The sequence below is a fragment of the Pseudomonas sp. FFPRI_1 genome (assembly GCF_055384485.1).
Map to the genome: position 1 here is coordinate 6047045 of NZ_AP029168.1, position 114625 is coordinate 6161669.

Genomic DNA, 114625 nt, shown 5'->3' on the forward strand with positions numbered 1-114625 from the left:
TGGGCGCGGAGCTGTTCCTGCAACTGATGCAGAGCCAGCCCCAGGTGGATGCGATCTTCTTTGGCAATGACGACCTGGCCCATGGCGCACTGCTCGAAGCCATGCGCTGCGGGATCAAGGTTCCCGAGCAAGTGGCGGTACTGGGCTTCAACGACCTGCCCGCCTCCGAGCACATGGTGCCGCGCCTGAGCAGCATCAGTACCCCACGGGAAGCCATCGGCCGCCGCGCCGCCGAACAGATGCTGACCCTGCTGGCGGGCAACAGCGTAGCCGAACCGGTGGTGGACATGGGCTTCGAACTGCGGATCCGGGAAAGCACCTGACCCCGTTCAGGGCCTGATGCTCAGGACACTGAGCAACAGGCCGAAGCCCACCAGCACGACACCGAACACCTGATCGATCCGGCGCTTGTAGGCCAGCAGCCGGCCGGCAATCGCCGGCGCCGAGAAAAACAGCGCCACCAGCACGAACCACAGCACGTGGGCCAGGACGATGATCGCGCCGTAGCCGATCTGCACCGGCAGGGCCGTGCCCGGCTGGATCACCTGCATGAACAGGCTGAGGACGAAAATCATCGTCTTGGGGTTCAGGGCATTGGTCAGAAAGCCACTGCGCAACGCGCCCCAGGCCGACATCCCGAGCTCTGCCGCCCCTTCCTCCCCCGGGCGCCGCACAGGGCTGCGCAACAGCTTGATACCGAGGTAGATCAGGTACAGCGCCCCGGCGATCTTCAGCCCGTTGAACCACAGCAGCGACTGCTGCAACAGCACCCCCACCCCCAGCAGGCTGTAGCCGATATGCACCATGACCCCGAGCCCGATCCCCAGGGCCGTGAGCACTCCGTGGCGACGGGAAAGCAACAGGCTGTTGCGGGTGACCAGGGCAAAGTCGGCCCCGGGGCTGAGTACCGCGAGAATGGTAATGGTGATAACGAGTAACAGTTCAGTCACGTTGAATACGCCTAGGCTATAGAATCAGGCGCTACTGTATTGGGACCCTTGCCCAGGCCGATAACGATGAAAACTGACACTCACGGTGATAAAAACTCACAGTTCGCGCGACGACGCCTGCCCCCGCTGAGCGCCTTGCGCTGCTTCGAAGCCGCTGCACGCCTGGAAAGCTTCACCCAGGCCGGGGCAACCCTGCACCTGACCCACGGCGCCATCAGCCGTGCCGTGCGCGCCCTGGAAGAAGACCTCGGCACCCCACTCTTCGAGCGCCGTAGCCAGCGGGTCTTTCTCACCGCCGCCGGAGCCGAACTGCTGCACAGCGTGACCCAGGCCCTGGACCTGATCGAGCACACCGCCAGCCGCCTGCGGGCCCCGGCTCCCGAGGCGCCGCTGGTGTTGTCCTGCGAGCCGACCCTGCTGATGCGCTGGCTGATTCCGCGCATGCCGGGCTTCTATGCCGAGCATCCCGAGGTCGCGATCCAGTTGCTGGCCGGTGGCGGGCCCTTCTCGTTCCATGCCGGGATCGACCTGGCGATCCGCCGCAACGACTTTGCCTGGAGCCGCGAGACCCAGGCCCACTGGCTGTTCGACGAAGCCATAGGCCCGGTGTGCCGCCCCGAGCGTCAGGCCGACTGGACACCCGCCCCCAAGGGCACGCCATCACTGACGGAACAGGCCCCGCGCCTGCACAGCGCCACCCGGCCACAGGCCTGGGAACAGTGGCTGCAACTCAAGCAATTACCGGGGGCGCCAAGCGCCCAGGAGCAGGTCTTCGAACACTTCTATTTCAGCCTGCAAGCGGCCGTGGCGGGGCTGGGGCTGGCCATCGCCCCCTGGCAACTGGTGCGTGATGACCTGGCCGGCGGGTTGCTGGGTGCCCCCTTCGGCTTTGTCGCCGATGGCAGCGCCTATTACCTGCTCTCCCCCCAGGCCGTGGACCCGGATTCGGCAACCGCAAAACTGCTGCACTGGCTACGCCGGCAAGCCCTGCCGTAAGAGTTCAGGCGGGCGGGGCCAGCGGCCCCAGCGCCGGGTCCTCGCCGCTGAGCAACTGCACCAGGGCCAGGGCGCCCTTCTGCAGGGGCTGGTTCTTCAACCACACCGCATGCACCGGCAATAACAGGCCGTTGTCGATGTTCTTGAACTTCAGGCGCTGCAGCCGCCCCCTTGCCAGCAACGACCCGATCACCGACATCGGAAAATTGCCCCAGCCGATGCCCGCCTCCACCATGTCCAGGGCCATGGCCAGGCTGTCGGTGCGCCACAGCGACTCGCCCACCAACGGCCGCGTATCGCTGATGGGCAGGTCCCGGCTGGCAACCACCACCTGGCGCACCTTGATCAATTCCTCCAGGTACAAGGAGCCATCGCAGGCCTGGAACACCGGGTGCCGGGGCGAAATACAGGCCACGACCTGCTCGCTGCCCAGGTACTGGAAGTACTCCAGGACATTGACGCTGAGGCCGGCAAAGGCCACGCCGACACTCACCCGGCCACTGTGCAGCAACTGCAGCACGTCATCCTGGGGACCACTGAGCACCTCGACCTCCAGCAACGGATAGCGCTCGGCGATCAGCTTGATGGCGGCCAGCACGCGCCGTTTGTCGATGTCATCGACCACCGCGATCGACAGCTTGCTCTCCAGCCCCAGGGACAGCTCGATGGCATGCACCTGCAACTGCTTGAGTTGGTCGGCGATCAGCCGCGCATGGGGCGCCAGGGACAGGGCCAACGGCGTCGGCACCGGCTCGCGATGGCGACGATCGAACAGGGCATACCCCAGCTCGGCCTCCAGGTTGGCGATGCCCATGCTCACGGCCGAGGGCACCTTGCCCAAAGAGCGGGCCGCCGCGGAAAAGGAGCCGCGCTCAAGCACGGCGAGAAACAACTGGATGCTGTCGCTGGAAAAGTTCATGGCCGCCAACCTATCAGAAAAACTGAAAGCTACTGACTTTTTCTGTCACCTCGATTGAAGCTATCTTCGCCCTCCTTCGCCAGCCCCGCCGCTGGCCGCGTGCATTCAATAATGAGGAATTCCCATGCAAGGCGTGAAACGCAAACTGGTCTATGTCTCCCTGTTCGAGGTGTTCGGCATGACCTTCTCGGCCCTGGGCCTGGCCCTGCTGAGCGGCACCTCCCCCAGCAGTACCGGGCCGCTGGCCGTGGTCATCACCAGCATCGCGGTGACCTGGAACTTCATCTACACCACCCTGTTCGAGCGCTGGGAAAGCCGCCAGCCGTCACGCACCCGCACGGTCAAGCGGCGCATCGCCCATGCCGTGGGCTTTCAACTGACACTGATCGTGTTCCTGATCCCGCTGATCGCCTGGTGGATGCACATCAGCCTGGTCCAGGCCTTTCTCCTCGACCTGGCGCTGATCCTGTTCATTCCCTGCTACACCTTCGCCTTCAACTGGCTGTTCGACCGCGTCTTCGGCCTGCCGGCATCGGCCCTGCCCGATCCGGCCTGAACATCGCGCAAGCTGCCGCGGGGCAAATTGATCGTCGCCGCGCACGCGCCACACTGTTAGATTCACCGGGCCAACCTGTACGACGAACAAGGAAGCGTCATGGGAACCCTCTGCAGAATTCTCGGTAAAGCCTCATCCATCAATGTCAGGAAAGTCTTGTGGACCTGTGAAGAGCTTGGACTCGCCTATCAACAGGAAGACTGGGGCAGCGGCTTTCAGTCAACCCACAGCGCCCAATTCCTGGCCCTCAATCCCAACGCCCAGGTCCCGGTGTTGATCGATGATGCAGGCGTGCTATGGGAATCCAACAGTATCTGTCGCTACCTGGCCAACCAGCACCCCGGCAGCGGCCTGCTACCCATCGCGCCCCGCGCCCGGGCCCTGGTGGAGCAATGGATGGACTGGCAGGCCACCGAGCTCAACCCTTCCTGGAGCTACGCCTTCATGGGGCTGGTCCGCCAGCATGCAGATTGCCAGGACAGCCGGCGCATCGGCGCCAGCCTCCTGGCCTGGAACGCCAAGATGCAGATCCTCGAGCAGCAGCTTGAACGCTCCGGCGCCTACGTTCTCGGAGCAGACTTCAGCCTGGCAGATGTCGTCCTTGGGCTCTCGGTCAACCGCTGGAAGATGACCCCCATGGAGCACCCGGACCTGCCGGCCGTGAACGCCTACTACGAGCGTCTCAGTCAACGGCCGGGCTTCCTCCTGCATGGACGCAACAACACACCCTGACTCCCCCTTCCCCAACAGAGACTCGACATGAATGGACTCAACATACTGTTGACCGGCGCCTGTGGCCGAATCGGCAAGGTATTTTTCCAGGGCTCCAAGGAGCGCTATCGCTTCACCCTGACCGACCGCGTGGAACCGGACTTCGAGATTCCCGAGCCGCACCGCTTCGTGCGCCAGGATCTCGACGACCCGCAGGCCATCAGCCGCCTGTTGACGGGTATCGACGTCATCGTGCACCTGGCCGGCATCCCCCACGCCAGCGCCAGCTTCGACCAATTGCTGCCCAACAACATCCTCGCCACCACCTACCTGTTCGAGGCGGCGGCAAACGTCGGCTGCCGGCGCCTGGTCTTCGCCAGCAGCGCCCAGACCATCGAGGGTTACCCGGTGGACCGACAGATCACCCCAGGCATGCCGGTGATGCCGGCCAACCTGTACGGCGTGAGCAAATGCTACGGCGAAGCCCTGTGCGCCTTCTATGCCGGCAAGCGCGGGCTGTCGTGCATTGCCCTGCGCATCGGCGCATTCGAGGACCCGCGCCGCCACGAGTTGACCACCACCCGCGACCTGAGCGCCTGGCTCAGCCCGCGGGATGCCGTGCAACTGTTGCAACGAGCAGTGGAAACCCCCGGGGTGCAATACCTGATCGGCCATGGCATCTCCAACAATCGCTTCAAGCGCCTGGACCTGAGCGAAACCACCCGGGTCCTGGGTTATGAACCGGTGGACGATGCCTTCCAGGAGGACTTCGGCATTCCCATCACCTACTGATCCGGCTGCCGGATGCCGATGACCTCTCGATTGCCAGAAAGCGGCAAGACTTGTCCGCTTTCTGCCGCTCCGAAATGGCTCGGCAAGACAACCCGTTGATATATAAAGAATTAATTATCGGCACGGAACTTGCTAAATCATCAGCCTAGTTCCCTTACACAGGTTCCCGATCATGTTGGTCAACGCCCAGAAATCCGTTTCGGTGCAGCCCACCTCGCGCACCGATATGGACCCGACCACCGCAGCCGCCAGCGCGCTGTACAGTGGCATGCTGCAGCAGGCCCAGAACTCCGTGACCGTTCCGGCGTCCCAGGCCAGCCAGCAGGCCAGTACCGTGAACGACAACGTCAATGCGGCCTTCGCCAAGACCCGCGTCCTGCTCCAGGCCACACCGCCTGTCACCAGCGCTCCCCAGGCCACCAGCGCCACGGAGACCGGTGCCTTGAGCGAATTCAAGGACTACATGAGCAAGACCCCGGAACAGCGCCTGCGGGACAGCATCCTGAAAGACCTGGGCCTGACCGAGGAAGACCTGAAGAGCCTGCCACCCGAGCGGCAACTGGCAATCAACCAGGAAATCGCCAAGCGCCTGCAGGACAAGATGCAGTTGGCCCAGCAAGAGAAAGGCACCACACCGGTGGACGAGAAATTCCTCGCCTCGCTGTAATGACGCCCAACGAAAAAGGGTTCCCGCGAGGAACCCTTTTTTGTGCCTGGCAGAATCCGCTTACTGCAACTGCAAGGTCGAATTGAACTGGCTGATGGCATCCACCACATGCCGTGAACCTTGCTGGATCTCCAGGATCACCTCACCGGCTTCGTTCGCCAGCTCGACCCCGATTCCGGTACGGCTCAGGCTCGACTGCATGCTGGTCACCGCGCTCATGGACAGGTCGTGGTTCTTGCGCACCACCTCGACGATCTCCACCGTCGCCTGGCTGGTCCGCGCCGCCAGGCTGCGCACTTCGTCCGCCACCACCGCGAACCCCCGCCCATGCTCGCCGGCCCGCGCCGCCTCGATGGCCGCATTGAGCGCCAGCAGGTTGGTCTGATCGGCAATCCCGCGGATGGTCTGGACAATGCTGCCGATGATCTCCGACTGCTTGCTCACCGCATCGATGCTGCGTGCGGCTTCGTTCAGGTCATGGGAAATCTGCTGGATGATCTCTACGGTCTGCTGCACCACTTCCGAACCTTTCTGCGCACAGGCGTCGTTCTGCACCGAGGTGCTGTGGGCCGACTCGGCGGCGGACTGCAGGGTGGTCATCTGGTTGGTGATATCGCTGGCGAACTTGACCACCTTGTACAAACGGCCCTTGGCATCGAACAACGGGTTGTAGGAGGCCTCGAGGAATACCGTCTGGCCGTACTTGTTTTCCCGCTCGAAACGGTGGGAATGGTACTCGCCACGGTTCAATGAGGCCCAGAACTGCTTGTATTCACTGGACTCGGCCTCGGCCCGGTGACAGAACATGCTGTGGTGCTGGCCGACGATCTCGTTCAGGGAGTACTGCATGGTCTTGAGGAAGTTGTCGTTGGCACCCAGGATCTTGCCGTCCGGACTGAACTCGATGACCGCCATGGAACGGCCGATGGCATTCAACAGGCTCTGGTTCTCATGCTCGGTATGGATGCGCTCGGAGATGTCCGAGGCCACCTTGATCACACTCCTGACCCGACGTTCAGCATCGAACACCGGCATGTAGCTGGCTTCGAGCCAAATCTCCCGGCCGCGCTTGTCCAGCCGCAGGAACGTCCCGCTGATGGGCTCGCCCCGGGCCAGGTCGCGCCACAGCTTGGTGTACTCCTCGCTGCGATAGAATTCTTCTTCGCAGAAAATCCGATGGTGCTTGCCGCGGATCTCCTCGGCGGAATACCCCATGACCTGGCAAAAATTATCATTGGCCTCAAGGACGATGCCATCAGGCGAAAACTCGATCATGGCCATGGAACAGCTGATCGCCGCCAACTTGGCATTGGCCTCGCTCAGCGCACAATTAAATCGCTCGATCTCAAGCAGGTCAGCCTTGTGATGTAGGTTAAACATGGTTGTATCACCTTCAACGCTGTCTTTTGATTGACGGAAGTTTCTAGTCTTTCAACTGATCCACCACAACGTTCCATGAAACATGGCAAGCGCCTCCCTCCAGATGAGAGAGGAAGTGTCAGGTGATAAATGATGTTTAATCGGAGAGTCCATGTTGCAACGCTCTTATCAAGCCATCCTTTTCTTGATGACCCGCTTGCGGGCCCGACCTAACAAAGAAACTCCATCTAATTAAATGCTCCTGAACAACTGGTGCCTCTAGTTGCGCACTCTCACCTTTATTGATGACTTCGTTGTTGCCCCTGCTGCGGGTTGCACGCTACTGGTTACAAGGGCGTAAAGCTTTTTGCGGACACCACTCATAAAGCAGTCGATACGCTTTTTCACAATTGAGCATAGCCAGCCATCGACTCTATGCAAGACCACCAGTCAGTCCGTTTTCACAACTTAAAGAGCATTGGACGCAATCGCGATAAGTATCAAATAAGACATAAACATTGCGCATCCAGGGTCTGCACCGAGCGTCAGGCTACCGCTGTGCAAGCACCTCCAGAAACGCCAGGACCAACTCGTCCGGTTCACGCCCCGGGGCTGTCACCAGGGCAAACTCGCGTTCGATTGCCGTACTCAGGGGCAGTACCCGCAGCCCCTGGCGCTGTTTGGGCAAGGTGCTCTGCGGCACCAGGGTCACCCCCAGTTGCTCACGCACCAGGCTGAAGGCGCTGTTCCACTCACGCACTTGCACCCGCACATCCGCCAACTGCAGGCCGGCATCGGCCGCCAGGCTGCGCGCGTTCACCGAGCAGCCTCCGGTGGCCAGGACAAAGGGCTGGGCGAGCAAGGTTTGCAGATCGATGGTCGGGGCCTGCCAAGGATGCTCTTGAGGCAGTACCGCCACCCAGGAGTCACGCCCGAGCAACCAGGAGCGGCGCTCGGCGGGCGGGTTGAGCACCACCCCCAGGTCCACCAGTTGCGCATCGAGCAAGGCCTCGACTTCATCGTCGCTGACCTCCAGCAGTATCACCTCGATCCCTGGGTACAGCTGATTGAAACGGCGCAGCAAGGGTGGCAGGAGGTTCGCCAGGACCATGGGGAAACCCGCCAGGCGCACGCTGCCCTGGGGAATGCCACGCGCCGTGTCCACCTGACGGCGGATCTGCGCCAGGGCCCCGAGCATCAGCCGCGCCTGCTCCAGCACCCGCAGGCCGATTGCCGTGGGCAGCGCCTGGCGGTTTTCCCGAACGAACAACTGCACGCCAAGCATGTCTTCCAGTTGCGCCAGCGCCTGGCTGGCCCCGGACTGGGTCATGCCCACCTGCTCGGCGGCACGGGTAATGGTCCCGCACTCGGCAATCGCCACCAGCAGGCGCCAATGCATCAGGTTCATCATGGCAGTAGCTGTCCTTATGGCATGGATCTGAAAGATTAATTTTACCCATACCGCGCTTGCCGCCGACACTGGCCAGCACCTTCACCAGAGAGCTGCCGATGAAACTCTACTATGCCCCTCAAGCCTGTTCCCTGGCCGCCCATATCGTGCTGCGGGAGTTGCAGTTGCCCTTCGAGGCGATCCGGGTCGACAACCGCAGCAAGCGTACGGCCGACGGTCGGGACTTCCTCGAGATCAACCCCAAGGGTTACGTCGCCGCCCTGCAGCTGGACAATGGCGAAGTGCTGACGGAAGGCCCGGCGATCCTGCAATTCCTCGCCGACCTCAAGCCCGAGGCCGGTCTTGCTGCAGTCAACGGCAGCTGGCAGCGGGTGCGGCTGCAGGAAACCCTGAACTTCATCGGCAGCGAAGTTCACGGCACCATGGGCTGGCTGTTCAATCCACAACTCGATGAATCCGTGAAAGCGCTGTTCCGGCAAAAGCTGTTCAAGCGCCTTGCCTTGCTCGAGCAGAGACTCGAGCGACAGGACTACCTGCAAGGCGAGCGCTTCGGGATTGCCGATGCCTATCTGTTCACCGTGCTGCGCTGGACCGCGACATTTGCCATCGACCTGGCCTCCTGGCCGGCACTGCTGCGCTTCCAGGCACGGATCGAGCAACGCCCGACGGTGCAGCAGGCACTGGCCATCGAGCTGGCCTAGCCCAGGCGCAAGCTGCGGCAAGCCACCCCGCGGCCGACCTCATGCCGTCAAACCTTTCGGTGGGATAAAAACAAAGCCCGCAAGGCGGGCTTTGTCCGGGCCGGAGGATCAATGGCCGAAGACGTTGACTTCGGTTTTCCGGGCCTTCTTCTCGGCACGCTTCTCATCAGCGCTCTTTGCCGGTTTTTTCTTGGCGTTTTTCTTCGCATTCATACCTTTGGACATGATGCTCACTCCACTGCGACGGGAACAGATTTGAGGTATAGCACCGATAGGCACTCGGGGGTTCCTTTATAATCTGCCGCTTTGTGCCACCGCCCCGGAATGCCCATGCCCAGCCCCCAGTTCAGCCTGCTTGCCGAGGCCTCTCGTCCCTTGCTGAACAAGTTCTATCGCCAGCACCGGTCCCCCATGCGCGCAGGAGCCGAAGGGCAACTCTGGGTCGCCCGCAATCCTCAAATCATTGCCGGGATGAGCCTGACCCCGGTCGCCCAGGGGCATTGGCTGACCGGTCTGTTCGTCGCCCCGACCTGCCGCGGCCAGGGGCTGGCCACCCAGTTGGTGGCCCAAGCCCGGAACCAGGTCGAAGGCCCGGTCTGGCTGTTTTGCCATCCGGACCTGAAGGACCTGTATCAGGCCATGGGGTTTTCCTGCGATCCCGTTCTGCCACCGGCTCTGGTCGAGCGCCTGGCCCGCTACCGACGCAGCAAGCCGCTACTGGCCATGGGCACCGTCTGCGTCCCAGCGCAACCTTGATCCAGGTGTGGCACGCTGGCGGGCTTACTCGTCGGCGTTGGGGTCGAGGCCGGGGAACAGCACTTCGCTGAAACCGAACCGGCTGAAGTCAGTAATCCGCGACGGGTACAACCGGCCGATCAGGTGATCGCACTCGTGCTGCACCACCCGGGCATGAAAACCCGAGGCCACGCGCACGATGGGTTCGCCCTTGGGATCGAAGCCCTCATAGCGTATGTGCTGATGACGCTCGACCACGCCCCTTAGCCCGGGCACCGACAGACAACCTTCCCAGCCCTCTTCCAGCACCGGGCTCAAGGGAGTGATCAGCGGGTTGATGAGGATGGTCTGGGGCACCGCTTCAGCGTCCGGGTAACGTTCGCTGTGCTCGAACCCGAAGATCACCAACTGTAGGTCGACGCCGATCTGCGGCGCCGCCAGGCCGACCCCGCCGACGCTTTCCATGGTCTGGAACATATCGTCGATCAGCTGCCACAACTCGGCGCTGTCGAACATCTCCGGCGGGACCGGGGGAGCGATGCGCAGCAGGCGTTCATCGCCCATCTTGAGGATTTCACGGATCATGTTCAGGCTTCGTCTGTGCTCGGCTGGGGCGAGTGATCCCGGCCCAGTCCCGAAACGTGTTGTTTGTCGCCGGGCCCGTCAAAGTCCTTTTCGCCAGGATCCTTGCCTTCGACCGACATGTGCTCGATCACCGCATTCATCTCCGCCCCCAGCAACAGCACCGCTGCGGAGATGTAGAAGTACAGCAGCAATACAATGATCGCGCCGATACTGCCATACATGGCGTTGTAGTTAGCGAAGGTTTTCACGTAGTAGGCAAACCCCAGGGAGGCAACGATCCACACCACCACCGCCAGCACCGACCCCGGGGTGATGAAACGGAACTTCTGCTTCACGTCCGGCATCACGTAGTACATCAGCGCCACGGCCACCATCATCAGCAGCACGATCACCGGCCAGCGCAGGACGGTCCACAGGGTGACGATGAACTCTTCCAGGCCCACCTGCCCCGCCAGCCAGGTCATCACCTGCGGCCCCAGCACCATCAGCGCCGCGGCAGCCAGGAGCATGCCGGCAATGCCCACGGTATAGAACACCGACAGCGGGAAGCGCTTCCAGATCGGTCGACCCTCGACCACGTCGTAGGCGGCGTTCATCGCGCTCATCATCAGCCGCACGCCCGCCGAGGCCGTCCACAGGGCGATGACGATACCGATGGAGAGCAGGCCGCCCTTGGATTGCTGCAACTGGTCGATCACCGGATTCACCTGCTCCAGGGCCTCCGGGGGCAGCACCATTTCCGATTGCAGGCGCAGCCAGGTGAAGAAGTCCGGCAGGTGCAGGAAACCGATCAGGGCGATCAGAAACAGAATGAAGGGGAACAGCGAAAACAGCATCTGGTAGGCCAGAGCCGAAGCGTAGGTGGACATCTCGTCCGCGATAAACTCATTGACCGTGCGGATCAGTACACGGTGCAGGGGCAAACCTTTGAGGTCCGGAAAAATCATAGCGTCTCCTTTCGCCGCAAAAAGGTCAGAAGTCGATGGCGACTCAGGGGGCGTTTTCTACAACAAATTAGCCTAGTTGGCGACTCGCAACCATTTCCATTGATTGATTGCCCGATCCAGACCTGCCGGCGCACATGAAAACGGCCATCCGAGGATGGCCGCTGCAGTGCATCATCGAGCGCGCTGTTTTCAGGCCTTGTCGATGGTCTTTTTCACCGCATCCTTGGCCTTGCCCACTGCTTGCTGGGCTTCGCCTTTCTTCTCCTGCAGCTTGCCTTCAGCCTGCAGCTTGGTGTTGTCGGTAGCTTTGCCGACGCCCTGCTTGACGTTGCCGATGGCTTCGTTAGCCAGACCTTTTGCCTTATCCGCTGTGCTGCCCATGGTATTTCTCCGTAGAACATTCATTGATCGAACAAAGGGGTTTTAGCGTTACCCAAGGTTGACCCGCGGCCTTCGCGCAGAGTTTCAATTTTTTTTCCGGCATTTCATCGCCGATCCGAGGTTGCGCTTTATGTTTGTCGGGCAACCCGGGAGAATGCTCGGCCTGTTCAGGCCAAGCACTGAAGATCCAATCCCCGTAGGAATGTTATGAAACTCGATAAAAAGCAGGCCATCGCCCGTAGAAACCAGGAACTGGGCGGTGCGGTGCTGGGCGTCAACAACTGCCATTTCGCGGAGCTGAACCGCAACCGCAACATCTGGTGGTTCGATATCCTGGTCACCCGCCTGGCCATTGGTCAGTACGAATGGGTGCACCTGTTGCTGCACACCCCGGACACCGATCAGTTGCTGCACCTCAAAGTGCCCACCGTGTTCCTGCGGGAAAAACTCGAGGGCCTGGTGATTCGCAACGAAGGCAAGCGCAAGGCCGCCCTGAGCCTGGAGCTCAGCGCCGACAAGGACTCGTTCCTCAAGGACGTGCGCCCGGCCGGTACCGGCGTAAGCTTCACCCAGTTCCAGCAATAGCCTTCCCGCAGCACTCGACAGGCTGGCCGTAACGGCCTGAAGACCAATAAAAAGCCCCGCACTGGCGGGGCTTTTTATTGGAGCCAGCGCTTACTTCTTCACGCCAAGCTTCTTCAGCTCTTCGTCCCGCAGCTCGCGGCGCAGGATCTTGCCAACGTTGGTGGTCGGCAGGGCGTCGCGGAACTCCACGGCCTTGGGCACCTTGTAGCCGGTGACGTTGGCTCGCATGTGCTCCATCACCTGCTCCTTGGTCAGGGTCACGCCGGGCTTGGCGACGATGAAGATCTTGATGGTCTCGCCGGACTTCTCGTCCGGCACGCCGATCGCCGCGCACTGCAGGACGCCCGGCAACGAAGCCAGCACATCTTCCAGCTCGTTGGGGTACACGTTGAAACCCGAGACCAGGATCATGTCCTTCTTGCGGTCGACGATGCGGATGTAGCCATCGGGCTGGATCAGCGCAATGTCACCGGTCTTCAACCAGCCTTCGCTGCTGAGGACTTCGTCGGTGGCGTCCTGGCGCTGCCAGTAGCCCTTCATCACTTGCGGCCCCTTCACACACAGCTCGCCGACATCACCCAGGGGCAGTTCTTCACCGGCGTCGTTGATCACCCGGCACAAGGTCGAAGGCACCGGAATGCCGATGGTGCCGATCTGGATGTTCTGGATCGGGTTGACCGTGGCCACGGGGCTGGTCTCGGTCATGCCGTAACCTTCGCAGATCGGGCAATTGGTCACCGACTTCCAGCGCTCGGCCGCTGCCAGTTGCAAGGCCATGCCCCCGGAAAGGGTGACTTTCAACGCGGAGAAATCCAGCTTGCGGAAGGCTTCGTTGTTGCACAGGGCAACGAACAGAGTGTTGAGGCCGACAAAACCGCTGAACTTCCACTTCGACAGTTCCTTGACCATCGCCGGCAGGTCTCGCGGGTTGCTGATCAGGATGTTGTGGTTGCCCATGAGCATGATGGCCATGCAATGGAAGGTGAAGGCATAGATGTGGTACAGCGGCAGCGGGGTGATGAGGATCTCGCAGCCTTCGTTGAGGTTGGACCCCATCAGCGCCTTGCACTGCAGCATGTTGGCCACCAGGTTGCGGTGGGTCAGCATCGCGCCCTTGGCCACCCCGGTGGTGCCGCCGGTGTATTGCAGCACCGCCACGTCGCCGCTGGCAGGGTTGGCTTCCTGCACCGGCTGGCCATGGCCCTTGCTCAGCACGTCGTTGAACTTGACGGCCTGGGGCAGGTGATAGGCCGGCACCATCTTCTTCACGTACTTGACCACGCTGTTGATCAGCAGGCGCTTGAGCGGCGGCAGCAGGTCCGCCACTTCAGTGACGATCACGTGCTTGACGCCGGTCTTGGGCACCACGGTCTCTGCCAGATGGGCCATGTTGGCCAGGCAAACCAGGGCCTTGGCCCCGGAATCGTTGAACTGGTGTTCCATTTCCCGCGCGGTGTACAGCGGGTTGGTGTTGACCACGATCAGGCCGGCGCGGATCGCACCGAATACCGCGACCGGGTATTGCAGCAGGTTGGGCAGTTGCAGAGCGATTCGATCGCCGGGCTGCAAATCGGTATGCTGTTGCAGGTACGCGGCAAAGGCGCCCGACAATTCGTACAGCTCACCGTAGGTGATTGTCTTGCCGAGGTTGCTAAAGGCCGGTTTGTTAGCAAAACGTTGGCAGGACTGCTTCAACACCGCCTGAATATTCGGATACTCGTCAGGATTGATATCGGCAGCAATCCCAGCTGGGTACTTATCCTTCCAAAAGTCTTCGATCATGGAAGCCCACTCCTCAGCAACGCGAATTCATCACCGCATTTGATGCGATTTTTATTGGTGTGTGTTTTTTATTGGTGTCTTTTTGTTGGTGAGTCTGGCTGTTTACGTAGGCCGAGAAGTCACAAAGCGCGCCGAGAGTAGCAGCTTTGGAAAAGGCCGCCTAGGGCCAAAGAAAGCCTGAATAGTCACTTAATTGACTCAAGACATCTTAATGGTCATTTTTAGAGCAAAGATTCTATAACTACGAATCAGGCTCTAGCCCGGGGCTTTGCGCCCTGCAAACGAAGCGCGGGCAAGCTCGTTGTACCAACCGGCTTGCCCGCGCGCTCAAACAGCCAGGGATCAGGCGATGTCGCGCAATTCGCGACGCAGGATCTTGCCCACCGGAGTCATCGGCAGGGAATCACGCAGCACGATGTGCTTGGGCACTTTGTAACCGGTGAAGTTTTCCTTGCAGTAGGCCTTGAGCTCTTCGAGGCTGACGCCCGCTTCACGGGGAACCACAAACAGCTTCACCGCCTCCCCGGAACGTTCGTCCGGCACGCCGATCACGGCGCAGTTGGCGACCTTGGGATGGGCCATGACCACGTCTTCGATCTCGTTGGGGTACACGTTGAAGCCCGAGACGATGATCATGTCCTTCTTGCGATCGACGATACGCACGAAGCCGTCCGGATCGATCACCGCAATGTCTCCGGACTTGAACCAGCCTTCGGCATCCAGCACCTCGGCAGTCGCCTCGGGATTCTGCCAGTAGCCCTTCATGATCTGCGGCCCCTTGATGCACAGCTCGCCCCGCTCGCCCAGAGGCTGCTCGACACCCTGGTCATCGATGACTTTCAAGGTAGTGCCCGGCACCGGCAGGCCGACAGTGCCCAGGCGTGAACGATCGCCGTAAGGGTTGGTACAGGCCACCGGCGAGGTTTCGGTCAAGCCGTAGCCTTCGGTGATCCGGCAACCGGTGAGCTTCTGCCAGCGCTCCGCTGTGGCCTTGACCAGGGCCGTGCCGCCGGAGTTGGTCAGCTTGAGGTTGGAGAAATCCAGGTGCTTGAACTCCGGGTGATCCATCAGCGCGACGAACAGCGTGTTCAGGCCCAAGAGCGCCGAGAAGCGCCAGTTCTTCAATTCCTTGATGAACCCGCCGATGTCCCGCGGGTTGGTGATCAGCACGTTGTGGTTGCCGGTGACCATCATGCACATGCAGTTCGCGGTGAAGGCATAGATGTGGTACAGCGGCAGCGGCGCGATCATCACTTCCTGGCCTTCACGCCATTGGGTGTGACCGTCTGGCCCATGCTGCCCCAGGCAGGCGCGAGCCTGCTGCATGTTGGCCACCAGGTTGCCATGGGTCAGCATCGCGCCCTTGGCCAGACCGGTGGTGCCACCGGTGTACTGCAGCACCGCCACATCGTCCAGGGCCACTTGCAGCGGCTTGATCCCCTGGCCACGGCCCAGGCGCAGGGCGCTCTTGAAGGAGATGGCCTGGGGCAGGTGGTAGGCCGGGACCATCTTCTTGACCTTGTCCACCACCGTATTGACCAGCCAGCCCTTGGCCGTGGGCATCATGTCGCCCATCCGGGCCTCGATCAGGAACTGGATATCGGTGTCCGCCAGCACCTCCTGGACCTTCTGCCCGAAGACATTCAGGTAGACCAGGGCCCGGGCACCGGAGTCCTTGAACTGATGACGCATCTCACGGGAGGTGTACAGCGGGTTGGTGTTGACCACCACCAACCCGGCCCGCAAGGCACCGAATACCGCGATCGGGTACTGCAGGACGTTGGGCATCTGCACCGCGATCCGATCCCCCGGCGCCAGGTCGGTATGACTTTGCAGATAACCGGCAAAGGCCGCGCTGTAGCGTTCCAGCTCGGCGTAAGTAAGGGTGACTCCCATGTTGCTGAAGGCCGGGCGATCGGCAAATTTCTTGCAGGAACGCTCAAACACCTCGATCACCGACTTGAAGGCCCCCAGGTCGATTTCATTGGGGACGCCGGCGGGGCGCTTATCATTCCAGAAATCAGGCTGCATTATTCTTGTCCTCTTTTTGTACCTGAGCTGTCCGGGCCGCCACTGTAACGCTATCAGGGGCGGAGCTCCTGGGACGTTAGCAGCTCTGGCGATCCAGGCAAATATGCGCAAGTGTGTCATTAATTTTATGAATCTTGCTTCCAACAGGCGCGCGAATCAGACGCACAAGCGTCGATGCGCTATAAAGTGCAGCGTCTTCGCGCAAAGGAATCGCCATGACCCACGACACATTCTGGTTGACCACGAGCGATCAGCAGCGCCTCTTCGTCAACCGATGGCTGCCCGAGCCGCCGCTGCAGGCGGTGGTCTTGCTGTCCCATGGCATGGCCGAGCACAGTGGGCGCTATGGGCGCCAGGCCCAGGCCCTGTGCGCCGCAGGCTATGCCGTCTACGCTCCCGACCAGCGCGGCCACGGCAAGACGGCGGAACAGGGAGTGCTGGGGCACTACGCAGACCAGAACGGCTGGAGCAAGGTGGTCGGCGACCTGGCCAGCCTCAACCAGCACATCGGCCAGCAGCACCCCGGCACGCCCATCGTGCTGCTGGGCCACAGCATGGGCAGCTACATTGCCCAGGCCTACCTGCTGCACCACAGCGCCAGCCTCCACGGGGCGATTCTCAGCGGCTCGAATTTCCAGCCACTGGCCCTGTACCGCGCCGCCAGCCTGATTGCCCGTTTCGAGCGCTGGCGCCAGGGCGGCCAGGGGCGCAGCGCGCTGATCGAGTGGCTGTCCTTTGGCTCATTCAACAAAGCCTTCAAGCCCAACCGCACGGCCTTCGACTGGCTCAGCCGGGATCCGCAGGAGGTCGACAAATACGTCAATGACCCGCTATGCGGCTATCGCTGCACCAACCAACTGTGGATCGACCTGCTGGGCGGCCTGCAACAGATCAGCAAGATTTCCAACCTGAAGCAGATCGATCCGGGGCTGCCATTGCTGGTCATGGGCGGCGAATGTGATCCGGTGAGCGATGGCAAGCGTCTCAAGGATCTGGCCAGCGCCTTGCGCGAGGCCGGCAGCCAGTGCCTGCAGCTCAATATCTACCCGCAGGCACGGCATGAGCTGTTCAACGAAAGCAACCGTGACCAAGTGACCCACGACGTACTGGCCTGGCTCGAACAGGCGCTGCAACACCGCCGGCCGCCGCGGGCGGAGTGAAGCGCCAAAGGGTCAGTACGCTCCTTTACCTGCCAGAGGATTTCAGCACAATGACCCAGGTTACCAACACCCCTTACGACGCCCTGGAAGTCGGTCAGACCGCCCAGTACAGCAGGACCGTCGAGGAGCGTGACATCCAGCTGTTCGCCGCCATGTCCGGCGACCACAACCCGGTGCACCTGGATCCGGAGTTCGCCGCCACCACCATGTTCAAGGAGCGCATTGCCCACGGTATGTTCAGTGGCGCCCTGATCAGTGCCGCAGTGGCCTGCGAACTGCCCGGCCCGGGCACCATCTATATCGGCCAGCAGATGAGTTTCCAGAAGCCGGTAAAGATTGGCGACACCCTGACCGTGCGCCTGGAAATCCTCGAAAAACTGCCGAAATTCCGCGTGCGCATCGCCACCCGCGTGTTCAACCAGCGCGACGAGCTGGTGGTGGACGGCGAAGCCGAGATCCTCGCCCCGCGCAAGCAACAGACCGTGACCCTGCCGACCCTGCCGGCCATCACCATCGGTTGAATCCCCCGGGAGTAGGCTTGCCGGCGCTCGGGCCTTGCGCCTTGCAGCACCCTTGCTGGCCAGCCAGCTCCTACAGCCGACCGCCCTCCTCCACCTGAACGCTGGCGGTCATGCCGGCGCTCAGGTTGATGCCTTCGGGCACCTTGTCGAGCTTGATCCGAACCGGAATCCGCTGGGCCAGGCGCACCCAGTTGAAGGTCGGCTCGACTTCCGCCAACAGTTGCCCATCCGGCGTGGCGTTACGGTCGGTGATCCCGCGGCTGATACTTTCCACATGCCCCTGCAAGGCATCGCCAGCGCTCATCAGCCAGACCTTCACCGGGTCACCGACCTGGATCCGCGGCAGCTTGGTTTCCTCGAAATACGCCTGCACGTAGAAGGTCGAATCATCGATCAGCGCCATCACCGGCTGCCCGGCATTGACGTAGTTGCCCTCGGCCAGTCGCAGGTTGGTGATATGCCCGTCACGGGGGGCATGCACCTGGCTGCGGGCCAGGTTCAATTCGGCGACCTTGGCCTCGGCCTGGGCCTGGCGCAGTTCACCCCGGGCGATGCCGGCATTGATCTGGGCATTCTCCCGCAGCTCGGCGCTGATGGCCTGGGGCCCGAGGGCCGCACGGCGGCTGGCCTCGTGCTCACGCAGGCTCAATTGCTGCTGGCGGGTCTGCACCACCGCCTGGGCTTTTTCCACGGCAGCCTCGAAGCGCTCGCGGTCGATACTCAGCAACAAGTCACCGGCCTTGACCTGCTGGTTGTCCGCCACCTTGAGCTCGCGCACCCAGCCGGACACATCCGGGGCCACGATCACCACGTCGGCGCGAATCCGCGCGTCCCGGGTCCAGGGAGTCAGCATGTAGTACTGCCACAGGTGATAGCCGGCAAAGATCGCCACCGCCACCAGGCACAGGGTAAAAGCGACACGTACGGGTGTACGCATAATCAACTCCTCATAAAGGTCCGAGAACGACCGTGATCAGCGTCAGCACGCAGACGTACAGGGCACAATCGAACAGTGCCTCGTGCCAGATCCAGCGACCTAGCCCGGCAAAACGCACCAACACGCGCAAGACACCGGTGACAACCAGCGCCAGCACCACATAAATCAGGAACGGGCTGAGCAGCACCCCGCCCAACGACCACTCACGCAGCCCCATGACTTTCCTCCTGCTGCCGGCACCAACTGCGCCAGCTGTTTTGCAATTGCAGCACCGCACCCTGGGCCAGCTTCAGGGCATCACTGGCAGGCTGCTGCCCGAGGGATTCGAGCAAGGCGGCACTGGGCGCGACCAGGGCATCCTGGCGACTGCCCGCCGGGCCTTGTTCCAGGGTGCGCTGCAAGTGTTCGAAATACGCCCGCTGAGCCGCACTGACCGGAACTTGAGCCACCGCCAGGCTCAGGCGCAGGTGCATCAGCTCGTCACCGATATCCAGGCCCAGCAAACCATCGTCCCAACGGCTGCGGGCCGGCTCCGGCAGTTCCGGGTAATGTCGGGCCAATTGCAGCAGGCGATCGGCCATGCGTCCGCCAAACCAGCTTTCCGCCCCCCGCAGGTTGCGCCGGGTCAGGCGCACCAGGTCGCTCAAGGTCGCCGCCAGCAGGCGCCGGCCATGCCAGGCCGGGTTACGCAGGATCAGCAGGTGGAAGGCCAGCACCGCGGCGCCCACTCCCAGGACCATGGCCTGGGCATTGTTGAAGAAACTGGCAACATCGAAACTCATGCGGTTCATCGGTGAGATCAGCACGATGAAGTGCAGGCAGAACGAGGTCGCCGTGGCACCTATCTTCGGGTTGGCCATGCCCAGGGCACCGAGAAACAGCGGCACGCCCATGGCCATCGCGAGCATCCCAAAGCCGCTCCACTGGGGCAGCAGGATCTCTCCCACGAGGAATGCTGCCGGGATCGCCAGGAAGATCCCGCGCATGAAGCTCATGCCGATCTGCGCGCCATTCTCACGGCTGGCAAACAGGCTGCAGACCACGCAGGTCAGGAGCATCGCTCCCGAGGCCGCAGGCCAGGCGGTGGCCATCCAGAAACTGGCCACCGTCAGGAATGCCAGGGCGCTGCGGGCCCCGAACACCAGGGCCAACGACAGGTCACGGTGGGGGGTCAGGGTCGCCGGCTGCTCCAGCGGTGCCCGCCCCTGTTGCACCGCATCCAGGGCCTGGGTCGCCGCCAGAGCGGTGTCCAGCAACAAGGCAAATCGCGCCAGGCAAAAACCTTGCGCCGGGCTGATCGACGGATCGCGGGACGCCTGCAGCAGACGCGAGCGCAGCGCCTGCAGGCCAGAGCCCTCGGCGGCGGCCAGGGTTTCCTGTACCTCCGCCATCCAGCCCTGCAGCTGCCGGGCCTCATCGGCGTCCAGTTGCTTCCACTGGCGCCGTACCGAACGGGAGATCCGCAACAGCATCAGCAGTTTCTGGCTCAGGCCACTGATGGCCCGGGCCCGCTGCCGGCCCGACGGCCCCTCAAACCAGGCATGTTCACGCTGGGAATCCACGGCGACGATGCGTCCGAGTATCTCCAGCAGCCCCTTGCGTGCCAGGGCATCGCCGGCTAGGGTTGCGCGGGCTGCCTGCATCCCGCTTTGCCAGGCAGCACGGGCCTGATCGGCCAGCTGGCGCTCGACCCGCATCGGCCAGATCAGCGCGCTGCTGGCGGTGGCGCAAATGATCCCCAGGGAGATTTCCGTGCAACGCGCCACCGCCTGGTCGAATACCCCCAGGGGATGGCTGATGGCGGGCAAGGCAATGATCGCCACGGTGTAGCCGGCCAGCACGAAGGAATAGGACCAGGCGCTGCGCAGCAAGGTGGAACTGGCGGTGCACACCCCCAGCCACAACGCCAGGGCCAGCAGGAACAACCAGGGCGTCTGGGCGAACAGCCCCATGAACAGCACCGACATGATGGTCCCGATCAGCGTCCCCAGCAGCCGCGCCAGGCCCTTTTGCAGCACCATCCCGGAAAGCGGCTGGGCGACGATGAACGCCGTCATCAGTGCCCAGGCAGGCTGCTCCAGCCCCCAGCGCAATGCCAGCCACAATGCCAGACCACCGCCGAGCAGGGTCTTGATCGCGAATTGCAGCGCGGAGCGATTGGGAGCAAGCAAAGCCTGCAGGGTTATAGGCACGGACTGAGACTCTTGAAGGGACGAATTAACGATAGTCGCGATGGCCACGGGCGGGCACAGGCTAATTATTAGCTAGCTAACTAAATGTCGTCCAGCACTAAATCGCGGCCATAAAAAAACGCCAGACTGGCTGGCGTTTTTGACAGGCTCTAGTCGTTACGAACGAGCACGAGCCTGGTTACGCAGGGCTTTCACCTGGTCGTGATTGCGTTGCACACCATGGTACTGGCGCTCTACCACATCACGGATGCCCACCAGGTTGTGCTTGTTGATTTTCTCCAGGGCCTCTTTATAAGCCTTGAGTGCATGGTCCTCGCCACGCTCGGCTTCGTTGAGCACCGCCTCCTCGTCCTTGCCGGTCACCAGCGACTTGAGGTCGACCCAGCGACGGTGCAGATCGCCGCTGACGCTGGTGGAGGTCTCTGGATCACCGCCCATGGAACGTACCACCGACTGCAGTTCGGCCGCGGCAGTGGCGCAATCGGTGGAGCGCTTGATGAACAGCGCCTTGAGCTCAGGATGCTTGATGTCTTCGGCACAGGTCTTGAACCCTTCCTGGCCGTCCTTGCTGGTCTCGATCAGGCTGTTGAGTACCGAAATCGCTTCTTTATTCAAGTCAGTCATTTTCTGGTTCCTTGCGGGTTGCGAGAGTTGAGTTAACTGTTGCACCCGCCATGCCAGACCTGAAATTTTAAAATATTACTTATTTTTCAATAACTTAAAAATTAATGAACCATCTGTATCCGCGTTATTTGCATGATCTGTCATTTGGCCTGCATGCAGAATGCCTGTATTTTCCAGGACGTTCGAATCACACCACGGCGATCGCCATGACTCCTGAAACACTTGAACTGCTGATCACCCGGGAAATGCCCTTCGGCAAGTACAAGGGCCGCATCCTCGCCGACCTGCCCGGGCCCTACCTGAACTGGTTCGCTCGCGAGGGCTTCCCCAAGGGCGAGCTCGGCGGCCTGCTGGCCCTGATGCAGGAGATCGACCACAACGGCCTGTCCGACCTGCTCGACCCGCTGCGCGCCAAGCACGGCAAACCCAAACCCCGCCACTAATAAAGAGCTCCGCCATGCCAAGGACAGCCGCAACACTCGCCCGTGATGAAGAGCACTGGCACGGCATCGCCCGGCAATTCGAGATCGAGCCCGGGCCGATCAACCTGGAAAATGGCTACTTCGGGCGCATGACCCGCAAGGTGCTGGAGGCCTATCAACACAACCTCCAGTGGGTCAACCGCAGCAACTCGGTGCATGTGCGCCAGCGCTTCGAACAGACCGAGGCGCTGCAGATCCGCCGACAACTGGCCGAGCTGCTGGAGGCACCGGAGAATGCCGTAGCCCTCACCCGCTGTGCCTCCGACGCCCTGCAATCCCTGATCCGCAACTACAACCGGTTGCAGCCGGGGGACCAGGTGCTGCTCAGCGACCTGGAATACGACACGGTAAAAAGCGCCATGCGCTGGCTGGCGCGTCAGCGTGGGGTCGAGGTGATAGAAATCCAGCACCTGCACCCCGCCAGTTTTGACAGCCTTGTCGACACCTATAAAACGGCTTTGCAGCGTCACCCGCGAATCAGGCTGATGCCCCTGACCCATGTCACCCACCGCAGCGGCCTGGTGATGCCGGTCCAGGCGATCGCCGCAGTGGCCAGGGAGTTCGGGGTCGATATCATTCTCGACGGTGCCCACGCCCTGGGCCAGATCGACTTCGACCTGCCGCAACTGGGCATCGCCTTTGCCGGGTTCAACCTGCACAAGTGGATAGGCGCGCCCCTGAGCCTGGGCTTTCTCTATATCCACCCGGACCGCCTGCACGACATTGACCCGGACATGGGCGAATTCCACTTCCCGGCCGACGATATCCGCGCCCGCACGCCCTACAGCACGCCCAACATTCCCGCGCTGATGACCTTGCCCCAGGTGTTTGAAGAGCACCGCGCCATGGGCGGCTCGGCGGCCAAGGGCGCGCGCCTGAACTACCTGCGGGAAACCTGGACCGAGGCCGTGCGCGAGATCCCCGGGATCGAGGTCATGACCCCGCAGGACCCACGCCTGTGCTGCGCCATCAGTGCCTTGCGCTTCACTCGGCACCCGGATCAACAAGCCCTGGTGGATCGTCTGCTGCGGGACTACAACCTGTTCACCGTGGCCCGCAACGGCGCCGGCTTCGGCCCCTGCATCCGCATTACGCCTGGGCTGGCAACGCCCCTTGGGCACATGCAACTACTGGTCGAGGCCCTGACCGAACTGGCGAGCCAGTAGAGACCGCGCCCTGTCGCCGCGCCCCAAAACGGCGGCGACAGGACGCCTGCCCGGGCCAGCAGGATCCATCGGCACTTTCTCCAGGCAAAAAAAAACGGTGCACCGACCAAGCGCACCGTAAAGCCGTAGAACACACCAACGAATCGGGTAAAACCTTCAGTCCAGCAGGGCCAGGGCCTCTGCCGTGCACTCTTGAATCCGTGCCCAGTCGCCGTTCCTGACCCATTCCGGATCCAGCATCCAGCTACCGCCCACGCACATCACATTCTTCAAGGCCATGTAGCTCTTGATATTGGCCGGGCCAACACCGCCAGTCGGGCAGAACTTCACCTCGCCGAACGGACCGCCCAAGGCCTTGATCGCCGCCACACCGCCACTGACTTCCGCCGGGAACAGCTTGAAGCGACGATACCCCAGGGCATAGCCCTCCATGATTCCCGAGGCATTGCTGATCCCCGGCAACAGCGGGATCGGGCTGGCTACGCTGGCTTGCAGCAGGTCACGGGTGATCCCCGGGGTGACGATGAACTGCGAACCTGCCGCTTCTGCCGCCAACAGCATCTGCGGGTCGAGCACGGTGCCGGCACCGGTCAGCAGTTCCGGACGCTGCTCGCGCAGGATCTGGATGGCCTTGAGGCCAAACTGCGAACGCAAGGTCACTTCCAGGGCCGTCAGGCCGCCGGCCGCCAGGGCGTCCGCCAGGGGCAGCACGTCCTGTTCACGGGCAATGGTGATCACCGGCAGGATCCGCGCCTTGGCGCAGAGGCTGTCGATCAGGGCAACTTTGTCCGCCATGGAAACGGTCGGGGCGAGGTTTGTCATAGCGGCTGATCCTTGGCTCATGGGCACCAGTAAATCTCTAACGGGGGTTGCAGGAAGGCGCGAATCGGCATTTCGGCGACAATGTCACCCGCCAGTGCCGCACTCAGGGTGGTCAGCTTGGACTGACCGGAAATCGACAACAGGCTATGGCGGGCCGATGCCAGCAAGGCCCGGCTCATGCTCAGGCGCTGGTGCGGCACGCTCGGCGCCAGCATTGGCCAGCAACGGCGACTGCCGTCGAGCTTGAGCGCCTCGGCCAGGTTCGGGCTGTTGGGAAATAGCGAGGCGGTGTGCCCGTCATCGCCCATGCCCAGCACCAGCACATCGATGCCCGGCAACTCGCCGAGCAACCGGTCGGCCTGCAGCGCAGCCTCTTCAAGGCTCGCCGCAGCACTGTAGAGGCTGAGAAAGCGCGCCTTGGCCACGGGCCCCTGAAGCAGGTAGCGCTTGAGCAGGCCGGCATTGCTGTCGGCGTGTTCCACCGGCACCCAACGCTCGTCCGCCAGGGTGATCAGCACCTTGGACCAGTCCACAGGCTGTTGCACCAGCGCCTGGAAGAACGCCACCGGGCTGCGCCCGCCGGAAACCACCAGGGTCGCAGTACCCCGCGCGGCAATGGCCTCGCGCAGCAACTCGGCGACCTTCACGGCCTGCCCCTCGGCCAACAGCGCCGGATTGCGAAATTCATGGGCGCGCACGCCCGCTGGCAGTTGCAAATCAGATATCGCCATACCAAGACCTCCCATCCCGCGCGATCAGTGCGATGGAGCTCATCGGCCCCCATGACCCGGCCGCATACGGCTTGGGCGCGTCACCGGATTTCTTCCACCCGGCGATCAACTGGTCACACCACTTCCACGCGGCTTCGATTTCATCTTTGCGGACAAACAGGTTCTGGTTGCCGCGCATCACTTCCAGCAACAAGCGCTCGTAGGCGTCGGGGATCCGCGCACTGCGATAGGTATCGGAAAAATTCAGCTGCAGCGGACCGCTGCGCAGCTGCATGCCCTTGTCCAGGCCTTGCTCCTTGGTCATCACCCGCAGGGAAATGCCTTCGTCCGGCTGCAGGCGGATGATCAGCTTGTTGCTGATCTGCAGGCGCTGCTCGGGGGCGAAGATATAGTGCGACGGCTCCTTGAAGTGGATGACGATCTGCGACAGTTTCTGCGGCATGCGCTTGCCGGTGCGCAGGTAGAACGGCACCCCGGCCCAACGCCAGTTGCGAATGTCGGCACGCAGGGCGACGAAGGTTTCGGTGTCGCTCTGGGTGTTGGAGTTTTCCTCCTCCAGGTAGCCCGGCACCGTCTGGCCTTCGCTGTGCCCGGCGATGTACTGGCCGCGCACCACCTGGGTGGTCAGGCCTTCCGGGCTGATGGGCGCCAGGGCCTTGAGCACCTTGACCTTCTCGTCACGGATGCTGTCGGCCGAAAGGTCGGCAGGCGGGTCCATGGCAATCAGGCAGAGCAGTTGCAGCAGGTGATTCTGGATCATGTCTCGCAGTTGGCCGGCCTTGTCGAAATAGCCCCAGCGACCTTCGATACCCACCTTCTCGGCCACGGTGATTTCCACGTGGGAGATGTAGTTCTGGTTCCACTGGGTTTCGAACAGGCTGTTGGCGAAACGCAGGGCAATCAGGTTCTGCACCGTTTCCTTGCCCAGGTAGTGGTCGATCCGGTAGATGCGGTTTTCCGGGAAGAACTGCGCCACCGCGTCGTTGACCTTGCGCGAGGAGTCCAGGTCCGAACCGATGGGTTTTTCCAGGACCACGCGACTGTGCTGGTTGAGCCCGACCCTGGACAGGTTCTCGCAGATCGCGCCGTAGACTGCCGCCGGGGTAGCGAAGTAGGCAATCAGCCGTTGCTCGCTGCCGGCGCGCTCGGCCAGGGCGATGTAGTCCTCGGCCTTGAGAAAATCCACGTGCAGGTAGCTCAGGCGAGCAAGGAAGGTCCGCAGGACCTCGGCATCGATGTCCTTGTCGCCGACGTACTTGCGCAGCTCGGCTTCGATATTGGCCAGGTGCTCCTGCTCGCTGCCCGGCTCACGAGCCAGGGCAAGGATCCGCGTGTCGTCATGCAGCAAGCCGGCGGCATCGAGTTGGTACAAGGCAGGAAACAGCTTACGCAGCGCCAGATCGCCCAGCGCGCCGAACAAGGCAAAGGTGCAGGGTTCAACCGTAATCGAAGGCATGATGTTTGTTCTTTTATCAAGTTAAGCTACAAATACCTTTTTTCAAGGCATCACTCAAGGAAAAATGTAGTAATAAACACAACATTTTTACAAAATACAGATTCCAGGTGGTGGTCGATCCGGGCCATCAGTAGGATAGGCCACCTCTCAACTTCGCATTGCAGGCACGGTACCGACCCGGCACGCAGCGCAATCACCGCAAGCTTGGAAGGCAGCAACTGACGCTCCAGCGTCCTCTGCCCTTCCCGCCCGGCTGAATTGCCCGCCTCCCGCTTCTGCCCTCAACGCCTGTCTAGCCGATCTAGGAAACCTGAATGGACCGAGTGCGAAATCTTCTGGAGCAGATCCAGAACCGCCTTGAAGAACTGAACAAGGCGGAACGTAAAGTCGCCGAAGTCATCCTGCTCAACCCGCAGCAGGCGACTCGCTTCAGCATCGCTGCCCTGGCCCAGGCCGCCTCGGTCAGCGAGCCGACGGTGAATCGCTTCTGCCGCTCCTTTGGCGTCAGCGGCTACCCGGAACTCAAGCTGCAACTGGCCCAGAGCCTGGCCAGTGGCGCGGCCTATGTCAGCCGCGCAGTGGAAGCCGACGACAACCCCGAAGCCTACACGCAAAAGATCTTCGGCAGCGCCATCGCCTCCCTCGACAGCGCCTGCCAGGCCCTGGACCCGAACCTGATCAGCAAGGCCGTTGACCTGTTGATCCAGGCGCGGCAGATCCACTTCTTCGGCCTCGGCGCCTCGGCCCCGGTGGCCATGGATGCGTTGCACAAGTTTTTCCGCTTCAACCTGGCCGTGACCGCCCATGCCGACGTGCTGATGCAGCGCATGATTGCCTCGGTGGCCCACACCGGCGAATTGTTCGTGATCATTTCCTACACCGGCCGTACCCGCGAACTGGTGGAGGTGGCGCGCATTGCCCGGGAAAACGGCGCTTCAGTGCTGGGGCTGACCGCAGAAAACTCGCCCCTGGCCAAGGCCAGCACCTTGAGCCTGAACATCCCGCTGCCGGAAGACACCGACATCTACATGCCGATGACCTCGCGGATCATCCAGCTCACGGTGCTCGACGTGCTGGCCACCGGCATGACCCTGCGCCGCGGCGTGGATTTCCAGCCACACCTGCGCAAGATCAAGGAAAGCCTCAATGCCAGCCGTTATCCGGTGGGCGACGAGTTCAACTGAACCAGCCAGCGCCATCGGCAGCCGACCGGGCGGCACAGCAACCTAGCCTGCCGCCCGCGCCTGCAAGCTCAGGTGGGCCTGTTGACCCGGTGCCAGGCACAGGCTGTCGGTGCCCCCGGCAGCCGCTTCGACACAGACGAAGCGCGACACCTCGTTCCAGCTCACCCCCAGCAAAGGCCGGGTGCCCGGGTGCCAGACCACGGTATCCGCATCCTCCCCGGTATCGATGCACAGCTCGCGCTGCCAGGCGTGGTCCTTGAGCTGCAATTCCCCTTCGTGCTGAAACACCCGCTGGCAGCCACCCTGCACCCGCAACTCGCCCTTCTGCTCGCAGGCCTGGCGGTTCAACTGGTCGTAACCTTGAGCGCCGTCGAGCCCAGACAGCGCTACCTCACCCACGTCGCCAATACGCCAATAGGCGTGCAAAGCCTGGCTCAACTGGCAGGGTTCGCTGTCCTGATGCTCGGTGCTCAGGCGCAGATCCATGCCCTGGCCCAGGTGCGCATGCAGCTCGACCTGCCAGTCGCACAACTCTAATTGCCAGTGCAAGCGCACACCGTCCGGATCATTGCTGCTGTCCAGCAGTTTCCAGTCCAGCAGGCGTGCCCAGCCATGGGAGGGCCAGGCGTTTTCGCTCGGGTGTCGGCCATACCAGGGCCAGCACACCGGCACCCCACCACGGATCGCCCCCACCTGCGGCCACTTCGAGGCACACCACAACCACGGCTTCTGCCCGGTCGGCTGAAAGTGCAGCAACTGCGCGCCCTGGCGACTGAATACCGCCTGGCACAGCGGATGGTCGATCACCAGCACGTCGCGCATCTGGTAGCGCTCCCATGCAAACACCGGGCGCTCGCGCAGGGATTTGAAAAAGCGTTGTAGCGGATGCTCATGCATGTGCCGCGGTCCTGAAAATCATGGGGTACCCATGCACGTTAGTGTCGGCTGACACCGGCCTGGTCCGGCGCGTCCCAAAAAAAAGCGGACAGCCAGGGCCATCCGCAATATGCGCACAGAGAAAGGAGCTTATCGCAACAACGTTAGAACACCGACTGAATTTTCAAGCCGGCCACCAGGGCGTTGTCGACCTGGTCCACGCCACCGGGATGGGTGATGTATTGCAGGTTGGGCCGTACCGTCAGCCAGTTGGTGACGTGGAAGCCGTAGTTGATCTCATAGTTGTATTCGGTGTCGCGCAAAGGCATGTACAGCGGGTTGTCGTAGTTGCTGATGCCGTTGTCCTCGTTGATCAGCTGGGCGTTCTTGCGCACATCGTCGTTGACGTGGATCCGAGCAAAGCCGATGCCGACGTCATCTTTCGGACGCGCATCGAACGGCCCCTTGTACACGAACATCAGCGACTGGTAGTTGTCGACGACGTTGGTGTCCTTGTCGTGGAAGGTGGCGTTGGCGGCGATGTTCAGGCCCCGGGAAGCATCACCGTTGTGGGTGGTGAGTTGCTGCTGCCCGACGAACCAGTAACCGTGCTTGCTGTTGTGCACGCGATAGGCGTCGCCGGTGTCCGCGGCATCCTGACCATTGACGTCCTTGCGCACATCATTGGCATCGGCCGTGCTCTTGTAGTAACCGACGCGGTACTCGCCCGGCAGGCTATTGAGCTTGGGCGACCAGACCAGTTCCACCGGCAATACGGTGCCCTTGGTACCACTGCCGCTGAGCTTGAAGCCGTTGCCGTGCTCCAGTTGCGACGGGTTCTGGTTGTAGGCGCCGATCTGCGCATACAGCTCAGGGGTGATGTGGTACTTGATGCGCAGCGCCGCCTGGCTGACCGGCCAGTTGTACCAGATGCCGGTGGCCCAGTTGCCCACCTGGGAGCCGCAGAACGCCAGGTTCTGGAAGTCGCAGGGGAAGGTGTTGAAGTCTTCGCCTTCGCCGAAGTAGCCGGCCTTGACGTCCAGCTTGCCGTCGAGGAACTGATGCTGGATCCACAATTGGGTCAGGCGGACCATATGCCCACGGCCATAGACTTCCTGGGAGGAACTCAAGGTGCCGGCACGCGGGTCGCCGATACGGTCGTTGGAGATGTTCTGGCCGTTACGGTTGGTCAGTTGGACCTTGGCCTGGGTGTTGTCCCAGCCCAGCAGTTTCTGCAGGTCGAACGCCACGCCGAGACCGAACTGGTCGCTGTAGCGCCCGGTCTTGTCGTCGTTGTAGCCGCCGTGGAGGTTGGCGCCCATTTCACCGACGTAGTCGGCCTTGATGTCGATGCCCTGCTCGATCAGCTTGGTGCGCTCGCCGCCCCAGTCGCCGGTCATCCACTTCGACTCGGAACTGAAGGCATCGTCAGCGTGGGCGCCACCGGCCAGGGTCATCGCCGCAATCGCTGATAACTGGCAGATCAAGCGTGCGTTGGTGCTCTTGTTTTTCATCCCTACATCCTCGTCTTTATTGTTATTAACGATTTGCCTAACGCGGTTTACAGCCGTTGCGACGGATGACAGGCCATCCGCCACGGATTCAGCGCCCCTTGAACTGCGCCACGTTGCCGCTGCGTGCCTCAGACGCCGGCAGGCCGGCCTTCCCCAGGCGCTCGCCGCTCTGGGCGTCGAACAGCAGGACCCGGGCCGGATCGAACTGCAGTGTCAGGGTTTCCCCCGCCTCCGGGGCCTGGTCCGGCGCCAGGCGACAGCAGACCTTGGTGCCATTGAGGGTGACGAACACCAGGGTGTCGGGACCGGTGGGCTCGATCACCTGGACCTCGGCACGAATGCTCGGCAGGCCATTGGCTTCGGCCGAAGCCAGGGAGATTTGTTCCGGACGAATACCGAGGATCACCTCGCGATCCTCGAGGCCGGCGTCCTGCATGCCCATGGGCAGCTCGCAACGAGCCTGGCCGCTGTCCAGCAGGGCCAGCAAGCGGCCATCCTTGCGTTGCAGGCGCAGGGGGATGAAGTTCATCGGCGGCGAACCGATGAAGCTCGCCACGAACAGGTTGGCCGGGTCGTTGTAGATCTGCTTCGGGGTGCCGAACTGCTGGATGATCCCGTCCTTCATCACCGCCACCTTGTCCCCCAGGGTCATGGCTTCGATCTGGTCGTGGGTGACGTAGACCGTGGTGGTCTTCAGGCGCTGGTGCATCAGCTTCATTTCCGTGCGCATCTCCACCCGCAGCTTGGCGTCGAGGTTGGACAGCGGCTCGTCGAACAGGTAGATCTTCGGCCGCCGCGCCAGGGCCCGGCCCATGGCCACCCGCTGCTGCTGGCCGCCGGACAGCTGGCCCGGCTTGCGCCCCAGCAGGTGCTCGATCTGCAGCAGCTTGGCCACCCGCGCCACTTCCGCATCGATGTCGGCAGTGGGCATCTTGCGGATCTTCAGGCCGAAGGCGATGTTGTCGCGCACGCTCATGGTCGGGTACAGCGCGTAGGACTGGAACACCATGGCGATGTCGCGGTCCTTGGGGCTCATGCCGCTGATGTCGGCGTCGTCCACCAGGATCGCCCCGCCACTGATGTTCTCAAGGCCGGCGATGCAGTTCATCAGGGTCGACTTGCCGCACCCGGACGGGCCGACGAGGATCAGGAACTCACCGTCGTCGATCTTCAGCTCGATGTTCTTCAGGGTGTCCGGCAGGCCGGCACCGTAGGTCTTGTTGACGTTGCGTAATTCGAGAGTTGCCATGCCTTACCCCTTGACCGCGCCGGACGTCAGCCCGCGCAGGAAATACTTGCCGGCGAAGATGTAGACCAGCAGTGTCGGCAGCCCGGCGATCATCGCCGCTGCCATATCAACGTTGTATTCCTTGGCCCCGGTGCTGGTGTTGACCAGGTTGTTCAGGGCCACGGTGATCGGTTGCGCGTCGCCACTGGCGAACACCACGCCGAAGAGGAAATCGTTCCAGATCTGGGTGAACTGCCAGATCAGGCAGACCATGATGATCGGCACCGACATCGGCAGCAGGATCTTGCCGAAGATGGTGAAGAACCCAGCGCCGTCCAGCCGCGCCGCCTTGACCAGGGCATCCGGCACACTCACGTAGTAGTTGCGGAAAAACAGCGTGGTAAAGGCCAGGCCGTAGACCACGTGCACCAGCACCAGGCCGGTGGTGGTATTGGCCAGGCCGAACTTGCCGAGGGTGAAGGACGCCGGCAGCAGCACGGTCTGGAACGGCAGGAAGCAGCCGAACAGCAGCAGGCCGAAGAACAGCTGGGAGCCGCGAAAGCGCCACATCGACAGCACGTAGCCGTTCATCGCGCCAATGAAGGTGGAGATCAGCACCGCCGGCACGGTGATCTTCACCGAGTTCCAGAAGTAGCCGCCCACGGTGTCCCAGGCCTTGATCCAGCCGATGCCGTCCACCACCTGGGGCCAGCTCAGCAGGTTGCCGGTGCGGATATCCTCCGGGGTCTTGAAGCTGGTGAGCAGCATCACCACCAGAGGGATCAGGTACACCGCCGCGGCCAGCAGCAGCGTGGCGTAGATCGCGACCCGGCTGATATTCAGCCGCGGCTTGAGCAGCGAATCAGTCATGACGTTTGCCTCGCAGCTCGGAATACAGGTACGGCACCAGGATGGTCAGCACGGCGCCCAGCATCAGCATGGCGCTGGCCGAACCTATGCCCATCTGGCCACGGCTGAAGGTGAAGGAATACATGAACATCGCCGGCAGGTCGGAGGAGTAGCCGGGGCCCCCCGCGGTCATCGCCGCCACCAGGTCGAAACTCTTGATGGCGATGTGCGCCAGGATCATGAAGGCGCTGAAGAACACCGGACGCAGGCTCGGCAAGACGATCTTCAGGTAGATGGTCGGCAGGCTGGCGCCGTCCACCTGGGCGGCGCGGATGATCGACTGATCGACACCGCGCAACCCGGCGAGGAACATCGCCATGACAAAACCCGAGGCCTGCCACACGGCGGCAATCACCAGGCAGTAGACCACCCGATCCTGATCCACCAGCCAGTCCAGGCGGAACCCTTCCCAGCCCCAGTCACGGAGCATCTTGTCCAGGCCCAGCCCTGGGTTGAGCAGCCATTTCCAGGCGGTGCCGGTGACGATCATCGACAGGGCCATGGGGTACAGGTAAACGGTGCGGATGAAGCCTTCCTTGCGGATGCGCTGGTCCAGCAGCACCGCCAGGAATACCCCCAGTACCAGGCTGATGCCGATGAACATGCCGCCGAAGAGCGCAAGGTTCTTGCTCGCCACCCACCAGCGGTCGTTGTCCATCAGGCGCAGGTATTGCTGCAGGCCGACCCACTTGTAGCTCGGCATGAAGCTGGAATTGGTGAAGGACAGAATGAACGTCCAGATGATGTAGCCATAGAACCCCACCAGCACGATCACCATGCTTGGCGCCAGCACCAGCTTGGGCAGCCAGCGCTGCAGTGCATCTAACGGCGAGGCTTTGCTGAAAACCGCCACAGAGCTCATCGGAATAACCCAGTTGAAGAAATGGAACCTCGGCCTGTAGGAGCCGGCTTGCCGGCGAACGACACGACATGCTGTGCCGGGCACAGCGCTGCGCCGGCAAGCCGGCTCCTACACAGGGAGAGGTGACAAGGGGCCGCAGGCGAACCTGCGGCGCCGGACCTTACTGCGCGGCCTTGACCGCCGAAGCCAGTTGCGCACTGGCCTTGGCCGGGTCCGCATCCTTGTCGTTCATGAAGTTGGTCACCACGTCGAAGATCGCGCCCTGCACCGCCAGGGAGGTGGCCATGTTGTGCGCCATGCTCGGCTGCAGGCCACCGGTCTTCTCGTCCGCCAGGAAGTCCTTGGCCGCCGCCTGGGCACAGGAGTCGAAACCCTCGGCGCTCATGTCGTTGAGCATGTCGGTACGCACCGGGATCGAACCCTTGTTGATGCTGAAGACCTTCTGGAAGTCCTTGCCCAGGGCGACCTTGGCCAGGTCCTGCTGCGCGGCGATGTCACCCTTGCGGTCGGCCTTGAGCTTGAACACCGCCAGGGAGTCGATGTTGTAGGTGAAGGCCTTGTCGGTGCCCGGGAACGGCACGCACTGGTAGTCCTTGCCGGCGACTTTCTTCGCCGCGGTCCACTCGCTCTTGGCCCAGTCGCCCATCATCTGCATGCCGGCCTTGCCATTGATCACATCAGCAGCGGCAATGTTCCAGTCGCGCCCGGCACGGTTGGGGTCCATGTAGCCGGTGAGTTTCTTCAGCTCAGTGAAGGCCTTGGTCATTTGCGCGCCGGAAAGGGTTTTCTGGTCCAGGTCCACCAGGGCTTTCTTGTAGCCTTCGGCGCCCATTACCGACAGCACCACGTCTTCGAACACAGTGCTGTCCTGCCACGGCTGGCCGCCGTGGGCCAGGGCGATGAAGCCCGCGGCCTTGAGCTTGTCGCCAGCGGCATAGAATTCTTCGAGGGTGGTCGGGGCCTTGTCGATCCCGGCCTTCTTGAACACCGCGGGGTTGATCCACAGCCAGTTGACCCGGTGGATGTTCACCGGCACGGCCACGTAGTCACCTTCATATTTGACGGTGTTGGCCACCTTGGGCGAGAGCAGGCTGTCCCAGTTCTCGGCCTTGGCCACGTCCTTGAGGGTGTCGGTGCTGAGCAGGCCGGTGCTGCCCCATTCCTGGATGTCCGGTCCCTTGATCTGCGCGACACCAGGCGGGTTGCCGGCCACCGCGCGGCTTTTCAGCACGGTCATCGCGGTGGAGCCGCCACCGCCGGCCACGGCGCCGTCTTTCCAGGTGAAACCGTCTTTTTCCACCTGGGCCTTGAGCACATCGACCGCGGCCTTTTCGCCACCCGACGTCCACCAGTGAACAACCTCCACCGAACCTTTGGAGTCGGCGGCGAGGGCACTCAGGGGAAACAGAGAGGCAAGGGAAATGACCGTGGCGAGGCGAGAAATCGCATTCATTTGAAGTACCTTTCTTGTTGTTATGCATGCAAGTCTGGTGCTTGCGCTGCAAACGAGTCTAAACAGCCTAGTCGAACCTTCAGGTAACGAAGCGACGGTGAAATGTCACCACATGGTTACACAACCCCCGGAACAGACACCTGGGCCAGGGCCGAAGCCATGCTCGGGGCCAGCGGCAGGCGCGGAATCAGCACGGCTTGCCAGGCGTGATAGAGGTCCGGCTTGCCCCCCCAGATCTCGGCACTGGGAGCATTGTCCTGTCCCAGTTCGTGGTGCCAGCTGCCGTGCTGGCGATCGATGAAGTGCGCCTCGCAAAACTCCCAGAAGCGCCGGTACCAGGTTTCGTAGTGCGCTTCGCCAGTACGCTTGAGCAAGGCGCTGGCCGCGGCGCTGGCTTCGGCATGGGTCCAGTGCAGGCGCTGGCGGACCACTGGCCGGTTGTCCCAGTCCAGGGTGTAGACAATGCCCGGAGCGCCGTCCACGTTCCAGCCGTTGCGGCAGTTGCTCTGGAACAGTCGCTGGGCATCCAGCGCCAGCCAGCCGGGAGTCAGCATGCCGGCCTGGCCCCGGGAAGCTTCCAGGTGCAACAGCAGCCGCGCCCACTCGAAACCGTGTCCCGGGGTGGTGCCGAAGGGGCGAAAGCCGTCGGCGGGAAAGGCCCGGTTGTACTCGCGAAGGGGTTGCCAGGCCAAGTCGAAATGCTCGACCACCATGAAGTCGTTGTCGGCGGCGTGGATGTGGATCACCCGCTCGACGATGCGCAGGGCGCGGTTGAGCCAGCGCGGGTCCTGGGTGACATCGGCCAGGGCCAGGAAGGCCTCGGTGGCGTGCATGTTGCTGTTGGCCCCGCGATAGGCCTCCTGCTCGCTCCAGTCGCGGTTGAAGGACTCGGCCATGGCGCCCTCCTCTTCGCGCCAGAAATGTGCATCGATGATACGGATGGCCTCCGCCAGCAAGGCCTCGGCGCCGGGACGTCGAGCGACCACGGCGGAGCTCGCGGCCAGGGCGACAAAGGCATGCAGGTAGGCGGCCTTGCCGTCGTTGCCATCGGCCTGCCCGGCCACCGCGAACCAGCCACCGTGCTCGGCGTCGCGCAGGGGGCCGGCCAGGGCCGCGATGCCATGATCCACCAGCCCGGCATAACCCGGCAGGCCCTGGATATGGGCCATGGCGAAGCTGTGGGTCATGCGGGCGGTGTTCATGGTTTCAGCGTGCGCATCGGCCGCCAGCCGTCCTTGAGCGTCCAGGTTGCCGAAACCCTCGGCGAGCCGCGAAGCCTTGGCGAAATCCAGCAGTCGCAGGCCTTCGGCGGCCAGCCAGGCATGATGGGCGGGAGTGTTCAGCCAACTGCTGAAGGGCTGGGGAAAAGAGCTCATGGGCGACCCGTTGTTTTTTTTATCGAAGGTTTGAGTCTAATCAAGCGGCCGGCAACCGCAGGTAACGAAGGACCAGCACAATGTCACTGACCGGTGACATTTCACCCCACCGTAGCAGCCGGCTGGCCGGCGAAGAGGCCCTTGGGTCCTGTGCTGCCCTGGAAGACGCATTCGCCGGCAAGCCAGCTCCTACACAAGCCAGCTCCTACGCAAGTCAGCGCCGGTCGTTCAATCGAAGGTCCGGGGCAGGTACAGGGTCACTCGCAGGCCGCCTTCGCGCAGGTTCTGCAGGCTGACTTCACCGCCATGGCTATGGGCAATGTTGCGGGCGATGCCCAGGCCCAGGCCATAGCCCTGCTGCTGCCCGGCCAGGCGGAAATGCGGCTCGAACACCTGTTCCAGTCGCTGCTCCGGCACTCCGGGGCCTTCGTCGTCCACATGCAGGACAAAACCGTTGTCATCATCCTCGATGTGCAAGTGAGCGTTCTGTCCGTACTTGAGGGCATTGTCGATCAGGTTGCCCATGCAGCGCTTGAGCGCCAGGGGCTTGCCCGGGTAGCTGACCAGGGCCTGCCCCTGCTGGGTCACCCGGCCGTTGCCGTTGGGTGCCAGGTAGGGCTCCACCAGGCAATGCAGCACATGGTTCAGGTCCACCGGCTCGATGTTCTCGTGGATATCGGTGTCCTTGACGCATTGCAGCGCCCCCTTGACCAGCAGCTCCAGCTCATCCAGATCACGACCGAACTTGGCCTGCAGTTGCTCGTCCTCCAGCAGCTCCACCCTCAGCCGCAAGCGGGTGATGGGGGTGCGCAGGTCATGGGAGATGGCACTGAACAACTGGCTGCGCTCGGTCAGGTAGCGACTGATGCGCTCGCGCATGCTGTTGAAGGCGCGCCCCACTTCCACCACCTCGCTGCCGCCGCCCTCCGCCACCGGCTCGACATCGGCCCCCAGGGACATGTCCCGGGCCGCCCGGGCCAGGCGCTTGAGGGGCCGGCTCTGCCAGTGCACCAGCAGGCCGATGAACAACAGCAGGAAACCGCTGGTGAGCAGGATGAACCACACCTGCTGCGCCGGCAGGCCCTGCTCTTCAAGGCTGGTGTAAGGCTCGGGCAGCAGCGAGGCGATGTACAGCCACTCGCCCGGGGCCATCTGGATCTGGGTCACCAGCACCGGTGGGTTCACCGGTTCCAGGGTCAGGGCGTAATGGGCCCAGGAACGTGGCAACTCGTCGAGCTTCAGGCCGCCATTGAAGATCCGCAGGTCATCGGGGCTGACAAAGGTCACGGAAATATCCGCGTCATTGCCCAGGGACTGGCGCAGCACCTGCTCCACCGCCTGCAGCACCGCCTCTTTGCGCGGGGTGGCCGGCAGCACCTGCATGCCCAGGGGCTTGTCGTTCAAGGTCACGACAAACCGCGTGCCGCCCATGCTGCGCAACTGGTCGAGGACCAGGGGCCGGTAGGCCACCGGCAGCGAGCGCAGGTAGCTGACGCTGGCGGTCATCGAGTGGGCCAGGCTGCGGGCACTGGTCACCAGCCCTTCGAGTTGGGTGGCGCGCAGTTGCGAGACCCAGATCACGCTGGACAACGCCTGAGCGAACAACACCGCCAGCAGGGTCATCAGCAGCATCCGTCCCAGCAACGAACGGGGCACCGGCACCCGCCGCAGCATTGCGCGCAAGGCTTCAGTGACCATTGCCGGCAACCACATTGGCCGCCAGCTGATAACCACTGCCACGCACGGTGCGAATCAGCCGTGGCGGCTTTTCCGTGTCCCGTAGGCGCTGGCGCAAGCGGCTCACCGCCATGTCGACGATACGGTCCAGGGGCATCAGGTCGCGCCCGCGGGTGGCATTGCCGATGGTGTCGCGATCGAGGATTTGCTGGGGGTGATCGAGAAACAGCTTGAGCAGGGCGAAGTCGGCCCCGGAGAGAATCACTTCCTCGCCATCGGCGTGGAACAACCGGTGGCTGACCACATCCAGGCGCCATTCATCGAAGCACAACACTTCACCGGCGACCCGTTCCTGGGTGAACTGAACACGCCGCAGCAGGGCCTTGATCCGCGCCTGCAGTTCACGGGGGCTGAAGGGCTTGCCCAGGTAATCGTCGGCCCCCAGCTCCAGGCCGATGACCCGGTCGGCCTCGTCGGAACTGGCGGTGAGCATGATGATCGGCACCTGGCTGCGCCGCGGGTGCTGGCGTATCCAACGGCACAGGCTGAAGCCGTCTTCATCCGGCAGCATCACGTCGAGGATCACCAGGTCGCTGGGGGCATCGCTCAGGGCCTGGCGAAAGCCGGCGCCGTCGGCGGTGCTGCGCACCTGGAAACCACAGCGGCTGAGGTAGGTTTCCAGCAGCTCGCGAATTTCCTGATCATCGTCAACCAACAAAATCGACTTACTGACTGAACTCACCGGGGCCGTCCTTATGGTTGGGGAGGGAGCGCGATTATAAGCAGCCTGGCGCCAAAGCCGCAGATTGTGTTGGCGGGCCTGCCCGGGCAATCGCTGCGGGGCAGGCCACCTCCACCTTGACCGGCCAGGTCAGGCCGAGGCTTGCTCCAGAGCCACGCCGGCACCGGTCAGGCCGGAATAGGGCGCGGTGACCAGCCACACGGGAATGCCCTTGAAGTAGTCGCTCATGCAGCCTTTGTCGGCAAAGCTCTGGGCAAAGCCGCTCTGGATGAAAAAGTCGGCAAAGCGCGGAATCACCCCGCCGACGATGTACACCCCGCCCCGGGCCCCGGTGGTCAGCACGTTGTTGCCCGCCACCCGACCCAGCCAGCAACTGAACTGCTCCAGCACTTCTCGGGCGATCGGGTCGCCCGCCAGCCCGGCGGCGGTGATGGCCTCCGGGGTGTCGAGTTGCGGCGCATGGCCGTCCACGGCGCAGATCGCCCGGTAGACCCTGGGCAACCCGCTGCCGCTCAGGGCCGTCTCGGCGCTGACATGGCCGATTTCATCGTGAATGTGCTGCCAGAGCTGGGTTTCTCGCGGGCTGCCCAGGGGCAGGTCGACGTGGCCGCCCTCCCCCGGCAAGGCCATGTAACGCCCCTCGCCGAAATTCAGCAGGGTGCCCACCCCCAGGCCCGTGCCCGGGCCGATCACCACCGCCGGACGCGAGGGTTCGGCGACCCCCTCGCACACCACGCGAAACTCATGGGGTTGCAAACGGGTCATGCCCAGGGCCATGGCCGAAAAGTCGTTGACCAGCAGCAACCGGTCGACCTGCAAGACCTGGCAGAAGGCCTCGCGGTTCAGCTGCCAGTGGTTGTTGGTAAAGCGGAACTCGTCACCACTGACCGGGCCCGCCACCGACAGGCACACCGAGCCGATGCTGCCCAGGGCCAGGCCCTGCTCCTGCAGGTAGGCCTTGATGGCGTCCTCCGGGCAGCGATAGTCCGCCGTCGCGTGGACCTGGATCGCCTCCAGCCGTTGATCCTTCCACAACGCGAACCGCGCGTTGGTACCACCGATATCACCGACCAGGGCCAGTTTCACTTGAGCGTCTCCAGAGCAGAGGTAAAGGCGCTGGCGCCCTGCTCTGCCGAGCTGAAGGCCATGCGCATGAAGGCGAAGAGTTCGCGGCCGCTGCCGACGTTGTTGCCCAGCAGGCCCTGGGCCGGTTCTCGGGCAGCGAACTCGGCGGCGTCCACCTTAAGCTCAAGGGTGCCTTTTACGCCATCCACACGAATGATGTCACCGTCCAGCACCCGGGCCAGCGCGCCGCCCATCTGGGCTTCGGGGCTGACATGGATGGCTGCCGGGATCTTGCCCGAGGCACCGGACATGCGCCCGTCGGTGACCAGTGCCACCTTGAAGCCGCGATCCTGCAACACGCCGAGGAACGGGGTCATCTTGTGCAACTCGGGCATGCCGTTGGAGCGCGGGCCCTGGAAGCGCATCACTGCGACGAAGTCTTTCTCCAGCAGGCCGGCCTTGAACGCGTCGGCCAGGTCCTGCTGGTCCTGGAACACCACGGCCGGAGCCTCGACGATCTGGTGCTCAAGGGCCACGGCAGAAACCTTCATCACCCCGCGCCCGAGGTTGCCTTCCATGACCCGCAGCCCGCCTTCCGGCGAGAAGGCCCGGGCCACCGGCCGCAGGATGTTTTCGTCGAGGCTTTCGATCGGCCCTTCACGCCACACCAGCTTGCCGTTGTCGAGGAAGGGTTCCTGGGTGTAGCGGCTCAGGCCACGCCCGGCCACGGTGTTGACGTCTTCGTGCAGCAGGCCGGCTTCCAGCAGCTCGCGAATCAGGAACGACATGCCCCCCGCCGCCTGGAAGTGGTTGATGTCGGCCTTGCCGTTGGGATAGACGTGGGACAGGGTCGGCACCACCTCGGAAAGGTCGGCCATGTCCTGCCAGGTCAACTGGATGCCCGCGGCCATGGCAATCGCCGGCATGTGCAGGGTGTGGTTGGTGGAGCCGCCGGTGGCGTGCAGGGCGACAATGGAATTGACCAGCACGCGCTCGTCGACGATCTCGCCGATGGGCATGAACTGGCCGCTCTGCTTGGTCAGGCGAGTGACCTGCTGCGCGGCCTCAAAGGTCAGGGCATCGCGCAGAGGGGTGTTGGGGTTGACGAAGGAGGCGCCCGGCAAGTGCAGGCCCATGACCTCCATCAACAACTGATTGGTATTGGCGGTGCCATAGAAGGTGCAAGTGCCGGGGCTGTGGTAGGACTTCATTTCCGACTCCAGCAGCTCCTCGCGGCTGGCCTTGCCTTCGGCGTAGCGCTGGCGCACATCGGCCTTCTGCTTGTTGGAGATCCCCGAGACCATCGGCCCGCCCGGCACGAAGAGGGTCGGCAGATGGCCAAAGCGCAGGGCGCCCATCATCAGGCCCGGAACGATCTTGTCGCAGATCCCCAGCATCAGCGCGGCATCGAACATGTTGTGGGACAGGGCCACCGCCGTGGACAGCGCAATCACCTCGCGGCTCGGCAGGCTCAGTTCCATGCCGGCCTCGCCCTGGGTCACGCCATCGCACATGGCCGGGGTGCCGCCGGCGAACTGCCCCACCGAACCGATCTCGCGCAGGGCGCGCTTGATCTGCTCGGGAAACACCTCGTAAGGCTGGTGGGCGGACAGCATGTCGTTATATGACGAAACAATTGCCACGTTGGCCGCATTCATCATCCGCAGGTTGTGCTTGTCGTCGGTGCCACAACCGGCCACGCCGTGGGCGAAGTTCGCACATTGCAGCTTGCCCCGCTGCGGGCCATCGCTGGCGGCATCGCGGATCAGTGCGAGATAGGCCTGGCGAGTGGCGCGACTGCGGGCGATAAGCCGTTCGGTGACCTCAAGAACGCGGGGATGCATGTGTAGAACTCCAGGCTAACGGATGTGGCGACCTGTTTGTCTATGCTGGTCAGAAGCACCGCCGCCCAGGAAGAACGGAGGAGATTCCTGACCATTTGGACCAGTTGATTCAGGTCACTCGTTGTAGATAAAACAAAATATTGCCACTAAAAAGGCTTGTTTTCTATTTCTATGCGAATAATCTTGTAATTCCAACAACAAATTTAACGACAGGCGTTTGCACATGACTCTTCGAATCGCAATCAATGGTTTTGGCCGCATCGGCCGTAACGTCCTGCGCGCACTCTATACCCAAGGCTATCGTCAGGATCTGCAGATCGTCGCCATCAACGATCTGGGTGACAGCGCGATCAATGCCCACCTGCTCAAATACGACACCGTCCACGGCACCTTCGACGCTCAGATCGAGCACGATCAGGAAAGCCTCACGGTCAATGGCGACCGCATCGCCGTCAGCGCCATCCGCAACCCGGCCGACCTGCCCTGGGCCGCGGAAAAGATCGACGTGGTGTTCGAATGCACCGGCCTGTTCACCGAGCGCACCAAAGCCGCGGCCCATCTTACTGCCGGCGCCCGCAAAGTGATCATCTCGGCCCCGGCCAAAGGCGCTGATGCCACCGTGGTCTATGGGGTCAACCACGACATCCTGCGCCAGTCGCACCAGATCATCTCCAGCGCTTCCTGCACCACCAACTGCCTGGCGCCGGTGGCGCAGGTGCTGCACCGCGAACTGGGTATCGAAAACGGTCTGATGACCACCATCCACGCCTACACCAACGACCAGAACCTCACCGACGTCTACCACACCGACCCGTACCGCGCCCGCTCGGCGACCCAGAACATGATCCCGAGCAAGACCGGCGCCGCGGAAGCCGTGGGCCTGGTGCTGCCGGAACTGGCGGGCAAACTGACCGGCATGGCCGTGCGAGTACCGGTGATCAACGTCTCCCTGGTGGACCTGACCGTGACCCTCAAGCGCGACACCAGCGTCGAGGAAGTCAACGCCCTGCTCAAGAGCGCCAGCCAGCACTCGAAGATCCTTGGCTACAACACCCTGCCGCTGGTTTCCAGCGACTTCAACCACAACCCGCTGTCGTCGATCTTCGACGCCAACCACACCAAGGTCAGCGGCGGCCGCCTGCTCAAGGTCCTGGCCTGGTACGACAACGAGTGGGGGTTCTCCAACCGCATGCTGGATAACTGCCTGGCCCTGTGCAACGCGGAATAAAACGGACGGTCGTCGATGATCGGTATCAGTTTCACGCACAAGACCATGGCGGCGCGCAAACGCATCGCCCTGGTCGCCCATGACCACTGCAAGGCCTTTCTGCTGGAGTGGGCCGAACGCCAGAAGTCCCGGCTCGCCGAACATCAACTGGTGGCCACCGGCACCACCGGCCTGCTGCTGAGCAAGCACCTGGGCCTGCCGGTGGAAAGCATGATCAGCGGCCCCCTGGGCGGCGATCAGCAACTGGGGGCGCAGATCGCCGAGCAGCGGGTCGACCTGCTGGTGTTCTTCTGGGACCCCTTCGAACCTCAGCCCCACGATCCGGACATCAAGGCCCTGCTGCGAGTGGCAGCGGTGTGGAACATTCCTGTGGCCTGCAATGAATGCAGCGCCGACTACCTGCTCAGCAGCCCGCTGATGAACCAGGCCCACGAACACCGGATTCCCGACTATCAGGCCTACCTGGCCGGCCGGGGATAATTCACACAGGGCTTGACCATTGGTGTAGATGACAATCATTATCATCTGCTGCACAAATTGGATCAGGCCTTGCTGTGAGTCAATCGCACTTCAATCACGTCTTCCTCACCCAACGGATTTCTCTGCTGCGAACGCTGGAGCGGATGGTCAACAACCACAGCACCGCCGAAGACCTGCTGCAGGAGACCTATCTGCGGGTGACCCGCGCCCTCACCGAACGGCCGATCACCCACCTTGAGCCCTTTGTATTCCAGACTGCGCGCAACCTGGCGCTCGATCACCTGCGCGCCCGACGCATCCAGGGCCGCATGCTGCTCGAAGACGTACCGGCAGACGTGGTGGAAAACATCGCCGCCCCGGTCAGCAGCGCCGAAGATGCCGCCCACGCCGAACAACTGCTGGAACGCCTGAACCTCAGTCTCGGCCAGCTCAGCCCGCGCCAGCAGCAGATTTTCATCCTCAGCCGCCTGCACGGCCATAGTTACCAGGAAATCGCCGATGAACTCGGAGTGTCCCTGAGCACGGTGCAGAAGGAACTGAAACTGATCATGGCGATTTGCATTGGCGTCGCCGAACGTCTCGACGGTCAGTGAGTCTCAACGGCTAATCAGAATGACTGCGTCAGCGCCATGCCTTTGTTAACCTTGGCCGGCTTTCGCTCTCTCTTGAAAAAACAGCTGTGCACAGACACAGCCGAGGAACACCCGTGACGGATTTTCACAGCGCCGAGCCGCCTACCGCTGCCGGCTCGCACTCAAGCAACCTTGCCATGGATCAGGCGCTGGATTGGCTGATCGAGCTGGAACATCCGAACGAGGAGCAGGTGCGCCAATTCCACCAGTGGCTGGCCGCTTCGCCACTCAACGCCCAAGCCTTCGAAAAAGCCCAGGCCCTGTGGGATGGTCCCCAGGTGGCGCAATGCGCCCTGGCGCTTGCCTCCCCGCCACCCAAGGTCTCGCGCCTGGCCCGCCTGCGCCCCCACTGGAAACCCCTGGCGACCGCCGCGATGCTGCTACTCGGGCTGTTCAGTTTCAGCAATCTGCCCCTGCGCCTGCAGGCCGACCATCTGACCCAGGTCGGCGAACGCCAGCGCTTGCAGTTGGAGGATGGATCGAAAGTCCTGCTCAACACCAACTCGGCGTTTTCCAGCGATATCGACGATCACCAGCGGGTAGCCCGGCTGTACCAGGGTGAAGCCTTCTTCGAGATACCGGCCAGCCGCGAGCTGCCTCTGGAGTTGGACGCCGGCCCGGTCCGCGCCAGCGTGCGCGACACCACGTTTGCCGTGCGCTACCTGGACGGCGTCGCCCAGGTCCAGGTGCAGCGCGGCGACATCGACCTTCGGGCCACCCACGCCGACCAGCGCCTGCGCCTGTCGGCCGGGGAAAGCGTGCGCGTCGGCCCCCAGGGCTTCGATCGCCCGGCCAAGCTCGATGCCGCCAAGGACCTGGCCTGGGTCCAGGGCCGCCTGGTATTCGAAAACTGCCCAATGAGCCAGGTGCTGGCCGAACTGCGCCGCTATTACCCTGGCTGGATCGTCAACAACAACGAGCACCTGGCGCAGGTCGCGGTGACCGGCAACTACCGCCTGGACCAGCCCCTGGACGTGGTGCGCTCCCTGGCCCACATCACCTCGGCACGCTTGTCGGAGTTCCCCGCGCTGGTGATCCTCAACTGAGAATAATTATTTTTACGCGATAGCGGCAGGTCGTACGTCTCGTTATAGCCAATGCAACTGATTCGCATTTTGTATGCGCATCTGCACCTATAAAAGTTTCGTGCGACCCGGAGCGCTTTCGATGTCCCCTCGCCTCAACAGCCGATCCTCTGTTTCCGCTGCCCGCCTGCAGAACTGCACCCTGTCGCTGCTCACCGCAGCGATTCTGCTGGCCGGTACCCACGCCACGTCTGCCATGGCCGCCGACGCCCCGGCACCGTCCAGCCAGCGCATGGGCAACTACAGCTTCGCCATTGGCCAGCAACCGCTGGTCTCGGCGCTCAACGCCTTTACCGCCGTCACCGGCTGGCAAGTGGGCCTGCCTGCCGAGCTGGGTACGGGCGTCGCCTCCCCGGGCGTGCGCGGTTCGCTGCCCCCGGAGAAGGCCCTGGATCGACTGCTGAGCGGCACCGGCCTGAGCTACCGCAAGCTGGGCAACAACAACATCGTGCTGGAAAAACGCAGCGCTGCGAACGTAGTGAACCTGCAGCAGGTGACCATCAGCGCCACCCGCCAGGAGCAGGACGTCAGCTCGGTACCGAGTACCGTCAGCGTGCACACCCGACAAGAACTGGACCGCCAGAACGTCAACACCATCAAGGAACTGGTGCGTTATGAACCGGGGGTTTCCGTCGGCGGCGCCGGACAGCGCGCAGGCATCAGCGGCTACAACATCCGCGGCATCGACAGCGACCGGATCCTCACCCAGGTGGACGGCGTCGAAGTGCCCGACCATTTCTTCAGTGGCCCCTACGCCAAGACCAATCGCAACTATGTCGACCCGGAAATCGTCAAGCGCGTGGAAATCCTTCGTGGCCCGGCCTCGGTACTCTACGGCAGCAGCGCCATTGGCGGCGCCGTCAGCTACTACACCCTGGACGCCGACGACATCATCAAGCCGGGCCAGGATTTCGGCGCCCGGCTGAAGGCCGGCTACAGCTCGGCTGACGAAAGCTGGCTGAAATCCGGCACCTTCGCCGGGCGTGTCGGCGAATTCGACGGCCTGTTGCACCTGAGCCAGCGTGACGGTCATGAAACCGAATCCTACGGCAGCAACAACGGCACCGGGCTCAATCGCACCGCAGCCAACCCGGAAGACGCCCGCACCACCAACGTGCTGGCCAAGCTCGGCTGGAACTATGCAGACGACGCACGTCTGGGCCTGACCTACGAGAAGTACAAGGATGACCGCGACACCAACCAGAAAAGCGCGGTGGGCGGCCTGTTCCTCAATGGCGTAGGGCAGAACTGGTATCGCTCGCGAGTCGGCAACGACACCATTACCCGGGAACGTTTCGGCCTGGAAAACCGCTTCGCCCTGAACTCGCCCATTGCAGACCAGATCAAGTGGAGCCTGAATTACCAGATCGCCAAGACCGACCAGACCACCTCCGAACGCTACAACCCGGTATCGGTCTTCTCCCCGGTGGCCCGCGACGTACTGCGTGAACGCCAGACGCTGTACCAAGAAAAGCAATGGGTGTTCGACGCGCAATTGGAAAAGGCTTTCGCCCTGGGGGATACCGATCACCAGTTGACCTACGGCACCACCCTCAAGCAGCAGAAAGTCACCGGCTCGCGGTTCGGCACCGCTACGTGCCTGAAAGTCGGTGCCGGCTGCACGGCCGTCGGAGCGCCCAGCCCGACCGCCAGTGACAGCGTGAAGAAGTCCAGCGACTTCCCGGACCCGACCATCAACACCTACAGCCTGTTCGCCCAGGACCAGATCAGCTGGAACGCCTGGACCTTCACTCCCGGGCTGCGCTACGACTACACCCAGCTCAAGCCGAAGCTGACCCAGGAGTTCCTCAACGTCGCCAACCCCACCGGCGCCTTCCCGGTCAGTGACGATAAAAAGACCTGGCACCGTGTCTCGCCCAAGTTCGGCCTGACCTACGCCTTTGACGAGCACTACACCGGCTATGGCCAGTACTCCGAAGGGTTCCGCACGCCGTCGGCCAAGGCGCTGTACGGGCGCTTTGAAAACATCGCCACCGGCTACATCGTGGAGCCCAACGCCAACCTCAAGCCGGAAACCAGCAAGAGCTATGAAACCGGCTTGCGCGGCAATTTCGACGCAGGCAACTTCGATGTGTCGGTGTTCTACAACCAGTACCGCGACTTCATCAACGAAGACGCGATTACCGCCGGTGCCCTGCAGACCGTCATCCAGAGCAACAACATCAAGCACGCCACCATCAAGGGCGCCGAAGCCAAGGGTCGCCTCAACCTCGACGCCTTCGGTGCTCCGCAAGGCCTGTACAGCATCGGTTCGGTGGCCTATGCCTACGGTCGCAACAATGACAACGGCGAGCCGATCAACAGCGTCAACCCGCTCAAGGGCGTGTTCGGCCTGGGCTACGACCAGGACAACTATGGCGCGCTGCTGAGCTGGACCCTGGTCAAGCGCAAGGACCGTGTCGACGACAGCACCTTCAAGGCTCCAGACGGCCGCACCACCAGCAGCCAGTTCAAGACTCCGGGCTTCGGCATCCTCGACCTGACCGGGTTCTACAAGGTCACTGATGACCTGACTGTCAATGCCGGCCTGTACAACCTGACCGACAAGAAATACTGGAACTGGGACGACGTGCGCGGCTACGACAGCGTCGGTGAGGCCGGCCAGACCGCCCCCGCCAACCTCGACCGCCTGACCCAGCCGGGCCGCAACTTCTCGGTCAATCTGGTCTGGGATATCTGATGCGCCAGCGCCTCACTGCTCTTTTTCATCCAGGGCAGTGAGGATTTTTTACTGTGTCGCGTCTTCTTGTTCGTCTAGTCACTAAGTGCCTCTCATTCTCAAGGACATCTGCATGACCTCCCAGGATTCCGCCCAGCGTCACCACCTGCGCTCCCAACGCCTGAACCAGATCACCCACGAGCCGCACTCCAAGCTCGACGCTCTGGTCAAGGCCCACGCGCCCTTTGAAACCCAGGGTGCGTTCGCCCGCTTCGTAGTCGCCCAGTACCTGTTCCAGTCGGAACTGGTAAGCCTGTACAACGATGCCGAACTGATCAAGATCGTTCCGGACCTGGCCGAGCGGTGCCGCGCCGAAGCGGCCAAGGCCGACCTCGCCGACCTGGAAACCGAGATCCCGGCACCGGTAGCCGGCGCCGTCAGCAACCCGAGTAAAGCCGAAGCCCTGGGCTGGATCTTCGTCTCCGAGGGCTCCAAGCTCGGCGCCGCATTCCTGATCAAGCGCGCGGTGAACCTGGGCATGAGCGAAACCTTCGGTGCCCGTCACCTGGGCGAGCCGGCCGGTGGCCGTGCCGAAGGCTGGAAAACCTTCACTCGCATCCTCGACGGCCTGGAGTTCACTGCCGAAGAAGAAGCCGCCGCTGAAAAAGGCGCCCTGGATGCCTTCAACCGCTTCACCGTGCTGCTGGAACAGGCTTACGCCAGCGATGCACAACCGGCCTGACCCGCGTAGTTGCGAACCGGGGGGCCAGGCTAGAGCGGCCACCCGGTTCGCAGCGGCATTTTGTCGGTCGGTGCATTGAGCCGCCCGGCGCGTTACCTCATCATCGAAACCATGACCCGCACCCGCCCCTCCTCGTCAAAGATTTCCCGCCTGCTGTTCGGCGTGCTGGCCTATGTCAGCCTGGCTATCGGCCTGATCGCCATCGTCGTCCCGGGCCTGCCCACCACCGAGTTCATCCTCCTGGCCGCCTGGGCTGCCACGAAAAGCTCGCCCCGCCTCAGCGCCTGGATGGAAAACCACCGCCTGTTCGGCCCGATCCTCAGCAACTGGCGCAACGGCCGGATCATCAGCCGCAAGGCCAAGGTCAGCGCCACCGTCAGCATGCTGCTGTGCGCCGGCCTGATGCTGACCCTGCTCAACCATCACTGGACCCTGTACGCCGCGATTGCCGGCATGACCCTGGGCAACCTGTGGATCTGGTCACGCCCCGAAGCCCTGCCGCACACCTCCTGAATCCCGGCTCCTGGCGGCTATGCCCTCTGCGCCGAGGACATATATGTCAAGGTCATGACCGTTCGTCGGCAGCACCTCACGCAAAGACCTCCCGAGCCGATGTTCCGGGCATGGCGCTGAATGGATTTGGCGACCGGGATCATCCGACCCCGTGCTTTCACCCGTCCTTTCGCGAGATCGCCCCCCATGTTCGACTCTCTCTCCATTCGCCTGAAAATCGTGCTGTTGTCCGGACTGTGCCTGTTGGGTGTGGTGGCGCTGATCGTCGGCATGAACCTGTACCAGAGCCGGCAGAACAACCAATTGGTCAATACCTCGAGCACCCGGATGCTGACCGCCGGGGTCGAAGAGCTGCTCCAGGCCAAGGCTGCCGACCAGGCAGTGCGCGTGCAGAAAACCTTCGGTGAAAGCAACCTGGTGATCACCGCCCTGGCGGATCAGGTACGCGACCTGCGCGACATGGCGAGCAAGCGTGGCCTGGACGCCGCGGCCCTGCGCGAAGAACTCAACCACAGCCTGAAGACCGCCTTCGAGCGCAATCCCAAGGTGCTCGGCATCTGGCTCGCCTATGAGCCCAATGCCCTGGATGGCAAGGACAGCGAATTTCTCAACGACGCGCGCCGGGCTTCCAACGAGCGCGGGCGCTTTGCGACCTACTGGAGCCGCTCCGGTGGCCAGCAGTTGAACACCGTGATGGTGGAAGACGACCTGACCAAGACCACCCTCAACCTCAGCGGCACCCCCTACAACGTCTGGTACACCTGCCCCCGCGACAGCCGCCGGACCTGCCTGCTCGACCCCTACGCCGACACCATCGGCGAGGACAAGAAGCAGGTGCTGATGACCACCATTTCCCTGCCGCTGCTGGTAGACGGCAAGGTGATCGGGGTCATCGGCGTCGACATCGCCCTGGACTCCCTGCAGGCCGCCGCCGGTGAATCCCAGCGCTTCCTGTTCGACGGTGCCGGGCACATGATGATCGTCGCCGGCAGCGGTCTGCTGGCAGCCGTGGGCGCCGATGCCAGCCAGGTCGGCAAGAACATCAGTGAAACCCTCGGTGCCCCGGGCAAGGACATCCTCGCGGTCCTCACCGGCAGCCAGAGCAAGGTTTTGCACCAGGGCGAACTGATCCGTGCGGTCTATCCCTTCAGCCCGATTGCCGATGCCAAGCCCTGGGGCATCACCATCGACCTGCCGCAACAGGTGCTGCTGGCCGACTCGGTGAAGCTGCAGAACCTGTTGGATGAAGCCCAGACCAGCGGCACCCTGAAAACCGTCCTGGTGGCCATCGGCGCCGGCCTCCTGGGCCTGCTGCTGATCTGGCTCAGCGCCTCGGGCGTGACCCGGCCGATCAACAGCGTGGCGCAGATGCTCAAGGCCATCGCCAGCGGCGACGGCGACCTGACCCAACGCCTGGACTACAGCAAGAAAGATGAACTGGGCGAGCTGGTCAGCTGGTTCAACCGCTTCCTCGACAAGCTGCAGCCGACCATTGCCCAGATCAAGCAGAGCATCATCGAAGCCCGCGGCACCGCCGACCAGTCTTCGGAAATCGCCCGTCAGACCAGCGAAGGCATGCAGGTGCAGTTCCGCGAGATCGACCAGGTGGCAACCGCTTCCAACGAAATGAGCGCCACGGCCCACGACGTTGCCAACAGCGCCTCGAACGCCGCCCAGGCGGCCCGCGGCGCCGACCAGTCGGCCAAGGACGGCCTGACCATCATCGAACGCAGCACCCGGGACATCAGCCTGCTGGCCGATGAGGTGAGCAAGGCGGTGAGCGAAGTCGAAGCCCTGGCGGTGAGCAGCGAGCAGATCGGTTCGGTGCTGGAGGTGATCCGCAGCATTGCCGAACAGACCAACCTGCTGGCCCTCAATGCCGCCATCGAAGCGGCCCGTGCCGGTGAAAGCGGCCGCGGCTTTGCGGTGGTGGCCGATGAGGTGCGCAACCTGGCCAAGCGTACCCAGGACTCGGTGGAGGAAATCCGCGTGGTGATCGAGCGGATCCAGAGCGGCACCCGTGATGTGGTCACCACCATGCACGCCAGCCAGAACCAGGCGCAGAACAACGCCGGGCAGATCCAGCAGGCGGTCCAGGCCCTGGGCAAGATCAGCGATGCGGTCACGGTGATCAGCGACATGAACCTGCAGATCGCCAGCGCCGCCGAACAGCAGAGCGCCGTGGCCGAGGAGGTCAACCGCAACGTTTCGGCGATTCGCAGCGTGACCGAAACCCTGACCGAACAGGCCAGTGAGTCGGCCCAGGTCAGCAGCCAGCTCAATGCCCTGGCCACCCAGCAAATGAAACTCATGGATCAGTTCCGCGTGTAAACGCTGCTCCGGCGCCAGCCGCGGCCAATGACCAGGGGTGATCGACAGCCGCGGCAGTTTCAGGGTGCAATGCCCTCCTCTGATTCGCGGAGTGGGCCATGACCGAGTTACTCACATCCATCCAGGCCGCGTTGGGCCTGGCGTCATCAAGCCTCCGGCAAACCGGCCAGGGCGCCCTGCCCTCGGCCTTCGCCGTGACCGACCTGGCCAGCGCCAGCATTACCGCTGCCGGGCAGGCAGTCGCTGAACTCCTGTACAACCAGACCGGACGCCTGCCAGAGGTCAGCGTCGACCGGCGCCTGGCCTCGTTCTGGTTCGCCAGCTCGATCCGCCCGCAGGGCTGGAGCCTACCATCACCCTGGGACCCGATTGCCGGCGACTACGCCACCCGCGACGGCTGGATTCGCCTGCACACCAACGCACCTCAGCACCGGGCCGCCGCCGAACGGGTGCTGGGAGCGGTGACCGAACGCTCGGCCATGGCTGCCCAGGTGGCCACCTGGAACGCCCTGGAACTGGAGCAGGCGATAGTCGACCAGGGCGGTTGTGCCGCGCAGATGCGCAGCTGGGCGCAGTGGCAGGCCCACCCCCAGGGCCAGGCTGTAAACAGCGAACCCCTGGTGCACTGGCTGCCCCAGGCCGATCAGCGGCACAAGGCCTGGAGCGGCCGCGTCGACCGGCCCCTGGCCGGGCTCAAGGTACTGGACCTGACCCGGGTCCTGGCTGGACCGGTGGCCAGCCGCCTGCTGGCGGGGCTGGGCGCCGAGGTGTTGCGCATCGATCCGCCACACTGGAACGAGCCGGCCCTGGAGCCGGAGGTGACCCTGGGCAAACGCTGCACGCGCCTCGATCTGCACGACCTTGAGCAGCGTGCCCTGTTCGAAGGCCTGCTGGCGCAGGCCGACCTGCTTCTGCATGGCTACCGCGCCGATGCCCTGGAACACCTGGGTTATGACGCCCAGGCACGCCAGAAAATCGCTCCGGGGCTGATCGAAGTCAGCCTCAATGCCTACGGCTGGAGCGGCCCCTGGCGCAACCGCCGGGGCTTCGACAGCCTGGTGCAGATGAGCTGCGGCATCGCCGAAGCCGGGATGGCCTGGAAAGCCGCGGACAGGCCTGTGCCACTGCCGGTCCAGGCCCTGGATCACGCCACCGGTTACCTGATGGCAGCCAGCGCCCTGCGGGCACTGACCCGGTCCCTGAGCGGCGACCAGGGCGCATCGGCGCGCCTGTCCCTGGCCCGTACCGCCCAGTTGCTGGTTGATCATTCCCCGTCAGCGACCGCCGAAATTCCACTGCGCCCCGAAGACCACGAGGATCAGGGGCTGCTGCTGGAGCAGACCCCTTGGGGGCCGGCGCGGCGCCTGCGGGTGCCGTTGCACATCAATGGAACGCCGGTGCAGTGGAGTTGCCCGGCCACCGCCCTGGGCGCCCATCGCCCCAGATGGTGGTGAAGGCCTAGGCTGCCAGTTGATCCCGTAGGAGCTGGCTTGCCAGCGAAAAAGCCCCAGGGGCGCGCAAGGCTCAAGGTCCGGTTCGCTGGCAAACCGGTTCCTCCAGGGACCAGCGAACAGTTTCAGCCCATGGCCGCCCACAAATGCTGCGCCGCATAACCGCGCCACGGCCGCCAGGCCTCGGCCTGGGCCAGCAGTTGGCGGGCATTGGGCCGCAGCCCCTGCAGACGTGCCACAGCGTTGAACAGGCCTACGTCCGCCGCCGGAAAGGCATCGCTCTCGCACAACTGGCGCAGGGCGATGTATTGCGCGGTCCAATCGCCGATTCCCGGCAATTGCAACAGGCGCTCCACCCCCTGTTGCAGGCTGGCCCTGGGTTCGAGCAGGAGTGGATCGTCGAGCAAGGCCTGGGCCACGGCAGACAGCGTGCGTGCCCGGCTGCGGGGCATTCCCAGGTCGGCCAGGTTGGCAGTGGACAGCACCTGGGGAGTGGGAAACAGGTGGGTCAAAGCGGGCCACTGCAGGTCGGGACTGGCCAGCAACCGGCCATGCACCGCCACCAGTTTGCCCGCCAAGCGGATCGCGCCCTGCACGGTGATCTGCTGGCCCAGCACGGCGCGAATGGCCAGCTCGAAACCGTCCCAGGCCCTGGGCACTCGCAGGCCCGGGCGTGCCGCCAGCAATGGCGCGAGCAGCGGATCACGGGCCAGATGGCGGTTGATCAGGGGCAGGTTCGCGTCCAGATCGAATTGCCGGCGCAAGCGCGCCAGCACCTGGGGCAGCAGGGCCTGCTCGGCCATCTGCAACTGCACCTGCAAATGGCCGGCAGGCCCCGGGCAGACACTCAAGATGCCTTGCCCCCCTTCCAGCGCGAAGGTGCGGGCATAAGTATCGCCCTGCACCACCTCCAGGCCTTCGATGGCGCGGGCCCTGAGAAAGCCCAGCATCGCCGGCCAGTCGTAGGCGCCCTGGTAGGGCAGGTGATGAATCACAGCGCCAGCAGGCCGCTGTACAAGCCATAGGCCGCCAATGAGGCGCCGATGACCACAGCCGCGAAGATCAGCTTTTCCAGCGGGGTGAACAACGGCTCGCCCTGCTCATGCTTGGCCTTGGCGAACAGGATCACCCCCGGCGCATACAACAAGGCCGACAGCAGCAGGTACTTCAAGCCGCCGGCATACAGCAGCCAGATCGCGTAGCTCAGGGCCACGGTGGCGATGAACAGGTCCTTCATCCGTTCACCGGAGGCCTGCTCGTAGGTTTCGCCACGACCGCTGAGCAGCACCGCATAGGCCGCCGACCACAGGTAGGGCACCAGGATCATCGACGACGCCAGGTAGATCAGGCTGGTGTAGGTGCCCGCGGAAAACAGGGTGATCAGCAGGAACAGCTGGATCATCACGTTGGTCAGCCACAAGGCATTGACCGGCACGTGGTTGGCGTTTTCCTTCTTCAGGAAAGCCGGCATGGTCCGGTCCCTGGCCGTGGCATAGAGGATTTCCGCGCACAGCAAAGCCCAGGACAACAGCGCCCCCAGCAGCGACACCGCCAGGCCAATGCTGATCAGCAAGGCCCCCCAGGGCCCGACGATATGCTCCAGCACCGCCGCCAGGGACGGGTTCTGCAGCTTGGCCAGTTCCGGCTGGCTCATGATCCCCAAGGACAGCACGTTCACCAGTACCAGCAGCGCCAGCACGCCGATAAAACCGATCACGGTGGCTCGCCCGACGTCTGCGCGCTTCTGCGCCCGGGCCGAATAGACGCTGGCGCCCTCGATGCCGATGAACACGAACACCGTGACCAGCATCATGTTGCGCACCTGGTCCATCACCCCGCCGAAGTTCGGATTGCTACGGCCCCAGATGTCGCGGGTGAAGATATCCGCCTTGAAGGCCACGGCGGCAATGACGATGAACATCACCAGCGGCACGATCTTGGCGACCGTGGTCAGCTGGTTGATGAAGGCGGCCTCCTTGATCCCGCGCAGGACCAGAAAGTGCACGGCCCACAACAGCAACGAGGCGCAGCCGATGGCTATCGGCGTATTGCCCTGGCCGAACACCGGAAAGAAATAGCCCAGGGTGCTGAACAGCAGGACGAAGTAGCCGACGTTGCCCAGCCAGGCACTGATCCAGTAGCCCCAGGCGGAAGAGAATCCCATGTAGTCGCCAAAACCGGCCTTGGCATAGGCATAGACCCCGGAATCGAGCTCCGGCTTGCGGTTGGCCAGGGTCTGGAACACGAATGCCAGGGTCAGCATGCCGACCGCCGTGATCCCCCAGCCGATCAGCACCGCACCAGCATCGGCGCGGGCCGCCATGTTCTGCGGCAGGGAGAAGATTCCCCCGCCAATCATGGACCCCACTACCAGCGCGATCAGTGCACCGAGTTGAAGCTTCTGCGCCGGTTGTGACATCCCTACCTCTGCATTCAGTGAGCCGATCTGGCGATAAAGCTACAGCTTATTAAATAACTTCTACAAATTTGCGTCTAACAGTAACAGTCAATTAACCATCCTTGCTGCGGCAACACCCGAGACACCCGGCAGAAGGCACTGAATAACCGACTGTTTTGTTAAGGAGATGTACTAAGTGCCATCACTACCAAGTGATTAACTAAACACCCAGAGAGATTTGCACATTCGTCAAAACAGTCTAGCGTCAATCGACGTCGACAATCAGAACCGCTACTGACAAGGAGCAAGAAACGCCTCTGGAATGGCCCTCTCCGGGCAGCATTCTACCTCCCGCAATAAATCTTAAGTCATTCATTCACAACGGAATGCAGCAATGAACTGATCTGAGTCAGCTGTTCGTAGTCCAGGCAGATTTATTCTGACGTCTCTCTCCTCCTGCATTGGAGTCATGCAATGTCTGAATCCCCCGGTAAACTAAGACTTGGCGCATTAGTCGCCTTGGTAGTGGGTTCCATGATTGGCGGAGGAATCTTCTCCCTGCCGCAAAACATGGCCGCTAGTGCCGATGTCGGTGCTGTTCTTATTGGTTGGGCAATTACCGCAGTCGGCATGTTGACCCTGGCATTCGTATTCCAGACCCTGGCCAATCGAAAGCCTGACCTAGATGGCGGCGTCTACGCCTATGCCAAGGCCGGATTCGGCGACTACATGGGCTTTTCCTCGGCCTGGGGCTACTGGATCAGCGCCTGGCTGGGCAACGTCGGCTACTTCGTCCTGCTGTTCAGCACCCTGGGCTATTTCTTCCCGATCTTTGGCGAGGGCAACACCCCGGCCGCGGTGATCGGCGCCTCGGTGCTGCTGTGGGCCGTGCACTTTTTGGTCCTGCGCGGGATCAAGGAGGCCGCCTTCATCAACCTGGTGACCACCGTCGCCAAGGTGGTGCCGCTGCTGCTGTTCGTGCTGATCGCCCTGTTCGCCTTCAAGCTGGACATCTTCACCGCCGACATCTGGGGCGTGAAGAACCCTGACCTGGGCAGCGTGATGAACCAGGTACGCAACATGATGCTGGTCACCGTCTGGGTGTTCATCGGCATCGAAGGCGCGAGCATCTTCTCCTCCCGGGCGGAAAAGCGCTCGGACGTGGGCAAGGCCACCGTCATCGGCTTCATCACCGTGCTGCTGTTCCTGGTGCTGGTGAACGTGCTGTCCCTGGGGATCATGACCCAGCCGGAACTGGCCAAGCTGCAGAACCCGTCCATGGCCGCCGTGCTCGAGCACGTAGTGGGCCACTGGGGTGCGGTGCTGATCAGCGTCGGCCTGATCATCTCGCTGCTGGGTGCCCTGCTGTCGTGGGTGCTGCTGTGTGCGGAGATCATGTTCGCCGCCGCCAAGGACCACACCATGCCGGAGTTCCTGCGCCGCGAAAACGCCAACCACGTACCGGCCAACGCCCTGTGGCTGACCAACGCCATGGTGCAGATCTTCCTGGTCATCACCCTGTTCTCGGCCAGTACCTACCTGTCGCTGATCTACCTCGCCACCTCGATGATCCTGGTGCCCTACCTGTGGTCGGCGGCCTACGCGGTACTGCTTGCGGTGCGCGGCGAAAGCTATGAACAGGCCCTGGCCGAACGCAAGAAGGACCTGATCATCGGCAGCATCGCCCTGCTCTACGCGATCTGGCTGCTGTACGCCGGCGGGGTCAAGTACCTGCTGCTCTCGGCACTGCTCTACGCCCCCGGCGTGGTGCTGTTCGCCAAGGCCAAGATGGAACTGCACAAACCGATTTTCACCAACGTCGAGAAGCTGATTTTTGCCGCGGTGGTCATAGGCGCCCTGGTGGCGGCCTACGGACTCTACGACGGCTTCCTGACCCTATAGCTCTGCCTTGAAAGCAACACCCCTGATTGTTTTGTCTCTGGAGGATCACAGTAATGACCACGGAAAAAGTTAAGTACGGCGTCCATTCCGAAGCCGGCAAACTGCGCAAAGTCATGGTTTGCTCCCCAGGCCTGGCCCATCAGCGGCTGACCCCGAACAACTGCGACGAACTGCTGTTCGATGATGTGCTGTGGGTGGCCCAGGCCAAACGCGACCACTTCGACTTCGTGACCAAGATGCGTGAGCGGGACATCGATGTGCTGGAGATGCACAACCTGCTGACCGACATCGTCGCCATCCCCGAAGCCCTGGACTGGATTCTGGAGCGCAAGATCACCGCCAACCAGGTCGGCCTGGGCCTGGTCAACGAAGTCGGTTCATGGCTGCGCAGCCTGGAGCCACGCAAGGTTGCCGAGTACCTGATCGGCGGCGTGTCGGCCGATGACCTGCCGAGCAGCTTCGGTGGCAAGACCATCGAGATGTTCCGCGACTTCCTCGGCCACTCGAGCTTCATCCTGCCGCCACTGCCCAATACCCAGTTCACTCGCGACACCACCTGCTGGATCTATGGCGGCGTGACCCTGAACCCGATGTACTGGCCGGCGCGACGTCAGGAAACCCTGCTGACCACCGCCATCTACAAGTTCCACCCGGAGTTCACCAACGCCGACTTCCAGATCTGGTATGGCGATCCCGACCAGGAACACGGCAACGCCACCCTGGAAGGCGGCGACGTGATGCCGATCGGCAACGGCGTGGTGCTGATCGGCATGGGCGAACGCTCATCCCGCCAGGCCATCGGCCAGCTCGCCCTGAACCTGTTCAAGCACAAGGCTGTGGAGCGCGTCATCGTCGCCGGCCTGCCGAAATCCCGTGCGGCCATGCACCTGGACACCGTGTTCAGTTTCTGCGATCGCGACCTGGTCACCATCTTCCCCGAAGTGGTCAACCAGATCGTCGCCTTCACCCTGCGTCCTGACGAGAGCAAGCCCGGCGGCATCGATATCCAGCAGGAAAAAACCAGCTTCCTCGACACCGTGGCCGCGGCCCTCAACCTCAAGACCCTGCGCGTCGTGGAAACCGGCGGCAACAGCTTCGCCGCCGAGCGCGAGCAATGGGACGACGGCAACAACGTGGTGGCCGTGGAGCCGGGCGTGGTCATCGGCTACGACCGCAACACCTACACCAACACCCTGCTGCGCAAGGCCGGGGTCGAGGTCATCACTATCAGCGCCGGTGAACTGGGCCGCGGTCGCGGGGGCGGTCACTGCATGACCTGCCCGATCATCCGCGACCCGATCGACTACTAAGCGCCCCTTATCCGACATAGCAGCTTGCCGTTGCCCCCACAAAGGGCCTCGGCAAGTGGACGACCGAAATCAAAGGAGATCCATCATGGCTTTCAATATCCACAACCGTAACCTGCTCAGCCTGGAACACCACACCCCACGTGAGCTGCGCTACCTGCTCGACCTCTCCCGCGACCTCAAGCGCGCCAAGTACACCGGCACCGAGCAGCAGCACCTGAAGGGCAACAACATCGCCCTGATCTTCGAGAAAACCTCGACCCGCACCCGCTGCGCCTTCGAAGTGGCGGCCTATGACCAGGGTGCCAACGTCACCTACATCGACCCCAACTCCTCGCAGATCGGCCACAAGGAAAGCATGAAGGACACCGCCCGCGTTCTGGGGCGCATGTACGACGCCATCGAGTACCGCGGCTTCAAGCAGGAAATCGTCGAGGAACTGGCGAAGTTCGCCGGGGTGCCGGTATTCAACGGCCTGACCGATGAATACCACCCGACGCAAATGATCGCCGACGTGCTGACCATGCGCGAGCACGCCGACAAGCCGATCCACGAGATCAGCTACGCCTACCTGGGTGACGCCCGCAACAACATGGGCAACTCGCTGCTGCTGGTGGGCGCCAAGCTGGGCATGGACGTGCGCATCTGCGCGCCGAAAGCGCTGTGGCCCCATGACGACCTGGTGCAGCGCTGCAAGAAGTACGCAGAAGAAAGCGGCGCCCGCATCACCCTCACCGAAGACCCGAAAGCTGCGGTCAAGGGCGTGGACTTCATCCACACCGACGTCTGGGTCTCCATGGGCGAGCCGGTGGAAGCCTGGGCAGAACGCATCGAGCAACTGCTGCCGTACCAGGTCAATGCCCAGTTGATGAAGGCCACCGGCAACCCACGGACCAAGTTCATGCACTGCCTGCCAGCCTTCCACAACAGCGACACCAAGGTCGGCAAGCAGATTGCCGAACAGTACCCGCACCTGGCCAACGGCATCGAAGTCACCGACGACGTGTTCGAGTCCCCAGCCTGCATCGCCTTCGAGCAGGCGGAAAACCGCATGCACACCATCAAGGCGATCCTGGTTTCGACCCTGGCCGACCTGTAACCCCTCCCCTTCTCTCGGGAGCCGGTCAGCCGGCTCCCGCAGAGCCTCTAGAAGGACTGCATTATGCGTATCGTCGTTGCACTGGGCGGTAACGCCCTGCTCCGCCGTGGTGAACCCATGACCGCGGACAATCAACGCGCCAATATCCGCATCGCCACCGAACAGATCGCCAAGGTCCATCCCGGCAACCAACTGGTGATCGCCCACGGCAATGGCCCGCAGGTGGGCCTGCTGTCGCTGCAAGCGGCCGCCTACACCCAGGTTTCACCCTACCCGCTGGACGTGCTCGGTGCCGAGACCGAAGGCATGATCGGCTACATCATCGAACAGGAACTGGGCAACCTGCTGGACTTCGAGGTGCCATTTGCCACCTTGCTGACCCAGGTCGAAGTGGACGCCAAGGACCCGGCCTTCAAGAACCCGACCAAGCCCATTGGCCCGGTGTACAGCAAGGAAGAAGCCGAGAAACTGGCCAAGGAAAAAGGCTGGGCCATTGCCCCGGACGGTGACAAGTACCGTCGCGTGGTGGCCAGCCCGAAACCCAAGCGCATTTTCGAGATCCGTCCGATCAAGTGGCTGCTGGAAAAGAGCAGCATCGTGATCTGCGCTGGCGGCGGCGGGATCCCCACCATGTATGGCGAGGATGGCAAGCTGCGGGGCATCGAAGCGGTGATCGACAAGGACCTGTGCTCGGCGCTTCTGGCCGAGCAACTGGAAGCCGATCTGCTGGTGATCGCAACTGACGTCAACGCGGCGTTCATCGACTTCGGCAAGCCCACTCAAAAGGCCATTGCCCAGGCCCACCCGGATGAAATGGAGAAGCTCGGCTTCGCGGCCGGCTCCATGGGGCCCAAGGTCCAGGCCGCCTGCGAGTTTGCCCGGCACACTGGCAAAGTCGCGGTGATCGGTTCACTCTCGGACATCGAAGCCATCGTCCAGGGCAAGGCCGGCACCCGCATCAGCACGGCCAAACCCGGCATCAGCTACCTGTAGGACGCTGCTGGTGAAAACCTGGGGCAGGCCCGCAGCCTGCCCTCATTTCAACGCCTTGGAGAGACGCCTATGGCCAAGTTCGAGCCCGGTCACCTGCATATCGAGCGCCACGCGCTGAACAAGGACGACTTCAGCTACAACCTGTGCATCGACTACGAAGTCGCCCAGGATCCCAAGGAAGGCAAGGGCATGCAGTTCACCCTGCACGGCACCATCGAAGGCCAGCCGCTGAAGGAGCAGTTCTTCCTGGCCAAGGACCTGGCCTTCGACTTCGCCCGCCACGCCACCCGCATTGCCCAGCAACACGGTTTGCCGAAGAACGCCAGCATCGCCACCATGCACAAGTACTACGACGAAATGTTCGAGGATGTGCGCAAACAACTCAATGTAAAGCCCGGCGACCCGGTTAAACCCGAGCACCTGGCATAAGCCCCCATCTTCTGTAGGAGCCGGCTTGCCGGCGAACTGCCCAACGCCCGGCACAGGTACCAGGCCCGCCTTCGCCGGCAAGCAGGCTCCTGCAGCATGGGTGACGATTTCGACTAAGCCCCCGCGCCAAGGCATACTGGCGCCCTTCCGCTTCCCAGAATCTTCAGTCGCCCCATGCGTATCCACGTCAGCTTCATCGACCGCGTCGGCATCACCCAGGAAGTCCTGGCCCTGCTGGGCGGACGCAACCTCAACCTGGATGCGGTGGAAATGGTCCCGCCCAACGTCTACATCGACGCTCCGACCCTGAGTCCCCAGGTGCTGGAAGAGTTGCGTGATGCACTGTTCAACGTACAGGGCGTGCAGGCGGTGACGGTGGTCGACATCCTTCCCGGCCAACGCCGCCACTTGCAGTTGGACGCCCTGCTGGCCGCCATGACCGACCCGGTGCTGGCCCTGGACAGTGCCGGCAAGGTGCTGCTGGCCAACCCGGCGCTGATTGCCCTGTATGGCCGCGAGCCGGCGGGCGAAAGCGTTGCCGAACTGTTTGCCGATCCAGCCTTGCTGGAGGCCTTGCTGGAACAGGGCTTTCGCCTGCCGCTGCGGGAGGTCATGGTCAACGGCCAGACCCTGCTGCTGGATGCCACGCCGATCACCGACGCCGGCGCCCTGCTGACCCTGTATCAACCCAACCGCATCGGCGAGCGACTCTCTGCCCTGCACCATGACCATGCCGAAGGCTTTGATGCACTGCTGGGAGAATCACCGGCCATCCGCACCCTCAAGGCCCGGGCGCAACGAGTGGCGGCGCTGGATGCGCCGTTATTGATCCAGGGCGAGACCGGTACCGGCAAGGAACTGGTGGCCCGTGCCTGCCACGCCATCAGTGCGCGCCACAATGCGCCGTTCCTGGCCTTGAACTGCGCCGCCCTGCCGGAAAACCTCGCCGAGAGCGAGCTGTTCGGCTACGCCCCGGGCGCCTTCACCGGCGCCCAGCGCGGGGGCAAGCCGGGCCTGATGGAGCTGGCCAACCAGGGCACGGTATTTCTCGATGAGATCGGCGAAATGTCGCCCTATCTGCAGGCCAAGCTCCTGCGTTTTCTCAATGACGGCAGCTTCCGCCGGGTCGGCGGCGACCGCGAGATCAAGGTCAATGTACGGATCCTCAGCGCCACCCACCGTGACCTGGAGAAAATGGTCAGCGAAGGCACCTTCCGCGAAGACCTGTTCTACCGCCTCAATGTGCTGAATGTGGAAGTGCCGCCGCTGCGTGAACGGGGCCAGGACATACTCCTGCTGGCCCGTTATTTCATGCAGCAGGCCTGCGCGCAGATCCAGCGCCCGGTGTGCCGCCTGACTCCCGGCACCTACCCGGCGCTGCTGGGCAACCGTTGGCCAGGCAACGTGCGGCAGTTGCAGAACGTGATCTTTCGCGCGGCGGCGATCTGCGAAAGCAACCTGGTGGACATCGGCGACCTGGACATTGCCGGCACCTCGGTGGCGCGCCAGAACGACGTCGAGGTCCAGAGCCTGGAGCAGGCCGTGGAGAGCTTCGAGAAAGCCCTGCTGGAAGACCTCTACATCAACTATCCCTCGACCCGGCAGTTGGCCAGCCGCCTGCAGACCTCCCACACCGCCATCGCCCATCGCCTGCGCAAGTACGGCATTCCCAACAAGGCCTGAAGGTCAGCGGGCGCAACATTCATCCCCGGTAGCCGCTACCGGGGCCTCAAGCGCGCGGGAAGAACCGGCCGACCCATTTGCGCACCTGAAAACGACCTCTGTCTGTACTGAAAGCGCTACAGCGGAACGATTTCGCTACAGAAGCCTATAATCGCGGCAGTGCAAGGCTTTGATCCTCATAGCCTTTTTTCCACGGCGCCGACTGTAGCGATTTCGCTACAGAGAATACATTCAAGACCTCACCCAATACACTCAAGGCATTGATTTACAACGATTAAATCAATATTGGCCGTGTTCTTGCTATGGACATTGCCATTCGGCTCGGCCCTGCACGAGCATTCAATCGCGTCCACCAGACGAATCTGGCCCCTGAGGAGTTTCCATGAGCGAGTTGCGTTTTACTGAAGATCACGAATGGCTGCGTAGCGAAGCGGATGGCAGCGTCACCGTGGGTATCACGGCTTTCGCCCAGAACGCCTTGGGTGATGTGGTGTTTGTGCAACTGCCTGAACTGCAGAACTACGAAAAGGGCGCGGAAGCCGCCACCGTGGAATCAGTGAAGGCTGCCAGTGGCGTATACATGCCCCTGGACGGAGAGGTGGTCGCCACCAACCCGGCCCTGGAAGACAGTCCGGAACTGGTCAACGAAGACCCGCTGGGCGAAGGCTGGTTCTTCCGCTTCATGCCTGCGGATGCCGGCGCCGTCGCTCGACTGCTGGACCAGGACGCCTACGATCGCCTGATCAAAGCCAGCGCCGACGCCTGAGGAGCCCGCCATGACCGTCAACCTGACCACCGCCAACGAATTCGTTGCACGCCACATCGGCCCGCGCCAGGCCGATGAGCAAGCCATGCTCAACAGCCTCGGCTTCGACTCCCTGGAAGCCCTGAGCGCCAGCGTGATCCCCGACAGCATCAAGGGCACCAGCGTGCTCGACCTGGGCCAGGGCCAGAGCGAAGCCCAGGCCCTGGCCTCGATCAAGGCCATCGCCGGTCGCAACCAGCTGTTCAAGACCTTCATCGGCCAGGGCTACTACAGCTGCCACACGCCGTCGCCGATTTTGCGCAACCTCCTGGAAAACCCCGCCTGGTACACCGCCTACACCCCGTACCAGCCGGAAATCTCCCAGGGCCGCCTGGAAGCCCTGCTGAATTTCCAGACCCTGATCAGCGACCTCAGCGGCCTGCCGATCGCCAACGCTTCGCTGCTCGACGAAGGCACCGCCGCCGCCGAGGCCATGACCTTCTGCAAGCGCCTGAGCAAGAACAAGGGCAGCCACGCCTTCTTCGCGTCCGTGCATTGCCACCCGCAAACCCTGGATGTGCTGCGCACCCGCGCCGAGCCCCTGGGCATCGAGGTGGTGGTGGGCGATGAACGCGAGCTGAGCGACGTCAGCCCGTTCTTCGGCGCGCTGCTGCAATACCCGGCGAGCAACGGCGACCTGTTCGACTACCGCGCACTCACCGAGCGTTTCCATGCCGCCAACGCCCTGGTGGCAGTGGCCGCCGATCTGCTGGCCCTGACCCTGCTGACCCCACCGGGGGAATTCGGCGCCGACGTGGCCATCGGCAGCGCCCAGCGCTTCGGTGTACCCCTGGGCTTTGGCGGTCCGCACGCGGCGTATTTCGCCACCCGTGACGCCTTCAAGCGCGACATGCCCGGCCGCCTGGTAGGCGTTTCGGTGGACCGCTTCGGCCAGCCGGCCCTGCGCCTGGCCATGCAGACCCGCGAACAGCACATCCGCCGCGAGAAGGCCACCAGCAACATCTGCACCGCCCAGGTGCTGCTGGCCAATATCGCCAGCATGTACGCCGTGTACCACGGCCCCGAAGGCCTGAAACAGATTGCCCGGCGCGTCCATCAACTGACCGTGATCCTGGCCAAGGGCCTGAGCCAGCTGGGCCTGGCTGTGGAGCAGGAGAACTTCTTCGACACCCTGAGCCTGCACACCGCTGGCCGCACCGCCGCGCTGCACGACAAGGCCCGTGCCCAGGGCATCAACCTGCGGGTGATAGACGCCGAGCGTCTGGGCCTGTCCCTGGACGAAACCAGCACCCAGGCCGACGTTGAAACCCTGTGGAACCTCTTGGCCGACGGCAAGCCGGCGCCAGACTTCACCGCGCTCGCGGCGGCAGTCACCAGCAATATCCCTGCGGCCCTGGAGCGCCAGTCGGCGATCCTCAGCCACCCGGTGTTCAACCGCTATCACTCGGAAACCGAGCTGATGCGCTACCTGCGCAAACTGGCGGACAAGGACCTGGCCCTGGATCGCACCATGATCCCCCTGGGCTCCTGCACCATGAAGCTCAACGCCGCCAGCGAAATGATCCCGATCACCTGGGCCGAGTTCGGCGCGCTGCATCCCTTCGCGCCCGCTGAGCAAAGCGCCGGTTACCAGCAACTGACCACCGAGCTGGAAGCGATGCTCTGCGCCGCCACCGGCTACGACGCCGTATCCCTGCAGCCCAACGCCGGTTCCCAGGGCGAGTACGCCGGCCTGCTGGCAATCCGTGCCTATCACCAGAGCCGTGGCGAGGAGCGCCGCGACATCTGCCTGATCCCGTCCTCGGCCCACGGCACCAACCCGGCCACCGCCAACATGGCCGGCATGCGCGTGGTGGTCACCGCCTGTGACGCCCGGGGCAACGTCGACATCGAGGACCTGCGAGCCAAGGCCATCGAGCACCGCGAGCACCTGGCGGCGCTGATGATCACCTACCCTTCGACCCACGGCGTGTTCGAGGAAGGCATCCGCGAAATCTGCGGCATCATCCATGACCACGGCGGCCAGGTGTACATCGATGGCGCCAACATGAACGCCATGGTCGGCCTGTGCGCGCCGGGCAAGTTCGGCGGCGACGTGTCGCACCTGAACCTGCACAAGACCTTCTGCATTCCCCACGGCGGTGGCGGCCCGGGTGTCGGCCCGATCGGCGTCAAGTCGCACCTGGCACCGTTCCTGCCGGGGCACGCGGCCCTGGAAAACAAGAAGGGCGCGGTCTGCGCGGCGCCGTTCGGCAGCGCCAGCATTCTGCCAATCACCTGGATGTACATCCGCATGATGGGCGGCGCCGGCCTCAAGCGTGCCTCGCAGTTGGCGATCCTCAATGCCAACTACATCTCGCGGCGCCTGGAAGAACACTATCCAGTGCTCTACACCGGCAGCAACGGTCTGGTGGCCCACGAATGCATCCTCGACCTGCGCCCATTGAAGGACAGCAGCGGCATCAGCGTCGACGACGTGGCCAAGCGCCTGATCGACTTCGGGTTCCATGCGCCGACCATGTCGTTCCCGGTGGCCGGCACCCTGATGATCGAGCCCACCGAGAGTGAGTCCAAGCAGGAACTGGATCGTTTCTGCGACGCGATGATCCGCATCCGCGAAGAAATCCGCGCAGTGGAAAGCGGCGCCCTGGACCCGGACGACAACCCGCTGAAAAACGCCCCGCACACCGCGGCGGAACTGGTGGGCGAATGGACCCACCCCTACAGCCGCGAACAGGCGGTGTACCCGGTGGCGTCCCTGGTGGAGGGCAAGTACTGGCCGCCGGTGGGCCGAGTCGACAACGTGTTCGGCGACCGCAACCTGGTGTGCGCCTGCCCATCCATCGAAAGCTATGCCTGAGAAGCAGTGGTGAGCTTCAAGCGGCAAGCGGCAAGTTAACAGCCGATCGGCTCTTTCTTGCTGCTTGCAGCTTGTGGCTTGCCGCTACTCTCAATAATAAGAAACCGGAGAACCCACATGTCCCTGAGCGTGTTCGACCTGTTCAAGATTGGCATTGGCCCCTCCAGCTCCCACACCGTTGGCCCGATGCGTGCCGCTGCGCGGTTCGTCGAAGGCCTGCGCCGTGACGGACTGCTGACGGGAATCACCTGCGTCAAGGTCGAGCTGTACGGCTCGCTCGGCGCCACCGGCAAGGGCCACGGCAGCGACAAGGCTGTCCTGCTGGGCCTGGAAGGTGAACACCCGGATACCGTGAATACCGAAAACATTGCCGCTCGCCTGCAGGAAATACGCAGCAGCGGACGCCTCAGCCTGCTCGGCGAACACCCCATCGTGTTCAATGAGAAAGAACACCTGGCGATGATCCGCAAACCCCTGCCTTATCACCCCAATGGCATGATCTTTCGTGCCTTGGATAACGCCGGCCTGCAGGTTCGCAGCCGCGAGTACTACTCCGTCGGTGGCGGTTTCGTCGTCGATGAAGACGCCGCCGGAGCCGACCGGATCGTTGAAGACACCACCCCCTTGACCTTCCCCTTCAGGAACGCCAAGGAACTGCTGCAGCATTGCAGCACCTACGGCCTGTCCATCAGCCAGGTGATGCTGAGCAACGAAAGCGCCTGGCGCCCGGAAGCGCAAACCCGTACAGGCCTGCTGAAGATCTGGCAAGTGATGCAAGACTGCGTCGACGCCGGCTGTCGCAACGAAGGCATCCTGCCTGGAGGGCTCAAGGTCAAGCGCCGCGCCGCCGCCCTGCACCGGCAATTGTGCAAGCACCCGGAAGCGGCACTGCGCGACGCTTTATCGGTGCTGGACTGGGTCAACCTCTATGCCCTGGCCGTCAACGAAGAAAACGCCAACGGCGGACGCGTGGTCACCGCTCCCACCAATGGCGCAGCCGGAATCATCCCCGCAGTGCTGCACTACTACATGCGCTTCATTCCTGGAGCCAGCGAGGACGGCGTGGTGCGCTTTCTCCTCACCGCTGCCGCGATCGGCATCCTGTACAAGGAAAACGCCTCGATCTCCGGCGCCGAGGTCGGCTGCCAGGGTGAGGTGGGCGTCGCCTGCTCGATGGCGGCCGGTGCCCTGTGCGAGGTACTCGGCGGTAGCGTGCAGCAGGTCGAGAACGCGGCGGAAATCGGCATGGAACACAACCTCGGACTGACCTGTGACCCGATTGGCGGCCTGGTGCAAGTGCCCTGCATCGAGCGCAACGCCATGGGCTCGGTCAAGGCCATCAACGCAGTGCGCATGGCTCTGCGAGGAGACGGGCAGCATTTCGTTTCCCTCGACAAGGTCATTCGCACCATGCGCCAGACCGGCGCCGACATGAAAAGCAAATACAAGGAAACCGCCCGTGGCGGTTTGGCCGTGAACATTATCGAGTGCTGACGCGCCAATGGCGTAGCAGCCGATTTATCAGGAGTTGCCCATGTCCACCGAATCACTGTTGAAGACCCCACTGCACAGCTTGCACCTGGAACTGGGTGCACGCATGGTGCCCTTCGCCGGCTACGACATGCCGGTGCAGTACCCGCTGGGGGTGATGAAAGAGCATCAGCACACCCGTGAGCAGGCCGGCCTGTTCGACGTATCCCACATGGGTCAGATCCGCCTGAGCGGCGCCCAGGCCGCCAAGGCCCTGGAAACCCTGGTGCCGGTAGACATCATTGACCTGCCCGTGGGCATGCAACGCTATGCGATGTTCACCAACGAGCAAGGCGGCATCCTCGACGACCTGATGGTCGCCAACCTGGGTGACGACCAACTGTTCCTGGTGGTCAATGCCGCCTGTAAAGACCAGGACTTGGCCCACTTGCGCCAGCACATCGGCACCCAGTGCGACATTCAGCCGCTGTTCGAAGAGCGCGCCCTGCTGGCCCTGCAAGGCCCGGCCGCCGTCACTGTACTGGCGCGCCTGGCACCAGAAGTGGCGCAGATGACCTTCATGCAATTCAAGCCTGTGACCGTGCTGGGAGCGGAGTGCTTTGTCAGCCGTTCGGGCTACACCGGTGAAGACGGTTTCGAAATCTCGATCCCGGCTGCCGAGGCAGAACGCCTCGCCCGTGCTCTGCTGGCTGAACCGGAGGTGGCAGCCATTGGCCTTGGGGCCCGTGACTCCCTGCGCCTGGAAGCCGGCCTGTGCCTCTATGGCCACGATATGAACAGTGACACCACGCCGATCCAGGCCAGCCTGCTGTGGGCCATTTCCAAAGTACGCCGCGCCGACGGTGCTCGTGCGGGTGGCTTTCCCGGGGCCGAAGTGATCTTCGCCCAGCAGCAAGCCGGCGTCAGCCGCAAGCGCGTCGGCCTGCTGCCCCAGGAACGCACACCGGTACGGGAAGGAGCAGAGATCGTCGACGCCGAAGGCAAGGTTATCGGCAACGTCTGCAGCGGCGGTTTTGGCCCGACCCTGGGCGGCCCGTTGGCCATGGGCTACCTCGATATCGAGCACTGCGCACTCGACACACCAGTTTCAGCAATAGTTCGTGGGAAAAAGGTGCCAATGCTTGTAAGCAAAATGCCATTCGTCCCACAACGCTATTACCGCGGCTGAGGGACTGTTTCTATAAGTAACGCGGTTGCGTTAAAAGTGCACTAATCTGTAACGCAACCGCCATAAAACAGTGCACATCTTCGATACTGAACTTCATTTATAACATCCGAAAACAATTGAACGACTCTATCGAATAAGCCCTGAACGCTAGTTCCGCCAAACCTTGGCAAGCGGCGTAATACCGGGGGTTCGCAGGGCTTGTTTTTTCTCCCGTAGTTGGCGTAGAGTTTCCCCACTGTGTTTGCATGGGTCGCTTGGAATCGTGACCTGGGCAGTAGCCAACAAGTTTGCTACAACCCGTTCGACGCCTCTTACTTTCCTGCAACCCAGCCCAGTACTCTTTCACGAGGAAGAGACTGTCATTAATTTTTTAGCGTCAAAGGAAATAAGAAATGTCCCAACGTCAGAGCGGTACCGTCAAGTGGTTTAACGACGAGAAAGGTTTTGGTTTTATCACTCCAGAAAGCGGTCCGGATCTGTTCGTACACTTCCGCGCCATTCAGGGCAACGGCTTCAAGAGCCTGAAAGAAGGCCAAAAAGTGACCTTCATCGCTGTGCAAGGCCAGAAAGGCATGCAGGCTGACGAAGTACAAGCAGAAGCCTAATCGTCTGTAACGAAAAAGCCCCTGATGCTGACATCAGGGGCTTTTTTGTGCGCGCAATTCCGTAAAATGGCTTTCTTTTCCAGTCGAGAGCCTGCCATGTCGAAACATCTGCTAAGCCCCCAAGGCGAGTTTCCCGCCGCCACCCTGGGTCGTCGCCTGGCAGCGATGTTCTATGATTTCCTGCTGTGCGTTGCCCTGCTGATCGTTACGGGAGGCATCTACAAGCTGATCCAGATGCAGATCATCGGCGAGGCCCGGATGCGCACCCTGACCGAAGCCGGGGCCCTGGACGGTGACCCGCTGTACTCCACGGTACTGCTGTTCGTGCTATTTGGCTTCTTCGCCAAATTCTGGACTCATACCGGCCAGACCCTGGGCATGCAAGTCTGGGGCATTCGCGTGCAGAACGTCGATGGCAGCCGCATCAGCCTGTGGCAGGCGCTGTTGCGCTTCATGGTGTCGATCGCTTCCTGGCTGTGCGCCGGCCTGGGTTTCTTCTGGGTGCTGGTGGACAAGCAGAAACGCAGTTGGCACGACATCTACTCCAATACCCAACTGGTGCGCATTCCCAAGCGCAAGAAGTAATACACGCCCATAAAAAACGCCCCGACAGATCGGGGCGTTTTTTATGGGCCGGAAAACAATCGGTCAGGCGTTGCCGGCAAGCTTCATGCGCGCGGCCTGAGTGAAATCCAGCATGCGCTTGAGAGGACGAATCGCATTGGGAATCAAGGCCGGGTCGACACTGATCTCGCCGCTCCCCGTCCTCAGGCACTCCAGGGTACGCTCCAGGGTGTTCATGGCCATCCACGGGCAATGGGCGCAACTACGGCACGCCGCACCGTTACCGGCCGTAGGCGCTTCGATGAAGACCTTGTCCGGGCACAACTGCTGCATCTTGTAGAAAATGCCGCGATCGGTGGCGACGATGAAGGTCTTGTTCGCCAGCCGTTGCGCGGCAGCGATCAACTGACTGGTGGAACCCACCGCGTCGGCCAACTCGATCACCGAGCTGGGGGACTCCGGGTGCACCAGGATGGCCGCATCCGGGTACAGCGCCTTCATGTCTTCCAACTGCTTGGACTTGAATTCCTCGTGGACGATGCAAGCACCGTCCCAAAGCAGCATGTCGGCACCGGTCTGGCGCTGGATATAGGTGCCCAGGTGCTTGTCCGGGCCCCAGATGATCGTCTCGCCGTTATCCATCAGGCTTTCGACGATCTCCAGGGCGCAGCTTGAGGTCACCACCCAGTCGGCACGAGCCTTGACCGCCGCCGAAGTGTTGGCATACACCACCACGGTGCGCTCCGGATGCTGGTCGCAGAAGGCCGAGAACTCCTCCACCGGGCACCCAAGGTCCAGGGAACAGGTGGCCTCCAGCGTTGGCATCAGCACACGTTTTTCCGGATTGAGGATTTTCGCCGTCTCGCCCATGAAACGAACACCGGCGACCACTACGGTCTTGGCCGGATGGGCATTGCCGAAGCGGGCCATTTCCAGGGAGTCGGAGACACAACCGCCGGTTTCCTCGGCCAGGGCCTGAATCACCGGATCGCAATAGAAATGCGCAACCAGCACCGCGTCCTGAGCCTTGAGCTCGGCAGCAATGGCAGCACGAAGATGGGCCTCTTGCGCAGCGCTCAAAGGCTTGGGCTGCTTGGCATCGAGGTGGGCTTGGACCAGAAGGCGTTCAGAAATTTGCGTCATGTTCGCAAGACCTGCAGGCGCTTAGGCGCGAAAGTCGAGTATACCACCGGCTCCGGACCGCTTAAGGGCCCCGCCGGGAGAGTGAGTTCATCAGGTACGGACAACATTGGAGCCGCGCAAGGCTACAGAATATCCAGGGTATTCAAAAGCCTATTCTGTCCAACAACCGCGCCCTGCCCCGCCGGCGCAACCTGCACCCGGGCAAAAAGCCACTGACACGCACAACCCGCATTTGGCCCGCTGGTCGGCGGAATCCAACCTGACCCGGCCGGCATGCCGATCGGTAATCGCCTTGACGATGGCAAGTCTCAGCCCGTAGCCCACTTCATCGCTGCCCGGCCGGCGCTGGAAAGGATCGAACACCCGCTCGCGCTCGGCCAAGGCAATACCCGTCTCCGAGTCGCGGACCTGCAGCAGGATCTCGTCCAGCACCTGGGCCACCGACAAGTCCACCTGCCCTGCTGGAGGGGTATATGCCCACCAGGTTTTCACCAGGGTCAGTAGGTCTTCCTGGATGATCCGGAAGGCCAGCGTCACCTGCGGAACCTTGTTCAGCCAATCGGTCTTGCTCAGCGGCTGTATCGGATGCCTCTCCATAGCTGCGCGAGTATTGGCGCAAGGCAGAGGCTACCAGGAAAAACTTGGCTGGAACCGAGGGCACCTCGAACGGGTCGGCGTCGATCACCAGGCAATGCGCTGCAAGGCCCCCGGGTTCAGCAGCCAGGTGAGCACATCAGGGCTGTTGATCACCGAGCCATGGTGGCGCTGCTCATCCCGCCAGTAGCGATTGTCCTGACTCGGATCAAGCCCCAGGTCCGGGGCCAGCCCCTCGGTGCTGCGCCCGGCGGACAGCAGCACATCCACCGCGACGCCCTTCAGCGGCACCGCCTGCCATTGAGACAGCTGCAGGATGTTGCCATGCACGCACTCGCGACTGACCAACTGCGCGTCCACCAGATCATCGACATAGGCGTACTGCGGATCGGCCGCCAGGCGCCGGGCAATGGCGTCAGGGGCCAGCCCTCGCAGCTCGGCCAACAGTGGCGGGTCCACCAGCAGCAGCGGCCTGCCGGGCGCCGTGCTCCGGGCCACGCAACAGGCCGCCAAATAGGCGCCGAAGGAGTAACCGAGCACCGCGTCCAGCGCCGTCAGGTCATGCTCTTCGGCGATCTGCCGGGCCAGGGCCTCGACACTGGAATAGGGCCAGTAGTCGCTGTAGTTGACCTGTACCAGCGACGCTTGCCCTTTGAGCGCCCGACCCAGGGCGGAAAAACAGATCGGATGGCCGACAAAGTCGGGAAAGCAGATCAGCTTCATTGACGTTGCCCCGCCGCGACAAAGGATTCGAGAAAAGCCCGGGCCCGCGGCTCGGGCAGATAGCTGTTGAGCAGTACTTCGCAACCCTGGGCCGACTTGACCACTGTCAGGTCGAGCAGGGTCTTGGGCCACTCGGTGACCGGGTTGGCGACCCGCGTTTGCAGCCACTGGGCATCACTGGCCGGCAGTTCGACGAAGTTGCACAGGAACGCCGGGGCAAAGCCGTACAAGCCCAGTGCCGCGAGTATTTCCTCATAGCCCAGGGCCGCCCGGGCCAATTTGGTATTCAGGTAATCCATGCCGGCCTGAGGCTCGCCGCCTTCGGCAAAGCGCCCGGGAGTCAGCGGCACAGGCACCGTGTAGCTGGAGAACCCGCTGATCACCGAACGCTCGGCCCAGGCGAACAGCAGATTGACGATCGGAGCCTCTATCCCCAGGCCCTCGGCGCAGCCCTGGCGGAAGGCCTGCAACAGGTGGAACAGACGCTGCGGCGAGGCCAGCTTCAACGGGTTCATGGCCAGTGCCGCCCGCAACTGCAGCGCCTGGGCTGTGGCCGTCGGCGCCGGGATATCGGCCAGCGGCGCGTACTCCTCGGCCTCCTGCTCCCAGGCCTCGGTACCGGCATCGGCCAGACGCTCATATGCCTCAGCCTGCATCAGGTTGTTGCCAACAAAGGAGAAGTCCGCCACCGCAGGCGAATGCGAATCCAGCGCCAACTGCTCCACGCTGCGCAGCAGGCTCAACTGGCCGACATGGTTGCCAAGGATGTGATGCAGCCACAGCCCCAGGTGCAGGGTGCCGTCGATGCGCACCTTGAACAGGCTGCACAGGTCCTGCTCGAACAGCGACAGCGGCCGCTGCAGGAAATGCTCCACGCAGGCCTGCTGGGTGGGAAACTCCACGACCTCCTCCAGCCACAGGCGCGCCGGCGGCTCGGGCGCCAGGTCAAAACAGTACTCACCCTCGACCCGTGCCACCCGACAGCCCGCCAGCGGATAGCGCTGCTTCAAACCTCGGGCCAGCGCCTCCAGGTCCAGCCCGGCGGCCGGCAACTGCTCGGGCAGGAACAGGTAGAGCACGTTGTTGGCCCGCAGATCCTTGCTGAACAGTTCGGCATACACCATCGACAACTGGCTCTTGTTCAAGCCGATCCAGCGACTATCGCCGGCCCCCGACAACGCCCCGAAACCGCTGCGCAAAGCTTCCTCGGCCCGGTGCGCGGAGGTAGCGCGGACCACGGCAAAACGCCCCAGGTGAGTGTTGATGCAAAAGCCTGCCTGGGCTGTAGCCAGGGACTGCTGCTGCGTCGCCATCACGTGGTACTCCTCGGCACCGTTTTCCAGCAGGGATGCCAGGCCGGGCTGGGCCTGCAGCCAGTCCAGCAACTGGCCCAGGGTGGCCATGCGGTAGAACTGCTCCAGGTCCAGGCCCTCCCAGCCCAGGTGCCGGTTCACCGTGCCCACCAGCTTGATCGCCCCCAGGGAGTTGCCGCCGTTGTCGAAGAAACTGCGCTGCAGGTCATGAGCCAACACGCCAAAACGCGCGAGAAAACGCCCTGCCGGCGAGTCATCGGTTTGCGCGGCCGGCTGCCCGTGGCACAGGCGCTGCTTCAGCTCGGCAATATCCAGCTTGCCGGACGCCCGCAACGGAAAGCGCTCAATCTCGACAAAACGCTGCGGCACCATGAACGGCGGCAGGCCTTGCCGGCCATATTCGGCCAGCGCCCGGGGCTCGACCCCGGGCGCCTTGAGGTACACCAGCAGCAACTGTGCCTCGGTTCCCTGGTCATCCAGCAGCACGGCACAATCGAGCATCCCCGGGTACCGCTTGAAGGCGGCGGCGACCTCGGTCAGGGACAGGCGCTGGCCACGCAGCTTGATCTGGTCATCGCTGCGGCCATGAAAGTGATAGAGCCCCTGGCCATCCCGGGAAACCAGGTCGCCACTGCGGTAGCAACGCAGTGTCTGGCCCTGCCACGGCAGGTCGATGAAGCGCTCCCGGGTCAGCTCGGCATCCCCGAGATAACCCGGGGACAGGCCGCCCCCGGCGATCAGCAATTCGCCGGGCTCATCCACCTCGCACGGCTGCCCATCGGCGCGCACCAGCAACAGAGTGGCATCGTCCACGGCCTGGCCGATGGGGATCTCCCGGCGGCTGTCGAAGTCCCGGGGAATGGCATAGACACAGGTGCCCATGGTGTTTTCCGTGGGGCCATAGCCGTTGTAGAGCACCAGCCCTTCGGAGGCGGCATAGGCCTGGCGGATATGCCCCGCGGACAGCACCTCGCCGCCGACCATCAGCCGCCTGACGCCCCGCAGCCAGTCACGATCGATGTCGATGAAGGTATTGAACAGGGTCGAGGTCAGCCACAGGCTGTCGACCCCGACGTCATGGATGTAACGACGCAGGTGCTCAAGGGTCAGCGGACCTGGCACATGGATATGCAACTCGCCGCCATTGAGCAGCGCGGTCCAGATCTCGAACTGCGAGGCATCGAAGGTCAGGTTCGAGGCGTACAGCATGCGAAAGCCTGGCTGCAGCGCAAAGTGGCGCGGACGATCGCAAAAGCCCAACACCCCGCGATGGGTGCAGGGAATGATCTTCGGCGCGCCGGTGGTGCCGCTGGAAAAGTTCACGTACACCGGCTCGGCACCGGTCAGCTGCGGCCAGCACGGCAGCTCGTCGGTTGGCGCCAGCAATTCGTCCAGCGCCAGGTACCCCGGGCCGCCCGCAGCTTCCTGGGTGACCCGCCAATGCACACCACTGCGCTCACAGACCGACTGGTTCCACTGGGGCGGGTTGCCAGGGTCCAGATAACAGTACGAAAGGCCGGCCCGGACCATGCCCACCAGCAGCACCAATTGCTCGATCGAGCGCTGCACTTGCAGGCCCAGGGTGCTGCCGGGCTTCAGGCCAAGGCCCAGCAAGCGCGCCGCCACCTGGGCCGAGCGCTGCTCCAGCTCCCGGTAACTGAAGCGTACGCCGTTGCTGCTGAGCGCGGTATCCGTGGCGTGCCGGGCGAAAACTTCATCCAGGCGCGAAGCAATAGATAGATGACCCATGCCGTCACTCTTCCCTGTGCTTGATCAGGTTGATTCCAGGGGCGAAGAACCCCGCGCAGTTGTAGTGCTGCAAGGCTTGATCCGGGTCCATTTCGACCCGCTGCAAATGCTCCAGCCATTGCTTGCCGGCCACCAGGTAATCGAGGCAACGAGCGATGTTGCGTTCCACCGTGGCTTCCCCCGCCGGGCACTGCACGCTCTTGAGCCCATGATGGTAGGCATCGTCGCGGTAACCGTTGCCGCAGCGGGACACGTTGACGATGTCGATGTTGCCCATCTGCGGCGACAGCTCCAGGGTCAGGCTGACCCGCCCGACATTCACCAGCCGCGAACGGCCAAGTCCGTTGCCCTCGGGGCTGAGCAAGGCCAGCAGCCGCGGGAACATGGCACTGATATCCGCGTCGATGCACAGGAAGATCCGGGTGAATTGCCCGGCCATCGCCCCCGGCTCGGCCATAAGGTCGAGCACCTGCACCGGCAGGCCCGGATCGATGGCGGCGGGGTTGAGGTCGGCGACCCAGATCTGCGCGTCATGACAGGCCGCCACCAGGCTCAGCATCTTGCCCACCAGGCCCATGCCCACCACCAGAATCCGCTCCCCCGCCTGCAATTGCCCACGGTCCACCGCATGCACCGCGGTAGCGCCCAGGGTGGCGAGAATCGCCTGGGCCTGGGTCAGCGTCTGCGGCACCTTGCACACCAGGCGCTGGGGCACCTGGATCCAGTTGGAATGGGTGGCGATCTTCCAGCCCATGGCCACCACCCGGTCCCCCGGCTGCACGCCTGCCACCTCGGCCCCTACGGCGTGAACCACCCCGGCCGCGCAGTAGCCCAGGGGCAGGTGTTCGCCGGTCTCGCGAACCTGCTGCAGGTAGTGACGCTCGGTGCCCGGGCTGACCATGGAATAGTCCACCGCCACCCGCACTTCAGTGGCAGCCAGTGCGGCCAGCGGTTCATGCACGGCGATCACCCCATCGCTGCCACAGGCGGTCAGTGTGTATCGGCTGCGCTCCATCAGGCCTCCCGTCCGGTCAGGCGATCCAGGCACTGGGCAAACCCTGGAAATGAAGTCTGGTAGCAATGCCCTTCGAGGATCGTGGCCTTGAGCCCGTGGGCCAGCAGCAGGACGTGGGCGGTCATCGACAGGCGATGGTCGCCAAAGGTCGGGATGGCACCCTCCACCTGCGGCGTCTGCCCGCCGGCCACGTGCACGTCGTAGCCCTCGACCTGATAGTCCAGGCCCAGGGCATTGAGCATGCTGCGGGTGGCGGCGATCCGGTCCGACTCCTTGAAGGTCAGCTCATAAAGGTCACTGAAGGTCGCGCTGCCGGGCAGCACGCAACTGATGGCCAGGGCCAGCGGCACCTCGTCGATCATCGCGTGGAACTGGTGCTTGTCGCGCAAGTCGTGGGCCCGGGGCTGGCCGCCACCGCGCAGCAGCAGGCGGCCCACCGGTTCGCCATGGCGAATGCTGTCCACCTCCAGGGTCAGGTTGAAACCGCAGGCCAACAGCCAGTTGAAGAAGCCCAGGCGCGTCGGGTTCAGGCACACATTGTCGAAGCTCAGACGCTGCTGCTCCTGGTGGCGGTTGCACAGCAGGAACAGCGCCGCAGGATAGGCAATGGCCGAGGGGTCGCGAGGGATGCTGATCTCCTCGGGAATCGCGCAGTCCCGGGGCTGGTAGTGGATCTGCAACTGCTCGTCCTGCAGCCGGTCACCAAAACTGTTGATGATGCGCTGGGTGTGATCCCGGGCCACCACCGGGTAGCGGATCGACATCGGCTTGCGCGCCGCCACCCCGGCAAACAGCAAGGTGCTGATGGCCTGGGCACTGCCGATGTGGATCTGTGCCGCGCCGCCGCGGAATGCAGCCTGATGGATGCGGATCGGCAGCGCGCCCGGGCGCCCCAGGTATTCCAGGTGGGCGCCCATCTGGTTCAAGGGCTCGACGATCCAGTCGAAGGGGCGATTGCGCAGGGTTTCGTCGCCATCGACGATGCACGGCACATCGAGCCCCACCAGCATCCCGATCAACAGCCGCGCCGCCGCACTGGACGGGCCCAGGTCGACCCGCCGCTCATGGGTTGCCTGGGCGAACTCACCGCTGATCTCCAGGGTTTCCGGCGCCTGCCCCGGCGTCACCTCAAGCCCCAACTGCTGCAGGGCATCGAGCAACAGGGTCACCGCCTTGCCCCGGTTCAGATCCCGCAGGCGCACCGGGTGCCGAGCCAGGGCCGCAAACAGGATCATCCGATGGCTGATGGACTTGTCCGACGGCAGGTAGCCGTCGATGTTGGCCCAGACCTGTTGTTCACGGTCCAGGGTGAAATCGATGGGCCGGTCCGGGTAATCGATCATTGGCTACTCCTGTATTTGGCGGGGTTGATCAGTTCGGCGTCGTCCACCAGCGCTTCGTCCTCGAAGTGGTCGCCCACGCCGGGGCCAGCGGGCAACACCAGCGGCTGGGTTTCGTAGAAACGCCGGCGGTTCTTCTTGCGTTCAAGGCCGAGGTTGAAGCCACCCAGGTCGACCTCCCAGCTTTCCAGCCGGCCGTGGGCGATGGCGCTGTCCACCAGGGCCTGGCCCCTTTCGGTACGGATCAGCGCGCGGCCGTGTTTCTGTTCCTCGGAACCGTTGAGGCTGGCTTCGAAGATGTTGGGGTCGCCGTCACACACGCTGACGTCGGCCAGCCCGCTCATCCAGTCACCGCAGCTGAGGCAGCGAAAGGTCTTGTTGTCCTTGAGCTTGCCGAGGATCTCCCAGAAATCGATGCCGAAGGTCTGGCTGTCCAGCAGGGTGACTTGCAGCCGCCCGGGGTAATCGCCCTCGCGGTACTTGATGTCGCTGACCTGCTGCGGGTCCTGCCCCAGCACGTCGGTGATGATGCTGCGGGTGCCGGCCGGCAAGGTGTTGGAGGAACAGGCAGTCTCGATCACGCAGACGATCTGGCTGCGAGCCCAACGGCCGATAGCAGTATCCCGGCGCTGCAACTTGCGGATCGCCTGGACATGGCAGGCCAGTCCCACCAGGGCGATGCGTGCCTCCGGCTGCTGTTCGTAGCATTCGCGCAGGGCATTCAGGTAAGGCGCCAACTGGTAGGTGGACTGGGCATTGTTGATGATCGCCGCCGCGGCGCTGCCCAGTTGCGGAGCGCTACGCCAGCCCTGCTCGGGGTGACGGCCCATGGTCAGGGTCAGGTCCACGTCAAAGTGTTCCCGGGCGGTGAGCAGCAAGGTGGTGGCGGTGCCGCCACTGGCCGAACGCCGGACTATCTGCGGGTCGGTGGAACGTGCACCGATGGCCTGGCGGCTGATCCCCAGCCAGCGCTCATCGGCGCGGCGGGTACGGCCGAACAGTTCCAGCTCGGAGCGATCGGTGTCCGGTTGCAGCCCCGGGCACACTGCCAGGCACTCGCTGCAGCTTTCACAGCTGTCGCCGATGCCTTCCAGCAGGGGCACCACCCGCTCCGGGTCGAAGCTGATCACCTGCGGCGGGCACACCAGGGCGCAGGCGCCGCAACCGGCGCACAGGTTCTGATCGAGCACCGTTAGTTTCAATAACATCCCTGTCATCTTGGATAAGCCTCGTGTGCCGTTTTCCGGGTGCAGCCGGCCGCGCCCCCGTGAACCGGGGACGGGCAAGATCTGCAGTGCTGAAGTGGCCGCTGACGGTCAGCTCAAAGCGGACGTTCCATCTTGATGATCTCGATGGACACCGGGCTGTTGCCGCGGCTGAAGGTGCCCTCACCGATCTTCTGGAAGCCGTGGTAGGCGTAGAAGCCTTCGGCTGTCAGGGTTGCTTCCAGGTAGGCAGAGCTGGCACCGCTGGCCCGCAGCCGGGCCAGCGCCACCTCCAGCAGACGGCTGCCGAGGCCGCGCCTGGCAACGTCGCCACGAATGAACAGCTTGCTGACCTCATTGCCGTCGAGCTCGACGAAACCCTCAATCCGCTCACCCTCGGCCAGCCACAGCGAGCCCTTTTCCACGGCCTCGCGGTAGGTTTCCGGGGAGCGTCCATCGAGCCACATGCGGATCTGCTGATCGCTGTATTCAGAGGTGCACAGGCGCTCTACCGAGTTGCGGTGGGCCTCGAAAATACCGATCAGATCGTCCGTGGTTGCCTGGCGTATCCGTACATTGCTCATTCAGCTGAACTCCACTTTCTTGGGGGCGGGGTGGTAGCGAAACTTGAAGTTGATCAGGCTGCCCAGCATCACCAGGGCACTGCCGAGCATCAGGTGCAGGCTCAGCGGGGTCTCCCCCAGCCACACCGACAGGTAACTGGCGCCGATGGGGTACAGCACGCCGACATAGCCGGCGTTCTCGGCGCCCATGCGCTTGATCAGGTCGATGAACAGCACGAACACCAGTGCCGAGCACACCACCCCCAGGTACAGCAGGATGCCGAGGTCGGCCAGGGTGCCGGGCAGCTGCAGGCCATGACCGCCCAGCAGCAGGCTGACGGCGTACAGCGCGCAGGCCCAGCCGGCCGCCACCTTGTTGATGTGCAAGGTGCCGAGCTGGCAGGTCTTCTGGATGTGCTCCGAAAGCACCGAGCCGATGGCCACCGCCAGAAAGGAAGTCAGCCCCAGAGCCACGCCGGCCAGCGACAACGGCCGCCCCGGATCGCCGAGCATGAACAGCCCCAGCCCGGCAATGCTCACCAGCGCGCCGAGCAGGTTGTGCAGGGCAACCGGCACATGCAGGAACAGGCGCTTGATGCCGATGATGTAGAAAATCACGAAGGCACTGAGGCAGGCCATCTGCGCACTGCCCAGGTAGGCGGTGGCCAGGTAGGCCAGGCCGATGCCGGCATAGAAGTACACCGCCCCCACCCCGGCCATCAGCAGGTAGGCCTTGCGGGTCACCGGCTGCCGGGGGCCGGCGAACAGCCGTTGCCACAGCCACAGCACCCCGTAGGCAATGAGGAAGCGCAGCATCAGCGAAGAGCCGACGTCGCTGTGTTCCACCTGCAGCGAGATGGCGATCCAGTTGGTGGACCAGATCAGCAGGCAGCCGAGGAAAATCAGCACGGCGACCAGTGAACGGGGTTTCTTGTTGTTATCGGGTATGGCGTTCATGGCGGTTTCTCTAGCTCAAGGTGGCGGTGATCCCAGTCAGCAGCGACTCCAGGCGTTCGTCGCCGAAGACCTGTGGGTCATAGTCGATTTTCAGCAGCAACTCGCCCGCGGCCAGGTAGCCGGTGAACTCCAGGTGATGGCTGGGGCTGCCCTGCATCAATTGCAGGCTCAAGGGATGCACGCTGACCCGGGCCCCGGGCGGGTTCTCCACGGCCCCGAGGAAGTTGTAGCTGTAGCCGCAATCGAACTGCCCCTTGAGTCGCTCGGCGTCGGGTGTGGCGAAATAGCGGTTGCCGAAACTGTGGGCGATGCCCTGGCTGGCGTGCTGGCCGGCCTTGATCGCCCTGGCGATCTGCTGCAGGTCCAGGCTGGCCACCTGCAGCACCAGGGGGTAGATCACCGTCAGCCAGCCAAACACGCTGTTGAGCTCGGCGCCGCTCTTGTCCAGGGCCCGGCCGTGGTCCAGCAAATGGACTTTCTGGAACGGGTTGTCATCGCCCTGGCTCATGGTGCGCAGGATGGCCGCCAGCAGCAATTGACTGGTCTCGGCCACGCCCTGGGCCCACTGCGGCAAGTCGCGGACCAGCCCCAGGGACAGCTCGGCACGCCGAAAGGCCTCACGCCGGGGAAACTCGGGGTGCTGCGCGGTCAACGGCGCGCAGCGGCTCCAGGGCAGCGCCTCCCAGACCCCCTCATGGGCGGCAGCGGCATGCTCGCGCTGGTAGGTTTGCTGCCACTCTGCGAACGCCGTCGGCCGGGGCCAGCGCTGCATGCACTCCAGGCCCTGCCCCAGGCACTCGTCCAGCTCGGACACCAGCAGCATCCAGGAGTAGCGATCGACCTGGAACTGGTGCCCGGCAATGATCAGGTGGTGGCCAGCGGCGTCCTGTTGCTGGCTGAAACAGAAAAGTTGCCCCTGGCTCAAGGAGATTGCTGCGCAGGTTTGCTGCACCGCTTGCTGCAGATCCGTCGTGGCCGGCTGCAGCCCTAGATCCTGCACGCCCGCCTCGATGAAGTGATGGCTGAAGATCGCCCGCAGCGCCTGGCTGACTCGCTGCGGCTCCTGGCCGCTGGCTACATCCAGCACCAGTGCCTGATTCCAGTGATCCAGGTCGCTGATACCACGGCTCAGCAGGAAGCGCCGATTGGGCAGGCCATCAACCTGTGGCCGGGAAACTCCGGGGCGGGCCTTGGCCGCCGCGGCGTGCACCTGCAATTGCCCCAGAGTCTCATCCGACAGCAGCGCTTCCAGGTCCAGCACCAGGCCCTTTCTCTTCAGCGTGGCGACCACCTGCAAGGCTCTCAGCGAGTCACCGCCATTGTCGATAAAGCTCTTGGCCGGGTCGGGGCTCTGCCCGCCAAGCACCTGACCGATGGCTTGCCAGAAAGGCGTCGGGGCGGCCTGTGCCGGCTCCGCTGCCACCATGGCACTGGCGGCCAGTTGCGCCAGCGCCTGCCGGTCGATCTTGTTGTTGCGGTTCAGGGCAAAACGCTCCACCAGCAGAAAACGCGCCGGCACTCGATGCGCCGGCAGTGCGGCCCTGGCGGCCTGACGCAGCAGGTCTTCACCAAGGCTGGCGTCACCGGCAATGACAAAGGCCACCAGGGCCACGTTGTCACCCGCCTGATGGGCGATCACGCAGGCTTCCTGCACCTGGGACAGGGCCTTGAGCTCCGACTCCACCTGCACCAGGCTGACCTTCTGCCCGTTGATCTTGACGATGGAGTCCTTGCGTCCCAGCAGGCGTATGGCGCCATCGGGCTGGCGGCACGCCAGGTCGCTCGTGGCATAGCACTGGCGCTGCGGGTCCAGGGGGCTGGGCTGGGTCAGCTCGACGATCTGTCCGCTGGCCGGGTCCAGGCGCCGAGCAACCAGGGCGGAATAGAGCAGCAGTTCACCCACCCCTTCGCCGTAGGGCTGCCCGGGCTCCTGGGCAATCTCCAGGGTCACACCCTCCACCGGCCGATCCAGGGCCCAGGTCGGGTCCTGCAGCGTCTGCCCCTGGTCGATGCGGGCGTAGAGCGCGGTGGTGCATTCGGTCGGCCCGTAGGCGTTGAACAGCTGCGAGCCTGGGGCAAAGGCGTGGTTGAAGCGCCGAATGTCCGAGGGGTGGATGATCTCGCCGCCGATCACCAGTTGCTTGGGCTCGGCATAGGTGGGGCTGGCGTCGCTGTAGAAGGCCCGCAGATACGGCACGGTCATGTGCAGCACATCGATGTCATGTTCGGCGATCAGCGCCTCGACCGCGGCGAAGTCATGCTCCCGGGGATTGAGGCTGCACAAGGTAGCGCCGGTCTTCAGGCTGGCGAAGAGGTCCATCAGGCCGGCGTCCCAGCCCGCGGAAGCCAGTTGCAGCACCCGCTGCCCGGGACCGATACCGACATAGCCGATGTAGTTGTCGATGTGCCGGCCCAGGGCCTCGATGCGTTGGACTATGGCCTTGGGCTCGCCGGTAGAGCCGCTGGTGAAGATCACGTAGTCCTGGCATCGCAGCGGGTATTCGCGGCCGGGGGCTACGGGCCGGGGTTGCAGCTGCAGCAGGTCGAGCACCGGCAAGGAGCTGGTCAGCTGCGCTCCGGGCCGGGTTGTGCCATTGAGGATCAGGTTCACGCCCAGGTGCTGGAGCACCGGCATCAGCTCGTCGAGGTTGCTCGCCGGGTCGATGAACACCACTCGCCGGGCAGCGGACAAGGCCGCGATCAACGCCGCATACATGGCCCGGCCGTGGCTGGCATACAGTGCCACCACCGGCTCCGGCAGCCTTTCCAGCTCGACGCTGAACGCCTCGCGCAGTTGGTCGAGCTCGGCAAAACCAAGGCGGCCCTGGACATCGATGATTCCTGCAACTGCAACATCGGTACCCGCCATGCGGGTAAAAGCCTGCAACATGATATCCCTGCCTTGTTGTTATTAGAGGGAGCGGCAAACGCCCTGTAGCGTTTGTATGAATGCCTGGATTTCCTGCTGGGACATGCACAGTGGCGGGGTCAGCTTGACCGTCGCCGGGTTGCGCCCGCCGGTGCGCACGATCACCCCGTGCTCCAGCAAGCGGTTGCGCAGGGCCAGCACATCACCGCCCTTGCCAGTGCCCTCGAAATCGAAGGCCAGCATCATGCCGCGACCGCGCACATTGGCCACCCGCGAGTCCTCCTCCCCGAAGCTTTCAAGGGCCTGACGCAGATAGCCACCGTTGCTCGCCGCCCACTGCCAGGGTTGTTCCTGGTGGTAGATATCCAGCACCTTGGAGGCCACGGCGCAGGCCAGCGGCATCAGGGTGAAAGTGGAGGAATGCTCGGCATAACCCAGGCAGTCCACCAGTTCCGGGCGCCCCACCACTGCGGAAATCGGCAAGCCGTTGCCCAGGGCCTTGCCCAGGACCAGCAGGTCCGGCAGCAGCTGCGGGTTGCTGAAAAACGGTGTGCCAGTGCGGCCGAAACCGGTGTAGATCTCATCGAAGATGGTGATCACGCCGAACCTCTTGCCCAGTTCGACAATCGCTTCGAGCAGCGCCAGGGGCACCGGGTACATGCCCTCCGCGGCCTGGATCGGCTCGATGATCAGCGCCGCCGGCAAGCGATTGGCCTGCTGCGCCTGTTGCAGGTGTTCGGCCAGTTGCTCGCGCCAGAGGGTGGCGCGGGCCGGGTCCTGATCGGCGGCGTAATCCAGGGCCAGAGCGGTCAGTTGCAGGTTGTCACCGGCCAGGTGCTTGCGAAAGCCGCTGTTGGAGGTCACCGACAAGGCGCCCTGGGTCTTGCCATGGAAGGAGTTGTGGAAATACACCACGCCCTGGCGTCCGGTTGCAGCACGGGCGATCTTCAGCGCCACCTCGATCGCCTCGGCACCGGTGACCGAGGCAAACACCGAAGCCTGCGCAAAGGGCACCAGCCCCGCCAGCTTGGCCACCACCTCATGGCGCTGCGGGTTGTCGATGTTCCAACCGGTATGGATCAGCAGTTCGGATTGACGCTTGAGGACTTCGACCAGGTCATCGCGCTGATAACCCAGGTTGGCGGCACCGCTGCCACCGGACATGTCGAGAAAGGATTTGCCCTGCTCATCGTAGAGAAAGCATCCCTTGCCACGAATGACGGAAGGGCTGGAGGGGGCACTGCGCCTAACGGATATTGCAACTGCTTCTGTGAACATCCTGTCACCTTGAGTAAGCCGGGCTTGTGACTCACGCACAGACTCAGGGACAGATTCGTACAGGCAGGGCAAAGCCCTGCTGACTGCGAAGTTACCGACCCTGGTATGTGTTCTCCTTGCCAGGGACGCAACCCCTGTCGGCAATGGCGGCAAGATTTACGCGGGAGGCATTTGCACTGTCAACGAGACCCGCACTTATTCTGAATTTAAAGCGATAACCCCTGAGAAAAAGAGGGAATTCAGATAAAGCCCCTGAATTTATCAAGGTTTTTAGAGAGGAGTCCGGCTACCGGCAAAAGGCCAGCCTCTGTAGAAGAGTTGATATTTGAGCAGTGAAAGGAAGACAAGCTGAGCAGCTGAGTGGCGAGATCAGGTTTTTTGCAAGGCAAAAAAAAACCCGGAAATCCTCACTTTCGTGGGCCTTCCGGATTTTCTAAACCGCCAAATATGGTGGGTCGTGTGGGATTCGAACCTACGACCAATTGGTTAAAAGCCAACTGCTCTACCAACTGAGCTAACGACCCGCTGTGTGGTGGCGCGTATAATACTGATTTCTAACGGGAATTCAACACCCTATTTGAAAATAATCAAAAATAAACGGTTGGGTCGCTTACGCCAGCCGCACTGAAGCCCTCTGCACGCAAGCGGCAGCTGTCGCATTGACCGCATGCGTGGCCCTGATCATCCGCCTGGTAGCACGAGACAGTCAGACTGTAATCGACCCCCAGCCGCAGACCCGCTTGAATGATCTCGGCCTTACTGAGGTTCTGCAGGGGAGCCTGAAACCGAAACCTCCCCCCTTCGACACCGGCCTTGGTCGCTAGATTGGCCATGCGCTCGAACGCCTCGATGAACTCGGGCCGGCAATCCGGATAACCGGAGTAATCCAGCGCATTGACGCCGATGAAGATGTCCCGCGCCTCCAGGACTTCCGCCCAGCCTAGGGCGAGGGACAGGAACACTGTGTTACGTGCTGGCACGTATGTGGCAGGAATACCGTCACTCGGCGCCAGGGGCACCTCGATGGAGCTGTCGGTCAGTGCCGAACCGCCCATGCCATTGAGGTTGAGGCCTATCACCTTGTGCTCCACCACGCCCAGGTCCAGGGCTACGCGCTCGGCAGCCTGCAGCTCGGCACGATGACGCTGGCCGTAATCGAAGCTCATGGTGTAGCAGCGATAGCCTTCGGCGCGGGCCATGGCCACCACGGTGGCCGAGTCCAGGCCACCGGACAGCAGGATCACGGCACGTTTTTCAGTGGCCCCTTGGCTCTGTGAGCGCCCAGCCATCTCAGCGCCCCGGCTCATCATTCCAAAGGTACTTGTGCAACTGCAGTTGCAAGCGCACCGGCAGGTTGTCAGCCACGATCCAATCGGCCAGGTCCCGCGCGCTCAGGTCATGGTGGCTCGGCGAGAACAGCACCTCACCAGCACGTCGTTCTAGGCCGTACTGGATCAGCTTGGACACTGCCCAATCGTAGTCCTCGCGAGAACAGATGACGAACTTGACTTGATCGTTGGCCGTCAGCAGCTCGATATTCTCGTAGCGATTGCGCTGCGCCTCCTGGGAACCAGGCGTCTTCAGGTCAAGGATTCGGCTGACGCGGGTGTCCACCGTCGAGATGTCCAAGGCGCCGCTGGTTTCCAGCGACACCTCATAACCGGCATCACACAGTTGCTTGAGCAAGGGAATGGCATTGGGCTGTGCCAGCGGCTCTCCGCCGGTGACACAGACATAGCGGGGGCGGAACCCGGCTACCTGCTCGAGCAGGCTGTCGAGGGTACGTTGGCTGCCGCCGCTGAACGCGTAGGCACTGTCGCAGTATTGGCAACGCAGCGGACAACCGGTGAGGCGCACAAAAACCGTGGGCAGCCCGGCAGTCCGAGTTTCCCCCTGCAACGAGTAGAAAACTTCGGTAATTCTCAATGTGTCTTGCATAGTCGCCACGGGCGTAACAGCTAAACAGGCTGTCCGCCTCCGTCAGGCACTTCGAGAAACCCCGCAAACACGGTGATCCCAGGAAGCGTATTTCATAAAATGGGCGTGGATTCTAACGAAAAAACCCGCGACAAGCGCGGGTTTCTTGTAACCGGGGTCAGGGCACTTACATGCGCTGCAGATCCCGTTGTGCCAGCTGAGCGGCGGAGGTACCCGGATACTGGGCCACCACCTGCTGCAGGATGCCCTTGACCCGGTCGGTGTGACCGAGACGACGCTCCACATCAGCCAGCTTGTACAGCGAATCCGGCACCTTGGCGTGCTTGGGATACAGCTGGGAAACCTTGGCAAAAGCCTGACCCGCGCCTTGCAGGTCGCCCTTGGCCAGATTCACTTCGCCCAACCAGTACTGGGCATTTCCGGCGTACTGGCTTTGTGGGTACTTGCGCAGGAAAGCCGAGAAAGCCTGGCTGGCCTTGTCGAAATCCTTGGCTTTGATCAGATCGAAGGCTGCATCGTAATAGAGCTTTTCCTTCGCTGGATCACCCGGTTCGCTGCTGGCGGCTGGCGCTTGAGCAGCAGCTCCAGCTGCGGCACCGGCGGCATTCGCATCACCACCGGCAGAAGAATTCTCAGGACTCGCGGCAGGTGCAACACCGCTGCCTATGCGCCGATCAAGATCCTGGTAACGCTCCAGGCTTTCTTGCTTCATGCGCGCTACATCATTTTGCAGAACCTCGATCACGCCCTGTTGGCGCGCAATCTGTTCCTGCATTTGCTGCAGTTGCTGGAACAGCTCGCCCTGTGCCGAGACAGGGGTCGAAACCCCTCCCCCGGCATAGGCGCCGTTCGTGCCATAACCCGCTGGCGGATAACTGCTCCCGCTATTGTTATAGCCGGAGTTGTTATCGACCACAGGAACCGCAGACCACGCCGCGAGCGGCGTGAGACTGAGAGCCAAAATAGTTACAGCACGACGGCACGTTCGCATGACGAATTACTTACGCAGTTCGACGCGACGGTTTTGAGCCCAGGACTGCTCGTCGTGGCCAGTAGCAACTGGACGCTCTTTACCGTAGGAAACCAGTTCCAGCTGAGCTGGGGAAACGCCCTGCAGAACCAGGTAGCGTTGAACGGCTTTCGCACGACGCTCGCCCAGTGCCATGTTGTACTCACGAGTACCACGTTCGTCGGTGTTGCCTTCCAGAACAACGCGAGCGCCGTTTGCTTTCAGGTCTTTGGCATGAACGTCCAGAGCGCGCATGGCTTCTGGCTTCAGGTCCGAGCTGTCGTATTCGAAGTAGAAGGTGGTGATTGCGCGCAGAGCAGCTTCTTCGCTCAGGGAGCCATCAACAGCACCGGTGTTAGCGCCGTAACCAGCGTTTGGATCAACAGCGCCTTCACCGGCGTTGTCGCCACCTTTGGAGGAGCAACCTACAGCCACAGCCATGGCCAGAGCCAGCGCAGCAAACTTACCAAACTTCAACATTTCCATCGTGAAACTCCTAATGAACCCCAGTGTGTTAAGTGAAACATTGTAGCGCCGCGTCAGTTCAGGTAAGGGGACCAGGACGGTTCTCTGACTTCGCCTTGAGCGGTAGGAAGCGGGAGCCTCACACGTCCATTAATGGACACGAGCATCAAGACTCCCCGGCCCTGCTGGCGGGTGGCGTAGATTACCATGGTGCCGTTGGGCGCAACAGTAGCTGACTCATCAAGGTTGGTGTCTGTAAGGATTTTTACGCTACCGCGCTGCAAATCCTGAGCCGCCACCCGGAAGTTGGTGAAACCGTCCTGGCGGTGAATCATGACCAGGGTCTTTTCGTCAGCAGAAAGTTTCGGGTTGGCGTTGTAGTTACCAATAAAGGTCACACGCTCGGCACCACCACCGTTGATATTGCTTTTATAGACCTGCGGCTTGCCACCACGGTCGGAGGTGAAATAGATGGTGGAACCATCCTTGCCCCAGAACGGCTCGGTATTGATGCCCGGGCCACTGGTGACACGGCTGATCTGCCGGGACGCCATGTTCATCACATAGATGTCCGGGTTGCCGTCCTTGGACAGCACGAACGCCAGGCGGCTGCCATCCGGGGACCAGGCCGGCGCGCCGTTCAAACCTTCGAAGTTGGTGATCTGCTCACGACGCCCGGTGTCGATGTGCTGAACGAAGATGCGCGGGCGCTTCTGCTCGAACGACACATAGGCGATGCGCTTGCCATCGGGGGCGAAACGCGGAGACAGGATCGGCTCGCGGGACTGCAGCAGGGTCACCGCGCGAGCGCCGTCATAGTCGGAACGCTGCAGGGTGTAGCGCGTGTTGTTCACCGAGAAGCGCTCAGCCGTCACATACAGCAGACGCGTCGAGAACGCGCCCTTGATGCCGGTAAGCTTTTCGAAGGACTGGTCGGAAATGTAGTGCGACATATCCCGCAGTTGATCGACGCTGCCCGACACGCTGCCGGTCATCACTTGCTGCTCGGTAGCGACGTTGAACAGGGCGTACTGCACCTGCAGGCGACCGCCAGCCGGAACAATGCTGCCGACCATCACGTACTGGGCGCCCAAGGCCTTCCAGTCACGGAAAATGACTTCGCTGGCCTGGGTCGGCAAGCTGATCATGTTCTGCTTTGGAATCGGCGCGTAGTAACCGGAGTTGCGCAGGTCGTCACCGATGATCTGGGCCATGTCGTCAGGCAGCACGCTGCCGCCCTGCCAACCGAACGGCACTACCGCGATGGGCGTTGCCCGGTCACTGCCACTGGTGACCAGAATGTTTTTTTCATCCGCTGTCGCTATCCCTGCCATACAGCAAATAACGACAAGCATTCCTCGAAGAAGGTTTCTCACAAGGCTAGATCCTCAGGTGTGAATGTCATCTTGAATGAACGATAGGGAGCAAAATCCTTCGGACTCAACCCCTGCATTTCTGTCAAACGCCCAATGTTCTTGACTGCCGCCACCGCCGAAGCGTCGAACGGACCATCACCACTGGACTTGATCACGCTGACCGTGGTCACCGTGCCATCGGGCAACATGCCAATCCGCAGTTCCACCGTCATGCCCTTGCGCGCCGAAGGAGGACGAGCCCAGCCTTCCGCCGCACGGATACGAATCAGGTCATCGAAACTGCCCGCGACACTGTCACCCACCTCATCCGACTTCGTGGCTTCACGCTCTGGCTTATCGGACAGCAAGTCCGCCAGGGCCTGGGCCTTTTTCTCTTCGGCAGATTTGCGCGCTGCTTCCTGGGCCTTTTTCTTCGCGGCGTCGGCAGCAGCTTTCTTCTTGGCATCCTCGGCGATCTTTTTCTTCGCCTCGTCTGCTTCAGCTTTTTTCTTCGCGTCTTCCGCGGCTTTCTTCTTCGCGTCTTCGACGATTTTCTTCTTCGCTTCTTCAGCGGCCTTTTTCTTGGCCTCTTCTTCAGCAGCTTTCTTGGCTTCTTCTTCGGCTTTCTTCTTGGCTATATCAGCCAATTGTTTCTCTTCAGCCTTTTTCGCCTCGGCGGTTTTCTTGGCTTCATCAGCCTTCTTCGCTTCGTCGGCTTTCTTGGCCTCGTCAGCCTTCTTGGCCTCATCGGCCTTTTGAGCAGCCTCTTCTTTCTTTTGTTCCGCGGCCTTGATCTCTTCCTGCTCGACCTTCTTCTGCTCCAGCTGCTCGGCTTCGGTCTGGCGCGCGGCGGATTTCTTCGCCTCACCCGCAATCTTGTGATTGGTCTGGGTGGTTGCCGGACTCTTGGATTTGAGCTGGTACAGGGTCGCTTGAACGATCGGCTTGGCCGGGGGCAGTTCCGGGGTCATGGCAAAGCTGACGAACAGCATGCCAAACACCAGCACGTGCAGGGCAATTGCCCAGACACTAGGCCAGAAGTAGCTTTCCGAGGCGGACGGCTCTCGCTGTTGGTGCATCAGGGCGCCTCGGTAATCAAGCCAACGTTACCGACTCCGGCTTTCTGCAGGCCGCCCATGGCACCCATCACGGCGCCGTAGTCGACGGATTTATCACCGCGAATGAACACCTGGGTGTGCTTGCCGCCTTCATTGCCGGCACGGATGATCTTGGTCACCGCGTCGGTCATCTGCGGCAAGGTCATCGCCTTGTCCTGTTGCTTTTCGGTGTCGACTTCGCTGCCAAGGTTCCAGTAGTAGGTCTTGTCAGACTTGATCGAGATGGTCAGCACCTGGGTGTTGTTGTCCTGGGGCAAGGCTTCGCTGGAAACCTTGGGCAGGTCAACTTTCACGCCCTGGTTGAGCATCGGCGCGGTCACCATGAAGATAACCAGCAGTACCAACATCACGTCGATGTAGGGCACCACGTTCATCTCGGCAACCGGCTTGCGTTTGTGGCGAACTCGGGCCATTGGGTTTACCTGCTCACTCTTCGCTGGTGTGCACTTTACGGTGCAGGATCGCCTGGAACTCGTCGGCGAAGGTGTAGTAGCGGCTGATCAGCGTCTCGCCACGAGCGGCGAAGCGGTTGTAGGCGATCACCGCCGGGATGGCTGCGAACAGGCCGATGGCAGTGGCGATCAGCGCTTCGGCGATACCCGGGGCTACGGTGGCCAGGGTCGCTTGCTGGGCCTGAGCCAGGCCGCGGAAGGAGTTCATGATCCCCCAGACAGTACCGAACAGACCGATGTACGGGCTGACCGAGCCGACGGTGGCGAGGAACGGCAGGCTCTGCTCGAGCTTTTCTTCCTCACGGGAGATTGCTACGCGCATGGCCCGGGCCACACCTTCCATGACCGCTTCCGGATCGACACCCGGTTGCTGGCGCAGACGGGAGAACTCCTTGAAGCCGGCACGGAAGATCTGCTCGACACCGGAATCCGGGTCAGGGTTGCTGCCCGCCTGGCGGTACAGCTTGGACAGGTCGATACCGGACCAGAAGCGCTCTTCGAAGCTCTCCAGGGCACGTCGACCGGCGCGCAGCAGGTTGCTGCGCTGAAAGATCATGATCCATGAAGTCACCGATGCGGCAACCAGGGTCAGCATTACCAACTGCACTACAACGCTGGCATTGCTGACCAGGCTCCACATGGAGGAATGGTCGACGACGTTAGCTTCCACGCTTTATCTCCTGCTCTGAGTGTGTACCCGCGCTGCTCTCGTCGGCAAAGGCCGTACGCAGAGCGTCTGGAATGGCGCGGGGTTTGAAAGTGTCGGCGCGCACACAGGCCACCAAAAACTGCCCTTCGCAGAGCAGCGCATTGTCTGTGGATCGCCTGACCTGCTGAGTGAAACGCAGGCTGACCCGGTTCAATTCGGTAACCTGGGCACTGACCAGAAGCTCGTCGTCCAGTCGCGCCGGCGCGTGATAGCGCGCTTCGCTGGAATGCACGACGAATAACAGGTTCTCCCCTGCCAGCTGCGATTGGGCAAAGCCCAGGTGTCGTAGCCGCTCGGTTCGAGCCCGCTCCATAAACTTAAGGTAATTAACGTAATACACGATGCCGCCGGCATCGGTGTCCTCGTAATAAACGCGACAACGATGTGCGAACGACTCAAGCCCGTTTTGCGCGCGCATACTCTAGTGCTTACTCCTCAGGTTGCCAATCCGGCCAGGCAACTGTTTTTTCATTCTTGAACGACTTTTCGTGAAGATTTAACGATGCCAGTCCCTAGGACAGCACAAACCCCGAATAAATCGACAAAAAGCAGGTTATTAATCGTCCACGGCATCGAGGAATTCGTCTACCACGGGCAGCTCCCCCATTCGTGACGGGATGTTAAGACCAAAGTGCAAATAGGCATGCCGGGTAACCACGCGACCACGAGGGGTGCGCATGATATAGCCCTGCTGGATCAGGTACGGCTCCAGCACATCCTCGATGGTGTGGCGCTCTTCACTGATGGCCGCAGCCAGGCTGTCGACCCCTACCGGACCGCCGTCGAACTTCTCGATCATGGTCAGCAATAGACGTCGGTCCTGATGGTCGAAGCCACGTTCATCGACGTCCAGCAGGTTCAGCGCCAGGTCGGCGATCGGCTTGGTGATGTGCCCCTTGGCCCGCACCTCGGCAAAATCCCGTACCCGACGCAGCAGACGATTGGCGATCCGCGGAGTGCCCCGGGCGCGGCGCGCGACCTCGAAGGCGCCTTCCGGGTCCAGCGGCAAACCGAGAATGCCGGCGGAACGGCTGACGATGGTCGCCAGATCAGCAGTGCTGTAGAACTCCAGGCGCTGGACGATACCGAAACGATCGCGCAACGGGTTGGTCAGCATCCCGGCACGGGTCGTGGCCCCCACCAGGGTGAATGGAGGCAGATCCAGCTTGATCGAGCGCGCCGCCGGCCCCTCGCCGATCATGATGTCGAGCTGGAAATCCTCCATCGCCGGGTACAACACCTCCTCGACGATGGGCGACAACCGATGGATCTCGTCGATGAACAGTACGTCATGGGGCTCAAGATTGGTCAGCAGCGCCGCCAGATCACCAGGACGCTCCAGCACCGGCCCGGAAGTGCTCTTGATCGACACCCCCATTTCCTCGGCGATGATGTTGGCCAGGGTGGTCTTGCCCAGCCCCGGGGGGCCGAAGATCAGGGTGTGGTCCAGGGATTCGTTGCGCCCACGGGCGGCCTGGATGAACAGCTCCATCTGCTCGCGCACGCTGGGCTGGCCGATGTAGTCGGCCAGGCTGACCGGGCGAATCGCCCGGTCCTGGATTTCCTCGCGCTCACGGGGACCCGTGGCGGCGATCAGACGATCAGCTTCAATCACTTAAATCATTCCCTTCAGGGCTCGGCGGATCATGTCTTCACTGCTCAAGCCTTTGTCTTTGATCGCGGAGACCGCCTTGCTGGCTTCCTGAGGCTTGTAGCCCAGGGAGATCAGCGCGCTGACCGCGTCCGACTCGGCACTAGCCACCGGCGCCGGCGCATCCGGCTGGTTCGGCACCAGGGCGAACATGCTCGGCACCGCTTCCCAGGCCTTGAAACGGTCCTTGAGTTCGACCAACAAGCGCTCGGCAGTCTTCTTGCCGACCCCAGGCACCTTGGTCAGGGCCGACGTGTCCTGGGCCTGCACGCAACGCACCAGCTCATCCACCTCAAGGCTGGACATCAAGGCCAGGGCCAGTTTCGGCCCCACACCATTGAGACGGATCAACTCGCGAAAAAAGTCTCGCTCGCGCTTGCTGGCGAAACCGTAGAGTAACTGCGCGTCCTCGCGCACGACCAAATGGGTGTGCAAGGTCAGGGGTTCACCGACCGACGGCAGGCGATACAGGGTGGTCATCGGCACTTCGACTTCATAGCCCAGCCCGTTTACATCAAGAATCAGGTACGGCGGCTGTTTCTCAGCCAAAGTGCCGCGCAGGCGTCCAATCACGTTTCAAATCCTTAGACGATGGCCAGCCCCGGGCTGGCAACTCACTGAACAGGCGTCCGGGCCGGATACACAGGCGCGCAACGTCCACTGCTAAATTGAATGCGCTGATGCTATCAGAGACGCAGGCGACCGCCACGACTGCGTGCCGTACCCAGGCCATGGGGCAACAGACTGGAACGGGTATGGGCATGACAGATAGCAATGGCCAGGGCGTCCGAGGCGTCGATCTGCGGCTTGGTGGTCAGTTTGAGCAGGTGCATGACCATCATTTGTACCTGCTCTTTATTGGCGCCGCCGGTTCCGGCCACGGCCTGCTTGACCTGGGTCGCGGTGTACTCGGCAATCTCCAGGCTCTCCTCGGCACCGGCAACGATGGCCGCGCCTCGCGCCTGCCCGAGCTTGAGGGCCGAATCGGCGTTGCGCGCCATGAATACCTTCTCGATGCCCATGGTCACCGGGCCATAGGTCTGAATGACCTCGCGAACCCCTCGGTAGACAATCTGCAGCCGCTCATGCAGCTCGCCGCCGCCGGTGCGAATGCAGCCGGAGGCCACGTAGACGCAACCGCGGCCGGTGTCGCGGACCACGCCATAACCGGTAATGCGTGAACCGGGGTCGATGCCAAGAATAAGTGTCATAACGCCTGCTGCTTGTAGGGAGATGCCTGCCGGCCTGGGCCGGAACAGCGAAAAGGCAGAAGCCGGAAGCACCCTGCCGCGCAATCATCGCGGCGTTGTACGTCCGGCTTCAAGAGTAAAGCAGCTGGATCAGCCGAGCTGCTCGGCCACCGACTCGGGAATATCCGCGTTGGAATAGACGTTCTGCACGTCATCCAGGTCTTCCAGCATGTCGATCAGCTTGAGGACCTTCTCGGCACCTTCCAGATCCAGTTCGGCGCTGGTGGTGGGCAGCATGACGATTTCCGCGTCCGTGGCGGTGAAGCCAGCCGCTTCCAGAGCGTTACGCACGCCGTAGAAACCGGCGAACGAGGTGAATACGTCGATCGAGCCATCTTCGTTGCTGACCACATCGTCGGCGTCTGCCTCCATGGCCGCTTCCATCAGCCCGTCTTCATCGACGCCTTCGGCAAAAGTGATCTGCCCCTTGCGCTCGAACAGATAGGCCACCGAGCCATCGGTGCCCAGGTTGCCACCACATTTGCTGAATGCATGGCGCACAGCCGCCGCAGTGCGGTTGCGGTTGTCGGTCATGCATTCGACCATCACCGCCACGCCATTGGGACCGTAACCTTCGTACGTCAGCTCGACCACATCGTCGCTGCCGGCAGCGCCGGTGCCACGGGCGATGGCCCGATCGATGATGTCGCGGCTCATGTTGGCGCCCAGGGCCTTGTCCAGGGCCAGACGCAGACGCGGGTTGGAGTTGGGATCGCCGCCGCCCTGACGGGCGGCGACGGTCAGCTCACGAATCCACTTGGTGAAGATCTTGCCTCTCTTGGCATCCTGACGCTCTTTGCGGTGCTTGATGTTCGCCCACTTGGAATGACCTGCCATAACTTGCTCCAAATTCTCTTTGAAACATTGCCCACGCCGCATGACGGGTGCAGGCAACAAAACTCGACCCATAGAAAAAGCGCACCCGAAGGTGCGCCTTATCGGGCCGGCTTATTCAGCCTTAGGCTGTTCGCGCAGGCGGATGTGCAGCTCACGCAGAGCCTTGGCATCCACCAGACCCGGTGCCTGAGTCATGACGCAGGCCGCGCTCTGGGTTTTCGGGAAAGCGATCACTTCACGGATCGACTGGGCGCCAGTCATCAGCATCACCAGGCGGTCCAGGCCGAAGGCCAGGCCACCGTGGGGTGGCGCGCCGTACTTGAGGGCGTCCAGCAGGAAGCCGAACTTCTCTTCCTGTTCTTCTTCGCTGATACCCAGCAGACGGAACACCGCTTGCTGCATTTCCTTGCGGTGGATACGGATCGAACCGCCACCCAGCTCGGTGCCGTTCAGAACCATGTCATAGGCGCGCGACAGAGCGGTAGCCGGGTTGGCTTCCAGTTCTTCAGGCGAGCACTTGGGCGCGGTGAACGGGTGGTGCAACGCGGTGAAGCTGCCGTCTTCGTTCTCTTCGAACATCGGGAAGTCGACAACCCACATCGGCGCCCACTCGCACGTCAGCAGGTTCAGGTCGTGACCCAGCTTGATACGCAGCGCGCCCAGGGCCTCGCTGACGATCTTGGCCTTGTCGGCGCCGAAGAACACGATGTCGCCATCGACTGCGCCAACGCGATCGAGGATCACGTTCAGATTGGCTTCCGGGATGTTCTTGACGATTGGCGATTGCAGACCGTCAACGCCCTTGGCGCGCTCGTTGACCTTGATGTAGGCCAGGCCCTTGGCGCCGTAGATGCCGACGAACTTGGTGTAGTCGTCGATCTGCTTGCGCGGCATGCTCGCCCCGCCAGGAACGCGCAAGGCGGCGATACGGCATTTCGGATCGTTGGCCGGGCCGCTGAATACCTTGAATTCCACTTCCTTGAGCTGGTCGGCAACGTCCACCAGTTCCAGTGGGTTACGCAGGTCCGGCTTGTCGGAACCGTAGCGACGCATGGCCTCTTCAAAGGTCATGTGGGGGAATTCACCGAACTCCAGACCCAGCACTTCCTTGAACAGATTGCGGATCATGCCTTCGGTCAGGCCCATGATGTCTTTTTCGTCGAGGAAGCTGGTCTCGATGTCGATCTGAGTGAACTCAGGCTGACGGTCGGCGCGCAGGTCTTCATCGCGGAAGCATTTGGCGATCTGGTAGTAGCGGTCGAAGCCGGCCACCATCAGCAGCTGCTTGAACAGCTGTGGCGATTGCGGCAGGGCGAAGAAGCTGCCGGCGTGGGTACGGCTCGGCACCAGGTAGTCGCGGGCACCCTCGGGGGTGGCGCGGGTCAGGATCGGCGTCTCGACGTCAAGGAAACCGTTCTCGTCGAGGAAGCGGCGGATGCTGGTGGTCATGCGCGAGCGCAGACGCAGCTTCTCGGCCATTTCCGGACGACGCAGGTCGATGAAGCGATAGCGCAGGCGAGTCTCTTCACCCACGTCGGAATATTCGTTGAGCGGGAACGGCGGGGTTTCCGCTTCGTTCAGCACTTCCAGCTCGTAACCCAGGACTTCGATCATGCCCGAAGCCATGTTGGCGTTGCCGGCACCGGCTGGGCGCAGGCGCACCTTGCCGGTGATCTTGACTACGTATTCGCTGCGCACACGGTCGGCGGCGGCGAAGGTTTCAGCGCGGTCCGGGTCGAACACCACCTGGGCCAGACCTTCACGATCACGGATATCGAGGAAAATCACCCCGCCGTGGTCACGGCGACGGTGGACCCATCCGCAAAGGGTTACTTCCTGACCTTCCAGGCTTTCGTTCAGTTGGCCGCAATAATGGCTGCGCATCATGGTAGTGGTTTCACTTCTCGTAATTCGAAATTCGATGGAGGCCTTGCGCACCACAGGGTGCCGGATAGTGCAAGAACTCGCGCGTGTCGTTCAACTTAGTCAGCTTTGTCGCCACCGGCCAGGTTCTTCTTGGCGCCGGTCTTGAAGTCGGTTTCGTACCAGCCGCTGCCGCTGAGGCGGAAGCCGGGCATGGACAGCATCTTTTTCAGTTCAGGCGCCTGGCAGGCAGGGCAGTCGACCAGCGGCGCGGCGCTGATCTTTTGAATGGCTTCCAACTGATGACCACAGGAAGCGCATTGATAGTCGTACATGGGCATGGGGGCGTCTCGGCAATCCAGATTACTGCTTGAACTACAGCCAGAGCCCACGCCAAAGCTCGGGCTACCTAGCAAAGAGCGGGATTATATCCATTAAATCGGCCCTGTGCAGCCGTATGACCATATAGCGGAGGTTGCCGGCGGTCAGGCACATCACGAGCAATCCGTCGTCCGCGGGGAACGGATCATGGCCGGCAGCTTGCCCCGGCGTGAAAATTATCAAGGGGCAGGCCTGGCCAAACGGCGCGAATGGCGCTCCAGAGCGCCATTCGCCCTGGTGGAGTTAACGATGTTCCAGCAGGGAACGCAGCATCCACGCGGTTTTCTCGTGCACTTGCATGCGTTGGGTCAACAGGTCCGCCGTCGGCTCGTCGCTGACCTTGTCCAGCAGCGGGAAGATCCCACGGGCCGTACGAGTCACCGCCTCTTGGCCACTGACCAGCTGCTTGATCATTTCTTCAGCTGCCGGCACGCCCTCCTCCTCCTTGATCGAGGACAACCGGGCATAGATGGAATAGGCGCCAGGCGCTGGGAAGCCCAGGGCTCGAATGCGTTCGGCAATCAGGTCGACCGCCAGGGCCAGTTCGTTGTACTGCTCCTCGAACATCAGGTGCAGGGTACGAAATTGCGGGCCGGTGACGTTCCAATGGAAATTATGGGTTTTCAGGTACAACACGTAGGTGTCCGAAAGCAGACGGGAAAGACCGTCGACGATGGATTTACGATCTTCTTCGCTGATACCGATATCAATTGCCATGTTTCTCTCCGTTAACGGGATGGATTCACCCAATCAGCTGCCGGACCACTCTAGCAAGAGTACCGCGCCACCGCCGCCCCGGATCATCGATCAGCCTGCGGTGGATTGTCCCGTGGCCCGGCCAGGGATGCAAAACGCTGAGTTCGAGCCGAATCTGACCGCCGGGAAAACCCAACGTTCCTTGGAAATAATACGGCCATCTGTCTAGAACGGGCCTTTGCCCGATGCTCCGGATCCGTCCCATGGTGCCGGCCATTTGCCCTGCCCCGCCGAACACCGCTGCTGATTTGAGTAGGCCTGGGCTTTGCTGTTAAATAGAGCCCGTGTCGCTGTTGCCTATTTCTTCGGCCAGCGCGCATAGGCTGATCCCGCGTACGTAACCACCGCCTCACCTATTTGTTCAGAAGCGAACCGTGCGTGACCAGCTCTTCCTTGTGCACCCTTCTTAACGTGAGTTAATCAAAATGTTGAAAATCGTCCACCTGCTGACAGGCATTGCAGCCTTGCTGCTGTCCTTGATTCCGAGTCTTAGATCTGACGCGGTTCCCTACCTGCAACAATCCGATGCTATTTACCTGGCCCTTTTCGGCCTGCTCAACCTGATCCTGGCCCCCGTTATTCCGTACTGGAACAAAGGCCCGCGCCAACACCTGCAAAACCTGGTCAGCGCCCTGCTGGTGCTGGTCGTGGTCTTGCAGACCCTCACCCTGCTGGCGCCCATGCCAGTGATCGGTGGCCAACCGGCGGTACTGGTCAGCCTGCTGACCGCACTGGCCGCCGTGGTTCTGCACCTGGCCATCAGCCTCTACCGCTCATCGCCAGCCGCTTCCGCCGCCACGACCTACGACATGAGCAATCGCGATACCGGCACGGTGAAGTGGTTCAACACCTCCAAGGGCTTCGGCTTTATCTCCCGGGATTCCGGCGATGATATCTTCGTGCACTTTCGCGCCATTCGTGGAGAAGGCCATCGCGTACTGGTGGAAGGCCAGCGCGTGGAGTTCTCGGTGATGAACCGTGACAAGGGCCTGCAAGCCGAAGACGTGATTGCCGCACTGCCACGCCGCTGATACACGCCCAAAAGAAAACCGCGCCTTGGCGCGGTTTTTTTTGCTCTGCAGCTCGAGCCGTCATGCCTCAATAATGAGGGGGCGGCGCCTCTTCCTCGAAAGAGTCGAACTGCCCGACCATTTCCTCCTGGCGCTTGAGCAGTGCTGCCATCTGCAGCTGCAGGCGCTCCAGTACCTTCTGTTGCGCCACCAGCACGTCATTCAAGGCTTGAATGGTGTCGTCCTGGAATGCCAGACGGCTCTCCAGATCGTTTACACGCTCTTCCAGACTCATGGATCAACCCTCCAGAAACTGGAAATCATCGGTCAACACGACCCGCAGCCGCTCACGGATCGCCGCGACCTGCTCGGGCCGGTAAGGCGTAGCTGGATGCTTGCCCCAGACCGGCGCAGGCCATGCCGCGTCATCACGCTTGCGCACGATCACGTGCATGTGCAGCTGGCTCACCACGTTGCCCAGGGTCGCGACATTCAACTTGTCGGCATCGAAGGAGTCCTTGAGCAGTTCGGCCAATGCCGTGGTTTCCTGCCACAACTGAAGCTGATCGGTGACATCCAGTTGAAACAACTCACTGATATCCTCGCGACGCGGCACCAGGATGAACCAGGGATAATTGGCGTCATTGGACAGCAGCAACCGGCAGAGGGGGAAATCCCCGATGGGCAATGTGTCTTGTTGCAGCCGTGAATCTAAAGTGAACACCGTGTTTGCTCCCGCTCAGCTCATTCCAGCCCGGCGTTCAGTATCACAGACACTTGCCAGGCGACAGATGCCCAGCATACCTGCGAATGCCCCGTGCTTCATGACCAATGAGCCAGAGCCCTCGAGACCCGGCAAGGAGCCGCCCCCTCATGCAGCCGACATGCCCCACGGCAGGACACTTTCCCGAGCCTTGCACCACTTGCGCACAATTGGCTGGAAATCCGCAGAAAGCGGCCTGGCAGGCCCCGTCGCGCCTCGGCCGTCCTGCAGACGATTGCAGGAACCGTGCACAGCGCTGCAAAAAAACTGCACCAGAATCGTACAAGCCATCTACGCTGGATACCTCAAGCATCCGCCGTTTACTCACTTCACAGTGTGGACCGGTAACATTTCGCCAGGCTGTGCAACTTATTGCACAGCCCTGCACCATGGAGACCTTCGAGTCAAGCCAAACAAAAAGACGCTTGGAACAAGGGTTTTATGCGGTTTTTACAGACCGGCACACGCTACTGAAGAAAAATCAACGAGCACTTGCAGTTTGTGCACGGTTGTTGCATCCACCCCCGACATCGTCTGCAACGCCCCACTGAAAGTGGACGTTAAAGACTCATGATAATAGTGGCAGGGTTGCCCGAAAGTGCTTTGTAGAGTGTCTGCATGGGGGGATTAATTCCTGCATTGCGCCCCTTCGAAGAACACTGTTTTAGTTGTCCGTCTGGACACCATCAGGCTGCACAATTGCGACACTGATCAAGCAGTTTGCGACAGGCTCGTAAAGAAGCCGAAAGGATAGATTGGCAAGTATCGCCAACATTGTCAGCGTGATATAAGTTTGCGCCGACACAAAAAGAAAGAGCCGCCCAGATAAAAAAATAGGTGGGACGGCAGTACTCTTCTAAAAACCAAAGGAGCAAATCACGATGCGCGTGATGAAGTGGAGCATGATCGCCCTGGCTGTATCAGCAGGCACCTCGCAGTTCGCAATCGCGTCCTCCCAGGACGATTCCAAGGGCTTTATCGAAGATAGCACCCTGACCGCCAAAACCCGCCTTGAGTATATGAACCGCGACTTCAAGAACGGTGCTGGCAACCACGCACGTGACGACGGCGGCTACAAAAGCGGCTATCGCCAAGATACCGGGCTGAGTGAACTGCTGCAGTACAACTCCGGCTTCACCCAAGGCACCGTGGGCGTCGGCGTTGACGCGTTCGCCATGGGCGTGATCAAGCTTGACGGCGGCGCAGGTCGCTCCGGCAACGGCCTGGCAGCCAACAACCGCTTCGGCCAGCCAGAAAAAGACTCGTCGGCTGTAGGCGGCGCGGTCAAGTTCCGCATCTCCGATACCGTACTGAAGTACGGCGACCAGATGGTTGCCAGCCCAGTGTTCTCCACCGACGACAGCCGTCTGCTGCCAGAAGTCGCCACCGGTACCATGATCACCAGCAAGGAGATCAAGGGCCTGGAACTGAACGCTGGTCACTTCACCGCCCTGCGCTCGCAGACCGGTCAGTACAACGACAGCATCAACGGTCGCAACAGTGACGGCCTGAAAAACCCAGGCCTGACCTCTGCCGACTTCGCCGGTGCCACCTACCAGTTCACCGACAACTTCGTCGGTGGCGTGGCGGCGTCCAAGGTCGATGACTACTTCAAGAAGCAGTACATCAACCTGAACTACACCTTCCCGATCGCCGACAACCAGTCGCTGAACCTCGACTTCAACGGCTACCGTACCGAAGACGACGGCAAGAAACTGTACGGCAAGCTGGACAACAAACTGTGGAGCCTCGCGGCTGCCTACAGCATCGGCGCGAGCAAGTTCACCATCGCCCACCAGCGCTCCACTGGCGACACCAACTACCTGTACGGTGTTGACGGTAACGGCACCGTCTTCGTTGCCAACTCCATCCAGATCTCCGACTTCATCGGCAAGGACGAGCGCTCCTGGCAGGCTCGCTACGACCTGAACATGGCAACCTTGGGCGTTCCTGGCCTGAGCTTCATGGCTCGTTACGTGAAGGGTGACAACATCAGCACCTCGTCCAATACCGAGGGCAAGGAAAACGAGTTCAACTTCGAAACCAAATACGTGATGCAAGAAGGTCCAGCCAAGGACCTGTCGTTCCGCCTGCGTAGCGCTGTGTACCGTGCAAACGGTGCTTACAACGCGGATTACACCGCAGACAACAACGATGTTCGTATCATCGTAGAGTACCCGCTGAGCATCTTGTAATTTTAGTGCCCAGTTAATGCGCTAACACGCAGCTCTAATAAAAACCGTCACCTGGTATCAGGCTGACGGTTTTTTTATGCCTGCTGAAATGCAACATTGAAAAGACAATTAAATAGCAAGCTAACTAACATGGCTCATGTCGGTAGTTGCTCTCGGCTCTCCCAGGCAGGTGTGTTAGTTGCCATTGAATGAGAATTAAAACAAACAAGGGGCTGATAGCCCCTTGTCTTGAACAACATAGCTGACCGAACGGCCAGGTCATGAAACCGGTTTATTGCACCGCCGCTTCCTGAACCACGCGAATCACCCGCTGCGGAAAGGGAATATCAATTCCCGCGGCCTTCAAGCGATCACGAGACAGTTCATTGAACTGGAACAAAACATCCCAGTAGTCCGCGGTCTTGACCCACACCCGCAGTGACAGGGTTATCGCGCTGTCTCCCAAGGTGGACACCACCGCCACCGGTGCAGGATCGGCCAGCACGCGGGCGTCCTTGGCCAGTTCCAGCAGCACCTCGCGGGCCTTCTGCAAATCGGCGTCGTAATCCACGCCAACATCGAACACCACCTTGCGGGTCGGCTGACGGTTGTAGTTGGTGATGATGCCGTTGGACAGGTTGCCGTTGGGCACTATCACCGTCTTGTTGTCACCGGTACGCAGCACAGTGTGGAAGATCTGGATGCTGTCCACGGTGCCGCTGATGCCCTGGGCCTCGATCCAGTCGCCGATGCGGAACGGGCGAAACAGGAGGATCAATACACCACCGGCGAAGTTCGCCAGGCTGCCCTGCAATGCCAGGCCGATGGCCAGGCCGGCGGCACCGATCGCGGCGACGAAGGAGGTGGTTTCGACCCCGATCATCGAAGCCACGCTGACGATCAGCAGCACCTTGAGTACGATGTTGGCCAGGTTGCTGATAAACCCTTGCAGCGCCAGGTCGGCATTGCGCAGCGCCAGCAACTTGCCCACTTTGTGGGTCAGCTTGTTGATCAGCCACCAGCCAATGGCCAGGGTAATCACGGCCAGCAGTACCCGACTGCCGTATTCCATGATCATTGGAATCCAGGCCTGGGAGGCCCGGACCAGGTTGTCTACTTCAGCGTTCAAATCCATCTATTTCTCCAGATTCCGGGGATTGCGGCGTGCATGACTGACAGGCAGAACGACCGGCTCCATTGGCGCTCAATCGTTTCTGCCACTCCTCCGGCCTCGGACGCCAATTAGCTCTAGAGGTTCCCGGAGAAATCGATCAATCGCGGAAGTTGTTGAACTGCAGCGGCATGCCGAACTCCTTGGCACGCAAGGCGGCGATCGCCTCTTGCAGGTCGTCACGCTTCTTGCCGGTGACCCGTACCTGCTCGCCCTGGATGGATGCCTGCACCTTCAGCTTGGCATCCTTGATGTGCGCGACGATCTTCTTCGCCAGCTCTTTATCGATCCCCTCCTTGAGCACCGCCTCCTGCTTCATCAGCTTGCCCGAGGCATAGGCGTCCTTGACCTCCAGGCACTGCACGTCGATCTTGCGCTTGACCAGGGCCAGCTTGAGGATCTCGATCATCGCTTCCAGCTGGAACTCGGCCTCGGCAGTCAGGTTGACAGCCAGGTCCTTGTCCTTGAACTCGAAGCTGCCCTTGCCTTTCAGGTCATAGCGGCGATCCAGTTCCTTGACGGCGTTTTCCACCGCGTTGGTGACTTCGTGCTTGTCCAGTTCGGATACCACGTCAAACGACGGCATGTAATCTCTCCAAATAAAAAGGGGCGCTGTTCAAGACATCGAACACGCCCGGCTTGCGGTTAAAATCCGCGCTCATTATAACGGGTCTTTCCCCTCGTTCACTGCGCGCCCTTCCCGGGCCTGCCAAACAGAGCAAAAAGCTGATGTCCACTACCTGGCATGTTCTCGGCGCCGGCAGCCTCGGCACCCTCTGGGCCACTCGCCTGGCCCGCGCCGGGCTGCCGGTCCGCCTGATCCTGCGGGACCAAGCTCGCTTGCGGGCCTATCAGGCCGCCGGTGGCCTGACCCTGGTAGAGCAGGGCCGGAGCAACCTGCTGGCGATCCCCGGCGAAACCTGCGAGGGCACAGAGCCGATCCAGCGCCTGCTGCTGGCATGCAAGGCCTATGACGCCGAGGCCGCCGTGGCCCGTATCGCCCCACGCTTGAAGCCCGGGGCCGAACTGATCCTGCTGCAAAATGGCCTCGGCAGTCAGGACGCCGTAGCCGCCAGGGTGCCCCTGGCACGCTGCATTGCAGCCTCCAGCACCGAGGGTGCGTTCCGCGATGGTGACTGGCGCGTGGTTTTTGCCGGCCACGGCTATACCTGGCTGGGCGACTCCGGCCACCCTACTCCGCCCATCTGGCTAGACGAGCTGACGGCCAGTGGCATTCCTCACGAATGGAGCACCCAGATCCTCACCCGGCTCTGGCGCAAGCTGGCGCTCAACTGCGCGATCAACCCACTGACGGTGTTGCACGACTGTCGCAATGGTGGCCTGCAGCAACACCAGTGCGAAGTGGCGACCTTGTGTGCCGAACTGAGCGAATTGCTGCAATGCTGCGGACAACCCGCCGCAGCACAAAACCTGCAACAGGAGGTCGAGCGGGTGATTCAGGCCACCGCCGCCAACTACTCCTCCATGTACCAGGACGTGGCCAGCCAGCGCCGCACGGAGATCAGCTACCTGCTGGGCTATGCCTGCCAGGCGGCCGCCCGTCACCGCCTGCAGCTGCCCCATCTGCAACAAGTGCAACAGCGTCTGGTGAACCAGCTGCGCCTGCGCGGATTGCCCAGCGACTGAGCAGCGGCTACGCTGCCCACTTGCTCATTTCCAGCGATATAGCCGATGCCATTGCGCCAGCGCCTCGAAAACCTGCCCGTGGGCCAGAAGCTCCTGGCCGCCCTGCTTGTCCTGCTGACCACCGTACTGCTGGTCGCCAACCTGACCTTTATCAGCGCCGCCTACTGGATATCCCAGGAAAGCATGGCGCCCCAGGCGCTGCAGACCATCGGTCGCCTGGTGTCCAACCCGTCCCTGGCAATCCAGGCCCTGAATTCGCCCGAGGATGCGCAGAAGCTGCTCGACGAACTCGACAGCTACAGCCCGCTGCGGGCTGCCGCGCTCTATGATGGCAAAGGCCAGCGCGTGGCCCAGTTGCAACACGGGGAACACCTCAAGCTGCCCGAGCGCTACCGCCACATCGAAGCCTGGCAAATGACCGAGTTCCGCAGCAACCAGGTGATTACCCTGCCTCGCCCGGGGCAGGCACCGGGGCACCTGCTGCTGGTAGCTACCAGCGAACTGCCCATGGCCTTTTATACCGGCACCCTCACCGCAAGCCTCGGCATCCTGATTTTCAGCGTGCTGCTGTGGCTGGTCATTGCCCGGCAGATCAAGCGCCTGATCACCCAGCCGATTCACCAGCTCGAGGAGCTGTCCCGCCAGGTGACCCGCGAGGAAAACTATTCCCTGCGCGCCGCACGAGGCAACCATGATGAAATCGGCAGCCTGGCCGAAGCCTTCAACACCATGCTGTCGCGTATCGAGGCCCGGGAGCAGCAGCTCAAGCGCGCCCGAGACGACGCCCAGGCCGCCTATGACCAGGCCCAGGGCCTGGCCGAGGAAACCCGTCACACCAACCGCAAGCTGGAGCTGGAAGTCCAGGTGCGCAGCAAAATCGAGAAAAAACTCACCGGTTTCCAGAACTACCTCAACAGCATCATCGACTCCATGCCCTCGGCCCTGATCGCCCTGGATGAACAGCTGTATGTCACCCAGTGGAACCAGGAGGCCAGCGCCCTGTCTGGCACTCGCCTTGACGAAGCCCTGAACCAGCCGATCTTCCTCGCCTTCGAACCGCTCAAGCCGTTCCTGCCGCAGCTCAAGGAAACCGTCGAGCAGCACACGGTGACCAAGGTCGAGCGGGTCACCTGGCTCAAGGATGAGGAAGCACGCCACTATGCCCTGACCTTCTATCCGCTGATGGGTGGCGCCGGACGCGGGGTGGTGATCCGTATCGACGACATCACCCAGCGCCTGTCCCTCGAAGAAATGATGGTGCAGTCGGAGAAGATGCTCTCGGTTGGCGGCCTGGCAGCCGGCATGGCCCACGAGATCAACAACCCCCTGGGGGCGATCCTGCACAACGTGCAGAACATCCGTCGCCGGCTGTCTCCCGAGCTGCCGAAAAACCTCGAACACGCGCAACAGGTCGGCGTCGAGCTGCAAACCGTCAACCGTTACCTGGAAAGCCGGGAAGTCCCACTGTTGCTGGACGGCATTCAACAGGCAGGCGCCCGGGCCGCGAAGATCGTCACCCACATGCTCAGTTTCAGTCGACGCAGCACTCGGCAGATGGCTCCTTGCGACCTGCCGGCACTGATCGACCAGGCAGTGGAAATCGCCAGCAACGACTTCGACCTGGCCATCGGCTTCGACTTCAAGGGCCAGGCGATCGTGCGCCAGTTCGACCCAGACCTGGGACCGGTCCCCGGCACCGCCAACGAATTGGAACAGGTGCTGCTCAACCTGCTGAAAAATGCCGCCCAGGCCATACATCAGCGCGACGATGACAGCGAGCCGGGACGCATCATCCTGCGAACCCGCCTGAATCCGCCCTGGGCGGAAATCCAGGTGGAGGACAATGGCGTCGGCATGAGCGAGAACGTGCGCAAGCGCACCTTCGAACCCTTCTTCACCACCAAGGAAATCGGCCAGGGCACTGGGCTCGGGCTGTCGGTGTCCTACTTCATCATCACCAACAACCACAAGGGCCAGATGGAAGTGCAGTCGACCCGTGGCCAGGGCACCTGCTTCACCCTGCGCCTCCCCCTGGCAAGCAGCCAGCCCCTGGTTCAAGAACCTCTACCACTGGAGAACTAAGCATGGGTTTTCGTTTGTCGAAGATTTACACCCGCACTGGCGACAAAGGCGAAACCGGGCTGGGAGACGGCCGTCGGGTACCCAAGGATCACCCCCGGGTAGAGGCCATTGGTGAGGTCGATACGCTGAACAGCCAGTTGGGCCTGCTCCTGGCCGGGCTGGCCGAGCACGGCGCGACCTGCCCCGGGCTCCAGGAAGTGATCGAGGTACTGACGCCTTGCCAGCATCGGCTGTTCGATCTCGGGGGCGAGTTGGCGATGCCGGTGTATCAGGCCCTCAACAGCAGCGAAGTGGAGCGCCTGGAGGCGGCCATCGATGTGTGGAACGAGGAGTTGGGCCCCCTGGAAAACTTCATTCTGCCGGGTGGCTCGGTGTTGATTGCCCAGGCCCACGTCTGCCGCAGCCTGGCGCGCAGCGCCGAGCGTCGCTGCCAGCAGTTGAATGCCATCGAACCCTTGCAGGGAGTTGGGCTGGCCTATATCAATCGCCTGTCAGACCTGCTGTTTGTCGCCGCGCGACTGATCGCCAAACGCCAGGGCATCGCCGAAATCCTCTGGCAGGCCGCCGCCAAACCCACTCCCTCTGCGTAGGAGCCGGCTTGCCGGCGAAAGCGCCGGCAAGCCTTGCGCGCACCTTCGCCGGCAAACCGGCCTGCACAGGGCCAGCGCCCAGCCAAAGCCGGCGCTGCCACTAAGGAGGCCTTCAGTCCTCCGGCCAGAAAGCGCGGATACCGGCCACCCCTTGAGCACCGGCTTCCCAGGCTTGCTGACAGTCGGCAGGCCCCACGCCTCCCAGCAGGTACACCGGCCGGTTGAAACCACTGATCAACTGCTGCGCCTGTGACCAGCCCAGAGGCTGCGCATCAGGATGGGTCTGGGTCGGCTGCACCGGGGACAAGGTCACAAAATCCACATCCATCTGCTGCGCCAGGGCCAACTCCTCGGCGTTATGGCAGGACGCTGCCAACCAGCGCTCCTTGCCGAAGGGCCGTCCGGCACTGGCGTACTTGCGCAATTGCGCCGAAGTGATGTGCCAACCTGCCGAAGGAAAATCCCCCAGCCACTCGAACGGCCCCTTGAGCATCAGTTGCGCCTTGCCGGCACACAGGCCCACGGCATCCACCGCCAGGTCACGGTATTTCGGATCGTAGCCACCCGGAGCGCGCAACTGGACCAGTTGGCAGCCCTGGGCAATGGCTTTCTGCATGCCGCGCAGCAGGGCCGGGGTTTCCAGGCCTTCGGGAGTGATCAGATAATGCGCCGGCAGCCGCGCCGCAGCGACAATCGGTTGGTTCGCCGCAGGGAACTCGTAGCCCGCCAGTTCACGGGACGTGACCCAGGCCAGGGGTTGCCCTTCGGCGCCATGAGGCTCGCCACTGAAGGCCGACACCTCGAAGACGTCCAGCAGTACCTGCTTGTCCGGGTAATCGTGCTGCACCTTGATCAACGGACGTGCGCTCTGCACGGTGATTCCCAACTCTTCCTGCAGCTCGCGGGCCAGGGCGGCCTCTACGGTTTCCCCGGCCTCGACCTTGCCCCCGGGAAACTCCCACAGGCCACCTTGATGCTGAGTATCGGCACGCCGGGCAATCAGGATCTTGCCGCTGGCATCCCGGATGACGGCCGCAGCCACATGTACTCGTTTCACCGCACTGCTTCCTCTGATCCGGCATTAGGCCAGCCCTTGGGGGCTGTTCCTTGAAAGATGATCGCCGTAAAGGCGAGCCGGTCCTGCGGGCAGGCAGAACCGGTTGTTGGACGCCGCGTTACGTACGGTATTCGGCGTTGATCTTCACGTACTCGTGAGACAGGTCGGTGGTCCAGATGGTTTCGCTGCACACACCACGGCCCAACTCGATACGGATGGTGATCTCTTCCTGCTGCATCACCGCTGCGCCCTGGGCTTCGGTGTAGCTGGCCGCCCGCGCACCACGGCTGGCGATGCAGACGTCTCCGAGGAACACGTCGATCTTGCTGACATCCAGATCGGGCACGCCGGCACGTCCCACCGCAGCCAGGATCCGCCCCCAGTTCGGGTCAGAGGCAAACAGTGCGGTCTTGATCAGCGGCGAGTGGGCCACGGTGTAGCCAACATCCAGGCATTCCTGATGGTTTGCACCGCCATTGACCTCCACGGTGACGAACTTGGTCGCGCCCTCACCGTCGCGGACGATGGCCTGGGCCACCTCCATGCAGACCTCGAACACTGCCTGTTTCAGGGCATTGAACAGCGGGCCCGAGGCTTCGGTGATGGCCGGCAGGTCGGCCTGGCCGGTGGCGATCAGCATGCAGCAGTCGTTGGTCGAGGTATCGCCATCGATGGTGATGCGGTTGAAGGACTTGTTGGCACCGTCCAGCATCAGGTTCTGCAACACATCGCGGGAAACCTTGGCGTCGGTGGCGATGTAGCCCAGCATGGTCGCCATGTTCGGCCGGATCATCCCCGCCCCCTTGCTGATGCCGGTCACGGTAATGGTGACGCCATCGTGCTGGAACTGGCGGCTGGCCCCTTTGGGCAGGGTGTCGGTGGTCATGATGCCTGTGGCCGCAGCGGCCCAGTTGTCCACGGACAGGTCATCCAGGGCGGCTTGCAGTGCGCCTTCGATTTTCTCGACTGGCAGCGGTTCGCCAATGACCCCAGTGGAGTACGGCAGCACGGCGCTGGCATCGACCCCGGTCAACTCCGCCAGCCTGGCGCAGGTACGGGCGGCGGCAGCCAGGCCCGGCTCGCCGGTACCGGCGTTGGCATTGCCAGTGTTGGTCAGCAGATAGCGCACCGCACCCTGCACGCGCTGCTTGGCCAGGATCACCGGCGCGGCGCAGAACGCGTTGAGGGTGAACACTCCCGCCACGGTGGAGCCTTCGGCGCAGCGCATGACCACTACATCCTTGCGCCCCGGGCGCTTGATGCCGGCTGAAGCGATGCCGAGCTCAAAACCGGCAACCGGGTGCAACGTTGGCAAAGGACCAAGACCAACAGCCATGAAAGCGCTCCTCTTAGCAGATATCCGCACCGTCGTCATGAAAGACGGTGTCGCAAATGGAAAAACGCCGCGACGGCTGATGCCGTCACGGCGCGGGTATTTCAGTGTCTGGCGGGGATCTTAGTTGATCTGGCCGTGACAGTGCTTGTACTTCTTGCCCGAGCCGCAGTAGCACAGCTCGTTGCGACCCAGTTTCTGCTCGTTGCGCACCGGCGCAGAGGCCAGGGCCACGTCGACATCAACGCCTTCTTCCAGGGCTTGCGGATGATCCAGGCCCGGGGCTTCAGCGTGTTCGAACTGCATGCGCTGGGCCAGTGCCTCGGCTTCCTGGCGCAGGCGCGCCTCTTCCTCGGCCGGATCTTCACGGCGGACCTGAACGTGGGACAGTACCCGGATCGAGTCGCGCTTGATGGAATCCAGCAGTTCGGAGAACAGCGTGAAGGACTCGCGCTTGTACTCCTGCTTCGGGTTCTTCTGCGCGTAGCCACGCAGGTGAATGCCGTGGCGCAGGTGATCCATGGTCGCCAGGTGGTCTTTCCACAGGTCGTCCAGGACCCGCAGCACGATCTGCTTCTCGAAGCTGCGCAGGGCTTCGGCACCGGCCTGGTCTTCTTTCTCGTTGTACGCGGCGATCAGCTCGTTGAGCAATTTCTCGCGCAGGGTCTCTTCGTACAGGTGATCGTCTTCGTCGAGCCATTGCTGGATCGGCAGGCTCACACCGAAACCGCTCTGGATGGCCTCTTCCAGGCCCGCCACGTCCCACTGCTCAGGCAGCGACTGGGGTGGAATGTGGGCGCTGACGGTGGCGTTGAGCACATCCTGACGGAAATCGGAGATGGTCTCGCCAATGTTGTCGGCGGCCAGCAACGTGTTGCGCATGTGATAGATCACTTTACGCTGCTCGTTGTTGACGTCGTCGAATTCCAGCAGTTGCTTGCGGATATCGAAGTTGCGGCCTTCTACCTTGCGCTGGGCCTTCTCGATGGCGTTGGTCACCATGCGGTGCTCGATCGCCTCGCCGGACTGCATGCCCAGAGCCTTCATGAAGTTCTTCACCCGATCAGAGGCGAAGATGCGCATCAGGCTGTCTTCCAGGGACAGGTAGAAACGGCTGGAGCCGGCGTCACCCTGGCGACCGGCACGGCCACGCAGCTGGTTGTCGATACGGCGGGACTCGTGGCGCTCGGAAGCGATCACCTGCAGGCCGCCCGATTCCAGCACTTGCTGGTGGCGTTTCTGCCAGTCGGCCTTGATCTGGGCGATCTGTTCCGGAGTCGGGTCTTCCAGGGACGCGACTTCCACTTCCCAGTTGCCGCCCAGAAGGATGTCGGTACCCCGACCGGCCATGTTGGTGGCAATGGTCAGTGCGCCGGGACGACCGGCCTGGGCGATGATTTCCGCTTCCTTCTCGTGGAACTTGGCGTTCAGTACCTTGTGCTCGATGCCTTCCTTGTTGAGCAGGTTGGACATGTGCTCGGAGGTTTCGATGGTCGCGGTACCCACCAGCACCGGACGGCCCTGGGTCATGCATTCCTTGATGTCATTGATGATCGCAGCGTACTTCTCGTCCGCGGTCAGGAACACCAGGTCGTTGTAGTCCTTGCGCGCCAGCGGCTTGTTCGGCGGAATCACCATCACCTGCAGGCCGTAGATCTGATGGAACTCGAAGGCTTCGGTGTCAGCAGTACCGGTCATGCCGGACAGCTTGGTGTACAGGCGGAAGTAGTTCTGGAAGGTGGTCGACGCCAGCGTCTGGCTTTCGGCCTGGATGTTGAGGTTTTCCTTGGCCTCGATGGCCTGGTGCAGGCCCTCGGAGAGGCGACGGCCGGGCATGGTACGACCGGTGTGCTCGTCCACCAGGACCACCTGGCCTTCCTGGACGATGTATTCGACGTTGCGATTGAACAGCTTGTGGGCACGCAGGCCGGCATAGACGTGGGTCAGCAGACCCAGGTTGTGCGCCGAGTAGAGGCTTTCACCCTCGGCCAGCAGGCCTACCTGGGTCAGCATCTCTTCGATCACTTGGTGGCCGGCTTCGTTGAGCTCGACCTGGCGGGTCTTCTCGTCGACCGTGAAGTGGCCGGCCTTGGTGACCTGGCCTTCGACTTCCTCGATGTGCTGCTCGAGGCGCGGGATCAGCTTGTTGATTTCGGTGTACAGGCGGGAACTGTCTTCGGCCTGGCCGGAAATGATCAACGGCGTACGGGCTTCGTCGATGAGGATGGAGTCGACTTCGTCGATCACGGCAAAATTGAGCTCGCGCTGGAATTTTTCTTCCATGCTGAAAGCCATGTTGTCGCGCAGGTAGTCGAAACCGAATTCGTTGTTGGTGCCGTAGGTGATGTCGGCGGCGTAGGCGGCACGCTTCTCTTCAGGCGGCTGGAACGGCGTGACCACGCCGACGCTCAGGCCGAGGAACTCGTACAGCGGACGCATCCAGTTGGCGTCGCGACGCGCCAGGTAGTCGTTCACCGTCACCACGTGCACGCCCTTGCCGGACAACGCGTTGAGGTACACGCCCAGGGTGGCGACCAGGGTCTTGCCCTCACCGGTGCGCATTTCAGCGATCTTGCCTTCGTGCAAGGTCATGCCACCGATCAGTTGCACATCGAAGTGACGCATTCCCATGATCCGCTTGCCGGCTTCGCGGGCGACCGCAAAGGCTTCGGGAAGCAGTTTGTCGAGGGTTTCACCCTTGGCGATACGAGCCTTGAACTCTGCAGTCTTGGCACGCAATTGATCGTCCGAAAGGGCCACCATTTGCTCTTCGAAGGCATTGACGATCTGTACCGTCTTGAGCATGCGTTTGACTTCACGCTCGTTCTTGCTTCCAAAAAGTTTCTTTAACAAAGGCGCAAACATATCGGCAGGATCTTCCACACATAGGGTTGGAGGGCGGCCCCGTGAGTCGCCCGAGCAGCCCTCATGGCCGCATGCGAACGAGCATTCTACCCGGAAACGATGGTGAGGAAAGTGGCGTTATTCCACGATGCTGGCACAGCGCTGTGACGGGGCTCACCTAAAATAAGGGCTTTTGGCTGAACTTCAAGCCCATTCACCACAGAAGTTAATGATTGCGATCAGCAAAGCGGCAGATTTAGGCCCAGTACGAAAAACGATGTCTCAGGTGGCCCTGGCGCTTTCTGCTACCATGGCGCCTCTGTAACTTCAGGTTTCTGATCATGGCATTTCGCCCCCTTACGGCACGCGCTCCAGCCGTTCTTCTTCGCGAAGCCAAGCCTCTGAAAGCCATACTCGGCCACGCTCAGCGCCTGGCACATCTGCAGCGCCTGCTGGAGAGCCAGTTGCAACCGGCGGCTCGCGAACATTGCCACGTCGCCTCCTGGCGCGAAGGCAGCCTGCTGCTGATTGTCACCGACGGCCACTGGGCCACCCGCCTGCGCTATCAACAAAAGCGCCTGCAGCGTCAGTTGCAGGAGTTCAACGAGTTCAGCCACCTCACGCGCATTCTGTTCAAGGTCCAGCCCCCCACCGTCCAGCAAGGCGCCGCGGGACACACCATGGACCTGTCGAGCAACGCCGCCGAGACCATCCAGGCCACCGCCGACGGCATTGCCGACCCCAACCTGCGCGCAGCCCTGGAACGCCTGGCTCGTCACGCCAAGCCCCGGGACTGACTCAGCGGCGCTTGCTGCCGCCCAGCAAAGATCCCATCAGGCCCCGCATCAACTGCCGGCCCAGCTGGTTGGCAGCTTGGCGCATGGCCGACTTCAAGGCCTGTCCGGCCGCAGTGCCGAGGAACTCGCCGGCGCGGTCGGCCAGGCTCGGCTCTTCGGCGACCGGCTTGCCTGGCACCGCCTCCGGCGCCAGCTCCTTGCGTCCCATCAGCACTTCATAGGCGGACTCCCGGTCAATCGGCTTGTCATAGCGCCCCTGCAACGGCGAACTGGCAATCAGCGCCTTGCGCTCAGCGTCAGTCAATGGCCCGATGCGCGACTGTGGAGGCGCCACCAGTACCCGCTGGACCATCTCCGGGGTGCCCTTGTCCTGCAAGGTTCCCACCAGCGCCTCGCCAATCCCCAGCTCGGTGAGCACCGCCAGAGCGTCAAAGGCCGGATTCGGACGGAAGCCATCGGCCACGGCGCGCAGGGACTTCTGTTCCTTGGCGGTGAACGCCCGCAAGCCATGCTGGATCCGCAACCCCAACTGCGCCAACACGCTGTCGGGCAAGTCCCCCGGCGATTGGGTGACGAAATACACCCCCACACCTTTCGAGCGAATCAACCGCACCACCTGCTCCAGCCTGTCCTGCAGGGCCTTGGGCGTACCGGCGAACAGCAAGTGCGCCTCATCGAAAAACAACGCCAGCAGGGGTTTGTCCCCATCGCCTCGTTCCGGCAGTTGCTCGAACAATTCGGCCAGCAGCCATAAAAGGAAGGTCGCATAGACTTTCGGTGCTTCGTGCACCAGACGGCTGGCATCCAGCAGATGAATCCGTCCACGGCCGTCGGCGGCCGGTTGCAGGATGTCCTCCAGTTGCAGTGCCGGCTCGCCGAACAGCGCCTCAGCCCCTTGCTGCTCCAGGGTTGCCAGGCGCCGCATCAGCGCCTGACTGGAACCGGTGGTCATCAGCGCTGCGTCATCCCCCAGCAGCTGCGGGTTGTCCCGCAGGTGATTGAGCAGCGCCTTGAGGTCCTTCAAGTCGAGCAGCAACAGGCCCTCGCGGTCCGCCACCTTGAACGCTGCATACAAAGCCGACTGCTGGCTGTCGGTAAGCTCCAGCAAGCTGCCCAGCAACAGCGGGCCCATTTCACTCAAGGTAGTGCGCAAGGGATGACCGGATTCGCCATGGATATCCCACAGCGTTACGGGATAAGCCTGAGGCTGGTGCTTGAGCCAAGGCATGCCGGCGATCCGCTCGGCCACCTTGCCCTGGGGATTGCCCGCGGCCCCCAGCCCACACAG

The 114625-nt window shown here is 62.4% G+C and carries 105 protein-coding genes, 1 tRNA gene and 1 pseudogene (2 of these 107 cut by a window edge); 41 read left to right on the plus strand and 66 right to left on the minus strand.

Going from position 1 to position 114625, the window contains the following annotated elements; translation table 11 throughout:
- Window positions 1–323: the 3' portion of an HTH-type transcriptional regulator GntR gene (gene gntR / locus ACZ5BO_RS26900; protein WP_464697012.1), read on the plus strand. The gene continues 709 nt to the left of window position 1, outside the view; the window shows 323 of its 1032 coding nt (coding positions 710–1032); its start codon lies beyond the left edge, outside the window; its stop codon occupies window positions 321–323.
- Between the two features lie 6 nt (window positions 324–329).
- Here gntR and ACZ5BO_RS26905 read toward each other — a convergent pair whose 3' ends face one another.
- Window positions 330–950 (minus strand): LysE family transporter, encoded by a 621-nt coding sequence (locus ACZ5BO_RS26905; RefSeq protein ID WP_025126877.1) that lies wholly within the window; start codon window positions 948–950, stop codon window positions 330–332.
- Window positions 951–1016: 66 nt separating this feature from the next.
- On the opposite strand from ACZ5BO_RS26905, the gene ACZ5BO_RS26910 reads away from it, so the two are divergent.
- Window positions 1017–1946: a LysR family transcriptional regulator gene (locus ACZ5BO_RS26910; RefSeq protein WP_464697013.1), complete on the plus strand. Its 930-nt coding sequence runs from the start codon at window positions 1017–1019 to the stop codon at window positions 1944–1946.
- Window positions 1947–1950: 4 nt separating this feature from the next.
- On the opposite strand, the gene ACZ5BO_RS26915 is transcribed toward ACZ5BO_RS26910, so the two are convergent.
- Window positions 1951–2865, minus strand: coding sequence for a LysR family transcriptional regulator (locus ACZ5BO_RS26915; protein WP_464697014.1), 915 nt, complete (start codon window positions 2863–2865; stop codon window positions 1951–1953).
- Between the two features lie 124 nt (window positions 2866–2989).
- On the opposite strand from ACZ5BO_RS26915, the gene ACZ5BO_RS26920 reads away from it, so the two are divergent.
- The 4 genes from ACZ5BO_RS26920 to ACZ5BO_RS26935 all read left to right on the plus strand — a co-directional run bounded on the left by ACZ5BO_RS26920 (window position 2990) and on the right by ACZ5BO_RS26935 (window position 5591).
- Window positions 2990–3421, plus strand: coding sequence for a PACE efflux transporter (locus ACZ5BO_RS26920; RefSeq protein ID WP_025126874.1), 432 nt, complete (start codon window positions 2990–2992; stop codon window positions 3419–3421).
- A gap of 99 nt (window positions 3422–3520) precedes the next feature.
- Window positions 3521–4153 (plus strand): glutathione S-transferase family protein, encoded by a 633-nt coding sequence (locus tag ACZ5BO_RS26925; RefSeq protein ID WP_025126873.1) that lies wholly within the window; start codon window positions 3521–3523, stop codon window positions 4151–4153.
- A 27-nt stretch (window positions 4154–4180) separates the two neighbouring features.
- Window positions 4181–4924 (plus strand): NAD-dependent epimerase/dehydratase family protein, encoded by a 744-nt coding sequence (locus tag ACZ5BO_RS26930; protein ID WP_025126872.1) that lies wholly within the window; start codon window positions 4181–4183, stop codon window positions 4922–4924.
- A gap of 172 nt (window positions 4925–5096) precedes the next feature.
- The gene (locus ACZ5BO_RS26935; RefSeq protein ID WP_025126871.1) at window positions 5097–5591 is read left to right on the plus strand and encodes a hypothetical protein; all 495 of its coding nucleotides are present in this window, start codon (window positions 5097–5099) and stop codon (window positions 5589–5591) included.
- A gap of 60 nt (window positions 5592–5651) precedes the next feature.
- Here ACZ5BO_RS26935 and ACZ5BO_RS26940 read toward each other — a convergent pair whose 3' ends face one another.
- The 3 genes and pseudogenes from ACZ5BO_RS26940 to ACZ5BO_RS26950 form a co-directional block, all read right to left on the minus strand.
- Entirely contained in the window at window positions 5652–6191 is a 540-nt protein-coding gene (locus ACZ5BO_RS26940) for a methyl-accepting chemotaxis protein (RefSeq protein WP_464701389.1), read from the minus strand.
- Between the two features lie 9 nt (window positions 6192–6200).
- Window positions 6201–6971 (minus strand): annotated as a pseudogene (locus ACZ5BO_RS26945) (PAS domain-containing protein); the annotation flags it as partial.
- A 529-nt stretch (window positions 6972–7500) separates the two neighbouring features.
- Window positions 7501–8361, minus strand: coding sequence for a LysR family transcriptional regulator (locus ACZ5BO_RS26950; RefSeq protein WP_464697016.1), 861 nt, complete (start codon window positions 8359–8361; stop codon window positions 7501–7503).
- A gap of 98 nt (window positions 8362–8459) precedes the next feature.
- On the opposite strand from ACZ5BO_RS26950, the gene gstA reads away from it, so the two are divergent.
- A complete protein-coding gene (gstA, locus tag ACZ5BO_RS26955; protein WP_464697017.1) occupies window positions 8460–9062 on the plus strand; it encodes a glutathione transferase GstA in 603 nt (200 codons plus the stop codon).
- Between the two features lie 330 nt (window positions 9063–9392).
- Window positions 9393–9818 (plus strand): GNAT family N-acetyltransferase, encoded by a 426-nt coding sequence (locus tag ACZ5BO_RS26960; protein WP_464697018.1) that lies wholly within the window; start codon window positions 9393–9395, stop codon window positions 9816–9818.
- A 24-nt stretch (window positions 9819–9842) separates the two neighbouring features.
- Here ACZ5BO_RS26960 and def read toward each other — a convergent pair whose 3' ends face one another.
- The 3 genes from def to ACZ5BO_RS26975 all read right to left on the minus strand — a co-directional run bounded on the left by def (window position 9843) and on the right by ACZ5BO_RS26975 (window position 11710).
- Window positions 9843–10382 (minus strand): peptide deformylase, encoded by a 540-nt coding sequence (gene def, locus ACZ5BO_RS26965; protein ID WP_025126866.1) that lies wholly within the window; start codon window positions 10380–10382, stop codon window positions 9843–9845.
- A 2-nt stretch (window positions 10383–10384) separates the two neighbouring features.
- Complete coding sequence (locus ACZ5BO_RS26970) at window positions 10385–11329, minus strand: YihY/virulence factor BrkB family protein (RefSeq protein ID WP_025126865.1); 945 nt, start codon at window positions 11327–11329, stop codon at window positions 10385–10387.
- A gap of 189 nt (window positions 11330–11518) precedes the next feature.
- Window positions 11519–11710, minus strand: coding sequence for a CsbD family protein (locus ACZ5BO_RS26975; RefSeq protein WP_011062850.1), 192 nt, complete (start codon window positions 11708–11710; stop codon window positions 11519–11521).
- A gap of 207 nt (window positions 11711–11917) precedes the next feature.
- On the opposite strand from ACZ5BO_RS26975, the gene ACZ5BO_RS26980 reads away from it, so the two are divergent.
- Window positions 11918–12295 carry a hypothetical protein gene (locus tag ACZ5BO_RS26980; protein WP_025126864.1) on the plus strand — a complete coding sequence of 126 codons (378 nt, stop codon included), beginning with the start codon at window positions 11918–11920 and terminating at the stop codon, window positions 12293–12295.
- Window positions 12296–12385: 90 nt separating this feature from the next.
- Here ACZ5BO_RS26980 and fadD1 read toward each other — a convergent pair whose 3' ends face one another.
- Both fadD1 and fadD2 read right to left on the minus strand, forming a co-directional pair.
- On the minus strand, window positions 12386–14077 hold the full coding sequence (gene fadD1 / locus ACZ5BO_RS26985; RefSeq protein WP_025126863.1) for a long-chain-fatty-acid--CoA ligase FadD1: 1692 nt from the start codon (window positions 14075–14077) through the stop codon (window positions 12386–12388).
- A gap of 342 nt (window positions 14078–14419) precedes the next feature.
- Entirely contained in the window at window positions 14420–16108 is a 1689-nt protein-coding gene (fadD2, locus tag ACZ5BO_RS26990) for a long-chain-fatty-acid--CoA ligase FadD2 (protein WP_464697021.1), read from the minus strand.
- A gap of 215 nt (window positions 16109–16323) precedes the next feature.
- Between fadD2 and ACZ5BO_RS26995 the strand changes: the two genes are divergently transcribed.
- Together ACZ5BO_RS26995 and ACZ5BO_RS27000 are read left to right on the plus strand one after the other, a co-directional pair.
- A complete protein-coding gene (locus ACZ5BO_RS26995; RefSeq protein ID WP_464697022.1) occupies window positions 16324–17268 on the plus strand; it encodes an alpha/beta hydrolase in 945 nt (314 codons plus the stop codon).
- Window positions 17269–17318: 50 nt separating this feature from the next.
- The gene (locus tag ACZ5BO_RS27000; protein ID WP_025126860.1) at window positions 17319–17789 is read left to right on the plus strand and encodes a MaoC family dehydratase; all 471 of its coding nucleotides are present in this window, start codon (window positions 17319–17321) and stop codon (window positions 17787–17789) included.
- A 70-nt stretch (window positions 17790–17859) separates the two neighbouring features.
- Here ACZ5BO_RS27000 and ACZ5BO_RS27005 read toward each other — a convergent pair whose 3' ends face one another.
- The 4 genes from ACZ5BO_RS27005 to ACZ5BO_RS27020 all read right to left on the minus strand — a co-directional run bounded on the left by ACZ5BO_RS27005 (window position 17860) and on the right by ACZ5BO_RS27020 (window position 21542).
- A complete protein-coding gene (locus ACZ5BO_RS27005; protein ID WP_025126859.1) occupies window positions 17860–18726 on the minus strand; it encodes an efflux RND transporter periplasmic adaptor subunit in 867 nt (288 codons plus the stop codon).
- A gap of 10 nt (window positions 18727–18736) precedes the next feature.
- Window positions 18737–18943 (minus strand): DUF1656 domain-containing protein, encoded by a 207-nt coding sequence (locus tag ACZ5BO_RS27010; RefSeq protein WP_025126858.1) that lies wholly within the window; start codon window positions 18941–18943, stop codon window positions 18737–18739.
- The gene (locus tag ACZ5BO_RS27015) at window positions 18930–20918 is read right to left on the minus strand and encodes an FUSC family protein (protein WP_025126857.1); all 1989 of its coding nucleotides are present in this window, start codon (window positions 20916–20918) and stop codon (window positions 18930–18932) included. Before ACZ5BO_RS27015 ends, ACZ5BO_RS27010 begins: the two co-directional genes overlap by 14 nt.
- Before the next feature lie 156 nt (window positions 20919–21074).
- Window positions 21075–21542: a ferritin-like domain-containing protein gene (locus ACZ5BO_RS27020; RefSeq protein WP_011062859.1), complete on the minus strand. Its 468-nt coding sequence runs from the start codon at window positions 21540–21542 to the stop codon at window positions 21075–21077.
- Between the two features lie 206 nt (window positions 21543–21748).
- On the opposite strand from ACZ5BO_RS27020, the gene ACZ5BO_RS27025 reads away from it, so the two are divergent.
- The gene (locus ACZ5BO_RS27025; protein ID WP_025126856.1) at window positions 21749–21985 is read left to right on the plus strand and encodes a DUF3820 family protein; all 237 of its coding nucleotides are present in this window, start codon (window positions 21749–21751) and stop codon (window positions 21983–21985) included.
- A gap of 14 nt (window positions 21986–21999) precedes the next feature.
- Complete coding sequence (locus ACZ5BO_RS27030) at window positions 22000–23190, plus strand: aminotransferase class V-fold PLP-dependent enzyme (protein ID WP_464697023.1); 1191 nt, start codon at window positions 22000–22002, stop codon at window positions 23188–23190.
- Window positions 23191–23346: 156 nt separating this feature from the next.
- Here ACZ5BO_RS27030 and ACZ5BO_RS27035 read toward each other — a convergent pair whose 3' ends face one another.
- The 3 genes from ACZ5BO_RS27035 to zwf are packed head-to-tail and all read right to left on the minus strand — an operon-like array spanning window position 23347 to window position 26199.
- Window positions 23347–24012 (minus strand): bifunctional 4-hydroxy-2-oxoglutarate aldolase/2-dehydro-3-deoxy-phosphogluconate aldolase, encoded by a 666-nt coding sequence (locus tag ACZ5BO_RS27035; protein ID WP_025126854.1) that lies wholly within the window; start codon window positions 24010–24012, stop codon window positions 23347–23349.
- Between the two features lie 17 nt (window positions 24013–24029).
- Entirely contained in the window at window positions 24030–24743 is a 714-nt protein-coding gene (pgl, locus tag ACZ5BO_RS27040) for a 6-phosphogluconolactonase (RefSeq protein ID WP_025126853.1), read from the minus strand.
- Window positions 24730–26199, minus strand: coding sequence for a glucose-6-phosphate dehydrogenase (gene zwf / locus ACZ5BO_RS27045; protein WP_025126852.1), 1470 nt, complete (start codon window positions 26197–26199; stop codon window positions 24730–24732). Before zwf ends, pgl begins: the two co-directional genes overlap by 14 nt.
- Window positions 26200–26522: 323 nt before the next feature.
- Here zwf and ACZ5BO_RS27050 point away from each other — a divergent pair, with 323 nt between their 5' ends.
- Entirely contained in the window at window positions 26523–27383 is an 861-nt protein-coding gene (locus tag ACZ5BO_RS27050; RefSeq protein ID WP_170001736.1) for a MurR/RpiR family transcriptional regulator, read from the plus strand.
- A 42-nt stretch (window positions 27384–27425) separates the two neighbouring features.
- On the opposite strand, the gene ACZ5BO_RS27055 is transcribed toward ACZ5BO_RS27050, so the two are convergent.
- From ACZ5BO_RS27055 to edd, 11 genes are all read right to left on the minus strand, one after another.
- Window positions 27426–28280: a D-hexose-6-phosphate mutarotase gene (locus ACZ5BO_RS27055; protein ID WP_025126851.1), complete on the minus strand. Its 855-nt coding sequence runs from the start codon at window positions 28278–28280 to the stop codon at window positions 27426–27428.
- Window positions 28281–28423: 143 nt separating this feature from the next.
- Entirely contained in the window at window positions 28424–29773 is a 1350-nt protein-coding gene (locus ACZ5BO_RS27060) for a carbohydrate porin (RefSeq protein ID WP_025126850.1), read from the minus strand.
- An 88-nt stretch (window positions 29774–29861) separates the two neighbouring features.
- A complete protein-coding gene (locus ACZ5BO_RS27065; RefSeq protein WP_025126849.1) occupies window positions 29862–31022 on the minus strand; it encodes an ABC transporter ATP-binding protein in 1161 nt (386 codons plus the stop codon).
- A 3-nt stretch (window positions 31023–31025) separates the two neighbouring features.
- Complete coding sequence (locus ACZ5BO_RS27070) at window positions 31026–31871, minus strand: carbohydrate ABC transporter permease (protein ID WP_025126848.1); 846 nt, start codon at window positions 31869–31871, stop codon at window positions 31026–31028.
- Window positions 31864–32772, minus strand: coding sequence for a carbohydrate ABC transporter permease (locus ACZ5BO_RS27075; protein ID WP_025126847.1), 909 nt, complete (start codon window positions 32770–32772; stop codon window positions 31864–31866). The genes ACZ5BO_RS27070 and ACZ5BO_RS27075 overlap by 8 nt, the downstream gene beginning before the upstream one ends.
- A 160-nt stretch (window positions 32773–32932) precedes the next feature.
- Window positions 32933–34225: an ABC transporter substrate-binding protein gene (locus tag ACZ5BO_RS27080; protein ID WP_025126846.1), complete on the minus strand. Its 1293-nt coding sequence runs from the start codon at window positions 34223–34225 to the stop codon at window positions 32933–32935.
- Window positions 34226–34341: 116 nt separating this feature from the next.
- Window positions 34342–35601: a D-mannose isomerase gene (locus tag ACZ5BO_RS27085; RefSeq protein WP_464697024.1), complete on the minus strand. Its 1260-nt coding sequence runs from the start codon at window positions 35599–35601 to the stop codon at window positions 34342–34344.
- Window positions 35602–35829: 228 nt separating this feature from the next.
- Window positions 35830–37299, minus strand: coding sequence for an ATP-binding protein (locus tag ACZ5BO_RS27090; protein ID WP_464697025.1), 1470 nt, complete (start codon window positions 37297–37299; stop codon window positions 35830–35832).
- Window positions 37289–38020 (minus strand): response regulator, encoded by a 732-nt coding sequence (locus ACZ5BO_RS27095; RefSeq protein WP_025126843.1) that lies wholly within the window; start codon window positions 38018–38020, stop codon window positions 37289–37291. Before ACZ5BO_RS27095 ends, ACZ5BO_RS27090 begins: the two co-directional genes overlap by 11 nt.
- Before the next feature lie 129 nt (window positions 38021–38149).
- Window positions 38150–39106, minus strand: coding sequence for a glucokinase (locus ACZ5BO_RS27100; protein ID WP_464697026.1), 957 nt, complete (start codon window positions 39104–39106; stop codon window positions 38150–38152).
- Entirely contained in the window at window positions 39103–40929 is a 1827-nt protein-coding gene (gene edd, locus ACZ5BO_RS27105; protein ID WP_025126841.1) for a phosphogluconate dehydratase, read from the minus strand. The genes ACZ5BO_RS27100 and edd overlap by 4 nt, the downstream gene beginning before the upstream one ends.
- Before the next feature lie 223 nt (window positions 40930–41152).
- On the opposite strand from edd, the gene gap reads away from it, so the two are divergent.
- The 9 genes from gap to ACZ5BO_RS27150 all read left to right on the plus strand — a co-directional run bounded on the left by gap (window position 41153) and on the right by ACZ5BO_RS27150 (window position 52074).
- Window positions 41153–42157: a type I glyceraldehyde-3-phosphate dehydrogenase gene (gene gap, locus ACZ5BO_RS27110; RefSeq protein ID WP_025126840.1), complete on the plus strand. Its 1005-nt coding sequence runs from the start codon at window positions 41153–41155 to the stop codon at window positions 42155–42157.
- Between the two features lie 15 nt (window positions 42158–42172).
- Window positions 42173–42637, plus strand: a complete 465-nt coding sequence (locus ACZ5BO_RS27115; protein WP_025126839.1) for a methylglyoxal synthase — start codon at window positions 42173–42175, stop codon at window positions 42635–42637.
- A 74-nt stretch (window positions 42638–42711) separates the two neighbouring features.
- On the plus strand, window positions 42712–43230 hold the full coding sequence (locus ACZ5BO_RS27120; RefSeq protein ID WP_025126838.1) for an RNA polymerase sigma factor: 519 nt from the start codon (window positions 42712–42714) through the stop codon (window positions 43228–43230).
- Window positions 43231–43343: 113 nt separating this feature from the next.
- A complete protein-coding gene (locus ACZ5BO_RS27125; protein ID WP_025126837.1) occupies window positions 43344–44315 on the plus strand; it encodes a FecR family protein in 972 nt (323 codons plus the stop codon).
- 121 nt (window positions 44316–44436) lie between these two features.
- Window positions 44437–47055 carry a TonB-dependent receptor gene (locus ACZ5BO_RS27130; protein WP_464697027.1) on the plus strand — a complete coding sequence of 873 codons (2619 nt, stop codon included), beginning with the start codon at window positions 44437–44439 and terminating at the stop codon, window positions 47053–47055.
- A gap of 112 nt (window positions 47056–47167) precedes the next feature.
- The gene (locus tag ACZ5BO_RS27135) at window positions 47168–47776 is read left to right on the plus strand and encodes a biliverdin-producing heme oxygenase (RefSeq protein WP_464697028.1); all 609 of its coding nucleotides are present in this window, start codon (window positions 47168–47170) and stop codon (window positions 47774–47776) included.
- Between the two features lie 111 nt (window positions 47777–47887).
- Window positions 47888–48289, plus strand: coding sequence for a YbaN family protein (locus tag ACZ5BO_RS27140; RefSeq protein WP_025126834.1), 402 nt, complete (start codon window positions 47888–47890; stop codon window positions 48287–48289).
- Between the two features lie 186 nt (window positions 48290–48475).
- On the plus strand, window positions 48476–50620 hold the full coding sequence (locus ACZ5BO_RS27145) for a methyl-accepting chemotaxis protein (RefSeq protein WP_464697029.1): 2145 nt from the start codon (window positions 48476–48478) through the stop codon (window positions 50618–50620).
- A gap of 98 nt (window positions 50621–50718) precedes the next feature.
- Window positions 50719–52074, plus strand: a complete 1356-nt coding sequence (locus tag ACZ5BO_RS27150) for a CoA transferase (protein ID WP_464697030.1) — start codon at window positions 50719–50721, stop codon at window positions 52072–52074.
- A 122-nt stretch (window positions 52075–52196) separates the two neighbouring features.
- Here the strand turns inward: ACZ5BO_RS27150 and ACZ5BO_RS27155 are convergent, their stop codons facing one another.
- Window positions 52197–53066, minus strand: a complete 870-nt coding sequence (locus ACZ5BO_RS27155) for a DNA-3-methyladenine glycosylase family protein (RefSeq protein WP_464697031.1) — start codon at window positions 53064–53066, stop codon at window positions 52197–52199.
- Window positions 53063–54490 carry an arginine-ornithine antiporter gene (arcD, locus tag ACZ5BO_RS27160; protein WP_025126830.1) on the minus strand — a complete coding sequence of 476 codons (1428 nt, stop codon included), beginning with the start codon at window positions 54488–54490 and terminating at the stop codon, window positions 53063–53065. The genes ACZ5BO_RS27155 and arcD (ACZ5BO_RS27160) overlap by 4 nt, the downstream gene beginning before the upstream one ends.
- Before the next feature lie 453 nt (window positions 54491–54943).
- Between arcD (ACZ5BO_RS27160) and arcD (ACZ5BO_RS27165) the strand changes: the two genes are divergently transcribed.
- From arcD (ACZ5BO_RS27165) to ACZ5BO_RS27220, 12 genes are all read left to right on the plus strand, one after another.
- Window positions 54944–56371 (plus strand): arginine-ornithine antiporter, encoded by a 1428-nt coding sequence (gene arcD / locus ACZ5BO_RS27165; RefSeq protein ID WP_011062888.1) that lies wholly within the window; start codon window positions 54944–54946, stop codon window positions 56369–56371.
- 53 nt (window positions 56372–56424) lie between these two features.
- Complete coding sequence (gene arcA, locus ACZ5BO_RS27170; protein ID WP_025126829.1) at window positions 56425–57681, plus strand: arginine deiminase; 1257 nt, start codon at window positions 56425–56427, stop codon at window positions 57679–57681.
- Between the two features lie 85 nt (window positions 57682–57766).
- A complete protein-coding gene (locus tag ACZ5BO_RS27175) occupies window positions 57767–58777 on the plus strand; it encodes an ornithine carbamoyltransferase (RefSeq protein WP_025126828.1) in 1011 nt (336 codons plus the stop codon).
- A 63-nt stretch (window positions 58778–58840) separates the two neighbouring features.
- Window positions 58841–59770 carry a carbamate kinase gene (gene arcC, locus ACZ5BO_RS27180; RefSeq protein ID WP_025126827.1) on the plus strand — a complete coding sequence of 310 codons (930 nt, stop codon included), beginning with the start codon at window positions 58841–58843 and terminating at the stop codon, window positions 59768–59770.
- A 69-nt stretch (window positions 59771–59839) separates the two neighbouring features.
- Window positions 59840–60199 (plus strand): DUF5064 family protein, encoded by a 360-nt coding sequence (locus tag ACZ5BO_RS27185; protein ID WP_025126826.1) that lies wholly within the window; start codon window positions 59840–59842, stop codon window positions 60197–60199.
- A gap of 174 nt (window positions 60200–60373) precedes the next feature.
- Window positions 60374–61882 (plus strand): sigma-54-dependent transcriptional regulator, encoded by a 1509-nt coding sequence (locus ACZ5BO_RS27190; protein ID WP_025126825.1) that lies wholly within the window; start codon window positions 60374–60376, stop codon window positions 61880–61882.
- 382 nt (window positions 61883–62264) lie between these two features.
- Window positions 62265–62648, plus strand: a complete 384-nt coding sequence (gene gcvH, locus ACZ5BO_RS27195) for a glycine cleavage system protein GcvH (protein WP_464697032.1) — start codon at window positions 62265–62267, stop codon at window positions 62646–62648.
- Between the two features lie 10 nt (window positions 62649–62658).
- Window positions 62659–65508, plus strand: coding sequence for an aminomethyl-transferring glycine dehydrogenase (gcvP, locus tag ACZ5BO_RS27200; RefSeq protein ID WP_464697033.1), 2850 nt, complete (start codon window positions 62659–62661; stop codon window positions 65506–65508).
- Between the two features lie 117 nt (window positions 65509–65625).
- Window positions 65626–67002 (plus strand): L-serine ammonia-lyase, encoded by a 1377-nt coding sequence (locus ACZ5BO_RS27205; RefSeq protein ID WP_464697034.1) that lies wholly within the window; start codon window positions 65626–65628, stop codon window positions 67000–67002.
- A 40-nt stretch (window positions 67003–67042) separates the two neighbouring features.
- Window positions 67043–68167: a glycine cleavage system aminomethyltransferase GcvT gene (gcvT, locus tag ACZ5BO_RS27210; protein ID WP_025126821.1), complete on the plus strand. Its 1125-nt coding sequence runs from the start codon at window positions 67043–67045 to the stop codon at window positions 68165–68167.
- A 392-nt stretch (window positions 68168–68559) separates the two neighbouring features.
- Window positions 68560–68772, plus strand: coding sequence for a cold-shock protein (locus ACZ5BO_RS27215; RefSeq protein WP_007977299.1), 213 nt, complete (start codon window positions 68560–68562; stop codon window positions 68770–68772).
- A 96-nt stretch (window positions 68773–68868) separates the two neighbouring features.
- Window positions 68869–69357 (plus strand): RDD family protein, encoded by a 489-nt coding sequence (locus ACZ5BO_RS27220; protein WP_464697035.1) that lies wholly within the window; start codon window positions 68869–68871, stop codon window positions 69355–69357.
- A gap of 63 nt (window positions 69358–69420) precedes the next feature.
- On the opposite strand, the gene nadA is transcribed toward ACZ5BO_RS27220, so the two are convergent.
- The 28 genes from nadA to ACZ5BO_RS27360 form a co-directional block, all read right to left on the minus strand.
- Window positions 69421–70479, minus strand: a complete 1059-nt coding sequence (gene nadA, locus ACZ5BO_RS27225; protein ID WP_464697036.1) for a quinolinate synthase NadA — start codon at window positions 70477–70479, stop codon at window positions 69421–69423.
- 150 nt (window positions 70480–70629) lie between these two features.
- Window positions 70630–71016, minus strand: a complete 387-nt coding sequence (locus tag ACZ5BO_RS27230) for a sensor histidine kinase (protein ID WP_464697037.1) — start codon at window positions 71014–71016, stop codon at window positions 70630–70632.
- A gap of 144 nt (window positions 71017–71160) precedes the next feature.
- Window positions 71161–71796 (minus strand): thioesterase domain-containing protein, encoded by a 636-nt coding sequence (locus ACZ5BO_RS27235; protein ID WP_464697038.1) that lies wholly within the window; start codon window positions 71794–71796, stop codon window positions 71161–71163.
- Entirely contained in the window at window positions 71793–74858 is a 3066-nt protein-coding gene (locus ACZ5BO_RS27240; protein ID WP_464697039.1) for a non-ribosomal peptide synthetase, read from the minus strand. Before ACZ5BO_RS27240 ends, ACZ5BO_RS27235 begins: the two co-directional genes overlap by 4 nt.
- A gap of 4 nt (window positions 74859–74862) precedes the next feature.
- Window positions 74863–75873, minus strand: a complete 1011-nt coding sequence (locus tag ACZ5BO_RS27245; protein ID WP_464697040.1) for a zinc-dependent alcohol dehydrogenase — start codon at window positions 75871–75873, stop codon at window positions 74863–74865.
- Window positions 75873–77216 (minus strand): 3-phosphoshikimate 1-carboxyvinyltransferase, encoded by a 1344-nt coding sequence (locus ACZ5BO_RS27250; RefSeq protein WP_464697041.1) that lies wholly within the window; start codon window positions 77214–77216, stop codon window positions 75873–75875. Before ACZ5BO_RS27250 ends, ACZ5BO_RS27245 begins: the two co-directional genes overlap by 1 nt.
- Window positions 77213–78421, minus strand: coding sequence for a Coenzyme F420 hydrogenase/dehydrogenase, beta subunit C-terminal domain (locus ACZ5BO_RS27255; protein ID WP_464697042.1), 1209 nt, complete (start codon window positions 78419–78421; stop codon window positions 77213–77215). Before ACZ5BO_RS27255 ends, ACZ5BO_RS27250 begins: the two co-directional genes overlap by 4 nt.
- Before the next feature lie 113 nt (window positions 78422–78534).
- On the minus strand, window positions 78535–79002 hold the full coding sequence (locus ACZ5BO_RS27260) for a GNAT family N-acetyltransferase (protein ID WP_025126812.1): 468 nt from the start codon (window positions 79000–79002) through the stop codon (window positions 78535–78537).
- Window positions 79003–79938, minus strand: a complete 936-nt coding sequence (locus tag ACZ5BO_RS27265; RefSeq protein ID WP_464697043.1) for a DMT family transporter — start codon at window positions 79936–79938, stop codon at window positions 79003–79005.
- Between the two features lie 10 nt (window positions 79939–79948).
- Window positions 79949–82828: an AMP-binding protein gene (locus ACZ5BO_RS27270; RefSeq protein WP_464697044.1), complete on the minus strand. Its 2880-nt coding sequence runs from the start codon at window positions 82826–82828 to the stop codon at window positions 79949–79951.
- 21 nt (window positions 82829–82849) lie between these two features.
- Entirely contained in the window at window positions 82850–84085 is a 1236-nt protein-coding gene (locus tag ACZ5BO_RS27275) for an aspartate aminotransferase family protein (protein ID WP_464697045.1), read from the minus strand.
- Window positions 84086–84533: 448 nt separating this feature from the next.
- Window positions 84534–84609, minus strand: a tRNA-Lys gene (locus tag ACZ5BO_RS27280).
- Window positions 84610–84672: 63 nt separating this feature from the next.
- On the minus strand, window positions 84673–85374 hold the full coding sequence (gene queC / locus ACZ5BO_RS27285; protein ID WP_464697046.1) for a 7-cyano-7-deazaguanine synthase QueC: 702 nt from the start codon (window positions 85372–85374) through the stop codon (window positions 84673–84675).
- A gap of 1 nt (window position 85375) precedes the next feature.
- Window positions 85376–86023 (minus strand): 7-carboxy-7-deazaguanine synthase QueE, encoded by a 648-nt coding sequence (gene queE, locus ACZ5BO_RS27290; protein WP_464697047.1) that lies wholly within the window; start codon window positions 86021–86023, stop codon window positions 85376–85378.
- Window positions 86024–86189: 166 nt separating this feature from the next.
- Window positions 86190–87014 carry a tol-pal system protein YbgF gene (gene ybgF / locus ACZ5BO_RS27295; RefSeq protein WP_025126806.1) on the minus strand — a complete coding sequence of 275 codons (825 nt, stop codon included), beginning with the start codon at window positions 87012–87014 and terminating at the stop codon, window positions 86190–86192.
- Window positions 87015–87020: 6 nt separating this feature from the next.
- The gene (gene pal, locus ACZ5BO_RS27300) at window positions 87021–87518 is read right to left on the minus strand and encodes a peptidoglycan-associated lipoprotein Pal (protein WP_003227510.1); all 498 of its coding nucleotides are present in this window, start codon (window positions 87516–87518) and stop codon (window positions 87021–87023) included.
- A gap of 53 nt (window positions 87519–87571) precedes the next feature.
- Window positions 87572–88852: a Tol-Pal system beta propeller repeat protein TolB gene (tolB, locus tag ACZ5BO_RS27305; RefSeq protein ID WP_177330225.1), complete on the minus strand. Its 1281-nt coding sequence runs from the start codon at window positions 88850–88852 to the stop codon at window positions 87572–87574.
- Between the two features lie 17 nt (window positions 88853–88869).
- Complete coding sequence (tolA, locus tag ACZ5BO_RS27310; protein ID WP_025126804.1) at window positions 88870–89931, minus strand: cell envelope integrity protein TolA; 1062 nt, start codon at window positions 89929–89931, stop codon at window positions 88870–88872.
- Window positions 89931–90383 (minus strand): protein TolR, encoded by a 453-nt coding sequence (tolR, locus tag ACZ5BO_RS27315; RefSeq protein ID WP_025126803.1) that lies wholly within the window; start codon window positions 90381–90383, stop codon window positions 89931–89933. The genes tolA and tolR overlap by 1 nt, the downstream gene beginning before the upstream one ends.
- Window positions 90384–90396: 13 nt before the next feature.
- Window positions 90397–91092 carry a protein TolQ gene (gene tolQ / locus ACZ5BO_RS27320; protein WP_011063016.1) on the minus strand — a complete coding sequence of 232 codons (696 nt, stop codon included), beginning with the start codon at window positions 91090–91092 and terminating at the stop codon, window positions 90397–90399.
- The gene (gene ybgC, locus ACZ5BO_RS27325) at window positions 91082–91549 is read right to left on the minus strand and encodes a tol-pal system-associated acyl-CoA thioesterase (protein WP_464697050.1); all 468 of its coding nucleotides are present in this window, start codon (window positions 91547–91549) and stop codon (window positions 91082–91084) included. Before ybgC ends, tolQ begins: the two co-directional genes overlap by 11 nt.
- A 138-nt stretch (window positions 91550–91687) precedes the next feature.
- Window positions 91688–92746 (minus strand): Holliday junction branch migration DNA helicase RuvB, encoded by a 1059-nt coding sequence (gene ruvB, locus ACZ5BO_RS27330; protein ID WP_025126801.1) that lies wholly within the window; start codon window positions 92744–92746, stop codon window positions 91688–91690.
- Window positions 92747–93355 (minus strand): Holliday junction branch migration protein RuvA, encoded by a 609-nt coding sequence (gene ruvA, locus ACZ5BO_RS27335; RefSeq protein ID WP_025126800.1) that lies wholly within the window; start codon window positions 93353–93355, stop codon window positions 92747–92749.
- Between the two features lie 113 nt (window positions 93356–93468).
- On the minus strand, window positions 93469–93993 hold the full coding sequence (ruvC, locus tag ACZ5BO_RS27340) for a crossover junction endodeoxyribonuclease RuvC (RefSeq protein WP_025126799.1): 525 nt from the start codon (window positions 93991–93993) through the stop codon (window positions 93469–93471).
- A gap of 129 nt (window positions 93994–94122) precedes the next feature.
- The gene (locus tag ACZ5BO_RS27345) at window positions 94123–94869 is read right to left on the minus strand and encodes a YebC/PmpR family DNA-binding transcriptional regulator (protein WP_464697051.1); all 747 of its coding nucleotides are present in this window, start codon (window positions 94867–94869) and stop codon (window positions 94123–94125) included.
- Between the two features lie 111 nt (window positions 94870–94980).
- Window positions 94981–96756 (minus strand): aspartate--tRNA ligase, encoded by a 1776-nt coding sequence (aspS, locus tag ACZ5BO_RS27350; RefSeq protein WP_025126797.1) that lies wholly within the window; start codon window positions 96754–96756, stop codon window positions 94981–94983.
- Between the two features lie 95 nt (window positions 96757–96851).
- Window positions 96852–97073 (minus strand): FmdB family zinc ribbon protein, encoded by a 222-nt coding sequence (locus ACZ5BO_RS27355; protein ID WP_003193872.1) that lies wholly within the window; start codon window positions 97071–97073, stop codon window positions 96852–96854.
- A gap of 283 nt (window positions 97074–97356) precedes the next feature.
- Window positions 97357–97830, minus strand: coding sequence for a Dps family protein (locus tag ACZ5BO_RS27360; protein WP_025126796.1), 474 nt, complete (start codon window positions 97828–97830; stop codon window positions 97357–97359).
- Between the two features lie 464 nt (window positions 97831–98294).
- Here ACZ5BO_RS27360 and ACZ5BO_RS27365 point away from each other — a divergent pair, with 464 nt between their 5' ends.
- Window positions 98295–98900: a cold-shock protein gene (locus ACZ5BO_RS27365; protein ID WP_025126795.1), complete on the plus strand. Its 606-nt coding sequence runs from the start codon at window positions 98295–98297 to the stop codon at window positions 98898–98900.
- Between the two features lie 67 nt (window positions 98901–98967).
- On the opposite strand, the gene ACZ5BO_RS27370 is transcribed toward ACZ5BO_RS27365, so the two are convergent.
- Complete coding sequence (locus tag ACZ5BO_RS27370) at window positions 98968–99174, minus strand: SlyX family protein (protein ID WP_025126794.1); 207 nt, start codon at window positions 99172–99174, stop codon at window positions 98968–98970.
- A 3-nt stretch (window positions 99175–99177) separates the two neighbouring features.
- Window positions 99178–99603: an HIT domain-containing protein gene (locus ACZ5BO_RS27375; protein WP_025126793.1), complete on the minus strand. Its 426-nt coding sequence runs from the start codon at window positions 99601–99603 to the stop codon at window positions 99178–99180.
- Window positions 99604–100523: 920 nt separating this feature from the next.
- Between ACZ5BO_RS27375 and ACZ5BO_RS27380 the strand changes: the two genes are divergently transcribed.
- Window positions 100524–101837, plus strand: a complete 1314-nt coding sequence (locus ACZ5BO_RS27380) for an OprD family porin (RefSeq protein WP_025126792.1) — start codon at window positions 100524–100526, stop codon at window positions 101835–101837.
- 271 nt (window positions 101838–102108) lie between these two features.
- On the opposite strand, the gene ACZ5BO_RS27385 is transcribed toward ACZ5BO_RS27380, so the two are convergent.
- Together ACZ5BO_RS27385 and ACZ5BO_RS27390 are read right to left on the minus strand one after the other, a co-directional pair.
- Complete coding sequence (locus tag ACZ5BO_RS27385) at window positions 102109–102951, minus strand: mechanosensitive ion channel family protein (protein ID WP_025126791.1); 843 nt, start codon at window positions 102949–102951, stop codon at window positions 102109–102111.
- Window positions 102952–103087: 136 nt separating this feature from the next.
- Window positions 103088–103573 carry a YajQ family cyclic di-GMP-binding protein gene (locus ACZ5BO_RS27390; protein WP_025126790.1) on the minus strand — a complete coding sequence of 162 codons (486 nt, stop codon included), beginning with the start codon at window positions 103571–103573 and terminating at the stop codon, window positions 103088–103090.
- A gap of 143 nt (window positions 103574–103716) precedes the next feature.
- Between ACZ5BO_RS27390 and ACZ5BO_RS27395 the strand changes: the two genes are divergently transcribed.
- Genes ACZ5BO_RS27395 through ACZ5BO_RS27405 form a run of 3 tightly spaced genes read left to right on the plus strand, consistent with a single transcriptional unit; the run spans window position 103717 to window position 107306 of the window.
- Window positions 103717–104634 (plus strand): putative 2-dehydropantoate 2-reductase, encoded by a 918-nt coding sequence (locus ACZ5BO_RS27395; RefSeq protein WP_025126789.1) that lies wholly within the window; start codon window positions 103717–103719, stop codon window positions 104632–104634.
- 45 nt (window positions 104635–104679) lie between these two features.
- On the plus strand, window positions 104680–106716 hold the full coding sequence (locus ACZ5BO_RS27400) for a sensor histidine kinase (RefSeq protein WP_025126788.1): 2037 nt from the start codon (window positions 104680–104682) through the stop codon (window positions 106714–106716).
- A 2-nt stretch (window positions 106717–106718) separates the two neighbouring features.
- Window positions 106719–107306, plus strand: a complete 588-nt coding sequence (locus ACZ5BO_RS27405) for a cob(I)yrinic acid a,c-diamide adenosyltransferase (RefSeq protein ID WP_025126787.1) — start codon at window positions 106719–106721, stop codon at window positions 107304–107306.
- Window positions 107307–107418: 112 nt separating this feature from the next.
- Here ACZ5BO_RS27405 and ACZ5BO_RS27410 read toward each other — a convergent pair whose 3' ends face one another.
- From ACZ5BO_RS27410 to secA, 3 genes are all read right to left on the minus strand, one after another.
- Window positions 107419–108363: a Nudix family hydrolase gene (locus tag ACZ5BO_RS27410; protein ID WP_464697052.1), complete on the minus strand. Its 945-nt coding sequence runs from the start codon at window positions 108361–108363 to the stop codon at window positions 107419–107421.
- Between the two features lie 118 nt (window positions 108364–108481).
- The gene (gene argJ / locus ACZ5BO_RS27415; protein ID WP_464697053.1) at window positions 108482–109699 is read right to left on the minus strand and encodes a bifunctional glutamate N-acetyltransferase/amino-acid acetyltransferase ArgJ; all 1218 of its coding nucleotides are present in this window, start codon (window positions 109697–109699) and stop codon (window positions 108482–108484) included.
- Between the two features lie 120 nt (window positions 109700–109819).
- Window positions 109820–112561, minus strand: coding sequence for a preprotein translocase subunit SecA (secA, locus tag ACZ5BO_RS27420; protein ID WP_025126784.1), 2742 nt, complete (start codon window positions 112559–112561; stop codon window positions 109820–109822).
- A 320-nt stretch (window positions 112562–112881) separates the two neighbouring features.
- On the opposite strand from secA, the gene ACZ5BO_RS27425 reads away from it, so the two are divergent.
- On the plus strand, window positions 112882–113337 hold the full coding sequence (locus ACZ5BO_RS27425; RefSeq protein ID WP_025126783.1) for a DUF721 domain-containing protein: 456 nt from the start codon (window positions 112882–112884) through the stop codon (window positions 113335–113337).
- Between the two features lies 1 nt (window position 113338).
- Here ACZ5BO_RS27425 and ACZ5BO_RS27430 read toward each other — a convergent pair whose 3' ends face one another.
- Window positions 113339–114625 carry the 3' portion of a helicase HerA-like domain-containing protein gene (locus tag ACZ5BO_RS27430; RefSeq protein ID WP_025126782.1) on the minus strand. The gene runs 195 nt beyond the window's last position, so 1287 of the gene's 1482 nt are visible here — the last part of the coding sequence; its start codon lies off the right edge, out of view; the stop codon is at window positions 113339–113341.

Coding starts and splice junctions, on each gene's coding strand:
- ACZ5BO_RS26910 (WP_464697013.1), top strand. CDS start 1,017: ATGAAAACTGACACTCACGGTGATAAAAACTCACAGTTCGCGCGACGA.
- edd (WP_025126841.1), bottom strand. CDS start 40,929: ATGCATCCCCGCGTTCTTGAGGTCACCGAACGGCTTATCGCCCGCAGT.
- ACZ5BO_RS26970 (WP_025126865.1), bottom strand. CDS start 11,329: ATGATTTTTCCGGACCTCAAAGGTTTGCCCCTGCACCGTGTACTGATC.
- ACZ5BO_RS27405 (WP_025126787.1), top strand. CDS start 106,719: ATGGGTTTTCGTTTGTCGAAGATTTACACCCGCACTGGCGACAAAGGC.
- ACZ5BO_RS27115 (WP_025126839.1), top strand. CDS start 42,173: ATGATCGGTATCAGTTTCACGCACAAGACCATGGCGGCGCGCAAACGC.
- ACZ5BO_RS26995 (WP_464697022.1), top strand. CDS start 16,324: ATGACCCACGACACATTCTGGTTGACCACGAGCGATCAGCAGCGCCTC.
- pgl (WP_025126853.1), bottom strand. CDS start 24,743: ATGGCGATATCTGATTTGCAACTGCCAGCGGGCGTGCGCGCCCATGAA.
- pal (WP_003227510.1), bottom strand. CDS start 87,518: ATGGAAATGTTGAAGTTTGGTAAGTTTGCTGCGCTGGCTCTGGCCATG.
- ACZ5BO_RS27185 (WP_025126826.1), top strand. CDS start 59,840: ATGGCCAAGTTCGAGCCCGGTCACCTGCATATCGAGCGCCACGCGCTG.
- ACZ5BO_RS27250 (WP_464697041.1), bottom strand. CDS start 77,216: ATGATCGATTACCCGGACCGGCCCATCGATTTCACCCTGGACCGTGAA.
- ACZ5BO_RS27065 (WP_025126849.1), bottom strand. CDS start 31,022: ATGGCAACTCTCGAATTACGCAACGTCAACAAGACCTACGGTGCCGGC.
- tolA (WP_025126804.1), bottom strand. CDS start 89,931: ATGCACCAACAGCGAGAGCCGTCCGCCTCGGAAAGCTACTTCTGGCCT.
- arcD (WP_011062888.1), top strand. CDS start 54,944: ATGTCTGAATCCCCCGGTAAACTAAGACTTGGCGCATTAGTCGCCTTG.
- ybgF (WP_025126806.1), bottom strand. CDS start 87,014: ATGCGAACGTGCCGTCGTGCTGTAACTATTTTGGCTCTCAGTCTCACG.
- fadD1 (WP_025126863.1), bottom strand. CDS start 14,077: ATGATCGAAGACTTTTGGAAGGATAAGTACCCAGCTGGGATTGCTGCC.
- ACZ5BO_RS27145 (WP_464697029.1), top strand. CDS start 48,476: ATGTTCGACTCTCTCTCCATTCGCCTGAAAATCGTGCTGTTGTCCGGA.
- ACZ5BO_RS26925 (WP_025126873.1), top strand. CDS start 3,521: ATGGGAACCCTCTGCAGAATTCTCGGTAAAGCCTCATCCATCAATGTC.
- ACZ5BO_RS26915 (WP_464697014.1), bottom strand. CDS start 2,865: ATGAACTTTTCCAGCGACAGCATCCAGTTGTTTCTCGCCGTGCTTGAG.
- ACZ5BO_RS26920 (WP_025126874.1), top strand. CDS start 2,990: ATGCAAGGCGTGAAACGCAAACTGGTCTATGTCTCCCTGTTCGAGGTG.
- ACZ5BO_RS27150 (WP_464697030.1), top strand. CDS start 50,719: ATGACCGAGTTACTCACATCCATCCAGGCCGCGTTGGGCCTGGCGTCA.
- ACZ5BO_RS27020 (WP_011062859.1), bottom strand. CDS start 21,542: ATGACTGACTTGAATAAAGAAGCGATTTCGGTACTCAACAGCCTGATC.
- ACZ5BO_RS27275 (WP_464697045.1), bottom strand. CDS start 84,085: ATGTTCACAGAAGCAGTTGCAATATCCGTTAGGCGCAGTGCCCCCTCC.
- ACZ5BO_RS27205 (WP_464697034.1), top strand. CDS start 65,626: ATGTCCCTGAGCGTGTTCGACCTGTTCAAGATTGGCATTGGCCCCTCC.
- nadA (WP_464697036.1), bottom strand. CDS start 70,479: ATGACGCAAATTTCTGAACGCCTTCTGGTCCAAGCCCACCTCGATGCC.
- ACZ5BO_RS27035 (WP_025126854.1), bottom strand. CDS start 24,012: ATGACAAACCTCGCCCCGACCGTTTCCATGGCGGACAAAGTTGCCCTG.
- ACZ5BO_RS27215 (WP_007977299.1), top strand. CDS start 68,560: ATGTCCCAACGTCAGAGCGGTACCGTCAAGTGGTTTAACGACGAGAAA.
- ACZ5BO_RS27080 (WP_025126846.1), bottom strand. CDS start 34,225: ATGAATGCGATTTCTCGCCTCGCCACGGTCATTTCCCTTGCCTCTCTG.
- ACZ5BO_RS26980 (WP_025126864.1), top strand. CDS start 11,918: ATGAAACTCGATAAAAAGCAGGCCATCGCCCGTAGAAACCAGGAACTG.
- ACZ5BO_RS27370 (WP_025126794.1), bottom strand. CDS start 99,174: ATGAGTCTGGAAGAGCGTGTAAACGATCTGGAGAGCCGTCTGGCATTC.
- ACZ5BO_RS26940 (WP_464701389.1), bottom strand. CDS start 6,191: ATGACCACCCTGCAGTCCGCCGCCGAGTCGGCCCACAGCACCTCGGTG.
- ACZ5BO_RS26950 (WP_464697016.1), bottom strand. CDS start 8,361: ATGATGAACCTGATGCATTGGCGCCTGCTGGTGGCGATTGCCGAGTGC.
- gcvT (WP_025126821.1), top strand. CDS start 67,043: ATGTCCACCGAATCACTGTTGAAGACCCCACTGCACAGCTTGCACCTG.
- ACZ5BO_RS27130 (WP_464697027.1), top strand. CDS start 44,437: ATGTCCCCTCGCCTCAACAGCCGATCCTCTGTTTCCGCTGCCCGCCTG.
- ACZ5BO_RS27425 (WP_025126783.1), top strand. CDS start 112,882: ATGGCATTTCGCCCCCTTACGGCACGCGCTCCAGCCGTTCTTCTTCGC.
- ACZ5BO_RS27085 (WP_464697024.1), bottom strand. CDS start 35,601: ATGAGCTCTTTTCCCCAGCCCTTCAGCAGTTGGCTGAACACTCCCGCC.
- ACZ5BO_RS27360 (WP_025126796.1), bottom strand. CDS start 97,830: ATGGCAATTGATATCGGTATCAGCGAAGAAGATCGTAAATCCATCGTC.
- ACZ5BO_RS27090 (WP_464697025.1), bottom strand. CDS start 37,299: ATGGTCACTGAAGCCTTGCGCGCAATGCTGCGGCGGGTGCCGGTGCCC.
- ACZ5BO_RS27140 (WP_025126834.1), top strand. CDS start 47,888: ATGACCCGCACCCGCCCCTCCTCGTCAAAGATTTCCCGCCTGCTGTTC.
- gcvH (WP_464697032.1), top strand. CDS start 62,265: ATGAGCGAGTTGCGTTTTACTGAAGATCACGAATGGCTGCGTAGCGAA.
- ACZ5BO_RS27345 (WP_464697051.1), bottom strand. CDS start 94,869: ATGGCAGGTCATTCCAAGTGGGCGAACATCAAGCACCGCAAAGAGCGT.
- ACZ5BO_RS27175 (WP_025126828.1), top strand. CDS start 57,767: ATGGCTTTCAATATCCACAACCGTAACCTGCTCAGCCTGGAACACCAC.
- ACZ5BO_RS27265 (WP_464697043.1), bottom strand. CDS start 79,938: ATGAACGCCATACCCGATAACAACAAGAAACCCCGTTCACTGGTCGCC.
- ACZ5BO_RS27255 (WP_464697042.1), bottom strand. CDS start 78,421: ATGTTATTGAAACTAACGGTGCTCGATCAGAACCTGTGCGCCGGTTGC.
- ACZ5BO_RS27365 (WP_025126795.1), top strand. CDS start 98,295: ATGTTGAAAATCGTCCACCTGCTGACAGGCATTGCAGCCTTGCTGCTG.
- gap (WP_025126840.1), top strand. CDS start 41,153: ATGACTCTTCGAATCGCAATCAATGGTTTTGGCCGCATCGGCCGTAAC.
- gcvP (WP_464697033.1), top strand. CDS start 62,659: ATGACCGTCAACCTGACCACCGCCAACGAATTCGTTGCACGCCACATC.
- zwf (WP_025126852.1), bottom strand. CDS start 26,199: ATGCCTTCGATTACGGTTGAACCCTGCACCTTTGCCTTGTTCGGCGCG.
- arcA (WP_025126829.1), top strand. CDS start 56,425: ATGACCACGGAAAAAGTTAAGTACGGCGTCCATTCCGAAGCCGGCAAA.
- ACZ5BO_RS27075 (WP_025126847.1), bottom strand. CDS start 32,772: ATGAGCTCTGTGGCGGTTTTCAGCAAAGCCTCGCCGTTAGATGCACTG.
- secA (WP_025126784.1), bottom strand. CDS start 112,561: ATGTTTGCGCCTTTGTTAAAGAAACTTTTTGGAAGCAAGAACGAGCGT.
- ACZ5BO_RS27070 (WP_025126848.1), bottom strand. CDS start 31,871: ATGACTGATTCGCTGCTCAAGCCGCGGCTGAATATCAGCCGGGTCGCG.
- ACZ5BO_RS27030 (WP_464697023.1), top strand. CDS start 22,000: ATGCCAAGGACAGCCGCAACACTCGCCCGTGATGAAGAGCACTGGCAC.
- def (WP_025126866.1), bottom strand. CDS start 10,382: ATGATCCGTGAAATCCTCAAGATGGGCGATGAACGCCTGCTGCGCATC.
- ACZ5BO_RS27245 (WP_464697040.1), bottom strand. CDS start 75,873: ATGGAGCGCAGCCGATACACACTGACCGCCTGTGGCAGCGATGGGGTG.
- ACZ5BO_RS27235 (WP_464697038.1), bottom strand. CDS start 71,796: ATGAAGCTGATCTGCTTTCCCGACTTTGTCGGCCATCCGATCTGTTTT.
- ACZ5BO_RS27055 (WP_025126851.1), bottom strand. CDS start 28,280: ATGCATGAGCATCCGCTACAACGCTTTTTCAAATCCCTGCGCGAGCGC.
- ACZ5BO_RS27240 (WP_464697039.1), bottom strand. CDS start 74,858: ATGGGTCATCTATCTATTGCTTCGCGCCTGGATGAAGTTTTCGCCCGG.
- ACZ5BO_RS27190 (WP_025126825.1), top strand. CDS start 60,374: ATGCGTATCCACGTCAGCTTCATCGACCGCGTCGGCATCACCCAGGAA.
- ACZ5BO_RS26960 (WP_464697018.1), top strand. CDS start 9,393: ATGCCCAGCCCCCAGTTCAGCCTGCTTGCCGAGGCCTCTCGTCCCTTG.
- ACZ5BO_RS27260 (WP_025126812.1), bottom strand. CDS start 79,002: ATGAGCAATGTACGGATACGCCAGGCAACCACGGACGATCTGATCGGT.
- ACZ5BO_RS27025 (WP_025126856.1), top strand. CDS start 21,749: ATGACTCCTGAAACACTTGAACTGCTGATCACCCGGGAAATGCCCTTC.
- ACZ5BO_RS27385 (WP_025126791.1), bottom strand. CDS start 102,951: ATGGATTTGAACGCTGAAGTAGACAACCTGGTCCGGGCCTCCCAGGCC.
- ACZ5BO_RS27270 (WP_464697044.1), bottom strand. CDS start 82,828: ATGTTGCAGGCTTTTACCCGCATGGCGGGTACCGATGTTGCAGTTGCA.
- ACZ5BO_RS27390 (WP_025126790.1), bottom strand. CDS start 103,573: ATGCCGTCGTTTGACGTGGTATCCGAACTGGACAAGCACGAAGTCACC.
- arcD (WP_025126830.1), bottom strand. CDS start 54,490: ATGTCACAACCGGCGCAGAAGCTTCAACTCGGTGCACTGATCGCGCTG.
- ACZ5BO_RS27395 (WP_025126789.1), top strand. CDS start 103,717: ATGTCCACTACCTGGCATGTTCTCGGCGCCGGCAGCCTCGGCACCCTC.
- queC (WP_464697046.1), bottom strand. CDS start 85,374: ATGGCTGGGCGCTCACAGAGCCAAGGGGCCACTGAAAAACGTGCCGTG.
- arcC (WP_025126827.1), top strand. CDS start 58,841: ATGCGTATCGTCGTTGCACTGGGCGGTAACGCCCTGCTCCGCCGTGGT.
- gstA (WP_464697017.1), top strand. CDS start 8,460: ATGAAACTCTACTATGCCCCTCAAGCCTGTTCCCTGGCCGCCCATATC.
- ACZ5BO_RS27010 (WP_025126858.1), bottom strand. CDS start 18,943: ATGGGGCTGCGTGAGTGGTCGTTGGGCGGGGTGCTGCTCAGCCCGTTC.
- ACZ5BO_RS27000 (WP_025126860.1), top strand. CDS start 17,319: ATGACCCAGGTTACCAACACCCCTTACGACGCCCTGGAAGTCGGTCAG.
- aspS (WP_025126797.1), bottom strand. CDS start 96,756: ATGATGCGCAGCCATTATTGCGGCCAACTGAACGAAAGCCTGGAAGGT.
- tolR (WP_025126803.1), bottom strand. CDS start 90,383: ATGGCCCGAGTTCGCCACAAACGCAAGCCGGTTGCCGAGATGAACGTG.
- ACZ5BO_RS27400 (WP_025126788.1), top strand. CDS start 104,680: ATGCCATTGCGCCAGCGCCTCGAAAACCTGCCCGTGGGCCAGAAGCTC.
- ACZ5BO_RS27380 (WP_025126792.1), top strand. CDS start 100,524: ATGCGCGTGATGAAGTGGAGCATGATCGCCCTGGCTGTATCAGCAGGC.
- ACZ5BO_RS27220 (WP_464697035.1), top strand. CDS start 68,869: ATGTCGAAACATCTGCTAAGCCCCCAAGGCGAGTTTCCCGCCGCCACC.
- ACZ5BO_RS26930 (WP_025126872.1), top strand. CDS start 4,181: ATGAATGGACTCAACATACTGTTGACCGGCGCCTGTGGCCGAATCGGC.
- ACZ5BO_RS26975 (WP_011062850.1), bottom strand. CDS start 11,710: ATGGGCAGCACAGCGGATAAGGCAAAAGGTCTGGCTAACGAAGCCATC.
- tolB (WP_177330225.1), bottom strand. CDS start 88,852: ATGCTTGTCGTTATTTGCTGTATGGCAGGGATAGCGACAGCGGATGAA.
- ybgC (WP_464697050.1), bottom strand. CDS start 91,549: ATGCGCGCGCAAAACGGGCTTGAGTCGTTCGCACATCGTTGTCGCGTT.
- ACZ5BO_RS27060 (WP_025126850.1), bottom strand. CDS start 29,773: ATGAAAAACAAGAGCACCAACGCACGCTTGATCTGCCAGTTATCAGCG.
- fadD2 (WP_464697021.1), bottom strand. CDS start 16,108: ATGCAGCCTGATTTCTGGAATGATAAGCGCCCCGCCGGCGTCCCCAAT.
- ACZ5BO_RS26935 (WP_025126871.1), top strand. CDS start 5,097: ATGTTGGTCAACGCCCAGAAATCCGTTTCGGTGCAGCCCACCTCGCGC.
- ACZ5BO_RS27005 (WP_025126859.1), bottom strand. CDS start 18,726: ATGCGTACACCCGTACGTGTCGCTTTTACCCTGTGCCTGGTGGCGGTG.
- ACZ5BO_RS27355 (WP_003193872.1), bottom strand. CDS start 97,073: ATGCCCATGTACGACTATCAATGCGCTTCCTGTGGTCATCAGTTGGAA.
- ACZ5BO_RS27135 (WP_464697028.1), top strand. CDS start 47,168: ATGACCTCCCAGGATTCCGCCCAGCGTCACCACCTGCGCTCCCAACGC.
- queE (WP_464697047.1), bottom strand. CDS start 86,023: ATGCAAGACACATTGAGAATTACCGAAGTTTTCTACTCGTTGCAGGGG.
- argJ (WP_464697053.1), bottom strand. CDS start 109,699: ATGGCTGTTGGTCTTGGTCCTTTGCCAACGTTGCACCCGGTTGCCGGT.
- ruvC (WP_025126799.1), bottom strand. CDS start 93,993: ATGACACTTATTCTTGGCATCGACCCCGGTTCACGCATTACCGGTTAT.